Origin of the sequence: Lysinibacillus capsici, from assembly GCF_020217405.1 — a bacterium.
In the GTDB taxonomy this organism is placed as follows: domain Bacteria; phylum Bacillota; class Bacilli; order Bacillales_A; family Planococcaceae; genus Lysinibacillus; species Lysinibacillus capsici.
Map to the genome: position 1 here is coordinate 3,806,321 of NZ_CP084108.1, position 115,343 is coordinate 3,921,663.

Consider the following 115,343-nt stretch of genomic DNA (forward strand, 5'->3'; position numbering starts at 1 on the left):
AGCCAAGTCTTGCTTCGAAAAAATTTTTAGCTTCTTATCGAAAAAGTCTTTTGCACGATTTAAATTTGCTGTATATAACGTTTCTTCTGGAACACTTGAGGCTGTAATAGAAGGTTGATTTAAGATTTTAGTTTTAAAAAATTCATCGCTTGGGTTATCTTTTTCATAACCAAATACAAAAGACTGATATTGCCCTGATTTTTGAAATAAGAAACGCTTTAGTAAATCTCTTTTTTCCTCAAAATTAATCTCTTCATCATCATTAAAGCGACTTAAAATTGCATTAATTAACATAATAACTGTCGTTAATCTTTGCTGTCCGTCGATTACATAATAGGCCTTCATACCTTTATTCAGCATCCATAAATCATCTTGCCACTTTTCTAAGTGCTCGACCGACTCCCTTTTAATACTTTCGACAGTAATTAAGCCAGTGTAGTGCTTTTTATCTTCTTTGAGATTTTCAATATCCTCCCAAAAATCCTCAAGTTGTTCTAATTGCCATGCATATCCACGTTGATAATCTGGAATTCTATAAAAGCTATTATTAAAAATTTCATTTAAAGTCTTTAATTCATTATTAGCCATTCGAAGTTCCTCACTGTGTTATTTACTAAAAATATTTATCATTTCTTCCCATACTGATTCTCCGCCAATGCTACAAAATATCCTGTTAGCATCGACGCATCGCTCATCGACATTTTTTCTTTGAGCAGCTTAACCTTTAAATCAGCCGTCAGCTTACGCTTAAAATCAGTTTTGGAGGACCAATCACTAATCGGTGAAACAGTCTCCTCTATAAAATGATGCACGTTAACGGCAATTTCTTTTAAGTTGTATGATTCACTTTCTTCATGTACCTCAAGGAGCTTGTTGTAATAAGGTTCCTGCAAGCTCGTTAAGCCACTTTCGGTCTTTCCGCTAACTTTGGTCACGATGGATTCTCTTGCTTCTTCTAGCTTCTCTAACAGTTCGAAAATGGTCATTTGACGCTCTTTATACTTTTCGATAAGCTGCTCGACTTTTTCTTTCAGTGATGTGTAGAATACTTTATCTTCATCTAGACGAACTGATATTTCTTTCTTAATGGCGTGTTCCATTTGAGCTGCTTTCGTTTCAGGCTTTACGTTCTTTTCAAGTTCCTCTTTGAACGATACATCTAAAATCGAAACCGGGTCGCGTGCATCGATACCCTCTGTAAATAAGTAGTTCTGCACAAGACGGCGTACTTTTTCACCACATTCGGAAATATCCATTCCGTCATCTATCGCGAAACGAGACTTCGCGAGCTGACGAATCGCTCCTAGACGCTTTAAGTCTCCCGTAAAACGCTCCGCTTTTGGACTTGGCAATACTTTATCCATACTTTGCGCAAAACGCTTATACGCAATGTCAAAGTCTGCACGAACGTCTTCATTTGTTAAACGCAGAATCGCTTCTTCTAAGTCAGCTGGCTTTACACCGTCAAAATAACGTAGTGCTGCACGATGCCGTTGCTCTAAACGGGGTAGTTCATCATCAATGGATTGCAATGCACCCTTCACATCATTTGCACTAAAAATTTCTAATGCTTGGTCTAAGAAACGAGAAACACCAAAATAATCAACAATTAACCCATAAGATTTATTGTCATCGTATTTACGGTTTGTTCGAGCAATAGCTTGTAATAAGTTGTGCTCCTTTAACGGCTTATCTAAATACATCACCTGCTCAATTGGAGCATCAAAGCCTGTTAGCAACTTATCACAGACGATGAGCATCGCGAGCTTATCCTCGTCCATTGGCTGTTTAAAACGAGCAATTAGGTTCTTCTCTTCTTCTTTTGAAATGTGATATTTACGCATTTCCTGGGAGTCGTTTTGACCAGCAGAGAAAATAACAGCGGTCTCGAATTGACCCGCCGCAAATTCATCAATGAGCTTTTTATATTCCACCGCTGCATGACGAGAAATTGCAACTACCTGTGCTTTATAGCCGTTCATCATGATTTTGCTTTCATAATGGCGCACAATATCAAGTGCAATTTCACGCATTCGGTCAGGTGAAGTAAGCAGTAATTCATCATTTACATACTTTTGTTTAATTTTTTCTCGTGTGTCCTCATCATACTCATGGAACGAACGGGAGAACAGTTCATCTAGTGAATCCCCTTTTACATGTAAGTTCGGTAAACGTGATTCATAAAAAATAGCTACTGTTGCACCATCCTCAACCGCTTGTTCAATTGTGTACTTATCAATGTAAGCACCGAACTTTCCAGTTGTTGAACGCTTTTCCTTTTCGATTGGCGTACCTGTAAAACCGATAAAAGTTGCGTTAGGCAAAGCTTTACGCATGTTCATCGCTAAACCTTTATACTGTGAGCGGTGCGATTCATCGGTCATGACAATAATGTTTTGTGATTGCGAGATGACCGGGAACTGCTTATCGTCATCACCTTGGAACTTCTGGATAAGCGTCATAACAGTACTACCTGCACCTTTTGCTAACTGTTGCTTTAAATCCGCTACAGAGGCAGCTTGCGTTGGATTTGGGAAACCGGATTGCGTAAAGGTCGCTGTAATTTGCTCATCTAAATCTTGACGGTCTGTCACGATAACAAGCATAGGGTTTTGAAGTTTCGTTTGACGACGCAGTTTCATCGCAAGGTAAACCATTGTCAGTGACTTACCAGAGCCTTGAGTATGCCATACAACACCACCTCGAAGTGCTGGCTTATCCTCCGTTAAAATACGTTCAATTGCCTTATTTACAGCACGGTATTGCTGATAACGTGCTAGCTTTTTCACTTTGCCATCAAAGACAATAAAATTACGCATTAAATCAAGCACTGCCTCTTTACGAAGCATCCCCGACACTAACACTTCTTGCGCTCGCGTAGTGCCTACTTCCTCTAATGTTAAAGGATATGGGTCCTTCCATAAGCCATAGTGCTGCGCCTTGGCAAATACCGTTCCTGCTCTTGCTCGGTCCCGACTTGTAACAATTAAAATTTGGTTGTACCAAAATAACTTGTCGTTCGTTTGCATATAACGTTCAAACTGACGTACTCCTTCTAGCAGCTGTTTATCCACCTGTAATTTCGGGCTTTTACACTCGACTAATACAAGCGGTAGACCGTTTATGTACAGTACGATATCCGGACGAATTGAGCCGTTTGCATTTTCAATACTTAGCTGATTAACGACAAGAAACTCATTGTTTTCAGGTTGTTCAAAATCGAACAATGTAACAGTTTGATTTTTCTTACCACTACCCAAATCTTGCATAACGGAAATACCTTGTCCAAATAACCATTCAAAAATCGTTTTATTGGCGTGCCATGTATCTTCCGCTTGATGTGAAACAAACTGCTTCACTACTTTTTCTACGTTGCTATCGTCTATCCAAGGATTTAACGCACGAATAGCCTTAGCAAAACGCTGCTCAAGCACAATCGCCGCTTTAGAAGAGCGCTCCTTATCCAGTTCTGGACCTTGCATATGGATATAACCATAGCCTTTTAACTGCTCAATAAACGGCAACTCTACCTCTTTATATTCTAATTTATTCATCAACACTCACCTGCCAATTACCCGCTACAGTACACGCACAGTTTGATGGTCCTCATCGTATTCCAGGATTTCTACATCACTCGGAATGAGATGCCCGTATGTACGGATATAATATTCCCCTAATGTTTCGTTACGTTTGTTGCTATAATCACGTAAAATGAAAAAGATTTTAAGATAGTCTGCTGGTGCTAAATGAAAGTAATACATCGCCTCGTTCCAAACGGTCAGCTTTGCACTTGGTACATTATCTCCCGAAGTCCAGCGATGTGATTTACATTCTATAATGATTTTTCCCTCTGCATATGAAGGTGTTCCTAAATCAAAGCGGTGATTTTTCTTACGTTCAAGCCCAATCGGCAAAGCGACATCCTTTATAATTTGGTAGCCTTGTGCCGTAAAATACACATGGGCTGCTTCCTCAAAATCACGTCCTATATGCGCATTACTGATTGACCCAACCCTTTGAAAATTATTCATACAAATCCCCTTTGTGTTTGGACTTATATTTTGACGCGAATTTGACCTGTTAAAAGTTGTTGCATTAAACCCTTTTTTAGTTCCTCGTATTTTGCTTTTTCCCGTTCATACACTTTGATTTGTTCATCTACAGTTGAAAGGATTGAGGCGATTTTTTGTTGTTCTTTTAAATTTGGCAATAAAATTTGTACTTTAGCTAAATTTTTCTGACTCACCCCTTTTGCTGTTGTACCAGTAGCAAACGTATTCAATAATTCTTTAAACTTTTCTGAGCGAAGAAATTGTACAAAAAAGTGAGGATTTAAATTGCTTGATGTTCTAAATGCTACTACACGTTGGCTTAGAATATACTTATTATTATCAGGTACTAATGTTACGTTTCCTAAAGGAGCCTCCATAGTGAATAAAACATCATCTTTGACTAAATCACCTTTTGTCATCCATTTTCTATATAGTTCTTCTGAAGCTAAGTAGCATTCCGCATCAAAATCAATATATCCATTCTTAACATTATTTGCAGAAAGAGCTCTAATATTTCCATTTCCCCATTCCAAGCCAATTTTTTTAGGCGTTCTTCCACGATAGTCATACACTTCCTCAATTTCATTAAAGAAACTAACTACCTTCCACTCATTCGGTATCTCCCCAAGCTCGGTCTGCTTAAACTCTGTATGTCCAATTCCTTTTGTTAGCAATTGCTGCATTAAACCTTTTTTTAATTCTTGTGTTTTTACAATCAACTGCTCGGTTTCATCAATTTGCTCGTCTACTGTTGAAAGGATTAAAGCGATTTTTTGTTGTTCTTCAACAGTGGGGACAATTATTTTAATACCAAAAAATTCATTAACGGCGACGTTTAAAAGACCATGATTTCTTGCACCTTCTTGGGCAATTTCAGCAACTTCTTTATGCCATAAATTCGAATCAAAATAATTTTTAAAATACATTGTATTTAATTCACTATTTAATCTGAAACATATATAGAGCGTAGAAACAACACCATTATCGTATCTAGTTAATGGTTTAATCGCACCCATAGGATATCCTTTTGAATAACTTTTGTTATATGCAAAATCATCTTTTTCAAGTAGGTAATAACCTTCCAAGTTCGAACTCGCTACTTTTTTATTAAAAAATTCAGTTTGACTAACTAATCCATATTGTGCTGAAATTGTTAGTACATTTTCGGAAATTAATCCTTTATTTTTGGTAGTAATTCGCTTAGAAACATTACCCAAAGTTAATATATTCCACTCAATCGGTATCTCCCCAAGCTCGGTCAATTTATACCCTTTACGTACTTCGCTCATTAAATTTCACCTACCCCAAGTTCACGTAAGTATTCATTTAACTTAGCTTTTGTAACGTTACATTTTGCTTCGATTGCCTGAATTTCTTGTAGAACAGATGCAATATCCACGTGCTCTTCTTCCTCTGACTTATCGATGTAGCGTGTAATATTTAAGTTATAGTCATTATTTTTAATTTCTTCTAATGACACCACACGCGCGTATTTTTCAACGTTTTCATATGCATCAAACGTAGTGACAATTTTAGTAATATCTTCATCTCGTAATGTATTTTGGTTTTTACCTTCTTGGTATTGGTCTTCCGCTGCAATAAACAAGACATTACCTTTACGTTTCTCATCTTTTTCACGGCTAAAAATAAGTACACACGCCGGGATACCTGTTCCATAGAATAAATTCGATGGTAAGCCAATTACTGCTTCTAATAAATCCGTATCTGGCTGTAATAGACCTTCACGAATCTTTCCTTCTGCACCGCCACGGAACAGCACACCATGAGGCATAACAACACCAGCCATACCATTTGCTTTTAATGATGCAATCATATGTTGAATAAATGCATAGTCTCCTGCATTTTTCGGTGGTAAGCCGTACTGGAAACGCCCATAGACGTCATGCTCTGCCTCTTCACGTCCCCATTCCTTCAGCGAGAACGGTGGGTTGGCAATTACACGGTCAAACAGCATAATTTCACCGTCTTCTACAAGTTTCGGTGTACGAATCGTATCACCCTTTTCAATGCGGTGGTCAGGTAGGTTGTGTAGTAATAAATTCATCTTGGCAATTGACCACGTGCCTAAGTTCTTTTCTTGTCCATATAACGTTAAAGACTGTGGATTACCCCCTGTTGACTTTACATAATCAACAGATTGAATAAGCATCCCGCCTGAACCACATGTTGGGTCGTAAACGCGCATCCCTTCCTCTGGCTTAATTAGCTTGACGATAAGCTCTACTACTTTTGAAGGCGTGTAGAACTCGCCACCTTTTTTCCCAGCATCATCGGCAAACATTTTTATTAAATACTCATAAGCTCGACCGAGCATATCTGGTTCTGAAAGGTTTGCATTGCGTAAATCAAGCAGCTCAAAGTGCTGTAATAACCGTTGTAGCACACCATCTGTTAGTACTTCTTTGCGATTAAAATCAATTGGTGTCAGTACACCTTCAAGCGTCGCATTTTCATTTTCAAGTGCTTCAAATGCCACGTTGATTGCCGAACCGATGTTTTCTGCCTTTGTACGGATAACAGACCAACGTGCCGTTTCTGGCACAAAGAATTGATACTGGTCTTGGTCGTCTACCAATAGCGCACCAATCTCATCACCATGCTCTGCGATAATTTCTTCTCGTTGCTCCTCAAATACATCGCTTAAACGCTTTAAAAACAGTAAACCGAAAATGTAATTTTTATAGTCAGCAGAATCGACCGAGCCACGTAAAATATCCGCAGACTTCCAAAGATGCAATTCTAATTCTTGTAGTGTTAGTTGAGCCATTTGAACTTTCCTCCATTGGAAATATTATTCCGTTTTTATAAATAAACAGTAACATAAAATTATTGTCATATGATATGACAATAATGCAGTTGCTGCACACTTCTAATTTTATTATAGGTTATTTCAATGTTCACTTCAGAACATTTTGAAGGGAAATACCAAAAAGTATAGAATTTAATTTATGAAGAGTAATTAATCTGATAATTCTTAAGGAGGTTTGTATGCATCAATACATTACGCAAACTGAATATGCTGTTAGTAATTTAATCTCTTTAATACATAGTGAAGCAAATCAACTGAATGATTTACAAAATAAAAAAGCAAAACTACAAGTACATCACAAAGAATTATATGAACGTTTTTTAGGGCAAGATTCTGACCCTGATGGAAATTATTCAGATACACAGATAATGCAATCCTATATAGTTCAATTTAAATTTTATGAATCTAACATTTCACCAATAAATAAAGCAATTCACGAAACTCAACTTGCAATAGCAGCCAAAGAAGAATCCATAAAAGCTCTTAGCGGAGCAATTTTACAAATAGCCAAACAAGGTATTAGCATTGTCCACCAGCAATTAGTAAATGCTCCTAATGGTAGACTCATCATGGAACAGCCAATTAAAAATATTATTTGGCAAGGTCGCAATCAAAGCATGCATTTTGAAGAAGGTCGATATAGCACACATGTAAAAGATTGCTTCGAACAATTAAATATTCCGCTTACGAATGAAAATTTAGCTAAAGAAATAATCGACCTATTGGAATGGAATTCTTATGAACAATACTGTTCCGATATGACACAAATTTTAAGTGAAAGGGATGAACAAAGTTGAATTGTCTAATAGAAATCAATTCAAAATCAAAAAGAATATTTAGTTTTTGGAAAGATTCTGAAGGATGGTCCCCTCCTAGTGCAGCATCTAAATTAAGTGCAGCGAGACTGGATTGGTTAGAGGAACTTACAGAATGTCTTCAAATATGGCATGAAAAGTCAGTGTCTCTTACAAATGGAGAGCTGTTATTGGCGTGGGCTAATTTAGGGGCGTTGGTAGAGGGCTGGTTAAAACTGTTTTACTGTATCTATTACGAAGACTATATACGGGAACCCATGGAAAGAAGAGGCGAAGCCATTGAACCAAACGATTTAAGCTTCGAGTATTTAAAACAATTTAGTCGTGAAAGATTGTGGGATAAAAATTCAGCATGGGATAGATGGGTAGAATCTATCCAATTGAAAAGGAATGCCATACACGCTTTTAACACCCGTGATATTGGAACTCCTTTTGATTTTCTTGAAAATCTTGAACTGTTTAACCGCTTTATTGATGAAATTAATTCAAGAATTCCTTACCCAGATATTCATTATTATTAATTTTCGATAAGTGTTTATAGAACTCAAGTAACTGTGATTTATCAGTTTCCTAGTTCATTTTACGAACAAACTCACTTTGCAGTTCTGTTCGTTTTTTATTTATAGCTTTATCATAACTTAGACTCACTTTAAAACCACTTTTTATCCTCATTTTCCCGCGTTCATGGCATAACCAAAATGCATGCTTTATCCCTTACTCTCTGCATAATCCCATAATTTAATCCAGTGAATTGTATTCTCTGGTAGAGTAAAAATTCGTTGCTCTAGTAGCTTTATAGTAGACATATAACAATTTGTACCATGTTCTTTTGTAGCTGGATGTATGCTTACTTCTCTGCCTATATCAATATAAAATAAAAATCCCCTCATTATCGCCTCTTTTGTTAATGTTCTGTTCCAAAAACTATACAAACACAATTTAATACATTACTTATAATCAACTACAATTTAGTACATATGCTCAAGTTGCTTTACCTAGCATAGACCTGACAATACAATTCATTCTAAAACATAAAACCACGTACAGGATTAACACTTATTTTTACCGAATTTCAAAAATTTTTGATATTAGGTTGCTATTTGAATGACCAATCTCCCTTTATCTAGGGTAAGACAAATTTACACTTTGAAGGAGAGATGCATTATGGCATTCGTAACAACAATAGTATCTGGTTACTCACTATCAGTTGAGTACAAAAATGGAGTAGTAAGTATAAAAAACAATAAGGCTTTAATCAACTTATTGAAAAATGAGTCGAGCGCACCTTTACAAGCTGCTGCGGTAATTAAAGCCGAGTACAAAAAACGTATTGGTAGAAATTTAGACATTTCAACTGGTTCTTTTGGTGTCGAGATTTTAGGACATGTTTACCCAGACCGCATCAGGAACGCTATTAAGCTACTTCCGTTATCTGTTTTAATCGAAAACGCTATGGCCAATTTTTTAAAACCTACAGAAGTAATTGACTGTGGCGAACCTGGTAAATACGGGGACCGTTTCTTTTTGGACTTCCTTTACAGCACAGCAAGTAGCTTAATTATTGACTAATCCAAATCAGACTTAACCTATATCTAGGTTAGGTCCTTTTTTGACGCATTACGACTGAAAGACGAACTATATAGAATCTCCAAAAAGGCCTTTTATCTCAAAAATAAAGGGTCTTTTCTATGATTACATACACTTAAACCAACAAGTAATTTACTTCTTAACATCATCAAACCCCTTGATAACAATACGTTTGTAAAGGTGTACGACATGTTTTTGATTTTCAGTTCCGAAATTTATTGTATTATGATTTTAAATTTATCCGACCAGGGTGAAAAAATTGTAATCAATGTTTAAGGGAGAGGATTTTAATGACATTACAACTAGACATGCCTGCTAGATTAGAAAAAGAACTGCAAGCTGTTATTTTAACAACCTTAAGACAGGCTGTTCAGGATTTTCAGCAACAAAATCAATCTAAAGAATGGATGAACTTAAAAGAAGGAGCAGCTTATGCAGGGGTTTCCTATAATACGCTAATGAAGTATCGAGAAATGGGATTAAAAGTTTGTGAGATTGAAGGGGTAAAACGTATCTCAAAAACAGAAATTGACACGTTTTTGTGTAGACATAGTTTTTAATTTACAAAACAAAAAGAGGCAATAATATTTAAGAGTAGATTGGTGGCAACTTTATCTTGTATGATAAAGACAATGCTATTAAGCATAGCAGACTAACACCCTCTTTATCTTGCCTCCGTATGGATAAAGGAGGAAATATAAAATGAAAAAAACTAGCATTATTAAATCATATATTAAAAAAAATGGCGAAAAGTGTTACATGTTCAAGCTTTATGTTGGAGTCGACCCTCTAACTGGCAAAGAGCAGTATACAACTCGTCGTGGATTCAGAACAAAAAAGGAAGCTGACCTTGCTTTGGCCCGCATCAAACTCGACATTAGCAAGGGTTCTTTTAGAAAACAACAAGCAGAAACTTATCAAGATGTGTATGATTTGTGGATAGAACAATACGAGAGAACCGTTGAAGAAAGTACTTTTATTAAAACAACTGGTATTTTCCGCAACCATATCTTACCTGCACTCGGTCAGTACAAAATTGAAAAGCTCAATATAGACGTATGTCAACGGCATGTTAATGTATGGGCTACAAAGTTGAAAAAGTTCCGTATGGTGAAGTCATATGCTGCAAAAGTGCTTGATTTTGCAATCAAACGCGGCTATATACAAGTGAATCCTTTTGCTTTAATAGATATGCCAAACAATCTAAAAAACACTTATGATGATGCCTATGAGTTTGAAAATTTTTACACTAAAGAGCAACTGAATACATTTTTAAAGTGCATGGGTCAAGAAAATAATTTTAAAGCATATACTTTGTTTCGCCTTCTTGCCTACAGTGGCATACGTAAAGGTGAAGCACTTGCATTAACTTGGAATGATGTGGATTTTAAAGATAATGAGATTCGCATTAATAAAGCACTTTCCAGAGGCAAAGATAATATTCTATATATAAAAGCCACGAAGACACGTACTGCACGTACATTGACAATGGACCCAGAAACAATGAATATTTTAAAAATGTGGAAAAAGCAGCAACAACAAGACTATCTCATTTTAGGGTTTAACACATTACAGAAAAAACAACTGGTGTTCAGTAATGACCAAAACGAATTATTACAGCCTACTAAGACACGTAAATGGCTTGAGCATATCTTAACGAAATACCAATTACCTAAAATAACAACCCATGGATTCCGCCATACACATTGTTCTATATTAATAGAGGCAGGCGTTGCTCAAAAAGATGTTCAAGACCGCCTAGGGCACACGGATATCAAAACAACAATGAACATCTATGCTCATGTCTCTCAACAAGCTAAAGACGGAGCAATTAATAAATTCGCCAATTATATGCGTACGTAAAGGCAATTATTGACCATGGTTTTGACCATGGTTGATTGAATACCATTGAAACCAAATGAAACAGTGAAAAAGAAAAACCCTTGATATACAAGGGTTTTGACACTGGTTGAAATCCAGTGAATTTTTAAAATGGAGACGGCGGGAGTCGAACCCGCGTCCAGAAACTCCAATACTTCAGCTTCTACGCGTGTAGTTTGCCTATTTACGATTCACGTAACATTATGCCGACAAACAGGCGTCCTGTACGCTAACCTGGAAATCTCTTGCCGATGACTCAGGTGGCACCATCGACCGTATCCCACTAAAGTTGGGCCCCACGTTCTCTACATGGGCGATAGAGAGGCAGAGCGCTTACGAGCTTACGCTGCGAAAGCTAAGTTTTGTTGTTTGCCAGTTATTATATAACTGTCGTTGATGACGGAGCCGAGCCCTCCGACGCGCGACCAAAGCTTGAACCATCCCTGTCGAATCCGTAACGTCCCCGGATATAATCCGGTTATAAACCGTTCGGACAACGCTGCACAAGGCAGGTTGTAAATGAACATCGTATGAGTAGATGCTCACTGGCATGTGTTACTATTATAAAATAAATAGCTTAAAACATCAAGTAGAGACATTTTATAAGTTGGATCAGCGTTCTTATAGAAGCCTTGGAAAAGTTGAGCATCTCTATTTTTCTAACATTCTAGTTTATCGCGATTTTTTTTCCTTTGAAGAAGTCTTTCCTCTAAATTGCTTGTGCCGATTATAACGCCTGAAATAATAATTAAACTGCCGATAAATTGTTGCAGTGTAATGATTTCATGTAAAAATAAGGCTGCTCCAATGAGTGCGAATATGGTATTAAAATTCACAAAAATAGCGGATTCCGCTGCACCAATGTGTTTTATACATAAGTTATATAGTGTATGTCCGATCGAAGTGGCTAAAATGGCGGACATGAAAAATACGAGCCATAGGAACGGGCTGAAGGATACAAAAGCCCCGTAGCTTCGAAGGCTTGTAGCGAATGTGAAAATTAATAAGAGTGATGAGCCTATGAGAAGCATCCAGCCTGTCATCAGCATGGGAGAGATGACTTCCGTGGCACGGCGAATGGCAATAAAGCTAAAGGCCTGCAAAAAGAATGACATAAAGACGAGAAAATCACCTAGCTGTAAATTCGTTAGCTCGGTAATGTCGTCCACCACTGCGAATAGCACGCCAACTCCACCAAGTGCAAAGCCAATTAATTTAGATTTTGTCATAACCGTGTCTTTAAATAATACGGCAATGAGAGCCGTGAAAAGTGGACTTAAGCCACTAATAATGGCTGTTTTCATGGCTGTTGTTTGAACGATGCCATATGCTAAAAAGACATGGTGACAAATGACGCCGAAAAAACAACCAATGAATATGTACTTAAATGGCATCCCCTTTCTATAAAGCGGCTGCTTCGTTAGCTTTAAAATAATAAAAATCGTAATAGCTGCAAGAAAAATACGCGCCGTTTGTATCGTTAATGGATCGCCATTGGAAACAATCACTTTTAGCCATGTAACGTTCATGCCCCAAAGAAACATAACGAAAATTAAAATGGAATAAACCTTTGCATTTGCCAAGTCATCACCTCCTGTTTTATTCGATCGCAAGATAAGAAGCCTCTCTATGTTCTATGAGACAACAGGCTAACACCTGCAGCAGGACCCAAATTGAAATTTGCCTCAATAAAGGAGCATTTATAATAAGTCTAGTAGACTATTCATAAGAAAGTAGGCTGTCAGGAAAGACATCGCCTTCCAAACAGCCTACCATACTTCATACTCATCCTTAAGCAGTTCTCACCTTTTGATAAATGTATGTTCCATCTTTCATTTCATCAAGCTGTACGAGGTCACCGATTTGGACATTTTCTTGAATGCGCACTGTTAGCTTGGCTGTTGAATCCTTTAGCTGTACTAGTGCCACAGTATACGGTGCCAAATGGGCATATTCTGCTGGTGCAATATGAATGACCGTAAAGCTGTACACGGTTCCCTCATCTGGGACTTCTCGTTCGTTTTTAATTTCTTGGCGGCAGGTGCTGCAATACACTTTTTTCGTTACTGACTCTACACCACAGCATTCATAAACCTTCATCTGCTACACCCTTTCTAATATGTGGACAACCGAATAAGAACCAGTACCACCTAAATTTTGTGCAAGTGCTAACCGCGGTCGTTTTTCTAGCTGGTTTGGTGCGTGTCCACGTAATTGGAGTACTAATTGGTAAAACTGTGCCACACCTGTTGCGCCAATAGGATGTCCTCTCGATAATAGACCTCCGCTTGTATTGACAGGCTTTTCTCCGTTCACGCGCGTTTTTCCTTGCTCAATAGCTAGCCAGCCTTCTAATTTCGGGAAAAAACCAAGCTCTTCAATGGCTAGCATTTCAGTCATGGAGAAGCAATCGTGAATTTCCACAACATCAATATCCTCAGGACCAACCCCTGCTTTTTCATAGGCTTGCTGACCTGAAATGCGAATCGCTGGTAATGATAGTAAATCAATGGCATCCTGCATCATTGTCGGTCCTGAAGCCTGTGCAGATGCTACTATTTTAATATCCGATGGCTTACGAGATAACACAACTGCTGCTGCTCCATCTGTAATAGGTGAACAATCGAATAAACCAAGTGGATCTGTAATCATGCGTGCATTCATTATTTCTTCGAGTGTTGCTGGTTTTTGGAATTGGGCTAATGGATTTTGTAATGCATTTTCACGGTTTTTCAATGCTAATTTTGCTAAATGGGATTTATTTGCACCTGTCTCATGGAAGTAGCGGTTTGCGACTACGCCAAAAAATCCTGGGAAAGTTAGACCCGCATAACGTTCGTTTGTCGTCTGATCCATTGCAGAGTTAATAAATTGCGTCACCGTGGCGGTTGGGGCATGCTTCATTTTTTCTACACCGACAACTAAAACGCTTTCATATTCGCCACTTAATATACCTAAAATACCTTGTCGTAATGCAATACCACCTGATGCACAGGCACCTTCTAATTTGGCTGTAGGAATGGGTCCGAGCCCTAGGTCATTTGCTACGATCGCACCTAGAATTTCTTGATTGGCTAAGCTACCTCCCATATAGTTGCCAACAAAAACCGCATCGATTTTTAAGTCTCTTGCCTCATCTAGCGCCTCTTTACTAGCAGTGAGCATTAAATCCTTTAATGAAGCATTTTCATTGTTACCGAACTTCGTCATGCTTACACTATGAACATATACCGTCATTGTGTCACCTCCATATGCTGTTTTACTAGCTCACGTTTTAAAATCTTCCCGTAGGAGCTTTTTGGTAGAGACTCTACTACGAAAATTTCTTTTGGCTTTTTAAAGCTCGCTAAATGTTGCTGACAAAGCTCGATTAAGGCATCCTTCTCAATTTCCCCACGGCCGTTTGGCACGACATAGGCGACAATGGATTCGCCCCATTTGTCATCTGGAATACCAATTACACATGTTTCCTTGATGAATTCATGCTTGTTCAACACTTCCTCTACTTCTCGCGGATAGATATTGACACCACCTGAAATAATGACCTCCTTTTTACGGTCCACGATCGATAGGTAGCCATGCGCATCTAGCTTGCCTAAATCGCCTGTATGAAGCCAGCCATCACGCAATGTTTCGGCAGTCGCCTTTTCGTTATTCCAATAGCCTTGCATAATAAGCGGGCCCTTTGCCGTAATTTCGCCTATTTCTCCTACTGGACATTCATTGCCCTCAGCATCCACGATTTTCACATCAACAAATGGTCCAACTCTACCACATGAATCAAGGCGAGATGGTAAATCCTCGCGTGGCATCATCGAAATGCACATCGGTCCCTCTACTTGACCATAGGTTTCTACAAATTTTGTTCCTACTTTATCTAGTGCCTCTTGCAACTTAGCGGCAGCGATCGGTGAGCCTGCCATATTAATCGATTTAATGGTACGAAGCTTCTGTGGGTTGAACTGATCGTGCTGAATCATAAGGTTGACCATCGTTGGGACTAGGAAAATGATTGAAATACGGTCCTGCTCTAATAAATGAACAAATTGCTCTGGCTCAAATTTATCGTAAATAACTTGTGTTAAGCCATAGAGCCATGCCACATGACTTAAAAAGTTTGCCCCGTGTGTCAGTGGTGCGACGTGACCGAGCATATCCGTATAGTCAACTTCACACGCTATTGCTAAGGATAGGGCTCCACTAACCATATTGCGATGTGATAGCATAACGCCTTTCGGATTACCTGTCGTCCCTGAAGTATACATAATGGCCATCGTATCATTTTCTTCCACTTCATTTTCATGGGACTGCCCTTTAAACTGTTTCACTACTAGCTCATACGGTTCTCCACAATAAAGAATTGGAAAGTCAATTTGTAGCGGATCAATTAATGATTTTTCACCAATCATCAAACTCATACCTGAATCCTTCACCTGATACTCATGTTCTTTCGGATGCAAGCGGTAATTAAGTGGGACTTTAATAAGACCATATAAAGAAACAGCTACATCAAGCTCTATATGCTCTAATCGATTTGACATTAAAATACCTACACGCTCTCCCTTTTGTAAGTTAAGGCTTTTAAAATAAGCTGTTAGAGCATAGGCCCGTTCCATCAAATCGGCATAGGAAATCGCACGATCTTTGAATTTAACTGCTATTTTATCTGGATACGCTCGAGCCGATTTCAGTGCTAATTGGCCAATTGTACTCATTTATCTTCCCCCTATTCATCAAAATGAAAAATTAGAACCCCAAATTGTTGATCCTTCCGTCTTTTCGGTATCGCCTCTCTTAATGGATAGAGGATGAATTCGACTGTGATAGCGATTTCATTTTCTCCTTCAAGAAAATGACCACCAGTAAAATGTTGATCACAATCGACAAAAGATCCATGGAAATGAATATCTAAATCATTCGTCTCCATATCTATCCCAATAAACCCTAAACCAGAAATAAGTTCGACCGGAGAGGTAGTTTGCCGTTTTGGTGAATAAACAATGGTCCCTTGCTTTTCACCTCTTTGAACTTGGACATAGGTAGCCTGCTTTAGGGATCCCATGCATTGAAATTGCCCTCCCTTTACCCCAAAGTGATTGCAAACCTCTTTTATCCCTGTAAATAAATCCGTTCCTGCTTTCAATCTTCCGATAATTCTATCCGTAGGTCGGTCATACAAAGCTTGCCAACGAGAATTATCCAATACTAATCCCTCCATCTACCTTTAACACCTGAGCAGTTGCATAGCTAGCCTCCCTCGATGCAAAGTATAAGACAGCACTTGCAATATCATCAGGTGTGCCGATACGCTTAATAACCTGCTGATCTAAATTGTATGGAACCCCTGTTGTAATACCTGTTAAGGTTGCGCCTGGTGCCACAGAGTTACAAGTAATATTAAGTGGGCCAAGCTCTTTTGCTACCCATTTCGTAAGGGCAATAACCCCTCCTTTTGATGCAGCATAAGCTGGACCTGAGCGACCTGTACCATCTTCGCCAGAGGTAACACCGCCGTTTAAACCTGAAACTGAGCTAATATTAATAATCCGACCATATTGTGCATCCTTCATATGTGGGTAAACACATGCCTGGGTAAACATAAACGTTGCTTTTAAGTTCGTATCAAGATCACGCGACCATTCCTCAAAAGTCATTGTTTCAATATTTTTTCGGCTACATGTCCCAGCATTGTTCACCAAGATATGAATCTCTCCATACTTTTCAACTGTGCGATTGACTGTTGCTTTCACAAACTCTGCATCACGAATATCTCCTAAGCATTCTAAATAGCTATCATGTGCTAGTTTTTCAATTGTTTTCTCACAGGAATTTAAGTCAACTAAAACAACATGTACCCCTTGCTTTGAAAGCTGGACCGCAACGGCTTGTCCAATCCCACTTGCCGCTCCTGTAACAATCGCTACATCATCTTTTAATGTCATCATGGTGTTCCCCTTTGCTATTTAATATTTAATAAATCTGGTAAAAATGTTGATAGAGAAGGTATATAGGTTACAAGTAATAAAACGATAACCGAAGCAACAATAAACGGGACCACCCCTTTTGAAATTTGAACGATATTAGCCTTTGAAATACTGGCAGCAACATATAAATTCAAGCCAACAGGTGGTGTAAATAAGCCGATTGCTAAGTTAATCGTCATAAACACGCCAAATACAGCCGGGTCTACATCGAGCATTAACATAATTGGAAGTAATATCGGGACAAATATATAAAACGCAGAAATGGCATCGATAAATGCACCAGCAATTAATAGAATAATATTTACTAGTAGTAAAATAATGATTTTATTATCTGTTAAACCTAAAACGGTATCTGAAATAGTTGAGGCAATTTGCTCTGTTGTGACAATATAGGCAAAGACAGAGGCGGCACTTACGATAATCATTACAACTGCTGTTTGTAACGCCGATTCAATAAAAATACGATACATCATTTTTATGTAGCCTTTTCGATGGATAAACAATCCTACAATTAGTCCATATACAACCGCAATAACTGCCGCTTCTGTTGGTGTGAAAAACCCTCCATAGATTCCACCTAAAATAATGACAGGAATCATTAATCCAGGAAGTGCCTTAATAAATGCATCCCAGCGTTCTTTTCCTGTACTTTTTCGCTTTACTGCTTCCACAGTGTCATTAAAAATACCTTTTTTAATGTCCCGTTTACGAACGTACATTCCAGCAATAAATAAACCGATTCCTACTAAAATACCTGGTATAACCCCTGCCATAAAAAGACGGTTAATTGTAATAGGGATTTGATCTCCTGCTACTACTGCAAAAATAATGAAGGCAATCGATGGGGGAATAATAATACCTATCGCACCCGCACTCGCCACTAATCCCCCAGCAGTTTCTTTACGGTAGCCGTTTTTCACCATTGCCGGAATGAGAATACCTCCAATGGCAGCAACTGTGGCTGGACCAGACCCTGAAATAGCAGCGAAGAAAATCGCTACTAATACCGTTACAAGTACAATGCCACCTTTACGATGTCCAACTAATGTTTGTGCAAAATCGATTAAACGCTTAGAAATTCCGATATGGTCCATAATGACACCCGCTAAAATAAAGAATGGAATCGCTAATAGCGTAAACTTTGCCACGCTCGTATACATAATATCTGTTAATGCTTCAAATCCTGATAGCCCTTGTGATGTAAATAGGACTACCATTGAGGCCACCGCTAAGGAAGCAGCGATCGGCACCCTTAAAAATACAAGCACGATAAAGGAGCCAAAAAGTAATAATGCTATCATGCTAGCTCATCTCCTTCCGCTCCATTCCCTTCATTACTTACCGCTTTATATTCTTCAACCATCGCTTGAACTGTACGAATTAAACATAGTAATGCACCTAAAGGTAAGGCAGAAGATAAAATCCACTGTGGCATTCCTAATGCCGGTGTTGTTTGATTAATCTCCATTTGGAACAATACCATATCAATGCCGTAATAAAGTAATACGGCAAACAATACGCCACTTGCTACTGATGAAATAATGACAATCGCCTTTTTTGTCAGCTTATTCCCTTTATCGAACAATAAGGTAAAACCAAGGTGTGCGTATCTACGCACACCCAATGCTGTACCGACAAATGTAAGCAATACTAACAAATTAACTGTGATTTCCTCTGTAAAAGAAAGGGATAAGTTGACTAAATTACGAGAAACAATGTTTACAAATGTTATAAATGTAATCGCTGCAAATGTAACGCTTAATATAATCTCTTCAAAATAGTCTAAGAATTTCATATGTTTCCCCCTTATGGCGTAAACGCTTTCAATAAATCTTCTCCCCAAATATCCGTATATTTATCATAAATAGGCTGAACAGCTTTTTTAAACGCTTCCAATTCTGCATCTGTTGGCGTATAAACATTCATTCCTTTAGCTTTTAAATCTTCAATTTGTGATGCTTCTTTTTCACGTGCAATTTTCACTTGATATGCAGCTGCCTCTTTACCTAGTCGATCAAATAATTCACGGTCTGCATCACTTAAAGAATCATAGAGCTTTTTATTCATACCTAACACTAATGGATCATATGAATAGTTCCACAATGTTAAGTAATCCTGAACTTCGTCAAGCTTTGACGAAGCAATAACATCAATAGGATTTTCTTGCCCATCAATCGTTCCTTGCTGCAATGCTGTAAACACTTCTGAGAATGTCATTGTTGCAGGATCTGTTCCTAATGAACGGTATAAATCTGTGTACATGGTAATACCAGGTATACGAATATTTAATCCCTTTAAATCTTCTGGTAGCTTAATTTCACGCTTACTATTCGTTATTTGACGGAAACCATTCTCTCCATATCCTAAAGCTTGTACACCCTTTTCAGCTAAAAGTTCTTTAAGCTTTTCTCCCCCTTCTCCATTAAACACTTTATCTACCTCTGAATGATCCTTAAGTAAAAAAGGTGCACTTGTCACACCAAAACGTTGATCTAAAATCGAATAAATAATCGTAGAGTTAAATGTTAAATCGATTGACCCCTTTGCTAAGCCTTCAACAGCCTTACCCGAATCTCCCCCAGATAATTGTTCATTTGTAAATACTTCAATTTTAATGCGACCATCTGTTTCCTTATCCATATCATCTGCCAGTTTTTTTGCTGCCTCATACCATGTTGATGAATCAGATACTGTGACAGACATTTTTAATTTATATGACTTTTCTTTATCATCAGCATCCCCGCTACTGCTACCACCACAGGCAGCTAGTATTGCTGATACGATCAAGAGCATAGCCAAGAGAAGATTTCTCCCTTTTAAAAATTTCCTCATAAAATATATCCCCCTACTCTTTTTATATTAGATTCTATAATTATTTTATAATTCCGAAAAATCTAAATATATATTCCTAGGGGATAAAAAGTTACATGATAATTGAGTGATTTTTGTCTCTAATAAATAAAAATCATACAAATAACAGCATTTTAAGTATTTCATTAAACGCTTTTTCTTTTTCGAAACAGCAAAATAGCAATCATTAATTCCAATTTATTTTCATTATTATTAATATCAATCTTTAAAAGCTTTTCTATTTTTTTTAAGCGATATTTTAATGTATTTTTATGAATATGAAGGGCATCAGCAATTTCCTGTAAGCCCCCTTTACTTTTTAGCCACATTTCTAGATTGTATATTAGTTCTTCTTCCTCTAATAAAGAGCCAATTGTTCTGCCGATGAAATGGCCAACCTTTTGTTCATCAAGGTCGGACAATAGTAACTCTAATTTCAAATCCTCTTCAAATACTATTTGTCTATTTTCTATAGCAACCGTTAACGCTATATTTGCTTCATTGTAGGATGCATTTAGCTCAAAGAAGGAGTGTGAGTTGCCGACACCTATAAATATATCGTCATCATATAGCTTTATAAGTTTGCGGTTAAATGAATGAAGTGTTTGCTCTAAATGAATACGCGTGATTTTTGGGACAAGCAACACTAGCTTATCAAAGCTCCATTGAAAAATATGTAATTGAGGATGGATTATTTGAATTGCACGCAAATAATCCACCCCCTTCTCATCGATTCTCCTATTCAATTGAATTATAATAATTCGATTGTAGAGCTCTGTATCAATATTTAACATTTCTGCTCGTTGCTCTAGCAACAATTGATTTACCTGACCATTTAATAAATCTAGCAGGAAGAGCTCAAACATTTTAGTCTCTCGTTCTTTTTTACGGTGCATTAAAAAATCTTCCACAAAAAACTGCGTGATTTTCTGAACAAGTTTACCATATTTTTCTATTTCCGCAGGTTGGCCAGTAACACCAATTACTCCAATTGATGTATCTTCAATAACTAATGGCATGACAAGACCCTCACGCACACCCTTCAATTGAATCGACAGCTCCTTCGTCATATGCATGACTTCTTTGTTTTTCATGGCTATTAAAGCACCTTCATGAAATTGATTCATCCTCGACATGTCTGTGCTGGCAATAATAAATCCATTATGATCGATTACAACAACATTTTGATCAATCAACTCACCAAGCTCTCTTACAATTTTTGTGCCAATTATTTGCAAATCAAACATTGTGCCACCCCCCATAAAGATTAATATACTGATTATGCCGAAAATTTAGTATATTTTAGCTATTTTACTACAGTTTTCTATGCTCTTGTAGATAAAATCAACAATATGTGAGGCATACATGCTTGATTCTAGCTTTTCCTTATGGATACCAGATTGAATTTGTAACAAGCAACCAGGATTGGCCGTAACGATAACTGTGGGCTGTAGCGCCTTAATCGTTGCCATTTTTGTAGCTAAAATGTCATTAGCTGATGCAGGTTGCAATAAATTATATATTCCTGCTGAACCACAACATGTGTTGGCATTTGGCAGTTCTGTGAAAAGGACATTTGGTAGTGCCTGTAAAATCATTCTTGGCTCATTGAAGACTTTATTGACATTGCGTAAATGACAGGAATCCTGATACGTTACAAGTGTTTGCTTTGCTTGCTGTGGCAAGGTGGCTAAATAATCAAGCAGACCAGCTTTGACAAGCAGGCTTGAAATATCAATTGTCTTCTCAGAAAATCGAATTGCCTTTTCACGATACTGATCATCACTCTGTAAATGCTTTTCATACTCCTTCAAGAAAGCTCCACAGCCACCAGCATTATTAACAATATAAGTGTAATCATCTGAATCAAAAAGCTCTACATTACGAATTAAGTTTTGCTTACCACGCTTTAGCTCCCCACTATGTCCATGCAGAGCCCCACAGCAACTTTGATTATCTGGAATAATAACATCCACACCAAGCATTTGTAGCAAGAATACTGTTTTATCGTTTGTTTCCTTATAAAGCGTATCCATTAAACAGCCTGTAAAAAAGGCCACCTTCATCGTAGCTGGTTTCACCTGTTTGAATGGCTGTATTTTTCTTGCTATGGGTGGTAGAGATGCCTCCATTGTTTTTACATGCTTGGGGAATAAATTTAAAAAGCCAATTTTTCGCACAGCCTTTTGTAGGCCTGTTTTTTGATAAAGATGCAGTAGGCTGACGGCATGTTGCATATTTTTTTGTTTGACGAAAAGATTATTAAAAACAATTGTACGTGTTGTTTTTTCTACGAGGGATGCGTGCTTCACTTCTTGTACCGCCTCACGCGTTTGCTCAATCAAAGCACCATACTGTACGCCAGCCGGACATGCTGGCTCACAAGCACGACATCCTAAACATAAATCAAATGACTTCTCAATGGACGCATCAAAGGGTACTATTCCATCACGCACCGCCTTCATTAAGGCAATACGCCCACGAGGTGATTGTGCCTCATCCTGCTCTGTATGAAGATATGTCGGACAGCTTGGCAAACAGAAACCGCATCTCATACAGTCCAGTAATAAATTTTCATCGATATGCGTCTCGAAGGATTGTTGCATTTGCTGCTGAACATTAGTTGCCACCATCTACCACCACTCTTTTCTTCGTCTCTTTTGCAAAAACTTTGCCAGGATTCATAATATTGTTTGGATCAAAGGCTTGCTTAATGTTTTTCATTACAGTAATACCAACAGGACCAATCTTCCATTCTAAATAAGGTGCCTTCATTTCACCTACACCGTGCTCCCCTGTAATCGTGCCACCTAGCGAAAGTGCTGCCTCAAAAATTTCCGCAAATGCCGCTTCCACACGGTGCATCTCATCTTCATCTCGCAGGTCTGTTAAGCATGTAGGATGCAAATTTCCATCGCCTGCATGACCAAATGTGGCAATATTGACCTTGTACTTTTCGGAAATATCATTAATTCTCTTCACCATTTTGGCCAGCTCTGATCGTGGTACTGTGGCATCCTCTAAAATAACTGTCGGTTTTAATTTTGCTAATGCTGATAATGCGACACGTCTTGCTGTTTTAATTTGCTCCGCTTCCTGTGCATCTTTTGCAATTTGCGTAAAAAGAGCACCATTTTCTTCCGCAATTCGTACCATTTCTTTGACATCTTGTTCTACTTGATACATTTCACCATCCTGCTCGAGTAGGAGCATTGCTTCAACATCTGTTGAGAGACCTATTTTCATATATTGCTCGACGGCGCTAATTGTTTTTTTATCAAGAAATTCTAGCGTTACTGGAATGATTTTATGTGCAATAATACTAGAGACTGTTCTCGCTGCATCCTCTAAAGATTCAAAGTATGCGATGCTCGTCATTTTATATTGTGGTAAAGGGATAAGCTTTAAGGTAATGGCTGTTACTACACCTAATGTTCCCTCTGCTCCAACAAATAATGAGGTGAGGTCATAGCCTGCTACGTCCTTTGCTAGTTTGCCACCTGTTTCTAGAATATCTCCGTTCGGTAAAACAATTTGTAACCCTTTCACATAATCCTTTGTTACACCGTATTTTAACCCCCGCAGGCCACCTGAGTTTTCACTGACATTGCCACCAATTGTAGAAATTTTCATTGAGCTTGGATCAGGAGGGTAAAATAAACCATGTGATTCAACAAATATACAAAGATTCTCGGATATAATACCTGGCTGTACTGTAATCGTTAAATTTTCCTTATCAAAATTTACAATTTGATCCATTCTATTAAATAAAATCACTACCCCTCCCTCATAAGGCACCGTTCCTGCTGCAAGGTTTGTCCCAGAGCCTCGAGGAATAATTGAAATCTTATATTCATTACATACTTTTAAAACCTCCGCAATTTCCTCTGCATTCCCTGGCGAAATAACAAGATCAGGTAAGCGCTGGAAGTTTGCTGTTGCATCATAGGAATAAGCTAAGAGCTGTGCAGTTGAGCTTTTTACGTATTTTTCACCAACAATATGCGTAATTTTTTCGATTACTGTTTTATTCATAATGCTCACCTCGAATTGAGATATTTATTACTACAATTTTAATTGTTAGAATTTTCTAAACATATGTCTTGTAAGATAAAAAAGTGTAATAAATTTTAATTTTTTTGTGTTATAAGACCAAAAAAATAGAAGTTATCGGACAAATTCCAATCAACTTCTAAAATTTACACTATTCTTCCATAAAATATAAAAAGCTGATGAGAAAGTGGCACTTGCCTGCTTTCTCATCAGCCTTTTTAACGCTGGCGTTCCTTGAAGGCACGTTCCATCTCGCGTTTGGCTTCTTTTTTGCGCATGTCGCTGCGCTTATCGTAATCTTTTTTCCCTTTACCAATGCCGATAAGGAGCTTGGCATAGCCATCCTTGATGTACATTTTCAATGGAACGATTGTGTAGCCGTCACGTTTTACGGCACCGACTAGCTCACCGATTTGCTTTTTGTGGAGCAGCAACTTGCGGGTGCGTAGTGGATCGTGGTTGAAACGGTTGCCTTGTTCGAAGGCGCTAACGTGCATATTGTTGATCCATGCTTCACCATTGCGGACGCGGACAAAGGAGTCTTTCAGTTGGACTTTGCCTGCACGGATGGATTTGATTTCTGTACCTGTTAGGACCATGCCTGCTTCGATTGTTTCTTCGATGAAGTAGTCGTGGCCTGCTTTTTTGTTTTGTGCTAATACTTTACCAGAACCTTTTGCCATATCTTTCACCCTCTACTTAAAAGGTTGAGCTTAAGCGAAAGTACCCTTTCAATGAATACTTTCGCTTAGGCTTATTTACGTTTTGTTTTTTTCTTTTTGCCTTTTTTGGCAATGCCCTCATAGAACTTTTGCTTTTGCTTCACGCGTTTTTTTGGACCTGGGCTTGAGTCATCTTTGCGGCGTCCACGTGGATCACGGTCACTTTCGCGTCGTTCACCTTGCTTTGATGAGCTACGAGTTCCACGGTCATCCTCTTGACGACCGCCTCTACGATTGCCACCACGTCCGCCTTTTTCCTCATCACTGCGTGTGCTTCGGCGACTGCGTCCACCTTTGTTATCGCTATAATTTTTACGTGCATGAATAACAGTTGGTGCTGCTTTGCGTGTTCGTCCATATGAAGTTACCATTCCAACGATTTCAAAGTCAATGGATGACTCCTCAATAATGACATTTGCCACACGAACTGTCACTTCATCCCCAATACGGAATTGGCGATTCGTTCGTTCCCCGATCATAATCATTTGACGATCATCGAAGCGGTAGTAATCATCAGTCATATTGCTAATATGGACAAGTCCTTCGATGGTGTTTGGTAGCTCCACGAAAATACCGAAGTTTGTAATGGATGAAACAATTCCTTCGAATTCTTCACCAATTTTGTCGGACATATATTGTGCTTTTTTCAGTGCGTCTGTATCACGTTCTGCATCAACAGCACGACGTTCACGCTCAGACGTGTGGTCAGCAATTTCATCCATTGCCATACTCCACTGTGCAATGGTTTCTCTCGATGTATCCTTGTTAATTAAATACGTACGAATTAAACGGTGTACAACTAAGTCAGGATAACGACGAATTGGTGATGTGAAGTGTGTATAGAAATCCGTTGATAAGCCAAAGTGTCCAAGACTTTCAGGGTAGTATTTCGCCTGCTGCATTGAACGTAGGAGCATCGTTGAGATAACAGGCTCCTCTGGCATCCCTTCAATGGCCTTCAAAACATCCTGTAATGCCTTAGGATGAACGGTATTACCAGTACCTTTAATCAAAATACCGAAGTTCGTGACAAATTCAAAGAAGCGTTGAAGCTTTTCAGGCTTTGGATCTTCGTGAATACGGTATAGAAACGGTACATTCATCCAGTGGAAGTGCTCTGCCACTGTTTCATTGGCAGCTAGCATGAAATCTTCAATTAATTTCTCCGCTACTGTTCGTTCACGTAATTCAATATCAACTGGCCATCCTTCTTCGTTTACGATCACCTTGGATTCTTTGAAGTCAAAGTCAATGGCTCCTCGCATTTCGCGTTTACGGCGTAAAATACCCGACAGCTCAGCCATGTTTTTAAACATTGGAACAAGTGGCTCATAGCGTTCAATTAGTGCCTCATCCTGCTCCTCTAAAATCTTGTAAACGTCCTTATACGTCATACGTTCAGTCGTTTTAATGACACTTTGGAAAATTTCATGTGCAACCACATTACCATTCGCATCAATAATCATTTCACAAGAGAGTGTTAAACGGTCAACCTGTGGATTTAATGAACAAATGCCGTTTGATAAACGATGTGGAATCATTGGAATGACACGGTCTGTTAAATAAACACTTGTCGCACGATCGTAAGCTTCAATGTCAATGACCGAGCCTTGCGTTACATAATAACTTACGTCTGCAATATGTACGCCAAGCTTATACGTTCCATCTACATTTTTCGTTACGGTTACGGCATCATCTAAATCCTTTGCATCTGCTCCATCAATTGTCACAATCGTTTCATGACGTAAATCACGACGCCCTACTAAATCGGCCTCGGTAATTTCATCTGGCACACGCTGTGCAGCAGCAATGACTTCATCTGGGAATTCAGGTGGAATGTCATGCTTATACAAAATGGATAAAATATCCACACCCGGATCATTTTTATGTCCTAAAATTTTTGTAATATAGCCTGTAGCAGATTTTAAATCCTCTGGCCATGTTGCTACCTCAACAACAACCTTATGTCCATCGACAGCTCCTAATGTATCTCCTTTGGCAATAAAGATATCCATTGGTAGCTTTTTATCGTCTAGAACAACAAAGCCGAAGCCACGGTTAGCCTGGAATGTGCCGACAAAGCTTGTTTGACCACGCTCGACAACCTTTGTTACCGTTCCCTCGCGTCGATCACCGAATGATTCCTTTAAAACACGAATCAGAACGATGTCTCCGTTAATGGCACCGTTAATTTCATGCGGGGGAATGAACACATCATCCATGCCCTCGACGTCAGGTGTCACGAAGCCAAAGCCCTTCGCATGTCCGATAAATTTACCTCTTAGTAAATTCATACGTTCTGGTAGGCCATAGCGATTGGAGCGGGAACGCACAACTAAGCCTTGCCCTTCCATGCGGACAAGTGTTTTCACAAGCTCCTTGAACTCCTCCGCATCCTCAAAGCCGAATTCATCCTCGATTTCACCGACTGTTAGTGGTTTATAATCATCTGTGCTGAAAAAATCGAGTAAACGACTTTGTAGTGTATCTTTTTGGTCTTTCATACATATTCCCTCCTTCATGAGAAAATCCTATTTATATTATTGTGCCCAATTTAGGCTTTCTAAAAAGCGATAAATGTCCTCATGTAATTGATCTTTTTCTTGATCTAATGTAATAACATGTTTTGAGTTTTCATACCACTTGATGTGCTTTTCAAGTGACTCAGTTTGATTATATATAATGTTGGCAGATTCTGTCTCTATTACTTCATCATTTGTAGCTTGTACGACGAAGATAGGCGCATAAATCATGTCAATTTCTTGACGAGTGCGGGCTATAAATTCTCGTAGCTGCTGTAGAGATGGCATGCCTTTGTCAGCAATGCTTGTAACTTCAGCATCAATTTGTTCTTCCTGTTTCCCTTGGAACTTTTTATAGTCCCTTGCATATTTCAAGACCCCCTCAAACATAACGTCGGTTGTACGCATTGTCATAGGGGCACACATTGTCACAATGCCTTTAACAGGATTATTTAATGCAACGTTTAATGCCATAACACCGCCTAATGAAAGCCCAGCAACGGCTATTTCCTGATAGCCAGCATCCCGTAACTGTTTGTAGGCGGCAATAACATCCTGCCACCAGTCTGCTGGACCTGTTGTGATTAGTTCTTCTGGTTCCACACCGTGACCTTTATAGTGAGGTGCTAATGTAGTATACCCTTTTTTCTCTAAAAATCTACCAAGCATTCGTACATCTGCAGAGCTTCCTGTGAAGCCGTGTAATAATAAAACAGCACGTGGTCCTGCCTGAAAGAAAAATGGCTGTGATAATGATTTGTTCACTGTAAGCACTCCTTCACTCTAAAACACTTATACATACTATACCCATTCTCGTCATCTCGATGATGCCTAGCAGATGACATTGGTTATTGTGTTACAATTCATTTTTTACTACTGAGAGATAAATTACCATTTAACTATGATAAAAGAAAACGCCCAACCAATTCGGTTAGGCGATATATCTTCAACTATTAGATTTTTGTAATAGCGATTGCTAATAAAAAGAACACTATAGCTAACACAATTGTTGCACGGTGAAGGATTAAATCCATACCACGTGCTTTTTGCTTTCCAAATAGTTGCTCAGCTCCACCCGAGATGGCACCTGATAAGCCTGCACTTTTACTAGATTGAAGTAATACCACAACGATTAACGCCAATGATACGATAACTAATGAAACTAATACTACTGTATGCATTCACTGCACCTCCCGAACTTTGAAACATCACAACATACTACATTATAACAAAAAAAGGTTGTGATGACAAACTTCGCTTTATGTTTTGCTGGAAATTCTCCGCCTCATGCTTCCACCCTTGTCGACTTATGCTACTATTTGTGGATGTCACTCCCTATAAATTAAATTATAATGGCAAAAATGAACTTTTTTGGAGGGTGGGAAAATGAATAAAAAAATAACAGCGCTGCTAGTACTATGCTGCATGATTCCCTTTCTTACGGCATGCTCAAAGGCCATTGACCTACTTCTTGAGGAAGAGGATGTAACAACTACAACCTTAGCAGAAGATACAGAGAATGATATGAAGAAACCAGAAAGTAAAGCGCTATCTGCCTCTTTTTCACCTAATGATCTTTTCTCAACCTCATTATTTAAGGATGATCCTGCCTTACTACAATTCACTAAAAAAGTTGAAAAACAAGTAGCAAAGTTTGAGCAGCACTTTGAAGTCCCTTATACTGGGAAGCTAAACTTCGAAGATTTTGAGGTGCAGCTGAATGACTTAAACAGCCTGCTTTCCTTCGTTGATCCCTATACAGCTGGTTATTTTCTTACTTATGAATGGACGGCTTGGGAAATAGATAATGGCTATTTGGTAGAGTTGTCGATTGATTACTTAACAGATGCCAAAAAGGAGCAAAAGGTCGATCAATATGTAGAAGCTTTTGCTGACCAGTATATTACGACACATATGACAGATTTTGAACGTACTAAAATCATTAATGATACGGTCGTACAGTTAGCCACTTATACAGAACAAGGCTCTACTGAGGGACAGACGGTTTTTGAGCTGATAGACGAGGAAACTGCGGTATGTCAAGCTTATGCTCTACTAGCTTATCGCCTACTATTAGCTTCGGATGTAGAAGCGAAATACGTATATGGCTATAGTGAGGATCAGCTGCATGCTTGGAATTTAGTCAGTATCGATGGCAATTGGTACCATCTTGATACAACGTGGAATGACGTGGATTCAACTGAGCCTTATGCGATTTCCTATGAATACTTTTTAGTCAGTGATGAAAAACTAAGCCAAGATCATTTATGGGTAAATGAAAATTATTTTACTGCTACAAATAACAATTATGATTTTATGCATGATATGTGGTATGCCAATACGGTGGATGATGTGATTTATTATAATAGTATCCATGATAATATGGTTTATTCCTATAATTTAGACACAAATGAAAACAATCAAATTACAGAAACAGCATGCTATTATTTAGCTACTTATAATGATTCCATTTATTGCAGTGACTATGACAATGCCGGTTATTTAACAAAAATTAATGTCCAGGACGGCTCTGAAGAAGTCTTACTTGAAGATGAAGTCCTCAACTTGTACATCGAAGAAGACATTTTACATTATGAAACAATTGATGGCGCACAACATCAGGAAAATTTGTAATGCCCCAAAAGAATCTGTGGGATTTTTACGCAGATTCTTCCTTCCTCATTATTTACATAATTACCATATTTCATTAACAAACCTTTAACGCTAGCTTTACACCCTTCCTTTACACTTACAGTTGAATTCACCTAAAGGAGGAAAATCATGAAATACGCAAAAAAATGGACTTCATTGTTTTTAGCAAGTGCAGTGACTTTATCAGCAGTTAGTATCCCACAGCAAGAGGTACATGCAGCCGAAGGAAAGAAACCGACAAATGTCATTATGCTTGTGATGGATGGTAGCAGTAATAATGCTGTCACCCTTTCTCGTTGGTATAAAGGTGAAAGCCTAGCAATGGATGAAATTTTATCGGGTGCTATGCGCACATATTCTGCTGAATCTGCCATTACCGATTCTGCACCAGCTGCTACAGCACTAGCAACTGGGCATAAATCGAACGATAAATATATAGGTGTACTCCCCTCTGTGATCAACTCCCCTGGATTAGCGCAAATCGCTAAGGAAGATGCCTTCCGACCTGTAGCCAATGTGCTAGAAGGAGCTAAGCAACAAGGTATGGCCACTGGATTAATTTCTACTTCCGAAATTCAACATGCTACACCTGCTGGTTTTTCTGCACACGTCAACAATAGAAGTCAATATGGAGATATTGCAGAGCAGCAGGTTTATCAAAATATTGATGTTGTCTTAGGCGGTGGTCTGGAATCACTATCACCAGGCACATCAAAAAATGCTCGTCAAGATGGCGAAGACTTAATCAAGGTTTTGAATGAAAAAAATTATGATCTCGTTAAAACGCGCGATGAGCTATTTAATAGTCAATCCTCAAAAATTTGGGGAAGCTTTGCACCAAGTGCACTTGCTTATGATTTAGATCGTGCCAAAACAAGAGCATCTGAGCCTACACTTGCTGAAATGACGAATAAAGCAATCAATACGCTGAAAAAGGATGAAGATGGCTTCTTCCTCTTTGTAGAAGGTAGCAAGGTTGACTGGGCTGCACATGCCAACGATACAATTGGTATCATTAGCGATATATTATCATTCGATGATGCAGTGAAAGAAGCAGTCGATTTTGCGAAGGAAGATGGTAATACTCTAGTCATTGCAGTAACTGATCATGGAAATAGCGGCATTACGATGGGGAACGCTAACACTACTAGTACCTATTCTAGCATTCCAGTCTCTGCTAACATCGACCCGTTAAAAAAAGCTACGATGACCATTGAAGGAGCTTTAAGCCAGCTAAAAGAAGATCGCTCTAATTTAGTTGAGGTCGCTGCTCTTTATGGCTTAGATTCATTAACGGAGGACGAGCTTAAAACATTACAGTCTGCTAAAGACTTAGGTAGTGAAATGGTAAAAATGCTAGCCAATCGTGCAAACATCGGTTATACAACAGGTGGCCATACGGGTGAAGATGTATTCTTATATTCATTTGGTCCTTCTAAATTGACAGGATTAGTAGAAAACACTGATTTAGCTCATACAATGGCACGCTTTATGGGCTTTGACTTAAACACATTAACAAATGATTTATATGTGCCTGCAACGGAGGCATTTACGGAAAAAGGATTTACAACAAAAATCGACTTATCGGATAAAGAAAATCCAACATTTATTGCGCAAAAAGCAGATGTCACAGTGAAAATTCCAGTCAACAAAAACACGATGACGTATGAACAAACTTCCTCAAACACGGCAAAGACTCATACATTTGATACAATCAATGTCTACAATGGCTCTGAATTTTATGTATCTAAAAAAGTTATTAATCAAGTGAAATAAAAATTATAGCGCGAACATAAGTTGAGATTATTCCCTTATGTTCGTGCTTTTTTTGCATAAGTAAACCAGCCAATAATTTGTAAACTCTACATATCCCCCCAAAACCTTAAATTTACCTTAAATTAATCTTATGATTTACTGAATTCATCTTAATTCAGCAACATTTTTCTCCACATTCCGTCAAATCAGTGTTAAAAACATAAGGTAAGGATTTTTAACTAGTAAATTACTATTTTTTGAAAGTTTAATCCTATACTTTTTTTCATTGGAGGTGGACAAATGCAATCCATCAAAAATAATGAGTATTTACGCTTCATTGGCTTCACGCTGTTTTATTTGATTGTTTTGGTACTGTTGTTTCTTATACATGGCTTCCATGATATGAACGCTGGACCATTTATATATACGGAATTTTAAATAAAGGAGATTAAAATATGTTAAGTATTTTGGCAGCTATTGAACGTGTGGCCATCCAGCAGCCACAAAAAACTGCTTATCAGACACACAATGCCTCCTTAACTTATAGTGAGCTTTGGCATTTATCGGATCGTCTTGCCGATTATTTAATGAAGCTTAAGTTGCGGAGACAACAACCTATTGTCATTTATGGACATATGTCCCCCCTGCAAATTGTTGCGTTTATCGGGGCTGTAAAGGCTGGCCATCCATATGTGCCTGTTGATTCGTCAACACCATCAGAAAGATTACAGCTCATTACAGAAGCTTCTGGAGCAGGTTTAGTACTGACAACAGAGCTATTAGAGATGCAGATGAACCTTCCAGTTATGGCAGTGCATGATATTCTGGATGCCTCCTCAAAGGACGTGAACCTATCATCCGCAACATGGGTTCATGAAGAGGATATCCATTATATTATTTACACTTCTGGTTCAACGGGTCAACCAAAAGGGGTACAAATAACAGCTAGTAATCTAACACACTTTGTTATGTGGATGCAGGAGCACTTCCCTTTACAGGAAGACGGCGTATTTTTAAATCAAGCACCTTATTCCTTTGATTTATCTGTTATGGATCTCTACCCAGCGCTTGTTGGTGGACACACACTTTATGCGATTACACAGCAAGAAATTGCTAATCCAAAAGTATTGTTTGATTCATTAGAGACGTCAAATACTCGTGTATGGACTTCTACACCTTCTTTTGCCAAGATGTGTTTGATGAACAAAGAATGGAATCAAAAACTCATGCCTAGGTTGGATACTTTTTTATTTTGCGGAGAGGTTTTACCGATAGCGGTATGTAACGAGTTAATGCTCCGTTTTCCACAGGCAACAATTTATAATTTATATGGTCCTACCGAAACAACCGTCGCTGTATCCTATGTAAAGGTGACGAAAGAGCTAGTAGGACGCTTCGAACAATTACCGATTGCCCCTATAACGGAGCCAAACGTTTCTGTAGCAGAAGATGGAGAAATTATTATTTCAGGGCCAACCGTTAGTGCAGGGTATTTGGGATCGCCTGAATTAACAGCAAAGGCTTTCCCAATCGTTGAGGGCGATCGTATCTATCAAACGGGTGATATAGGCTATGAGCAGGATGGTTATTTGTTCTTTTCAGGTCGTAAGGATTTTCAAGTGAAATTACATGGCTATCGTTTAGAGATTGAAGAGATTGAAAAACAAATCAGTAACCTGCCACCTGTTTCGAGCTGTGTTGTTGTACCTGTTTATAAGGAGAAGGAAATCATTTCTCTTAGTGCCCATATTGTTTTACGTGAGCCATTAACAGACGCTGCTTTTAAAACAACAAAGCAATTGAAGGCACTTTTATCGGCGTACTTACCTACCTATATGATACCGAAAACGTTTAAATATATGGACGCTTTACCACTAAATCCAAATGGTAAGGTAGATCGTAAAGGATTGGCGGTTATGGAGACAGTATGACGCCTTATGGAAATATAGCATTTTTTGTGATCATCGGACTTTTATTACTACCTACCATCCTCTTAGGATTACGAGGCAAATCTTCGAAACGCTATAATCTTTTTGTTTCGGTCATTGTCTTAGCATTAATCTTCGGACATTCATTGAATGGGTCCATCTCGCTCGTATTATTTACTGTCTTTCAGGTAGTACTTATTGTGGCTTATCAGCGCTATCGACTTCAGCAAAATAGCGGAACCATTTTTATAATAGCGGTGCTTTTATCCATATTACCCTTGATTCTTGTAAAGGTTTTGCCGATTCTCGGGTTACATCATTTATTTGGCTTCCTTGGTGTATCCTACATTACGTTTAAAGCGGTGCAAATGATTTTAGAAACCCGTGATGGCTTGATGAAAGAGAAAATTTCGGTAGTAGAGCTAGTCTATTTCTTATTATTCTTTCCTACCGTATCATCGGGGCCGATTGATCGTTGGCGTCGTTTTACAAAGGATTTTCATGCCGTGCCTTCCTCGGAGGAGTACCAAAAGCTGCTATTGAGTGGTATTAACTATATTTTTGTCGGCTTTTTATATAAGTTTATTTTGGCTTATTTAATTTACAACTACACGCTTATTTATTTGCCTAACCATACGTATAACTATTTGACACCTTTTCAGGGGCAGCTAGCGTATATGTATATGTATAGCTTTTACTTATTCTTTGATTTTGCTGGCTATAGTGCATTTGCTGTTGGTGTTAGCCGACTAATGGGTATCCAAACACCGATTAACTTTAATCGCCCATTCGCCAGCCGCAATATTAAAGATTTTTGGAATCGTTGGCATATGAGCCTTTCCTTCTGGTTTAGGGATTATGTCTATATGCGCTTTGTCCTTTGGATGACAAAGAAAAAATGGTTAAAAAATAAATTTGCTATTTCGTATATAGGCTTCTTTTTACTATTCTTTTTAATGGGTATTTGGCATGGTCTGGAATGGCACTTTGTGGTCTATGGACTCTATCATGCCCTATTGATTATCAGCTTTGATAAATTTGAACGCTGGAATAAAAAGCATAAGCGTTGGCCAAAAAATAAATGGACGCATACTATTGGCGTAATCATTACGTTTCATGCTGTATGCTTCGGCTTTTATATTTTTTCTGGCACATTATTTTAAACAAAGGGCTATAAGAGCCTGTTCACTAAAGGAGAATTATTAATGGATCAACAACAAGTTTTAGAAATGCTAGTCGAGTTATGTGAAGATGAAATGATTGTAGAAAACCCAGATATAGACTTATTTGAAGAAGGTTTACTAGATTCGTTTGGGACAATTAATTTATTAGTTGAAATTGAAAATCGTTTTAATATTTCTGTCCCTATTACTGATTTCAATCGTGAAGAATGGAATACGCCTAATCGAATAGCAGGGAAATTAGCTGAAAGACAATGATCAAAAAAGGCTTTCTTTCTTTATTTATTGCATTTGCTCTTTTTACGGGCTTTGTCTTTTTTCCTAATGCTTGGATTAAAGCATGGATATCCAATGAGGATGTGGAACAAGCCAAAACGAACATGTCTCCACTTGTATTTCAGGGCACATATTTACAGGAGCGAATGTTACAGGACCCTAGTTCCATGCCACTTTACGGCTCCTCGGAATTAAACCGTTTTGATCCGTTCCATCCTTACAATTATACGCGAGCCACTGATGCTCCGTATTCGACATTTATGATTGGGCGTGGAGGCATGCAGTCCATTACCCACTTCTTGAATTTCGCAGCACAAGAAAAGAATTTAAAGGATAAAAAAGTGGTCTTTATCATCTCTCCACAGTGGTTTACAGAGAAGGGCATGGGTGAATTTCACTTTTCACCGAATTATTCCATGCTACATGCGTATGATTTAGCCTTTAATCAGGAGATGGATGCCAATCTTCGTAAAAGAGCAATGGAGCGCCTACTAGAATTTGATACTGTCAAACGTGATCGCCTCTTAAAGACTATGTATCAATATCAAATGTCTAATGGCAAGGAAAAGCCAATTACTGGACGTATGGCCATGGTCGCTGGGCGTTTTCACAAGGCGTTACTAGAAAAGAAGGATTTATATTATTCTCTTTTCCCACGTAAAGGTCATGCATTAAAAAGTAATGACAAGCTCATTGCCAATCAAAGCTTTGAGCAACAATTGCAGCACGCAGAGGCATATGGGGAGAAGCGTGTATCCAATGACTATATGATTGAAGATCGCGCCTATCAGCGACTTGTAAATGCTAAATTTTCAAAGTTTAAGGATATACGAAAAAAAGAGGATTATTCAAACTCTCCTGAATACGAAGATTTCCAACTAGTGATCGATGTTTTAAAGGATGCAGGTGCCAAGCCACTATTCGTCTCCATTCCAGTGAATGGCTATTGGTATGATTATAATGGCTATCCTGAGGAGCGCCGTCAAAAGTATTACGATAAAATGGAGCAAGTATTAAAGGATGCGAATGTTGCCTATGTTGATTTTTCAGATCATGAATATGATCCCTATTTTATAATGGATACGATTCATATTGCCTGGAAGGGCTGGGTTTATCTCGATCAAGAACTAGATCAGCATTGGTCACAGCCATAACAAAAGTCAGGACAGTCTAATATAGTAGACTGTCCTTTCTTATTATCGTAAGAGACCTTTTATGTAAAGCGCCATTTGCTCGGTTCTCTCATTTCGTTTTTCAATGGCTTCCCTAAAATGTTGAACCTGCTCTGCCTGATCATTGGTGGCTGTTTCAATTTGCTCCATGCTTTCCATCAGTGTTTGAATATTACTCGTAATCGTTTTAAGAGAGGTTTCAATTTGTTCTGTTGCTGTAGCTGTCTCACTAGAAAGCTTCCTTACCTCTTGCGCTACGATATTGAAACCTGCACCCGTATTGGCTTGCTTGTGCCGCTTCTTTCTTCGTTCATAACTAAAACCCTCCATCAATAATTTTTTTGTATCTTAATAATTGGTGGATTTTGTGTAATAAATATTAATGATTACAAACAGAAAGATTTGCATACAATTCAAAGCTTCACCTATTTTTCATCTGTGTAAAATTGTTCAATATACTGCTCTTCTTCCTCGGGCGATAATAAACGAGTTGCTCTTCCTGAATTTGTCGTGTCATCGCCACCTTGCATTTCCCAAATTTTGTTATGGTCATCAACGGCGTTTGAAAAATCACCTTTCGACCATCTTTCCAATATTGAAATGTAAAGTTCTTTATATTTATAATCGTTCATTTTAACTACAGTTAACAATCGGTCAACTTTTTCTTGTGTTATTCGCTCACGACCCCATTGAGAAGCAGCTTTCACTTTTTGGTGGGACATGCTATGGATGGTTTCATTTACTTTGCTTTCCACTAAATTGTCAGGATAAAGCAATTCTTCTTTTGTAACTTTTTTATCTTCAAGCGGTGCTCCGTCAACAACAATAGTGGCTCTTTCTTTTTTTGTAACAGGTTTTTCCATTTGTTCAGTGGATTTAATGTAACCAAAAATCCCTCCAAAAATGACCAATATTGCAATGATAACAATTGCAGATTTTGTTTTTCTCTTCATGTCATTAACTCCTCATTGTCATTTATAATATTATATCATTATGTATTGGTTTATATTATGTAATTAGGGTAATAATAACAGAATATTGAAATAAGGTTCAATGAAAAACCCTGTTCGTAGATAATGGTATGTACATTGTATACAGTAGGTACCAACGCAAAATTGCGTTCGTTAAATACAATTAATACAATTTTGTATGCGTTAATATAGGTAAGTCCGTCATAGTTGCTCTCTAAGAGTGCGATTACTATTCGTATCCTTTTCACCAAGGTTCATGACACAACAATTCGGAGCGTACCATGATGTTTGAGTGACATATTCTTTCTCAACCAAATACGTGTAAAACACCCCAACGACTTAATATAGGTAAGTCGCCTTTTTACCAAGAATTAATTGTTGTTGAATATATTTTTTAAGATATTGAATGAAGTGAGCTGTATTGTAGTTATAAGTTTCTATTGTTCTGATTGAATAATTTTTAATCTGTAATGCGAATGTAAATTCTTTCAACAAATCTTTAATCAGCACGAAAAAACCCCCAATCTACAAGTGTTTATCACACTTATAAATCAGAGGTTCAAATATAAAAGCTGTGTTTGTTTTACTAAGTTCAAAGCATTTTCGCTTCAATCAAATACTTATTTTAAGTTATAGAATGAATTTAAACCAAGATACTCTGCTGTTGAACCAAGTTGATCTTCGATGCGAAGAAGTTGGTTGTATTTAGCTACACGGTCTGTGCGTGATGGAGCACCTGTTTTAATTTGACCAGCATTTGTTGCAACAGCAATATCAGCGATTGTCGCATCTTCTGATTCACCAGAACGGTGAGAAATAACTGCTGTGTAGCCTGCACGTTTGGCCATTTCGATTGCTTCAAATGTTTCAGTTAACGTACCGATTTGGTTTACTTTGATTAGGATTGCATTTCCTACACCTTGCTCAATACCTGCTGATAACTTTTTCGTATTTGTTACAAATAGGTCATCACCTACTAATTGTACGCGTTTGCCGATACGGTCTGTTAATAGCTTGTGTCCAGCCCAGTCGTTTTCGTCTAAGCCATCTTCAATTGAAATGATTGGGTATTTATTTGTTAACTCTTCGTACCAATCAACCATTTCTTCAGAAGTTTTGACAACACCTTCACCATCTAAGTGATATTTGCCATCTTCTTTATTGAATAGTTCAGAGGATGCTACGTCCATTGCAAGTTTCACTTCGTCACCTGGTTTGTAGCCTGCTTTTTCAATCGCTTCTAAGATCACTGTAATCGCTTCTTCGTTTGAGCCTAGGTTTGGTGCGAAACCACCTTCATCACCTACTGCTGTGTTGTAGCCTTTTGCTTTTAGAACAGCTTTTAGGCTATGGAAAATCTCAGCGCCAATACGTAATGCATGACGGAATGATTCTGCACCAACAGGCATAACCATGAATTCCTGAATGTCTACATTGTTATCTGCGTGAGCACCACCGTTTAGGATGTTCATCATTGGTACTGGTAATTGCTTAGAATTGAACCCACCAAGATATTGATAAAGAGGTACATCTAAATAATCTGCCGCAGCATGTGCAACTGCCATGGATACACCTAGAATTGCGTTGGCACCAAGCTTGCCTTTGTTTTCCGTGCCATCTAGCTCGATTAAAGCTTTGTCGATGACTACTTGATCAAGAACAGAATAGTTACCTTCTAATTCTTCCGCAATAATTGTGTTTACATTTTCAACTGCTTTTAATACACCTTTGCCTAGGTAACGAGATTTGTCACCATCGCGTAATTCTACCGCTTCGTATTCACCTGTTGATGCACCTGATGGTACGATTGCGCGGCCAAATGCGCCTGATTCTGTAAATACTTCAACCTCTACTGTTGGGTTCCCACGTGAGTCTAAAACTTCGCGCGCATAAACTTGTGTAATAAATGGCATAATTAATTCTCCTCTTTTTCAATTAATGATTGTCCTGTCATTTCAGTAGGCTGTGACACCTCTAATAATTCTAACATGGTTGGCGCTAAATCGGCTAAAATACCACCATTTCTTAACATTATATTTGATTTTGTCACAATTACTGGAACAGGATTTGTTGTATGAGCTGTCATTGGCTCTCCAGCTAAAGTTAACACTTCATCAGAGTTGCCATGGTCAGCTGTGATAATAGCTGCGCCACCTTTTGCAAGGAGGGCGTCTACTACTTTCCCTAAGCATTCATCTACTGCTTCAATGGCTTTAATTGTTGGCTCCAGCATTCCACTATGACCAACCATATCAGGGTTGGCAAAGTTAAGAATAATGCCATCAAATTTTTCAGCCGCAATTTCTGCAAGTAAGGCTTCTGTCACCTCATAGGCAGACATTTCAGGTTTTAAATCGTATGTCGCCACCTTTGGAGAAGCAATTAAAATACGTTCTTCACCAGGGAATTTTTCCTCACGTCCACCACTCATAAAGAATGTAACATGTGGATATTTTTCAGTTTCCGCAATCCGCAACTGTGTTTTCCCATTCGTCGCTAATACTTCCCCAATTGTATTTTTCAAGTTGTCATTTTCATAAGCAACCTGTGCGTTGACTTCATCACTATAGTGTGTGAAGGACACAAATTTTAAATTCTTTGGATGATTTGCAGATATAGCAAAGCCATCGAATGCTTCATTTGTAAAAACTGTTGACAGCTGAATTGCACGATCAGGACGGAAGTTAAAGAAAATCACTGCATCCTGATCGCCAATTGTTGCTACTGGCTCGCCATGCTCTTGAATGCTAAATGGGATGACAAATTCATCTGTTACCTCACGCTCATAGGATGCTGCTACACCACTTTTAGCACTTTCTGCTGTTTGACCGACGCCATCCACCAGTACATTATAAGTCAGTGCAACACGATCCCAACGTTTATCACGATCCATTGCATAGTAACGTCCATGAATCGAAGCAAATTGCCCTATACCTATTTCAGCCATTTGCTTTTCAGTTTCTTCGATATAGTCTAATGCTGTTGTTGGACCAACATCACGACCATCTAAGAAGCCATGTACATAAACTTCCTCTAATCCCTGCTGTTTAGCTAGCTTTAATAGTGCAAACATATGCTCATAGTGACTATGAACACCACCGTCTGATAATAAGCCCATAACATGTAGCTTTGACTGATGAGCTTTCACATGTGCTACTGCATCTAAAAAGGCTTGATTCGTATAGAAATCTCCATCACGAATAGATTTATTTAAGCGTGTTAAGCTTTGATATACGATACGTCCTGCACCGATATTTAGGTGCCCCACCTCGGAATTCCCCATCTGTCCTTCAGGTAATCCAACGGCTTCTCCTGCTGCTGTTAATGTCGCATGAGGAAATTGATGCCAATATCGATCAAAATTTGGCTTATTCGCCTGTGCTACTGCATTCCCGAATGTTTCATCTCGAAATGCAAAGCCATCTAAAATAATTAATGCTACTGGCTTTTTAGGCATTTGCTGCCGCCTCCAATAATGTTAAATAAGATTCTGGTTGTAAGCTTGCTCCACCAACTAAAGCACCATCAATATGTTCTTTCGATAAAAGCTCCTGAATGTTATCAGGCTTAACACTGCCACCATATTGAATGCGCACAGCATTCGCAGTTTCAGCATTATATAGTTCCTCTATTACTGCTCGAATCGCTCCGCATACTTGATTTGCATCGTCTGCCGTAGCCGTTTTACCTGTACCTATCGCCCAAATCGGCTCATACGCAATGACCATATGCTCTACTTGCTGTGCGTCAAACCCAGCAAGTGCCGCTTTAATTTGGCCTGCCACTTTTTGCTCTGTTGTGCCTGCTTCACGTTCTTCTAGTGTTTCGCCACAGCAAATAATAGGTACGATAGTATGGGCAAGTGCTGCAGCTACCTTCTTATTAATCGCTTCATCTGTTTCATTGTAGTATTCGCGACGTTCAGAGTGTCCTAAAATGACATAGTCAACATCCACACTTGCTAGCTGTGCTGGACTAATTTCACCCGTAAAAGCACCTTCATTTTCATAGTGCATAGTTTGTGCACCAATTGCCAGCTCTGACTCACTAGCAACTTGCACAAGTGTAGGTAGGTACAGAGCTGGTGCGCAAATAACAGCATCTACTTTGTCATTGGAAGGAAGTTTTTCTTGTATAGCATCTACAAACTGAATAGCCTCTTCAAATGTTTTAAACATTTTCCAGTTACCTGCAATAATTGGTTTACGCATCATTTTGCCTCCGATTAGCTTATTTATCGTTTAGTGCTACAATCCCTGGAAGCTCTTTGCCTTCCATTAATTCTAAGGAAGCACCACCACCTGTAGAAATGTGATCCATCTTATCTGCTACTTCAAATTTTTCAACTGCCGCAGCTGAATCACCGCCACCGATTACTGTGTAGCCAGCTGTTGTTGCCATTGCATCAGCAACTGTTTTTGTGCCGTTTGAAAATTTGTCCATTTCAAAGACACCCATTGGTCCATTCCAAATGATTAATTTAGAGTTTTTGATAACTTCTGCATAGTTTGCAGCCGTTTTAGGTCCAATATCTAGCCCCATCCAATCAGCTGGAATAGCATCTACATCAACGATTTGTGTTTCAGCATCCTGTGAAAATTCATTTGCCACAACAGCATCGACTGGCATATGTAATTGCACACCTTTTGCTTTTGCCTTCTCAATAAAGGACTTTGCTAGCTGAATTTTATCTTCCTCTAGCAATGATTTACCGATATCGTGGCCTTGTGCCTTAATAAATGTAAAGGATAAACCACCACCGATAATTAAGTGATCTACTTTTTCTAATAGGCTTTCAATGACACCAATTTTATCTTTTACTTTGGCACCACCAATAATGGCTGTAAACGGATGCTCAGGGTTAGACAAGGCCTTACCTAGTACATCTAATTCCTTTTGCATTAAGAATCCAGATACAGCTGGAATATGCTTAGCAATTCCTTCTGTAGAAGCATGAGCTCGGTGGGCTGCACCAAAAGCATCATTAACATAAATATCTGCTAGCTGAGCAAATTGCTGTGCTAATGTTGGGTCATTTTTCTCTTCACCAGCATGGAAGCGTACATTTTCAAGCAGTAGTATGTCTCCATCTTGCATGTTTGCAACGGCTTCTTCCACTGCTTGCCCGATGGATTCATCAAGCTTCGTAACAGGCTTGCCCATTAATTCTGCTAAGCGAATGCCAACAGCTGTTAAACGCATATCCTCTTTTACTTCACCTTTTGGACGACCTAAGTGAGAAGCTAGGATAACTTTAGCACCCTGCTCTACTAAATACTCAATTGTAGGAATCGCTGCACGTATACGCGTTTCATCGGTAATAGCCCCATCTGCCATTGGCACATTAAAATCTACACGTATAAAAACGCGTTGACCCTTTACATCAATATCTTTCATTGTTTTCTTATTTAACATGAAGAAACTCCCTTCAAAGTTTGTTTTAGTCTTACACTCTTGTGTTTTACCCATCTTGGCTCTACACCATGCTTACTAAATTGAATAGTCATTTTGGTACTTTTCAGCGTCACTATCTCGTGTAAGGATGATTCTCCAACTTTTGATAATGAACCCTAATACTTGTTTTTATAGTAGCAAAAGTTAACTGCGATGTCTTGCAATCAACATGTATCAATTACGCCTCAGTGTATTTGCCTCCAGAATTTTCCGAACTTGTTCCTCTTCAAAATCTGTGACATTCGCTGAGGCTTTTACCTTAATTCAGTCGGTGATTTTACATCAATGAATCACCATCTATAGAGGTGGGCGTTTCTCCTGAATCTAGAAAAAAGGAGTAAGGGTTATCCCTTACTCCCAATACCCTTGTATATTATATCTATTCGATATTATAAAGGCTATACTTTTTGTGCATAAAAAGCAGTAATATGTCACACTTTTTACTCAAAATGTCGAAATATGATACTTATTTATGGTTTAAGCCTTGTTCAGCAATGTATAAAGCTAGGTCCATTAAGCGAGTAGAGTAACCAATTTCGTTATCATACCAAGCTAAAACCTTCACCATTTTGTTTTCTAACACCATTGTTGAAAGGCCGTCTACCGTAGAAGAATAATGGTTACCGTTATAATCAATTGATACTAATGGTAGCTCATTGTAATCTAAAATGCCTTTTAATTCATTTTCAGAAGCTTCTTTTAATGCTGCATTAATTGTTTCTTTCGATACATCTGCTTTTAGTTCTACAACTAAGTCAACACATGATACGTTAGGTGTTGGCACACGCATAGAGAATCCATCTAGCTTACCTTTTAACTGTGGCAATACTTTTGATACAGCTACTGCTGCACCTGTTGTTGTTGGAATCATAGACACCGCTCCAGCACGTGCACGACGAGGATCAGAGTGTGGGAAGTCTAGAATTCGTTGGTCATTTGTATAAGAGTGAATTGTTGTCATCATACCACGTTCAATGCCAAATTTCTCATCAAGCACTTTAGCTACTGGTGCTAGACAGTTTGTTGTACAAGAAGCATTGGAAATCACATCGTCAGTTGCTGGGTTATAATCCTCATGGTTTACACCCATTACAAATGTAGGCATTGCCCCTTTTGCTGGTGCTGATAGAATCGCTTTTTTCGCCCCTGCTTCAATATGCTTGCCTACTTCTTCCATTGAACGGAATCGACCCGTACATTCAAGCACTACATCTACGCCTAATTCGCCCCATGGTAATTGTGCAGGATCTTTTTCAGCATATACTTTTACACGTTGACCATTTACTACGAAAGAATCTTCATCTGCATTGACTTCAGCATCATAGATACCGTGTACTGAATCATATTTCAATAAGTGCGCAAGCTGACCAGCATCTGTTAAGTCGTTTACGGCTACTACTTCAAATTCATCATGCTTCATTGCCTCACGAAATACTAAACGTCCAATACGTCCAAATCCATTAATCGCTAATTTTAATGCCATTGTTAATTCCTCCAATAATGTGTGATGTCTGTCTCTATGAGTAGAGACATCAAAATTTACTTTATGCTCATTCAAAAAATGCTTTAGCACTTTCTGAGATCGAGTGACATGTTTACAACTTTGCCATCATTCAAGATGCTTATTTTCTATAGAAGATATTTTAGCAGCAATTGCTTTGGCCGCTGCTTCATCTGTTACAAATATAGTTTGCTTAGGTGCTACTTTAAAATAAGAAAGCATTGCATTGACCTTCTGTTTTCCTGCTGCAACTGCAATGACCTGTTCACTGTTTTGTACCTGCTCAAGCTGGATACCAATTGTGCGTATACGATGTACTATTTCTCCATCGGCATTGAAATAATAGCCAAAAGCCTCACTCACAGCACCTTTTTCCTCAAGAATTCGCAAATCCTCAGGAGATGAGTTACGACGAATAGCCATTTCCTCTGCGGAGCCAATCCCATGAATGACGCAATCTGCTTGATCATAGAAGGCCATCATTTCTGTAACCATCGGCTCTGTTAGCATCGCTTGATACGCTTGCTCACTTAAATGCTCTGGTAAAAATAGAGTACGGTATTGTGTTTCCATTTGCATGGCAAATGTTGCAACAAGTGTATTGGCCTGCATTTGCATTTCATGTCCAATCCCCCCGCGTGCAGCTACAAAAGTAATATTCTTTTGTCCGTCTAAAGGATGTAAAAACTGCGCAAGAGAGGCAACAGATTTTCCGCCAGTGACAGCTACAACTTGCTCTTCAAAAGCAGTTGACATAAATTGCAATGCTGCTTCTTTGCCTAGCATGGTTAGGATTGTATGATCCTCATTGTAATCACCAGGAACTACGACTACACGTTGGATGCCAAAGTGTCTTTCAAGCACTTTTGCAAGCTGGGTTAAACCAGACCATTCATAAACGATGGCTCTTAATTTTTCAATGACTATTTCACCATCATCTGTACATACCATACCCGACTTTTGCGCATCTAATAACCCTTGTTCACGTAAAATATCAGTTTCTTTGCGTATTTCTCTTTCTGTCATTTTCAGTGAATCAGCTAGTGTACGTCGTCCGATTGGTTGCATGAGTTGAACGGCTTGCAATATTCGATATCTTGCTTGTAGAAGCGGATACATTTCAGGAAGTAGCCTTTGCTGTGCCTCTGGAACAGTTAACATATCTATCTACTCCCCTAATTAATAGTATTGGGTTATTTTTTATCCCACTTAATTATTTTGTGTCCCACTTATGGTTTTATTATAATATGCATTGTTTTAAAGTGCAAGTAGTTGTATTGTTCTGGATAAAAAAAAGCCTCATAGCTATAAAAACAGCTACAAGACTTTGTTGTATTTATTTAGTAAAGGATAAAATCGCATTCTTTTTAAAACCTTCTAAAGCTTTTGTTGCTTCAGTTTTATTAGTAAACTCAAAAATTCGAACGTCCTTTTTCTCAAATACTGTAATAACCCACATTGTAAAATCTCCCTTCACATCATTCATTTTTGTAATATAACAACCACTAAAATTTGTGATCTATTCGTTAAACTGTTTTATAACAACTTCTTACTTGATACCTATTCTACTCCGATTTTTAGTAAAAGAAAGACTAATGTGAAGGTCTTCACAAACTGTTCAAATTCAAACCGCTTTCATTGAACAATTTGTGAATTGTGAGATTAATACCTAAATAATAAAGTCTTTTATACCGTTAATAACTCTTTATACCTTAAGCAGATTAACTGCCTAATCGCTCCATTAACGTGGCATAATCTAAATGACCATACTGAATGACATCACCATCTTTTTCAACTACCGGAATCATTAGCATATATTTTTCATGTATGCGATCATCCTGCTCAATATCAATTATTTCAATATCAAATAGAACATCTTCCTGAACAAGCTTTAATGTCTGTAATCCTTCTACACATAAAGGACAATTCGCCCGACTAAAAAATTGAATCTTCATAAATAGCACCTCCTCTTTTATTATAAACGATGTAGTATTGAAGAAATGCCTGCTATTCTTTAATGATGTTTATTTGTGCTGTCTTATCTTCCTTATTTGTAATGGTTGTTTTTTTGCCAACAATGACGGAAATCACGACAATCATTGCCACGACAATTGTAAACCAAGAGATGGATTCATTTAAAAATAGCGTAGCAAAAAGAATCATTAAAAATGGCTGTAAATATTGGATCTGACTAACTCTTGCAATACCTCCTAAAGCCATTCCACCATACCAAGCGACATATGCTAGAAACTGACTGACAACAGCTAAATATAACAGGCTAACCCACGCTGTAAGAGGGGCATGTAGCATTTCCAAGGAAAAATGGGAAATGACAGGGACAATAAAAAAAGGAGCCGCCATCAAAATAGCCCAAGCAATCACCTGCCAGTTCCCTAATTCTTTCGCTAACTGTCCTCCTTCTGCATAACTAAGACCTAATATTACAACTGCTGCTAATAATGCTAGATCTGCCATATGTAATTGGCCTAAGCCTAAAAAGCTAGCATAAATAATAACGGCTATAGCCCCAATAACACTCGATAACAAAAACTTAAATGAGGGACATTCACCTGCTCTGAATAAAGCAAAGCCCGCAGTCGCTAAAGGTAAAAGTGCTAATTCTACCGCTCCAAGATGTAAGTAAAGGAAACCCTAATACAGCCCCAAGGGATACTATTATCAAGCTTTTAAATTGTCTAGCAGTAGGTAGTCTTTCTTTTCTTACAAGTAAAACAATGGCTACGATGAACGCCGCAATGACAGCTCTCCCCAATCCTACGATTGTCGCCCCAAAATATGGTACAGCTGTACTTGTTGCGGGTAACGTTAGACTAAAGCAAATTACGCCCACAAACCATAACAGCAAACCTATTTTTTCTTTTCTTTTTTCCTGCATGTTCTCATCCTTTCATTTTCCTCTCCATCTGTCCCTGGTATAATCCATAGTAAGTGGCGCTACCTAAAAAATAAACAGAATTTTCTACCAACTGTCCTGGTACAGATAAAGGAGGAAAGATGATGATTGCAAAATATTTAGAGGTTATAGAGGACATTAAAGAGCAGCTTGCTAACGGTGTGCTCATTGCAGGCAGTAAACTACCTTCCGTACGACAACTATCTGAGCAATTTTCCTGCAGTAAAAATACAGTGATAAGAGCGTATAATGAGTTAGAAAAGGAGCATCTTATTTTTTCCAAACCCAAAAGTGGCTACTATGTTGTGAATAATATAGAGCAACCGAGTACACACCAACAAGTTATTGATTTTTTATCTGCTGGTCCAGACAAAAGCATTATGCCCTATATTGAATTTCAGCATTGCATCAATCAAGCTATTGACACATATAAAGAAGAATTATTTAGTTATATTGATCAGCAAGGGCTTTACTCACTACGTGTACAATTGGCTAAGTATCTGCAGAACTTACAGGTCTTTACTGAACCTGATCGATTATTTGTTGTCTCGGGCTCACAGCAAGCATTACATTTGCTAGCGACGATGCCATTTCCGAATGGTAAAAATAATATATTAATAGAACAGCCTACCTATTTTGGTTTTATAGAATCTGCCCATCTGCAAAAAGTTAAAACTTTTGGGATTGATTTAACAATGAAGGGCATTGATTTAGATCGTCTTGACTATATTTTTCGCAATAATGACATTAAGTTTTTTTATACTGTGCCGAGATTCCATAATCCTCTTGGTCATAGCTATACAAATGACGAAAAAAGAAAGATTGTGGAATTAGCAGAAAAATATGATGTTTATATTGTGGAGGATGATTTTTTAGGAGATTTAGATCCTGACACAAAAGCGGATCCGTTGTTTTCTTTTAATCCCTCTGGCAGGGTTATTTATATTAAAAGCTTTTCAAAGGTATTTCTTCCAGGTTTAAGAGTAGCAACAGTCGTCCTTCCCACTTTAATGACAAATCATTTCCTACGATATAAATTTAGTGCTGATTTCAATAGCTCTGTTCTCTCGCAGGGTGCCTTAGACATTTATTTAAAAAGCGGTATGTTTAATAGTCATATTAAAAAGATTAAAGAGCTTTATGTAAGAAAAATGAGCATTTTACAGGAGGCTTGTGAATCATTACTTCCTCCCCCTACTAACTATACGAAACCAGTATCAGGCTTTTATCTTTCCATTGTTCTTCCTGATAAAGTAAGTGCTAGGCAGATAGTTCATTTATTAAAGGAAAAAAATATATTGATGGATGACGCTGCTAGAATGTTTCTACCAGAATTTAAAAAGGATAATCTTATTCGTTTAAGTATTTCTCAGGTTGATGAACCATTCATTTATACTGGTATTGAGGAACTAGCACTGTGCATTTCATCATTTGAACGTAAAACGCGCTATCCAAAGCCCATTCACCTATTGTAATTAAAAAAGGCATTGATTGTGAGTAAGCTACACATCAATGCCTTTCGTTTTAAGTTATTTTAAATGACTATCGAAGAATTTTACCATGGCATTATAGAATTCAATTCTATTTTCTTCATTTGCAAAGCCATGTCCTTCATTATCTTTTAGCATGTACTCTACATCCACACCTCTAGCGCGTAAGGCTTCCACAATTTGATCTGATTCTGCTTTGTTCACACGCGGGTCATTTGCTCCTTGAGCGACAAATAATGGTGTTTTGATTTTATCTGCATGGAAAACAGGTGAAACAGCAGTTAACAATTCTTTGTCTTTCTCTGGATGGCCTACGCGCTCATAAAACATGTTACGCATAGTTTCCCAGTAAGGAGGGATGGTATTTAATAATGTAAATATGTTAGATACCCCTACATAATCAACTGCAGCAGCATATAAATCAGGTGTATACGTAATACCCGCTAATGTTGCATAACCACCAAAGGATGCTCCATAAATACCGATGCGATCAGGGTCTGCAATGCCTTGGTCAATTGCCCATTGGACACCATCAGTGATGTCATCTTGAATCTTCAGACCCCATTGCTTATTACCAGCTTGAAGGAACTCTTTACCATATCCAGTTGACGAACGGAAATTCACCTGTAGCACTGCATAGCCACGATTAGCTAATAATTGTACTTCTGGATTGAAGCCCCACATATCACGTGCCCACGGCCCACCATGAGGATTGACAATAAGAGGGAGATCTTTCGCTTCTTTATTTTTCGGTAAAGTTAAATAGCCATTGATTGTTAAACCATCTCGACTCTTATATGAAATTGGATGCATTTCTGCAAGTTCATTCGGATTTAACCAAGGGCTTAAAGTGGCCAACTCGGTTAATTCATCTGTCGTAGAATCGTAATAATAATATTTTCCATAGACAGTATCACTTGAAACACTCACAATAAATTTTGTCATTTCTTTATTGTAATCATTGATACCAAGCTCACTTTCATGCACATTCAGCTTGCTTTGAATTTTACGGAAAAGCTTTTCAAAGTTCTCGTCAAAGAATTGGTAATGTGTTTTATCTGTTATATATGCACCATATAGCAATTTATCGTGTTCGGCACTATATAAGACACCCGAAACATCTACCTGATCATTAGACATAATTACTTCTTCATTACCTTTTAAGTCGTATTTCACAACTTCTACTTTGTCTCTACCTTTGTTTGATGTAGCATAAATGTATTGATTGTCTTTTGAGAATGCTAGTGGCATTACTTCATCTCCAGCTTCCATTTCAATAAATGGCTTGAATTCATCCTTTTCAGAATCTCGATAAAGAATCGTTCCTTCCACACCATCTGAGGCTATGGCAATTCGCACATTTCCATTGCGATCTGCTAGCCAGCTTGTAATATTACCTGGATTTTTTGCAACATGAGTTGTTTCACCAGTCTTTACATTCAGCTTGTAGACGTCAAAAACTGTTGCATCTTCCTTATTCATCATGATAAGTATTTCATCTTTAACACCTTGTAGGCCACTTAATATCCCAACTGTGACGTTTGGATATGGTGTTAGATCTTTTTCCTCAGAGCCATTAAATGTTGTAGAATAAATATGGAAGTTTTCATCTCCACCTTTATCCTTTACGTATAGTAAATTATTATCCTTCCAGAAAAATCCTGCAACGTCCCGATCTTTTGAATTCGAAACACGAACAGGCTCACTATCATCATTCATCTTTTTCACGAAAACATTGGATCTGTTCTCCCAAGCAGAAGAAAAAGTAATGTAATTGCCATCTGGCGAAAGTTCATAACCAAAATTTCCAGGATTTTTCATAAAGTCTTCAACTGAAATTTCCTTTACACCTTCATGATTAGAACCATTTTTTATTTGTTTTGCATTGTTTAAAATTTTTACTGCATCTTGTTTTGAAATTGCTTCTGTATTTAATGATAAACCATTAAATAAACCAATCTTATTGGCCTTATCTAAATACTCAGCAAGTGAAGTCTCTTTTTCTTCTTTATTTAACGCTCTAACTAAAATACGAGCCACTTCATCACGTTTAATAGTCAAACTTAAATCTGTGAATTCTCCAGCCTTTACCCATTTATCAATAATTTGTTGACGCATTGAATCTGATCCGTGCTGGAATGTTAAAGTTGTTACAGCTAAATTCAAAAATTCCTGCGCTGATACACGTTCTTCTTGTGCTATTACACTGCTATTTGTTTCATTGGCAGCACGAACATCTTGCATGGTTGCAGGAATAACCACAGAGGTTGTTAAAATGATCGCTAACGATGCAGATAAAAATCTTTTTTTCAAAATGATTCCTCCCTATATCAGTTTACGTTATATCGATTGTCGATATATTTAAATCATAACAATTCTAGCATTTTTGTCAATAATTGAGAGTTTTTTTATTCAGCCAAAATGAAAGCGAACTAAATAGAATAGTTCGCCATTACCTCTATTAAAATTTCCTGCTTGCTCCCCCACCAGCAGAAGATCCGCCACCAAATCCGCCAAAGCCCCCTCTACTCGAATGTCCGCCACCAAAACTACCTGGATAATCGCCATAGCCTCCAGAGCGAGGACCTCCGCCACCTTTCGAAAAGAATGAATAGATAATAATAACAACGATAATGATTAGGATAAATAACCAAGTGGGTATGTCATCCTCTTCTTTTGATTGCGCTGGCAAATCACCGCTCCAATTATACTCTTGGGCAACAGCGCGAAAAACTTCAGAATAGGTTGCTTGAAAAGCTTGATCTAAATTACCAGTACTTGCTGAGGGATAAAATGCATTATCTAAAATGCGTCCTAATTTACCATCTGGTAATACTCCCTCTAATCCCTGGCCCACGGCAATTACAACGTCGTTATTTCCTTCCCCTTGACCAAAGGTAGCTAAAATCAAGACACCGTTATTTTTTTCCTTGTCACCAATGCCCCATGAACGAATCAATTTTGTCGCATACATTTTCGGCTCTTGTCCATGAAGACTATCAACTGTGACTACCATGATTTCAGCACCAGTGCCTTGATCCAACTGCTCGGAATAATGATTTAGCTCTTCTTTGACATTGACAGAAAGTACATTGGCAAAGTCATGTATATACGTATTTTTCATCGGTGATGGCATCGTTGCTTCTGCTAGATTCGAGAAAAAAAGAAGCACCGAACAAACGATGATCATCTGTATAATGCAACGTTTCATTAATGTGTACCCGATTGACTAAAATCGATAGATGGTGCTTTGTCAGCTCCTGCTGCGGCTTTAAAGTATTGTTTTTGTTCAAAGCCAAACATCCCTGCCATTAAATTCCCTGGGAAACGTTTAACCTGTTTATTAAATTGCTGCACCTCATTATTGTAATCCTCACGTGCTACAGCCAGACGATTTTCGGTACCTGCTAGCTCATCCATTAACTGGCGGAAGTTTGCATCTGCCTTTAAGTTTGGGTAATTTTCTACAACTACTAGTAAACGACTAAGAGCGCCAGTTAAAGCATCATTGGCAACAGCTTGCTCCTCTGGTGAGCTTGCATTTCCCATTTGTGCACGTGCCTCCGTAATATTTGCTATCACCTCTTGCTCATGATTCGCATAGCCTTTCACAGATTCCACTAGATTGGGAATCAAATCATAGCGACGTTGGAGCTGATTTTCAACTTGTGCCCATTTAGAATCAACATTTTCCTCAGCTGTCACCAGGCTATTATATTTAGGTATAAATAATAAGGCGATTACAACAAGAATGATGACAATTATTCCAATTGGTCCAAGTAACTTTTTCAATTTTAAGCCTCCTTGACTTGCTTTTCCTTCTATCTTTAGTCTACATTTTTACCTTTACATTTATACCGTATGAAATCGAATTGACGCGCCATACTAAATACTGCAACAAAAAATTATTGAGGAGGCGTTTTTTTTGTCACAATCGTTTTACAATGAATCATCAAACCAAACAAATTTAAATCAACAACATAGCCTAAATCATGGTGGACATGAAATGATGGACATGCATGAAACAATTGGCGAAATTATTGCAGGTATGAACCAAGCGATTATTTTGCGTCCCCATGTAAAAGATCCTGAATTACTCAACATCTTGGATCGCCAATATAATTTCACTCTTGGTATGTACAATACGATCGTTGAGTCCTTTAAAACAGGACACGATCCATCTGTTCCAACAGGACGCTACCAGATGGAAACAGGAAATGATTTCAAATATGGCCTAAACCCTGGTCAACCAAAAAAGCCAATGCAAAACGCTAATGAAATTAATGATGAAGCTATCTCTGGATTTTTACTCGGTGCTCAAAAAGGAGCAGCAAAATGTATGACAACTGCTGCGTTGGAGACAACAAACCCTGTAGTTCGTCGCGTTGTTGCAGATAGTATTCCTAACTGCATTGAAATGGGATACGAATTATCCATTTATCAAAACAAACACGGCTATTATCAGGTGCCTCAGTATTCTCAACAGGATATGCAAACGATGCTGAATGCATTCGACACAACATCTAATCCCCTTCATTAAATAAGAACAGAACATGGTGAATATTCACCATGCTCTGCTGTTTTTAGCACAAAAAAGCGAACGAGCATGTCGTTCGCTTTTTCTGCTTTATAATACTTTTCCTAAAAACGCTTTCGTACGGTCGCTTTGTGGATTACCGAATAGTTCCTCTGGAGACCCTTCTTCTACAATATAGCCCCCATCCATGAAGACTACTCGATCGCCTACTTCACGAGCAAAGCCCATTTCATGTGTCACAACAACCATTGTCATCCCTTCAGCTGCTAGATTTTTCATAACATCGAGCACCTCTTTTACCATTTCAGGGTCAAGGGCTGAAGTTGGTTCGTCAAATAAAATAGCTTTTGGCTTCATTGCTAATGCACGAGCAATCGCCACACGCTGTTGCTGACCACCAGAAAGCTGCTCAGGATAATTATAGGCTTTGCTGTCGAGCCCAACCTTGTTTAATAGCTCATGTCCTAGAGCTTCTGCGTCTGTACGACTCATTTTACGAATTTGCATAGGTGCCATCGTGACATTATCGATAACAGTCATATGCGGGAATAAGTTAAATTGTTGGAACACCATACCCACTTCAGCACGAATTTCATTGATATTCGTTTTTGGATCATTAATTTTTACATTTTCAATATAAATAGCACCATCCGTTACTTCTTCTAGCATATTGATACAACGGAGAAATGTACTTTTTCCTGAACCAGATGGCCCAATAACACAGACAACTTGTTTTTCTTGAATTTCATAATCGATTCCTTTTAATACTTCAAGCTTGCCAAAGTATTTGTGTAGGTTATCAATTTTTATCATCTTGCTTCCCGCCCTTCTACCTTAGCTTTACGAGGGACATAACTATTGCTAAATCGTTTCTCGATAAATGCTACAATCTTCGTTACACCATATGTCAACACTAAATATAATAATGCTGCAACGATATACGGTTCCCAGAAGCGGAAGCTTGCACCAGCTACGACCTTACTAGCGTATAAAATATCTGGTGCTGCAATTACAGTTACGAGTGAAGAATCTTTTAATAATGCAATAAATTCATTTCCCAATGGCGGAATCATACGTCTAAAAGCTTGAGGCAAAATGACCTTACGCATCGCTTGGTTATGCGTTAATCCAAGAGAGCGAGCAGCCTCCATTTGCCCTTTTGCAATACTTTGAATCCCTGCTCTGAAAATTTCCGCATTATAAGCAGCACAGTTTAAAATAAGCGCTGTAATCCCTGATACCATATAACCTAAAGAATGACCAAAAATTGTTGGAATAACTGCTAAGTGAATTAACAAGATTTGTACAAGCATCGGTGTTCCACGGAATAAATCGATATATAGTTTAGATGGCCAATAAATCCATTTCTTACTCGATAATTTTCCAAGGCCTAAAAATAGCCCTAATAGAATACCGCCAAAATAACCACTAAGTGTTAAAATAAGTGTTACGCCAATACCTCGTATAAACATATCTCGGTAGTTCCAGACAATGTCCCAGCGTAAGTCAAAGATGTCCATCCGAAAACCCCATTCCCCTTTTAATTACAATTCATAAATGAGCCGTAGCACAGTTACTATGTTAATAGCATCATTTCATTCATTTTTATTGAAAATCAATGCCTGTAATTTCTTTTAATTTCCCGTTTTCTTTAATTTTTTTAAGACCTTCGTTTAATTTATCTAGCAATTCTTTATTTCCTTTTTGAACCATGAAGCCATAGTATTCTTTTTCGAATGCATCATCTTCAATTACTTTTAGTTTTTGATCTGGGTGAGCTTTGATATATTCATAAACTACTGCGTTATCTCCGATAGCTGCGTCAACATTCCCATTTAACATTTCTTGAATAGCGATTGGCTGACTTTCAAAAGCCATAATATTTGTACTTGCTTCCCCTTGTAGCTTTTTCGCCGCCATATGACCAGTAGCATTGATTTGTACAGATACTTTTTTATCTTTTAATTCATCAAGAGATTTAATTTTTGAATCTTCTTTCACAACAATTAATAACTGAGACTCATAATACGGTTCTGTAAAATCAAATGATTCTTTACGCTCTTCCGTAATTGTGATTCCAGAAGCACCGATATCTGTTTCACCGTTTTTAATTGTTTGGAACACAGGCTCCCATCCAATATTATTCCACTCAACCTCAAAGTCCATCTCATCTGCAATAGCTTGTAAAATATCGACATCAATCCCTACAATTTTCCCTGAATCGTCAACAGATTCAAATGGTGCAAAAGTGGCCTCAGTACCTACTTTATAAACTTTTTTGCCATCTCCACCATCTTCTGAAGAAGAGCTACCTGAAGATGCATCATCTTTTGTACCACATCCTGCAAGTGCTAATGTTAATGCTGCAATTATCATCAGTAACATCCAACCTGTTTTTTTCATTGTATTTCCCCCTAGTTCGATAATTTTCCGAATTACGTATTATTTTTCGCAATTCGGAAATGTTAGACTATTAGGTCAATTATATTAACATTATAGTATTTAGACAACAACTTTTCGCATAAAATTAAATATTTTTTCATATAAATTTATATTAAATTCATATAATTTGAAAAAATATGTATAAATAACAAGAGAATTAACCTAAAACTAATATATATACAATGAGAACCATGCCAAATTTCGATAAATTTAGTCAAAAAAAAGAATCCCCTCAGATAGGATTCTTTTTTTTGACTATTTCTAGTCTCACGTACAGTATGTTCACTAAAAAATAATTTGGAGTTGTTGCTTTTTTGAAGGTTTGAAAGGAATAAATAGGGGAATAATGCCAACTAGGACAGTATTCCCTTTATTCTTCCTCTCGATCTCCAGTAAGCAGGCTGCTAAACTACTTATTAGGAGATGAGCTATAACAGTATATCAATTAATCAGTAAAATGGCGCCCTCGGAGGGCATAGTAAAAGTGCATAATATCAACGTTCGATATGGCAATTGTGTAGCATTTGTGTTGCGCAAGTATATCGATGATTTATTTGCACTTAATTTTACCTTTCTTACTCTACTAGGATTCACTCTCTTTATCAATAGATAACTTGTATATTTAAAATAAATTTTTTATATAGGTAGATTTCATTGATAGTCACTCGTTCTATATGAGTGACTTATTTTGTTTTTAACTTCCCTAATAACCTTAATTATAATTGTTTATATGTACATTAATATATAACTATTAAAATAGAAATAGAAAAATATGAAAAAATATTTATTTTTAGGTATGTTGTCTTTATTTTTATTAACAGCTTGTGGAGAAAGAAGATGAAAGTGTCTACTTCTGAAGTAGTTGATACTACAGACGAACCTAAATCTACAACTACAGAAAATTCAGTTGAGTTATCCTGGACTGATAGAATCATATCGTTAGCAACAAACTCTTATTCTGTTTCAGATAAATTCTATGCACTTGAAAATATACTAATGGAATATGATGCTACTAATGATGAAATTAAAGAATTTTCAAATGACATAATAAACGACTATAAATCAGGAAACTATTTAAGTGAAATTGAAAATCATGAAAGAATGTTAACAAACATTTTTAAGTCGTATATGTTGAAAAAAATAGCGACGGTCCTATGAAAGATTTTGCATTTGATTATCTCCAAAATATGAAATACACATATCGTGGTGCTGATACTGTAGATAGCGAATCTGTAAAATCGAATGAAGAACAGATGAATCAAGCGCTTAAAGAAATTAAATAAATCAATATTTTTTAATTTACCAACCATTAATTATTGAACATGATATTTTTTTTAAAGCATCCGTTTACGTTCTTCACTAATTGGGCGCTTATCGAAGTATTGTGACTGGATTTTCAGTTCCTAGTAGGTGTTGGGATCAGCCAGTCCTAAACCTCACTTCACGAAGTTAAATAACCTTAATATCAAAAAAATGTTAGACCAATTGTATCGGTCTAACATTTTTTCTTTTTGTCCCTGCCTCTTTGTATTACATATATTACTCAAAGTGTTTTATTTCTATAAGGTTATGATCTTCCATCATTTTTGCAATATTTATTACAGGCATATTTAATGTTGGAAAATCATTTGATAATGAAGTTAAAGTAGAGATAGTTGTTCTTAAATAAGGGTATAGGATAGCAATTGCATTTGGAGAAAGTAAATTTTCAAAAGCTATTCCATCACTTGCGTCTTTATTATATTTAAAATTCCCTATTATAGTAACATCTACTTGAAAAGGGGAATTAACACCTTTTAAATCTCCTATTTTACAAGTTAATATTACATCCGCAGTTTTTTCTCTCTCAATATTAATATTACAAATTATATCAGTATCTAACGATACATCTTTACTATGTTCAAAATTTGAAAAAGGACCTTTAATAAAAAAAGGCCTTTTAACTTTTTTAAGCATTATCCCTATATTAATAGATATAATTTTAGCTATAAGTTTCAACTAAAGAAATAAGCCCAGGCTCAAAAATAAATGAGTACCTGGGCATTGTTATTAGTTCCGTAATGATAATTTCTAAACAAGTTTTCTACACTTAAGGATATGTGTCGAAATTTATTGTCCGAAAATTCAGCATTATTCGAAAACATATGCTAGAATAGTAGTTGAAAATTTCATAATTTCTAAATTTTAACTAAAATGGAGGATCAGAGTATGAAGAAAATTTTTGCACTAGCTTTACTACTAATTTTGACAGTTGTGATTGCACCTTCTAAATCATTTGCAAACGAAAACAATGATTTTATTAGTAGCAACCCAATATCAATTGAAAATTACGAAGGAAATGAGGAAGCAATACAATCAAACATTGGTTCAACTACATTTGCTCCTGAACAGTCCGAACAATCAGATGAGATTCAGACATTTGGTTTAGATTTTGCTAGAGGAACAATAAGTTGTTATGTAATGGGTAGTGATGCTTTCTGTCCTTGGACAATCCAAGTAGGTGGAGATGTTATCACTTATAGTAACGTAGTTGTGACACTTAAAAGAGATGAAGGTTGGTTAAATGGAGGATACAAAGATTATACTACTTTTTCATTTAAATATCCTGTAAACATCGCTACATCTACTATTCGTAATGAAGCAAGTTTCAGACTACCGAAGGGCCATTATAAGGCGTACCTTGGAGGGAATTTTACAACTGCAAAAAATGGAGTATATAGTGCCGTTGTAAGTGATCCAGCTGTTTTTGAAATCAAATAGAATTGGAGTTCAAAATATGGATTGGCTAAAAGAATGTGACGTAGACTTATCAACAGTTGATAATGGGCTTAACGAATTTAGAATTACGAACATAGAACATCTTGAAAAAATCCAAAGGAAATATTCAATTTTAACAGAATTCTATATTTCATTAGCAGCAACCTCGCCTGATTCACTTACTTCTATTTTTATAAAAGAATCAAGTATTCCTGATGAGTTATTAGGAAACGTGGTAACACATTTCGAAGATGTGAAATTGGTAACAGAAAATAATAATCCTGTTGAAATAATGTTAAAAAATCCGAAAAGAGATTCCATAACCTACATTCTAAATAATAATAAGAATCCAATTATAGAAAACCTTTTTTATTTAGAAACTGAAAATTCTCTTAATGAGTGGACACCACGTAAAACCTATAAATTAGAAGCATCGAAAATTGAGAAATATGATAATCATGAGTTTGATGGTTTGTTAACCTATTTGTCCCCACCTACTAATCAATCATTTTTCATGTTACCCGTTTATGGTTGGGTTTTGAATGATTCTTTGAAAGATTTATTTGCTATTAGATATTTTACACATAAATTTAAAGATGTTTATTTATGGGTGGATGAAAATAAAAATGTTACAAATATTCAACTTACTGAAAAACAAGAGTAGCAATCGTTACTCTTGTTTCAGACTTGTAGACATAAGGAATCGAGAAGTTCACTCTCGATTCCTTTCTATTTTTTTCTCATTCTGTTTACAAATATGAGCAAAACGTTAATTCATATACTTATTATGGTAACGTTTGAGAACTGTTGCCATTTGCTCTCTTGTTAGAACACCTTTAGGATTCATGCTTTTGCCATCTCCTTTGATAATGCCCTCTAAGTAGAGGCAAAGGGTCATTGGTATCCAATTATGCGTTTTGGTGAATTAGTTGGCCTAACAAAGCCTGCTTTTAACTTTAAAGAAAATACAATTAGTATTTTTCAAGCTTGGGATTATCGAGAGGGGAAAGGGTATACGGATTTAAAAAACACATCATCTGAAAGAATCATTGTAGTAGAAGATATTGTCATGCGCTTATTAGAGGAATATGCTAAACAATTAAAAGATAACGAATATGGTTTATTTTTCTATGTAGGTGGGAATATTAAATCTGTAACAAATGAAGATGCTAATAAACGATTAAAGAGTATATTGAATGTGCTTGAAATTCAAGAAATTACATGTCATGGACTTCGACACACTCATGCGAGTGTACTTTTATATGAAGGCGTAGATACTCAATATGTTTCTGAACGTCTTGGTCATGAAACCATTTTCACAACAATGCACACTTATGCTCACGTGTTAAGAGAACTTAGAACACGTGAAGAACAAAAAGCATTAAGTATTTATAAGAAAATGTTAGATAAAAAAGATGAGTAGCATGTGTAGTATTTGTGTAGTGTAGTTCATTTTTCTATCGTTTTTTAACGACTTCTCACGCAATCTTTAAAAAGTAAAAAAACCTCACAAACGTTGGTACAAGAACGTTTGTGAGGCTTTTACGAAATATAATAAGGTTTTCTTAATTGTAAAATGGCGCCCTCGGAGGGAATCGAACCCCCAGTGCAAGAACCGGAATCTTACGTGTTATCCATTACACCACGAGGGCAAAAGACACAAAAAAAAAGTACTCACTCTAGGCTTACGAAAAGCATGATGTAGATAACCCTCATTTTTGAAGCATACCTGCAAAATAGTGACCTGTACTTTAAACCTTATAACCTTAATCATTATACAAGCCTATCCTATATAATTCAACCATAGAATGCAAAAACTTTTTATTTTTTTAATTTCACTTTAGCAGGGTTAATATTTGACCTTCCCTGACTATAATGTGTATGATAAGGATACAGCTGAAATACAAAGGAAAATTTTCAGCAAAGGTATTCGAATTTAGCTTTTTAAGGAGGATTTAACATGAATTTAATTCCTACAGTTATTGAACAAACTAGTCGTGGTGAGCGTGCATATGACATTTATTCACGTCTACTTAAAGACCGTATTATCCTTTTAGGAAGTGCTATTGATGACAATGTTGCTAACTCTATTGTCGCTCAGCTTCTTTTCCTACAGGCAGAAGATCCAGATAAAGATATCTCTCTTTATATTAACTCACCTGGTGGATCCATTACGGCTGGTATGGCTATCTATGACACAATGCAAATCATTAAACCACAGGTCCAAACAATTTGTATTGGTATGGCTGCATCAATGGGTGCTTTCCTACTTGCAGCTGGAGAACCTGGTAAACGTTTTGCCTTACCAAATGCTGAAGTCATGATTCACCAACCATTAGGTGGTGCACAAGGTCAAGCGACAGAAATTGAAATTGCTGCTAAACGTATTCTATTCTTACGTGAGAAATTAAATGGCATTTTATCTGAACGCACTGGTCAACCACTTGAAGTCATTGCAAGAGACACAGATCGCGATAACTTCATGACTGCTGAACGTGCAAAAGAATACGGTTTAATCGATCATATCATGCACCGTAGCGATAATAAATAAAAAATAGAAGAGGCTGGGACATAACTAGCTTCAATAAATGAGAAATCCTAATTTGAATGAATTCAAATTAGGATTTCTCTATTTTTTATGCCGTCTCCATACTTACTGGCTGTGAACTTTCTTAAATTCACGGCCAGTAATGCGAGCCCCATTTCATTTCCTACCCTCGATTTCCCTCGTACAGAAAATCGAGTGAAACCCAAATTAGCCTTCAAGAATCCAAAAACTGGTTCCACGTCAATTTTGCGTTGACGATAAATGGTACTCGTTTTTTCTTCTGAAAGCGTTGTTCTTACATATTCTTTTTGCTGTTCCCACTTCTCATTCACTAGTAACTTACGATTATTTCCTTCTTTTGCTTTTGTACATAATGAACGGAATGGGCATCCGGAACAGTCTTCACATTCGTATACCTTAAACTCTCGCGTAAATTCATATTGATCCGTTTTCATGGTACGATATTTAAATACAAGGTGTTGTTGGTTCGGACAAGTGTATTGATCATTTTCTTCATCATAATCCCAGTAGGCTGTATTGAATTCGTTTTGTTTATACTTTTTCTTTTGTTCTTTTAAATACAAGTTATACGTAATTAAGGCTTCTCGTTTACGATTCAAAAGAATATCATCATAATTTTGTTCGCTGCCATATCCAGCATCTGCGACGATGTGTTTTGGTAAATCAAAATAATGTTGTTCGATTTCATCTAAAAACGGGATTAAGGTACGTGTATCCGTTGGATTCGAATAGATACTGTAGGCAAGCACATATTGACCTTCTGTTGCGACTTGGATGTTATAACCTGCTTTCAATTGACCATTGTTCATATAGTCATCCTTCATTCGCATAAATGTGGCATCTGAGTCCGTCTTGGAATAACTATTTCGCATGCCAAAGATTTCAAAGTCTTTTTGATATTTTAGTTTACGTACAATATAGTCGATTAATTGTTTGCGAGCGTGCTTTGGGAATTTCCGTTCGGCTCTTAAAGCTTTTCGCTCAGCTACATCCGATGAATCCTCTATTTTTTGATCATACTCAGAAATCACTTCGTCTACTTTCTCTACCATCTGGGCGAGTTCTTCTACTGCTAATTCTTCTACATTTTCGCGTTCAATTTCGGGTATGATTTCTTTCTCGAGTAGCTCATCATATAACTGGTTTGATTTTTCAATTAATCCGTTATGATATTTCTCGATGGATTTTTTCCACACGAAAGTAAATTTGTTCGCATTGGCTTCGATCTTTGTTCCATCAATAAAAATAGCTTCCTGATCAATTAATTCTTCTTGGACCAACTGGCAACGGAATTGGACGAAACATTGGCGGATCAACTCTTTCATTTCTGGTTGAACACGGAAACGGTTGATCGTGCGATAGCTTGGTTCATACCCTTGAGCTAGCCACATCATCCGAAGACTATCTTTTAATAGGGCTTCAATTTTACGCCCTGAGAAGACAGATTGTGTATAAGCACATAAGATAATTTTAAGCATCATGCGTGGATGGTAGGCGGGACAGCCCTCATTTCGAAGAAATGGTTCAAACGCTTCTGACGGGATACTTTCAACTAAATGGTGGACATGGAAGGAGATATCACTTTTTTGTATTGTTACTTCTAAATCTAAAGGCAAAACTAATTGATTCATGTTATAATTTTTAAACATAAGGATCCTTCTTTCTGTATAATTTTGTTGTGGTGACTTAATTTTATCAGAAGTGATCCTTATTTTTTATGAAAAAATTTAAAGCCTGTGAAATTTTACTGATTGTAAAATTTCACAGGCTTTTTAATTTAGAGGTGGGTTTTGTCCCAGCCTCTTTTGTTTAATGAGTGTTAATCTTCATTTTCAATAATTGTTGCTAATGCTGTAACCGCTTGCTCAGCATCGTTACCTTCACTGCTTAAAGTCACTTCGGTACCTTTAGCAACTGCTAAGCTCATAACACCCATAATGGATTTGGCATTTACTTTTTTCTCATCTTTTTCTAGAAAGATATCAGCACTAAAACGATTTGCTTCCTGCACAAATAGTGCTGCTTGTCTAGCTTGTAGTCCTAATTTTAATTTAACCTGGACTCTTCTCTCAATCATTCTCAAAACTCCCCTTCACTACCGTTCGTCTGTTAGTTTTATCTTACCTTACTTACTGGTAAAAGAACAATAAGCGATTAGCATGACATTCATACCTGAAAAGTATGATAACTTAACCACCTATTTTTTCACCACGCCTTAATGCATCCGCAATCTCATCAATTTTTCTCAATCGATGGTTAACACCTGATTTACTAACCGTTCCACTAGATACCATTTCACCAAGCTCTTTTAATGTCACATCTTGGTATTCAACACGGAGACGTGCTATTTCACGAAGCTTCTCTGGTAGTTGATCAAGACCAATTGAATTTTCAATAAATCGAATATTCTCAACCTGCCGTAATGCTGCTCCAATGGTTTTATTTAAATTGGCAGTTTCACAGTTCACAATACGGTTGACACTATTACGCATATCTCGCAAAATCCGAACATCTTCAAATTTCATCATAGCCTGATGCGCTCCAACAATATTAAGGAAATCTGAAATTTTTTCCGCTTCCTTTAAGTAAGTCACAAAGCCCTTTTTACGTTCAATTGTTTTGGCATTAAGTTCAAATTCATTCATTAAATCCATTAATGCCTCACCATGTTCTTTATATAAAGAATAAACTTCTAAATGATAAGCCGATGTTTCTGGATTATTGACGGAACCTCCTGCTAAAAAGGCTCCTCTTAAATAAGCTCTTTTTTGGCCACTCTTTTGAATGAGCTTTCTTGAGATAGTATGGTTAAATTGAAAGTCGTCTGAGATGATTTCTAAATCAATTAATAGCTCACGTGCACCTTCTCTTACACGGCATATATACACATTATTTTTTTTCAATCGCATTTTCTTACGAACAAGTAATTCCACATTGTACGGATACAATTTTTTCATAATCGTATATAGTCTTCTGGCAATTGCAGCGTTTTCAGTTTGCACGTCTAAGCTTAGTTGTTTATTTGCAAAGGATAATGAACCATTCATACGAATTAGGGCAGAAACTTCTGCTTTCATACAATGATTGTCCGCTTCTATTTGTGTCAATTCTTTTTTTGTTTCAGAAGCAAAAGACATATCACGCCCTCCTTTCAATCATGATTTCTATGTATATGTTCATCTTATCATATACAATAAAGCCATTATGTTTCTATTATTGGTCCTCTTACTTTTTGATGGTAAATATCAGCATAATCTACCAGCCATTCTGCAACATTTGTAGCATTATGTCGAACCGTTCCATCTGGTCGAATTGTAGCAATGTCTCGTTTGATAACTTCTAATCCCATACTTTCAAGCTTTGCCACATCAAATGTTACTGGTTCCGCTCTTTCTTCTTTATACAGTTCTTTTACAGGGTTAGGGAGTTCTTCATCATTTACTAAAATGGAATCGATAAAATCATGACCAACATGCCTATGTATGGCTGTTACATGATCGCCTGCTGTATAAGAAATGGTTTCACCCTTTTGTGTCATTAAATTACAAACATATATTTTTCTTCCTTTAGCCTTAACAACTGCTTCACCTATTTCCTTAACAAGCAAATTGGGAATAATACTTGTATATAAGCTTCCTGGTCCAATTAAAATATAGTCTGCACGAAGTATTGCACGAATAGCTTCTGGTAACGGTTGCACATTTTCAGGTACTAAAAAAACGCGATTAATGCGTTTTGTCGCTGTCGGGATTTTTGATTCTCCCTCGATAATTGAACCGTCCTCAAGCACAGCATGTAGGGTGATTTTTTTATTTGCAGCTGGAATAACTCGACCATGAACTTTTAAAACCTTTCCCATCTCACTGATAGCATGATTGAAATCACCTGTAATATCAGTAAGGGCTGTAAGCATTAAATTCCCTAAGGAGTGACCTCGTAAATCTTCAGATGCCGAAAAACGGTATTGAAACATTTGCTCTACAAGGGGCTCAATATCTGATAATGCTGCAATCACATTGCGTACATCACCAGGCGGTGGGATATCGTAATCATCACGTAAACGACCTGAAGATCCACCATCATCTGCTACTGTTACAATAGCAGTAATATCAAATGGGTGATGCTTCAGCCCGCGAAGTAACGTGGAGAGCCCTGTGCCACCACCAATTACTACAAGCTTTGTTTGCTTTTTCCCCATTCACTCATTCCTTTCTACGAGTAATATCACGATGCGTAATAACCGTATTTTCCTTGCCCGCAAAATATGCACCAAAAAATTCTGCTAATGTCACGGAGCGATGCTGGCCCCCAGTACAACCAAAAGCAATAACAAGCTGTGATTTACCTTCTTGTCGATAGAGAGGAATCATAAAGTCTAATAAATCCGTCAGTTTTTGTATAAGGATTTGCGTATCTTCCAACGCTAACACATAAGAAGATACCTCTGTTTGAAGACCCGTTTTTGGACGTAGCTCCTCCACATAATACGGGTTTTTAAGAAAACGAACATCAAACACTAAGTCCGCATCAATCGGCATACCATGTTTAAAGCCAAAGGACATAATGTTAACGGTAAAAATAGTATCTGCCTCACTTGCAAATTCATTGACGATTTTTTCACGTAATTGCTTTGGTTTCATGTTAGATGTGTTATAAACAAAATTGGCACGACCCTTTACTTCAGATAAAAGTACTCGTTCCTGTTTAATTCCATCTAGAGGTAAACCATTCACTGCTAATGGATGTGCACGTCTTGTTTCTTTATAACGTCTGACTAATGTGGCATCATCTGCATCTAAAAATAAAATACGAGCAACAATATCGCCTTCTTTTAGTATATGGTCTAATGCGCCAATTAAAGCATCAAAAAAGTCGCCTCCGCGCATATCCATTACTGCTGCAATTCGGGTACTGTTTTTACCAGAATCTCTTAATAAGGTTAAAAAAGTTGTAAGTAACGCAGGTGGTAAATTATCAATACAGTAATACCCTAAATCCTCAAAGCTTTGAATAGCTACTGTTTTCCCAGCCCCAGACATTCCTGTAATAATAACCAATTCATGTGTACTTTGTTGGCCTTCAACCACCACTGTCATGCAACTCCTTTATTGTTCTTTTGAAATTTGTATTTTCTGATGAAGTAGTTCAAAATTTGTTGTATAGTCAAACGTGCCATACTGAATGCCAGATTGCGAAACAGCAAATTGTAAATTAGTTCGATCTCCTTCAGCCATTGGCAAGTGTGCTAAATCCTCTACTGGGTGCCATGCAAGTTTGCCTTCTCTTGTTTCTTCAAATGGTACTCCATCTATATCCTTTGCAACAAATGTATAGAGCATCCATTCATCCACTACGTCATTGTTTTCTTTAATGATCATTGTATAAACACCCTTTAAATGAACATGTAAAGGTATGACGTTTGTCTCTTCTTGAAACTCTCGAATAGCAGCCTCAAAGATGGACTCGCCACTCTCCATTTTCCCTCCTGGAGCTACATACCAGCCTCGTCTTGGTTTCTGAAGTAATAATACTTTACCGTCTTTTACGGCAATTAAATTTGCAATTCTTTGCATAGGCACACCTCTAATCACTTTTGCATTCTACTCTTCATTATAACAAGACCTTGTAAGTTTTGTCCTCATTTACAACTCTTGTACGCAGACAATTAACAATTTAGTTCTATTTAAAGATAACCACTTCATCTTGGGCAAAATTTACGTATTTCGTGATATTATTATTTGATTTTTTACAAAAAAAAGTAGGTTGCTCCCACCTATTGGAGGCGGAAACAACCTACTAAACAAAATAAAAGGGGGATTGCTAATTACATTTTTAATCATACACCTTTTATATGTCATTCAAGTTACAGCAATATTAAAACCACATTAAAATTGTATTTTTTTCCTTAAAATAGCCCTATTAGGCATTAATTTTCTCTAATAGCTCTTCTACATAATGTTGAACAGCTTGTGCGGCAATACTACCGTCACCAGTTGCTGTTACAATTTGACGAAGTGATTTTTCACGAACATCTCCAGCTGCAAAGATACCTGGGATTTTTGTTTCCATCGTTTCATTTGTCAAAACATAGCCAGCCTCATTTAAAATACCTAATGACTCGAATGGTTTAGTTAAAGGTAGCATACCTATATAGACGAAGACACCATCTGTAGCAAATTCAGATTCTGTACCATCAACAGTTGATTGTAGTGTTACACTGCCAACTTTACCATTCGCTTCATTGATTTCTTTTACAGTTGCATTCCAAATGAAATCAATTTTTTCATTGGCAAAGGCACGATCTTGTAGAATTTTTTGTGCACGTAATTTATCGCGACGGTGGACAATTGTCACTTTATCAGCAAAGCGAGTTAAATAAACACCCTCTTCAACAGCTGAATCTCCGCCACCTACGACAACTAGATTTTTTTGTTTAAAGAATGCACCATCACATACTGCACAATAGCTGACACCACGGCCACCAAGTTCTTTTTCACCAGGCACACCCATTTTTTTATACTCTGCACCAGTGGTAATAATAATGGCACGTGTTTTATATTCTTTTGCACCTGATTTAATTGTTTTATATTCTTCTCCATCGATGATTTCTGTGACATCACCATAGGCATATTCAGCACCAAATTTTTTCGCATGCTCAAACATTTTTGTAGAAAGCTCTGGTCCTAAAATTGTCTCAAAACCTGGGTAGTTTTCTACTTCTTCTGTGTTTGCCATTTGTCCACCAGGAATGCCACGTTCAATCATTAAAGTTGACAAATTTGCACGAGATGTATAGACAGCAGCAGTCATCCCAGCAGGACCTGCACCAATAATTACTACATCATAAATTTTTTCTTCCGACATAAATACTTCCCCCTAAACAGAATACTTTTTATCTTCATTCAACCAATTCACGCAACGTCATCTATAGAAGAAGATCAATGACGCTAAGGAAAAACTGGTGATAGCGTTAGTATGTTCATCGTATGTGAAAGTATAAAGTTATTCAACTATGTTGCTCACATTAATCATGACTGTTTGGCAAAAACGTTAAGATTTCGTCAATATACTTCGATAAAGTAGATACAGATACTCCATATTGCTGCGCAATTTCCTTTTTTGTCACTTTAAGCATTTGCGAAGATCTGAATAAATAATCATTTGCTCCTGCAATTGCTGTTGGATTTGTAAAACGATAATTTTCTATTAACGCTTGTTCACATAGCACAAACCACATTTGAAACATCGGTACAATTAATGATGATAGCTTTCCATACTGTTCTAATAAAATTTCTGAAACCTGTACTGATCGTAAAAAGCTTGCTTCTACTTTATTTTTCTTATCAAATTCATGTCCAAGTGCATAAGCCAAAAACAATTTTTCAAAAGAGCCTAATTGTTCAATATTAATCCATTTCGGATGGGCGATAATTTCTTGCTTATGCGCTGTACCTTTCAGTAAAAATAAACCAAAAATGCGCTCACTTGTATAAGTGCTCTCTAATTTTTCAACAATAAAATCACGATCATGCTCCAATGCATCAAGTCCATATTCATTTTCTTGTTGGCGCCAAGGTTCGAAGCCCTCTTTGTCTGGGTCTAGCTCTAGTAGCTGATCCCATGCACTTTTCGAAATCTCCTCATGTCCTGAGAAATAAGCAGCATGTGACAGCCAAAAGTAAAATCCTGCATCTCCTACATAGCCTCTCTTTTGCATACTGCGCAACCATTTATAGGCTAATTCATATTGGCCGATTAAGGCTAAGGTAGCACCAAGTTTATAACGATGCTCCCAAGTATAGGGTTGAATTTTAATAAGAACATTTAGCAGTTCTTGTAAATCCTCTTCGTTTTTTTCATAATACGCAATCACCGTTAAATTGCATAATGCATGTAGATTGCCCTTATTTTCACGTAGCACTGTATGCAAGAGAGCCTTTGCTTGCTCTTCTTCTCCAACATAAAAATAAGCGAGTGCTAGATTATTATAGGCTGACCAAAATGCTGGTCGATCTTCAATTAAATCTTCTAAAATAGTAATAGCTTCAGGAAAATCTCCCTTTTCCATACAACGACGAGCTTGCTCCTGACGATATAAATCCTCACCAGAGCCTTCAAGCTCTTCAAAATCATCTTGCTCAAAAGCGACAAACTCTAATATTTCTGCTGCTTCATCCGCATAATCACCCTCAGGTTCTAGCTTTAAATATTCTTCTGCAAAGCGTTTAGCATCATGCATGATGCCCACACACCCTGATACTTCTGCCATGTAAAATATGATTTCTGGATTATCTGGATCAATTTGATAGGCGCGACGAAGTAGATCATACGCTTCCTCAAAACGTTGACCTTCTAACTCTACTATGGCTAACTGCAAGATAATCATTGGATCGTCGGGACTTAAATCTACCGCACGCTGTAAATATTTATAGGCTTTATTCATTTGTCCACTGTTCATTGCTTGAATTGATTTCTTATAATAATAGTCGCCTGTTGGAATGAACGACACTATATTTGATTGAGTCTCATTTTGACGTTTCTTTTCCAATATATTTCCTCCGAAACAAGAAATAAGGAACGTATTCTACGTTCCTTTACACAGTAACTCCTATTATACCACACAATCAATAATATGCTGTTATTTCTCCTCGTGACGTTTTTCCAACACATGTAGAACATCATAAATGCTTACTTTTTGTTCTTGTAATAATACGAGTAGGTGATAAATTAAATCAGCTGCCTCCCATTTTACTTCCTCAGCATCTCGGTTTTTGGCTCCAATGACCACCTCTGTTGCTTCTTCCCCAACCTTTTTACAGATTTTATCAATGCCCTTATCAAATAAATATGTAGTGTATGCTCCTTCTGGCATTTCCTGCTCTCGCTTTTCGATGAGACGGGCAAGTTTAGAAATGATGTCCACAGAGCCTACCTTCTCTTTTTGCTGAATAACCTCAGTGAAGCAAGAGTTTGTCCCATTATGACATGCTGGACCTGTTGGTAGAACCTCTACTATTAACGCATCTTGATCACAATCCGCTTTGATTGAAATCACTTGTTGTGTATGGCCACTTGTTGCTCCCTTATGCCAAAGCTCTTGACGGGAACGAGAATAAAACCAAGTTTCCCCTGATTCAATTGTTTTAGCTAATGACTCCTTATTCATATAAGCTACTGTTAATACCTCTTTTGTATTGGCATCTTGTACTACAGCTGTAACAAGACCTCTCTCATCAAATTGAATGTTCTCTATCATCTTACTGCCACTCCTTTTTCACGTAAGTATTCCTTTACTTGCGCTACACTTGTTTCTTTATAATGGAAGATAGAGGCTGCTAGTGCAGCATCTGCATCTACCTCTTGTGCTAATACTTCGTAAAAATGTTCGGCATGTCCCGCTCCACCACTAGCAATCACAGGGACTGTCACAGCTTCACGCACTGCTTTGGTTAAGGCTAAATCAAAGCCTGATTTTTCTCCATCTTGATTCATACTTGTTAATAAAATCTCACCAGCTCCTAAGCGTACAGCCTCTTTGGCCCACTCAATGGCTGACCAAGGGGTTTTGTTGCGACCACCATGTGTATAAACCATCCATGTGCTATCTTCCTCACTATAGCGAGCATCGATTGCGACAACAATGCATTGTGCGCCAAAGTAATCAGAGCCTTCCTGTATAAGGGCAGGTCTTTCCAGCGCGGATGTATTCACTGAAACTTTATCAGCACCTGCTCGTAAAATACGCTTCATATCCTCCAACGTACGAATGCCTCCGCCAACAGTAAAGGGTATGGCAAGCGTAGCCGCTGTTTGACGAACGACATCTACCATCGTTTCTCGACCTTCATGTGATGCAGAAATATCTAAAAATACAAGCTCATCTGCTCCTTGTTCATCATAGAACTTCGCAAGCTCCACTGGATCTCCTGCATCTCGGATAGAGACAAATTGTATACCTTTTACAACACGACCTTCTTTCACATCAAGACATGGAATAATACGTTTTGTTAGCATGCCTTCACACCTTTCAACCATTGCTCTAATAAATAAACACCTAATTCCCCTGATTTTTCAGGATGAAATTGCATGCCAGTCACAGAACCATTCATCACAATACCAGGTACTTTAATGCCATAGTAATCAACATAGGCAACAAGCTCTGATTCTCCTATATCTGTTGCATAAAAAGAGTGAACAAAATAGACATGCTTCGCTGATACTTCATTGTGTAACCATGCAGGACGATTTGTCACAATCAGTTCATTCCAACCCATATGTGGTACTCTGTATGCTTGGCCGTCTTGGATGCCGCTAAAGCGTTTAATACACCCCTTGAAAAACCCTAGCCCCTTTGTTGGGGTTACCTCATCACTTTGCTCGAATAATAATTGCATACCTAGACAAATTCCTAAAAGTGGACGGTTTTCTCTTTGTGCCTTCTGTAAATATTGGTCTAAGTTTGTTTCAGCTAAACGTTTTCTGGCATCAGGGAATGCCCCCACCCCTGGTAATAAAAGTGCGTCAGCTGTATCTAATGCCTTCTCATCAGCCGTTATAATAACTTCACAGCCTAGCCTTTTTAATGCCTGCTCCACACTAAATAAATTACCCATTCCATAATCAATGACACCTATTTTCACGTCAACAGCCCCTTAGTCGATGGTACGCCTTTAACACGCGGGTCAATTTCCACTGCGGCATCAATCGCACGTGCTAATGCTTTGAAAATTGCCTCAATAATGTGATGTGTATTCTGTCCATAAGGAACAATTACATGAACATTCATCCTTGCCTCAAGGGCAAACTTCCATAAAAATTCATGAACTAATTCTGTATCAAACGTTCCTACTTTTTCTTTTAATGCTGGCACACGATACTCTAGATGAGGTCGATTCGAGCAATCTACAACTACCTGAGCTAGTGCATCATCCATCGGTACAAAGGCGTTACCATAGCGTTTTATGCCTTTCTTATCACCAAGTGCTTCTCGAACAGCCTGTCCTAATACAATACCAAGGTCTTCTGTTGTATGGTGATCATCAATATAAGTATCGCCATTTGCATGTATTGTGCCATTAAATAGTCCGTGCTTAATAAATAAATCAAGCATATGGTCCATAAATCCAACGCCTGTTTGGATATCTGCCTTGCCTTCACCATCTAAATCAATTGCTACAGAAATTTGCGTTTCATTCGTTGTACGCTCTATCTTTGCATATCGTTTCTTTTCTGTCATCGTCCTATTCCTTCTCCCATCCACGTGATTCCACTGCACGAGCATGACCCTCTAAGCCTTCCATACGGGCTAAACGTGCAATTTTTGGTGCATTGTCTCTCCAGGTTTTTTCACTATAGTAAACAATACTTGATTTTTTCACAAAATCATCAACATTTAAGCCACTTGCAAAACGAGCCGTACTATTAGTTGGAAGTACATGATTGGTCCCTGCAAAATAATCACCAACTGGCTCAGAACTATACCGACCTATAAAAATACCACCAGCATGTCTTATTTGCTCAGCTAGCGCCTCTGCATTTGCTGTCACAATTTCCAAATGCTCCGGTGCTAATGAATTAATGGCTTCCACTGCATCTGCCAACGTTTCAGCTACATAAATTACCCCAAATTTCTCTATGGAAGCACGAGCTACTTCTTGACGCGGCAAGTTCAGTAGCTGTTTCTCTACTTCCTCAGCTACTTTTTTGGCTAATTGCTCTGAGGTTGTGACAAGAATGGCGCAAGCTAGTGGATCATGCTCTGCTTGTGATAAAAGGTCTGCAGCAATTTCATCAGGATAGGCTGTGTCATCGGCCAGCACAGCAATTTCACTCGGTCCTGCAATCATATCAATGGCCACTTCTCCAAATACCTCACGTTTGGCAAGTGCCACATAAATATTTCCTGGACCTGTTATTTTATCAACTGGGGAAATTGTTTCCGTGCCATAGGCAAGTGCAGCTATTGCTTGTGCCCCACCAACTTTATAAATCTCATCAATCCCTAAAAGGTAAGCCGCCACAAGTACACCTGCTGGTAGTTTCCCATTCGGCCCTGCTGGTGAAGTAATAACAATACGTTTCACCCCTGCAACCTGCGCTGGTATCACATTCATCAATACCGATGAAGGGTAGGCTGCTGTCCCCCCTGGAACATATAGTCCTACTGCATCTAAAGCCGTTACCCGTTGGCCTAACCAAGAACCATCTCCCAGTTCTAGGTGATACCCTGAACGTATCTGTTGTTCATGATAAAAACGAATATTTTCTGCTGCTTCCGCTAAGTCCTTATATAGTTGAGGATTGAGTTCACTTACTGCTTCTTGTATTTCTGCTTCAGAGACACGTAAACTTTTAGGGACATAGCCATCCCATCGCTCAGTATAGGTGCGTAACGCCCCATCTCCCTGTGCCTTAACATCCGAAAGCACTTGTCGTACAATTTTTATTTGTTCCTCATTCCCTCCTTCAAGTGGTCTTTTCAAGGAAATGCCTTTTTCAAGCTTTGTTATTTTCATAGGATTAATCCCCTTTAGTCCTTCATATGTAGCTACAAATGATTACTTTTTTGCTCATTCACACATTTCTTTAATCGCTTCACGAGATCAATAATACGCTCACCTTTCATACGATAACTTACAGGGTTTGCAATTAATCGAGAAGAGACAGCAGTAATAAATTCATATTCTACTAAGCCGTTCTCTTTTAATGTCCGACCTGTAGAAACAATATCGACAATTCGATCAGCTAAGCCAATCATTGGTGCTAATTCAATAGAACCGTTGAGTTCGATGATTTCCACTTGCTCTCCAATGCCTTTGTAGTACTTCATGGCAATGTTCGGATATTTCGTAGCAATTCTAGGCGCAATCTCATTCATGGAGGTGTTTGGTAGGCCTGCAGAAGCGATATAGCAATTACTAATTTTCAAATCAAGTAATTCGTGCACCTCTCGCTGTTGCTCTAACAAAACATCCTTACCAGCAATACCAATATCAGCAACACCATGTTCAACATAGACAGGAACATCCATTGGCTTTGATAAAATAAAGCGAATTTTTTCCTCTGGTATTTCAATCATTAATTTACGTGACATTTCTACTTCTTCTGGTAAATTAAAACCTGCCTCTAACAACATTTGATATGCCTCTTCAAAGATTCTTCCTTTGGGCATTGCAATCGTTAATTCATTCACCGCCAACTTCCTCCTGTCCAACTACCACCACTTCTGTAAAGTATGCTAAAAAGGCCGCCTCATCGACTAGACTACTACGTAACTGCAAAGTAGCTAATTTTCCTGCTGCTCGTAAATTTTTAACCTTTAGTAAAGCTGCCTCAAATTGTTCTTCTTCAAAAAGAACAACTGTTGCTTCCTGTCGTTTCACTGACTGCCCATTTAATGTTTCTAATAAACGATCCACACGAATACTAAATCCTGTAGCACCAACCTTGGAACCAAAAACTTCTAACAAGCCATCATAACGACCACCATTTCCTAATAGAAAGCCACTTCCTACAGCAAATACTTCAAATAGCATACCCGTGTAATAACTCATATGACTCGAAAGTGTGAAATCAAAAGCTACATAATCAGCTAAGTCAGCCATTTCAAGTAGTTGAGCTAGTTGTTGCATATATTCTAATGCATCATTTTTACGGACATATTTTTCAATATCTCGTATATCTCTGACATTCATGGCTTCTTCAATAAATTGTAAGAGGGCATCGGATTTAGCTTTTGGTAGATCAAATGATTCTACGGCTTCTTCAAACCCTACGTAATTTCGTTGGACAAGCAATGTTCTAAGCGTTATTTGCTGTTCGATACTCTCTGTGTAATCTTGTAAAATGCAATTTAATATACCAGCATGTCCAATTGTGATTTTAAACTCTTCCAATTTAAAATGCTTTAATAGCTCCATTGCCGTTACAATAACTTCTGCATCGGCAAAAACTGATTGATCACCTATTAACTCAATTCCCATTTGATCAAACTCAGCAGGCCTGCCACCCTCTGCTTCCTGGGCCCGAAAAACGCTTGCAAAATAAGCAAGACGTAGTGGGATCATTTCCTTTAATAGTTTCGATGTAGCTACTCGAGCAATCGGTGTAGTCATGTCTGGTCGCAGCACTAATGTATTTCCTTGGCTATCCACTAGCTTAAATAAATGAGCATCAGCAATCGCTGAAGCCTTTCCCACTGTATCGAAATACTCCACTGCAGGCGTTTTAATAAACTCATAACCCCTTTTATATAAAAAGTCTCTGCCAGCATGTCTAACTGCTTCAACTTTCTCATAGATTTGCGGGAATGTATCACGCATTCCAAGTGGTTTTTCAAACATTTTTATCGACGACATTTGGACACTTCCTCACATTTTACTTTAATTCACTAGAGTGTTAGAGAATTAGATTACGAAAGAATTTTAACTTATTTCAATAATACAGTCAACGATATCCTCGTTAATTATCGAAATCTTTAAAAACTTATTATTCTGTTAATTATACACATTGAATTGAAAAAATTTGCAAAAAAAGCATGACTTATTTTACTTATAATTTGACAAAATACTTTAGTGAGAACGAGAATATGTCTAAATTGTGACATATCAATTTTTAATAACTTAAAGTATTCGCTAAAAATTGATAATGAGTCTCTCATAACAAATCATTGAGTTTTCAATAGAGTATTCACAATATCAAAATCCAATAATTATATTTATATATTTTTTAACCAACCACATAAAAAGATTCTCAAACTCATTATCACCAAGAATGCTTTTATATCAATATTTTTATTAATTATTACTCACATTCTATTTTTCTTTTTACACGCTAAAAAACTAATATAGAACAGCATTAATAACAAAAAGAACCATATACATTACACATTGGAGGGATTTATTATGGCATGTCCATTCGTACAACTTAGTGAGCAAATAATCGTTAGTATTTGTAAAGGCGAGTTTTATCCTGGTGACAAGGTAACACTTCACACAACTGAAGACATTGATAGCACTGCAATTAAATCAACTTTTATTAAAACTACTTGCCTAGGTGATCATGACATATGTGAATTCAACAGATTAGGACGCAGCTCTTGCTTAAACAGTAAAAGCTACTCCAAAACTAGTGTTTTTTGGAGTAGCTTTATATGCAAAAAACTCACGAAGTATATCTCTATACTACGTGAGTTTTTTTATTTCTTTGGTGTACACCACTCTACAGCCTCATTACGTTTGCGCTCTGTCATTTGTGCAGCAGTATAAATTATTCGCATTGGATTACCCCCTGCTAAACACCCTGCTGGCACATCCTTATGGACAAGAGTTGCTGCTGAAACAATGGCACCATCACCGATTGTTACACCTGGTAAAATGGTTGTATTTGCACCTATCATTACTTCATTTCCGATATGAACATCACCTAAGCGATATTCCTCTATTAAATATTCATGCGCTAAAATGGTTGTATTAAAACCAATCACCGTATTGTCTCCAATGAAAATACGTTCAGGAAACATGGTATCTGGCATAACCATTAAGGCTAATGACGTTTGCTTACCAATAGTCATGTTTAAAAAAGTACGATATAGCCAGTTTTTCACACGTAAAAATGGTGTGAAGCGTCCGATTTGAATGACAATGAAACACTTCATCACCTTCCAAAAGGACACCGTGTCATATATATTCCAAAGTGAATTGGCTCCTTCGACACGATAACGTTCTGTTTTACGCGCCATCTCCCTTACCCCTCTTTCACAATATCAAATAAATCTGACATATGCTGCAACATATATTCTGGTTGATACTGCTGTAAGTACGCCTCTCCCTTAATTGCCCAAGCAACACCTGCTGCTCTAACACCAGCACGATGTCCAGCTTCAATATCGTGCGAATTATCACCAATCATAATCGCATAGTCTTTTTCTATCCCTAATCGTTCCAACGCAAGCAATACGGGCTCTGGATCAGGCTTCACATTGTTCACATCATCTGTACCAATACGCACATCAAATAGATGCGTTGCACCAAGAATAGCAAGTCCACGATCGATGGTCTCATTACGTTTCGTCGAAACAATAGCCAATTTTATACCTTGAGCTTTCAACTGCTCTAGAGTTGACACAACATCAGGATATTGGCTGACTAGGTCATCATGGTGTGCAATATTCCAAGCGCGATACATCTCTATCAAATCGTCTTCTTCACCTGGTGCAATGTCATTAAATGTCTGTTTCAATGATGGACCAATGAATTTCAGGCAATCTTTTGGCGAATATTGCCCGGGAAATCGCTCATTAAATACATGCATAAATGTTTGAATGATTAAATCATTTGTATTTAGTAAAGTCCCATCGAAATCAAATAGTAGTGCCTTAACAGCCATCTTTTACAACCCCTTATTTATTATCCAAGTATTTTACGGCTGGTTTCACCTTTATTCTACGATAAATAATTGCACCTAGACCAACTACAATACCGATAATGGATACAACCTGTGCTGAACGTAAATCTCCCACTAAGTAAAGGCTATCTGTGCGCATTCCTTCGATATAGAAACGACCAATTGAATACCAAATTAAATAGCTAAAGAATATTTCTCCACGATGTAAGTTCACTTTACGCAAAACTAATAGAATAATAAGCCCAATTAGGTTCCAAATCGATTCATATAAAAAAGTGGGATGAACATATGAACCTAATTCTTCAATATACATTTGATTAATAATCCAGTCTGGTAGCATTAGGTTTTCTAAAAAAGCTTTCGATACCTCGCCACCATAGGCCTCTTGGTTCATAAAGTTGCCCCATCGACCAATAATCTGCCCGATTAAAATACTAGGTGCTGCAATATCTGCTACTCGTAAAAAGCTTACATTTTTTATACGAGTATATATGTAAGCTGTGACAAATGCCCCGATGAGTGCACCATGGATGGCAATACCACCATTCCATATCTCTATGATTTTGCCTGGATTTTCGCTATAGTAATCCCATCGCATTGACACATAGTAAATACGTGCACAGATAATGGATATAGGAACTGCCCATAATAATAAATCTGCAAGAAAGTCTTCAGGCAAACCTCGCTTAACGGCCTCTCTTTGCCCAACAACATAGGCTAAAATGATTCCCGACACAATCAGCAATCCATACCAACGAACTGGAATTGGTCCTAAATGAAAGGCAATCGGGTCAATTTGCAATAGTAATAAATCCATCTTCTACTCCTCTCAATATGTCATGAACAATGTTGTTCGCTTTTTAATCGTCTAACACATCATTTGATGAAATCACTTCATCTAAACGTCTTGAAAATTCCTCTGCCGCATTGACGCCCATTTTCTTTAAACGATAGTTCATCGCTGCCACTTCAATAATAACGGAGACATTGCGTCCAGGTCTTACTGGAATTGTTAGTTTTGTTAGTTCCGTGTCAATTATTTTCATTTTTTCTTCTTCTAAGCCCAATCGATCATAAACTTTTTGTGGATCCCATATTTCGAGCTCAATGATGAGGGTAATACGTTTATAGGGGCGTACTGCACTTGCACCAAAGAGTGTCATAATGTCAATAATGCCAATGCCTCGTATTTCCAATAAGTGCTCTAACAAAGGTGGAGGGCTTCCGATTAATAGGTTTTCTGATTCTTGACGAATTTCAACACAATCATCAGCAACTAAACGATGACCCTTTTTTACAAGCTCAAGTGCTGTTTCACTTTTACCTACGCCGCTTTTACCGATTATAAGCACTCCAATGCCATACACATCGACAAGTACTCCGTGTGCTGCTGTCATTGGAGCTAAGCGCCCCTCTAAGTAGTTCGTCAATCTACTCGAAAATTTGGTTGTTGTCATATGTGTTTTAAATACAGGTACATGCTTCTCGTTTGAGGCCTGAATAAGCTCCTCTGGTACTTCTAAATCTCTAGAAATAATAATAGCAGGTGTATCCTGTGAACAAAGTAAACGCATACGCTCAAGCTTAACATCTGCTGGGAGCATTTCAAAAAAGGAAAGTTCAGTCTTGCCAAGCAATTGTACTCGATTTGCTGGATAATGAGTAAAGTATCCTGCCATTTCAAGCCCTGGTCTTGAGATATCACTTGTCACAATTGTCCTGCCTATTCCTTCTTCACCAGCTAATAACTCTAATTTAAATTTCTCCATAACATCTCTTGTTAATACTACGACCAATGAAAAAGCCTCCAATCAATGGATAAGGTTCATCTTATTTTAGCATGTCTATGTGTAAAAGAAATGTATTTACTCTCAATACAGCGTTTACTTGCACTAAAAAAACTAGCGGCTCTCCAGCCCGCTAGTTTTTAAAAAGCAATTATTTTTGCGTTGCTAACCATTTAGCAACAGCTTCAGCATCTGCACCTTTTACTAGTCCTGCAGGCATGCCGTTTTTACCATTATTTATAATATCTAAAATTTCTGATTCAGACAAACGTGAACCTACATCATTTAATGCTGGACCATTAGCACCTTGTAGCTCGCCACCATGACAAGTAACACAAGATTTCATCGCTATTGCTTCGCCATCTGGCTCTGTAGCACTTTCATTACCATTATTAGATGCAGTTTTATCTCCGCCGCCACATGCAGCTAAGAAGATTGCTGATCCGAACACTAATGTTAACATTGCTTTTTTCATTAGTACCCCTCCTCGTAATAAATACCTTACGCCGCCATTATACCAAAATTATGCACGTTTGAAACCTTCTCCTAATACCTCATATGCATCAGAAACGATAACAAACGCTGATGGGTCAACGCTTTTAATGAGTTGTTTCAGCTTTGTGAATTCTGTTTGATAAACAACAACCATTAGAACTGGTCGTGCTTCTCCTGTATATCCTCCAATTGCTGGTAACTTCGTTACACCACGATTAATTTCAGCATAAATGGCTTCCCTTACCTCATCTTGTTTCAATGTAATGATATAGACCATTTTAGACTGACTAAAACCTAGCTGAATAATATCAATCGTTTTTGTGGTAACATAAAGTCCAATCAGAGCATACAAACCTTTTTCTAAGTCAAAAACAATTGCTGCACTAATTGCGATAACGCCATCTATTAACAGCACACTTGTTCCAAGCGACAATCCTGTAAACTTCGTAATGATTTGCGCCAGTAAATCAGTGCCACCAGTTGAAGCATTCCCCTTAAAGACCAGTCCTATTCCTAGACCAACAACAATTCCACCAAAAAGAGCACCCAATAAAGGATTATCAGTCCAGGGCTCCCAGCTATTTGTTAATAAGACGATAAAAGGTAATGTAATTGTCCCAATAAAGGATTTTATTCCAAATTTTTTGCCCAATAATAAAACACCAGCAATAAAAAGCGGAATGTTAAATGCATACTGAACAATTCCCGGATTCCAACCAAATAAACCATGCAAAATCGTACTTATTCCACTTACCCCACCTGAAGCGACTTGATTTGGTAATAAAAAGACATTAAAACCAATAGCAATTATTGCCGCTCCTACAATGACATACACATACTCCACAATGCTATCTCTCACATCATGTTTCATTTCCCCACGCCCACTTCAACTATCAGAATTTTTTTAAGACGAGATGATTATAGCAAATACTTTTAGCATTGAGAACTTCATCATGATGAAGGGATACTATGGTGAGGAAATATTAAAGAAGCTATCTTACATGAATTAATAAGATAGCTTTTGTTGATTGGTTTAAAATGATTTTTCTGCCCATTCGATGGCTTCATAATATAAAAGATCAATGTCAACTAACTGTATATTCAACTGTACAGCTAGCTCTTCTAATCGCGGCCAATCTAGTTTACTTAACGCAATACTAAACTCCAAATAAGGGGTCATTTCCGTTTCAAAGCCTAAAATGGTATTCGTAATAGCCTCTGAGAATGGTAGCTGCTGTAAAATAACATTCATCGGTCTTTGAAGTAATGTGTCAATTAGAGAAAACATGCCGACTAAAAAATATTCTGAGAAATTCTTTTTATAAGCAAGCTTAGCTAGTTTTTCACAAACCTTAGCTCGGAATAAAGACGTACACATCACTTCTTTAAAAAGATCGGAATCAGCATCAATATCAATTTCACGCATGGCCAATAAATAAATCCATTTTCGTAAATTCGATACGCCCAATAACACAATCGCCTGCTTGATGGAGCGCACTTTAGATTTAGATCGTTTTGATGAGTTATTAATCATTTGCAATAATTTGTATGTCAATGAAATATCTCGTTCAATATTTTCTGCTAATAAATGAATATTCGGTTCTTCCTCTTTTAGTAGGGAGATAATGTGAATATATTGAATCGCATTTGCTGGAATGTCTGTTGCTCGTATTATTTGCGGTTGTTCAAAGAAATAACCTTGAAATAACACATAGCCTGAGGACTTAGCAACTTCAAATTGATGACGCGTCTCTACCTTTTCAGCGAGCAATTGAATATGTGGAAATTTCTCCTTAACTTTATTTTCTATTTCCATTCTTTTCACGATGGAAGAAGCTAAAAAATCCACCTTTATATAATCAATTTTTTCAAATAATTCATCATAAACTTCCACTTGATCATCCATCATAAAATCATCCAAGGCAATTTGAAACCCTTGTTTTTTTAGCTCAATTACACGCTCCACTAAATGAGAGGTAAGTGGAACATCCTCTAATATCTCAATCACTACCTGTGAGGGATTTAAAAATTCATGTATAGAGCTCATCAATAAGTTTTCAGTAAAATTAACAAATCCAGGTTTCCCTTTCGTTACCTCTTCAAAACCAATTGAAAGAAATGAGTTCACAAGTACATCAATCGTTGCTGCATCTGAATCGACCATTGGAAAGGCATTTACGTTTTTGCTACGGTATAACAATTCATATGCAACGACTTGCTCATGAAGATTAAATATAGGCTGTCTGCCAATGAATACTTCCATTCCATTGCCCCCATTTCTCCATTTTCTAGTAATTTATAGTATAACATTTTTTACGACCTGATGCTTATACTTCCAGCTAAACTTAACATGTCAACTTGGCTTTTTCAGCCAATAAAAAAGAAGGGACAGTCCTCGTGATGATGAATCACTTAAGGACTGTCCATATTATTTACCTACTTTGGATTTTATTGCACCAATCACTGCAGGAACAACGGATATAATGATAATCAAAATTAGGACAACTGAGAAGTTATCTTTAATAATTGGAATATTCCCAAAGAAGTAACCTAATAATGTACAACTGAATACCCATAAAATTGCACCAAAAATATTATAAAATAAGAAATAACTATATTTCATTTTACTTGCACCCGCCACAAACGGGATAAATGTACGAATAAATGGCATGAAACGTGCGATTACGATCGTTTTCCCACCATGTGTATTAAAGAATTTTTCAGCTGCTTCCATACGCTCTTTTTTAACAACTCTACCGAGGAGGCTCTTTGGTGGAATAGATGTCCCTACCTTATGACCAATATGATAGTTCATCGTATCGCCCAAAATAGCTGCTGCTAAAAATACAGGGATTAAAATCCACATATCGAATGCGCCCATTGCCGCAGCTAATGTTCCACTTGCAAATAACAAGGAATCACCAGGTAAGAATGGGAAAATAACAACCCCTGTTTCTACAAAAACTATCGCAAATAAAATAAGATAGCTCCAATTGCCAAAATCACGAATAATTTCTTCTAAATGCACATCGATATGCACAATAAAACTTATTAACTCCTTAATGAGTTCTAACATGTTTTTGTATGCTCTCTTTCAATAGTATTTTTACCTAAAAGTTTTGACGTGGCTTCACCTCAAAGGGTTCCAGTTTTGTACGTCTTTTTACATTACTTCCTCACTATATGACAAGCTCTTGAAAAGTATGTAGAAGATTTCACAAGTTTGATTTTATCACTTACAGACATCTACTCTCAACTGATTTTACTATTATACGAATAATGTACAAAAAAAGAGCTACCATTTTACAATAGTAGCCTTTCTCGTTTAAACTTTTTCTTTTAATGAGCGTCTTAATATTTTTCCTGTTGTGTTTTTTGGTAGTTCATCCAGTATTTCAATTACTTTCGGAACCTTATACTTCACCATATGTTTAGCACAATAGGATAGTAGATCATCTGTTGTAGTAGCAGCTACTTCTTTCAACACAACATAGGCATGTACCGCTTCCCCTAAGTTAGGATCTGGGAAGCCTACAACCGCTGCCTCTACAATATTATTATGGGCAAACAGCACTTCCTCCACCTCACGAGGATAAACATTAAAGCCCCCTACAATAATCATATCCTTTTTACGATCGACAATGTAAAAATACCCTTCTTCATCTACCTTTGCTAAATCTCCTGTATAGAGCCAGCCGTCGCGAATCGCCATCGCCGTTTCTTCAGGCATTTTATAGTATCCCTTCATCACGTTTGGGCCACGTACAATTAGCTCTCCAACTTCGCCCACAGGTACTTCCTGACCATTAACATCGACCACTCTATTCTCGACATTGCTAATAGATGTTCCTATAGAGCCTGCTTTACGATCACGATCTAATGGGTTAAAACATGTAACGGGTGAAGCTTCAGATAAGCCATAGCCCTCTGACACACGCACATTAAATTTCTGTTCGAAATTATGTAATAGCGCAACAGGCAAGGAGGCACCACCTGAAATAGCTAAACGGATTGTCGAGAAATCTTCAGGATTGCCCTCAGGTAATTGGTACAAGAAATTATACATAGTAGGAACACCAGCAAATACTGTTGCTTTTTGCTCTCGTGCTAAAGCGAAAATATCACTAGGGCTAAAGCGTGGTGCAAGTAAAACTGTTGCCCCACTTAATAAAGGCGCATTCACCACTACCGTTAAGGCAAATACATGGAAGACAGGTAATGTCGCAATAACACGATCCTCTGCATTAATGCCTAAATAATGCGCAACATCACGTGCATTTGAGTACACATTGCCATGTGTCAGCATGGCTCCCTTTGGACTACCTGTAGTTCCTGAAGTATATAAAATAATAGCATTGTCATCCTCTGCAACTTCAACAGGTTGTAAAATTTGAGTGGTTTTAGCGATTACATGTGTAAATAAATGTGTTTTTTCTTGTGCTTGTGGTGATAAAGCTGCCACTTTTTCCGCTATATCTGGTGTGGTTTCACAAACTATAAATGTTTTTACTTGTGGAAATGCTTGTACACCTTTTTCAACCAATGGTAGCAACATATCCAGAGCAATGACTGCTTTTACATCTCCATTATGCAAAATGTAAGAAATTTCATCCGGTGTATAGATTGGATTAACAGGTATTGCTGTTGCCCCTAGGCGCATTGTTGCATAAAGGGCAATTAAGTAGTGTGGCGTGTTGCCGAGTAAAAACGCCACATGATCCCCTTTTTCAACGCCTAAATCTTGTAATCCCTTTGCAAAGCGGCCAACTGTATGCTCAAATTCCCCGTAAGTCGTATCTTTCCCCATAAAATGATACGCCACTTTTTCAGGTTGTTCTGTTGCTTGTTGACGAACACGTGAAACTAAATTCAATTACACCATCCCCTTATCGTATAAAATGAATCATTATTCAGTAATATTATATAAGAAATATATCTAAAAAACAATGAGTCTTTTTATCTCATGTCATAAATTACGTTAAATAATTCATTTTTTTCTCTTTTAAACCATTACTTCATGAGCGAATATGGGAGATATAGCGCCATCGAATTAAATAAAAATAAACCACTTGTATTAATACAAAAAAGCCAAAAGCGAAGAATACTTCTTTTACAATCGATATATTCGCAATGTCCCTTAAAATACCCTGAACCATTAGAAAAGCAAAGGCACTATGCATCATCGCGACACCCCAAGGTAAGAAGAATTGGGGAAACAAATGGCGATTAACTAGCTTTTTTAACTCCGTATCTGTTAAACCCATCCGTTTTAATACATCAAATTTACGCTTTTCACGTTCGAGGGATGTATGCAATTTAAAATAGATAAAGCTTCCAGCCGCAAGTAAAAATACAGTGGCTACTAAGACACCCACTAATGTAAATAATGAGTAGGTAGCTAGTATATAAGAATAATTTAATCCTGCATTTTCAAAGTAAAAAGGGCTAAACTTATCCTTTTTAATAAAATATAAATTGGATTCTAGATGATCGATATCCTTACCGATATCCTTCGTCTCCATCCATTGAGGAATAACAAATGTAAATAGATGATAGCTTGGTTGAATAATGTCTTGATCGGAAATCGGATGAATAAGCTTCGCGAAGTCCTCATCACTAATGACAATCGAATTGACACTGACAATCGAGCCTGGAAACACTATTTTTGGATAGACACTATCAATAGTGAGTGGTATATTGTTTTCTTCTAAAACAGTATGCACAACTCGATCTTTTAATTTTTTTAAGGAATCCTCCGAATAAGGAATGAATACTGCCTCTCCTGCTTCCAAATTCAATAATGGATAACTGTAGGAAGAAAGCAGGACATTCATATCGGACTCTCGAAAAACCTCAACCTCATTTCGAGTGAAGGAGGAGGTTTGCTTCACAACAATAAAACGGGATAGCTGATAAGATAAACCTTTTCCCTCTAATTGCAGCCTTAAAGAATTGATATGCTCCCGTTCATATGGATTATCGACATCCCCTTTATAAACCAACCCTAGTGGATTTAATCGATCATATTGCGTGGTGTAGGAGGACATCGTTGCTAAAACACCAACAGATAAAAATGCAAGCGTCGATACCATCGTTACAACGAAAAACATTTTCACGTTATCCATCATTATATGCGTTTGTTCTGCTAGTGATAGTAGACGGTAGCGTTGCCAATGATATTTACGTTTCCCACGTGCTAAATCTAAAAAACAAGGCACAGAATCACTAAAAAAATAATAGGTGCCAAATGTTGCGGAGAATGGTATTAGCAGCGTTAGCCCGATTAGTGATGTATGTCCGACAACAAACGCGAGAATATACGTCGTTACAATTAAAGCAATACCATAGAATGCTCGTATTTTTGAATACGTTGTTAAGCTATTTAAATAATCACTGCCTTTTATAAGATCTCGTAATTTTCTCTCTCGTGAAAAATACACACTAATAAAAGAAATGACGAAAAATGCACTTGTAAAAACACCAATCGTTAATAAAAATGGCTCCCATGAAATATAGAGTGGTAAATCTTCTAAATGTAAAATTTCCCGCACAATCATAAAAAAGAATTTTGAAAAGGAGAAGCCAAAGACAATCCCTACAATAATGGAGCCTGTTCCAATAATCATTGTCTCTAAAAAGACAAGTCTATTCATCTGACGTTTTTCCATTCCCAAGTGCAATAAAATAGCAAATTCATGTGATCTGGCTTCTAAAAAGGCACTCATGGAATAATATAAAAAGAATAATGTAAACAGGACGAGAACAATTTCAGCCCCCACCATCCCAATGAGAGACATCTCCCCTAATATCCCACGTTCAATATCAGGGTGAAACATCAGCATGGAATAGATAAAAAATACAGCCACAGAAAAAAAGCTTGCCATGAAAAAGGCACCATATATCCGGCTGTTCCGCACGACATTACGGTAAGCGAATTGTCGAAAGGTCACCTACTTGCCCTCCTCCTAGTAAGCTCAAAACATTTAAAATACGTTGGAAAAACATCTGACGGCGGTCATCTCGATAAATTTCATTAAAAAATTCACCATCTTTAATGAATAACACTCGATCACAATAACTTGCTGCAATTGGATCATGCGTGACCATTACGATTGTCGTTTGTTTATCCTGATTCACTTTTGTTAATAGTTCAAGCACATCACGTGAAGAATTTGAATCTAAATTACCTGTTGGCTCGTCCGCTAAAATGAGACTAGGATTATGAATAAGCGCACGACCAATTGCCGTTCTTTGTGCCTGTCCCCCAGATATTTCATTTGGACGTTTATGAAGGAAAGAAGTTAAATCTAGCTTTTCTACAATACTTGCCAGACGCTCCTCCATTACCTCTAGCGGCTGTTGATCTAACGTTAAGGGCAACACGATATTTTCCTCGACCGTCAGCATATGCAAAAGATTGAAATCCTGAAACACAAAGCCAAGCTGTCTTCTTCTAAAATAGGCAAGCTCTGTTGCATTCAATTTATGTGGATTCATTCCATCTAAAATGATTTCTCCACTAGTTGGTTCATCGATGGTCGAAATAATATTCAGTAATGTCGTTTTACCGCTTCCTGAGGGCCCCATAACAGCTAAAAACTCGCCTTCTTCCACGTCAAAGCTCAATTGATTTAATGCACGATGCGTTACTTTACCTTCGTACACTTTTGTCACATCTTTAATTTGTAAAATAGGCATACTTCATTCACCTTATTTCTTCATTAATTCTAAGGATTGAGGTAAAAGCCACTGTAAAACGACCTCAAAACCAATGTGAAAATGAGGCTCTGTTAAAGCCAGTATTGACTCTTCCTCTACTAAACTAAAGCAATGCTCCCCAATAATCACATCCCAAGCATCCATTTCTCCCTCTACGATTTCCCCACATACAGTATAATACCCACTATACATAATCTGTTGACCGTCTACAGGAAAAGCATTCAATAATGTTGGTTGCTGTAAGTTTAACCCAAGGCTCTTTGAAAAATGCAGTAGTTCTTCATCTAACTTTTCATTTACCAGGATAAAATTTTGATAGGCTAATGGATCTCCCCCTTGCAGATGTGTCATATAAAGCGCATTTGTTTTCTCCTTATCAATCGTTAGTTTCCAATCTTCTATACGTACCTCTACCATCCTAGTGCCCCCTAATTTGTAAATGTTACTGTCACAATCGTCCCTTTTCCTACCTCTGATGTAATAGCCAGCTCATGCCCTAGCTTTTCACAGATTTCTTTGGCTAAATAAAGGCCCATTCCAGTTGATTCACCTGTTTTCCGCCCATTTTCGCCAGTAAAAAAGGCTTTCGTAACACGAGAAAGATCGGAAGTTGGAATCCCAATACCCTCATCACAAATCGCAAGTTGTACATAGTCATCCTTTTCAATGGCAGAAATAACAATTTTTTTATTGGCTTCAAACGTGTATTTCACTGCATTGGTGATAAATTGTCCAAGAATGAAACGAAGCCATTTTGAATCACTGGCAACAATGAGATCGTCCTCAATATGAATTTCCGGGAAAACTCTTTTCGTAATAAATAAACGTTTATTTTCATTAACAGTTGCAGTTACAATACCTTTTAGCGCAACTCGCTCTACTTGCATATCATCCTCAAAATTTTCTAGGCGAGCATTAACAAGTACCATGTCCAATCCTCTACGCAAGCGATCGATTTCCTCCTGAACATTCTTTTTATCAAGAGGTCGGTCATCCTGTAATAATAATTCAATCACTGAAATAGGTGTTTTCATTTGATGGACCCACTGGTTCATAAATTGATCATGCCTTTTTTGACTTGCATATAAAGCATGCAACTCATGTTGATAAAGTCGATACAATTCATGCATATACTTCTCGGTTTGCATAGCTTCTGGCGTTTTTGCGTTTTTTTGTAGCACATCCTCCATTGCTGTTGGAAGCTGAGTTATCTTCAATAAGTAGCGTTGCCGCATTAAATAGCGGACAAGTAAAAAGGATGCTAATAGTACAAGGCTAATACAAAAGGAATAAACAGCCGTATCAATATTTCGAAAACCGTCTAGTGCATAGATAACCATGATGAAACCAACTAATAAGAGCTGGAACACAATAAATGATGCATAATCACGTAAAAAAAGCTTCCAGCCCACTATAGCTCACCTGCACTTAATATGAATCGATAACCTGCACCACGTACCGTTTCGATTGTTGACGATATATGATAATCCGCTAACTTTTTTCGAACTCTGGTCATATTCACATTCAAAGTGTTTTCATCGACAAATGCTTGATCGTCCCAAAGCTCCTCTAACAATTGCTCACGTGAAACTACTTTCGGTGCATTGCCCATCAAAAGCTCTAAGATAATACATTCTTTTTTCTGCAGTGGAATTTCTAAATCATTTTTATGTAGCTCCATTCTTTCTAAATGAAGTACAAGCTGTCCTTGCTTGATTGTCCGTTCTTCTTGCCTTGCTGCATATTCACCATATGTACGGCGTAGATGACTACGGATTTTAGCCAACACAATTTCGTAGTTAAAAGGCTTTGTAATAAAATCGTCGCCCCCATTTTCAAGTGCAAAGATTTGGTCCATTTCTCCAGAGCGTGCAGAAATGAAAATTATTGGACATGTTGTATGCTGACGTAGCTGGCGACACCAATAATAGCCATCGTAAGCGGGTAAATTTATATCAAGCAGCACCATATGTGGATTAAATGCTGTAAATTCTTCTATAAGATGATCAAATTCTTGAATTGTTGCAACTTCGTATTGATATTTTCTAAGCGTTTCCGCTAGTAATGATGCAATCTTGACATCATCTTCAACTATGAATATTCGATGCTTTTCCATATCAACACTCCTTTCTTTCTATATTGTATCAAAAAAAGGTTCGACGACATAATTGTCAGCGAACCTTTAGGCTAAAACATTACATGAAACCGTATTTTCCTTAATAAATTAATTGTAAAAAGTCCTCAGTTGAAATTCCACCAAAATATGTAGGGATATCAATATCTGCTAATGCCTTAGCAATAGCCGCTCTGTCATAGTTTGTCCCAACTAAGCGCCGTTCTATATCAGCCATATCACCGACACCAAAGAAATCTCCAAAAATATGCACTTCTTCCATCACACCATGATTTACTTCTAGGCGAATATCAATGCCTCCTGTTGGGAATCGATGTGTTTTTTGAATATTAAAGCGTGGTGATTTCCCAAAATTCCACTCCCATGTTTGATAGCGTTCCTCTGATAGCTTGTGGATATTCGCCCAATCATCTTCAGTTAGCTCATAATAACGAATGTTTTCTTCTCCGCCAAAAATGGATTTCAAAATTTCAAGACGGAATTCCTCAACTGTCATTTGCTCCTTTAAAAACTCTGAAATGTTTGCTACTCGTGAGCGAATCGATTTAATACCTTTTGATTCGATTTTATCCTTTTTGACCTTTAAAGCAGAGACAACCGCATCAATTTCTGTATCAAACATCAATGTACCATGGCTGAACATACGTCCTTTTGTAGAGAACTGAGCATTTCCTGAAACTTTACGTCCCTCTGCTAGTATATCATTGCGTCCTGAGAGCTCTGCATTCACACCCATTTTTGCTAGAGCGTCAACGACTGGTTGTGTGAATTTTTTATAGTTCATAAAGCTATCACCATCATCATTGGTAATAAAGCTGAAGTTAAGATTGCCTAAATCATGGTAAACAGCACCACCACCTGAAAGACGGCGCACAACAATAATGCCATTGTCCTCTACATAGTCTGTATTGATTTCTTCAATCGTATTTTGGTTTTTACCGATGATGATAGACGGTTGATTAATGTAGAAAAGGAGCACTGGCTCTTTCTCAACGTCCATTGTTTTTAACAAATACTCCTCAATAGCAAGATTAATGCGTGGATCATGGATCCCTTTATTATCAACGAAAATCATAGTTCACGTTTCCTCCTTCACAAAATATCCATATTTATTTTACCGTAAATTAGGCATTTTGTGTTGACGAAAAGCATCTGTTATAATACACTAGAAAATATCAAAACAGTAATAGTACAGATGAACTTAAAGGAGGAGTCCACAATGTTAGAAAACGTAGTTGAATTTTTCAAGAATTTACCTGCTAAGCAATGTACTGAGTGCGGTGAAAAAATGGAAGAACAAAGCGAATGCTACAGCAACACTTGTGAAAAATGTAACCACCTATAAGCATTTGCCTATTCTGATATAGTCATATACGTGCCCCACGCGTAGTAATCATGACACCCTTCATCATATTTTGATGAACCCTTAATTAAATCTCTTACACTTACAAAAAACAACAGCTGATACGCTCATATCAGCTGTTGTTTTTTATTGTTGAAAAAAGACAATCGCTAGCAGAGAAAGACCGTTTGACAAGGAAAGGGGATTTCTGTTCTGCCAGCGTCCAGAGGGAGCAGCTCGCTACTCGCCCACTGAAAAGCAAATAGCCTGGAATGCAAATTCAAACTCTTTTTTCATAAAATTTCTATAGCTCGCTTTTTTTTTATTTATGTCATTTGAGGCTGAAGAATTATTACATAACCCCTATGAACAACAAAGCACTCACCTACATTGGGTGAGTGCTTCATGATTAGTTTTCTTCAGCTACTTTAGAGTAACGTTTATTGTGCAGTAGCATGAAGTAACCAAATGTGATTGCTAAGAATGCTACTAAGAAACCAGCTAGAACACCATAGTTTTGCATTAAGAATGACGTATCACCAGTAGAAATACTTGATTTAAATGCTTGCACTGTATATGTCATCGGTAATAGCTTGTTAAATACTTGTAATGGTGAAGGTATTAATTCTAATGGGAATGTACCTGCACTTGTTGTTAATTGTAAAATTAGTACAACTATTGCCATGAAACGACCAGGGTCACCAAAGATCGAAACAAGCATTTGAATTAAGGCTAAAAATACATAGCTTGTTAATAAGGCTGTTAAAATAAAGTAGCTCATGTTATTCACTTCGAGTCCTAGACCCCATTTGACAATAACTACTGTTAGTAATGTTTGCACTAAACCTACGACTGCTAGTACAGTCACTTTACTTGTAAACCAAGATGCCCCGTTTTTAGGACGAATAGCAGGTTCAACAAGTGGGAACACAATTGAAATTAATAATGCACCTACGAATAAACCTAGAGAAATAAAGTACGGTGCAAAACCTGTACCATAGTTAGGAACATGGTTTACAGACTCTTTTTCAACTTCAACTGGACTACCTACCATATCATACGTGTCTTGATTTGCTTTGACTTCATTTGCTTTTTCACTAGCCTCACCTAATTTACCAGATAAAGTAGCTGTACCATCTGCAAGCTCTGTCGAACCATCTGCAAGTGTTGCAGATCCTTGTGCTAGTTCACCAGATTTTGAAGCAAGTGTTGAAGTACCTTGATTTAATGTTGTTGTACCATTCGCTAATTCATTTAATCCAGATGCTAATGTTTTTGAACCTGTTACAGCTGTATTTACACCTGCATGTAGTTCACCTAATTTTGCAGCTAATGTAGCATTACCTGCTTGTAGACCTTTTGCACCTTCCAATAAAGCATTACTTTTAGCTGTTAATGCATTCGCACCAGCTAGCACTTCTGCTTGACCTGCTGCAATTTGAGTTGCACCAGAGCTTACTTGATTGGCACCAGCTTGTAATTTTTCTGTACCAGCTGATAAAGATGTTAAACCGTTATGCACACTAGCACTACCTGCCTGTAGTTCCGCTAATGTTTGTTTCAACGCTGCTGCTTGTTCTTCAGGCATTGAAGCCATCATCGTTTGTAATTGATTTGATAGGGCTGTAATGCCTGCCTCTACTTTTGCAGATCCCGCTGTTAATTGGGTTGCTGCACCATTCAATGCACCGGCGTTCTCAGCAATAGATGCTGCACCTGTACTAATTTGCTGTTGTTTGTCATTTAAAGTGGTTAAACCAGCACCAACTTTTGCAACACCCTGTGTATATTGTGATAACCCCTGTTCAAGGCTCGTTGCTCCATTTGCAGCTTGCTGTGCACCCTTTTGTAATTGAACTGTACCATCTTGTAGTTTGACTAAACCACTAGATAAGTCATTCGCGCCTTTTGCCGCATCTCCCGCACCTTTTGTTAATTTATCAGTACCATTTGATAGTTCAACTGTGCTCGATGCTAGTTGCTCCAGATATCCTTTTAAATCTTTTGCACCATTCGCTACTTTTTGTGCACCCTCATCTAGCTTATTTGAGCCATCTGCTGCTTCTGTAAAGCCATCTCCAAGTGTTGCAATGGAATCAAATAATTTTTCTGCATACGTCGCTGATACTTGAGAATTTACTTCAGCGCGTACACGATCCATTGCTGTCTCACCAATTTGAGCACCAAGGAAGTTCAATCCCTCGTTTGGAATGTAGTTCATTACTAATTTTGATGGTTTGTCATCTAATAGTGTTGTTGCATGTTCAGAGAAATTTGTTGGAATTTCTAAAATCATATAATAATCACGACTATTTAAGCCTTTTTCAGCTTCATCTTTTGAAACTTCTATAAAGTTAAATTGCTCGCTATCTATCAATTTATCGACCAAGGTATCCCCTAAGTCTAATTTAACGCCATCCATCTCAGCACCAGTATCCTCATTAACAACTGCTACTGGAAGATTAGGAAGCCCCGCATAAGGATCCCAAAACGCCCATAAAAACATACCCGCATACATTACTGGAATAAATAATACAGCAATGATTGAAACAAGCATTTTTCTTGTTTTAAAGATCTTTAGCCACTCAGCTTTAATCATATAATATCCTCACTCCTAAACTATTTGACCGAAAACGTCATTTGGTCATTTTCATTCAAAAAAAATAATCAACCTCGACAATATTGCAAAAAGAGCACTTGATTCAATACTTATACAACTGTATTTTATCGAATCAAGTTAAAATCAAACCTCGAAAGATAGTTTCCTTAAAAAGATTAAGAATCTTTTCTTCAGGGATTACATCACCATGTAACTCATGCCAATCGACAACAAAAGCAAGATATGCCTTCAGCAATAAGTAACTAACTAGCTCCGCATCACACTTTCTAATTTCACCTTTATTAATACGTCGTTGTATTAACTCTGCGACATACGATAAGATTTCAGTCTCGATACGTAGTAGCACCTGTTTAACTGCTGGTGTTCGTAATTCTTTTTCTTCCTCGATTAGCTTTGCAAATAAAAGATGTTTTTCTCGGAACTGTAGCATTTTCATTAAAGCATTATGCGCATTATCCATAAAGCTTGCTGATGCATCCAACACTGCATCTGCTTCCGCTTTCATCTCTCGTACAAGTGACATTGCGATCTCTTGAAATAAAATTTCTTTATTTGCAAAGAATGTATAAATCGTACCTTTACCCACATTGGCAATTTTCGCCACTTGCTCCATTGTTGTTGCCTTGTAGCCAAACAATGTAAAAGATTTTGCAGCTGCTTCAAGAATTTCCTGCCTACGATCCATTAGTAACATCCTTTCTAGTTAGGTTATGTACATCTCTCGTACACTTTCATAAAAATGACCAGAAAACCATTTCGGTCATCTGGTCATTATCATATTCCTATTTCAAAAAAATTGCAAGCCTTTAATGATGATTTTTTTCATCTTTTTTCTCTTCCTCATGATCCATATCATCTGAAGTGTCATTATTATGATCCATCATGTTATTATCCATGCTGTTATTGGCTTTTTCATCCTCTGGGACAACCTTTGTCATATCAGGGCTACCAGCAATAATTTGTTGCTTTGGCATATTATGAACACCGTTAGCTGTTGTATGTGCATACATATAATACACACCATCATGATCAAAAGTAGTCGTTGCTTTATATACACCGTCTTGCTCTAATTTCCCATCAATCATTTGACCTTCATCACGTTTTCCTGATTCCCAAACTTCAAATTCTACTACAGCATCATCGACATTTTTTCCACCTTGTTCAACATGTGCTGCCAGCTCAATCGTTTCATTGAGTGCTACTTCTTTTGGTGTTAAAATTTCAACTTCTGGGATCTGTGGTACTTCTGGTTCTGGCAATGCCTCTTTTTTTTCTCCACATCCTACTAATAATGTAGGGACTGCTATTAGCGCAAATAACCACTTTTTCATCTTTTAATCCTCCATTAATGGCAACCGTATCTTCACGGATGTGCCTTTTTCAACAACACTTTCAATTTCCAACGTTCCCTGTAACTGTTTTAATAACTGTTCAACAATCGATAAACCTAGTCCGCTACCACCGTCCGCACGACTTCGAGCTTTGTTAACACGATAAAATCGTTCAGTGACATGGGTTAAATCCTCGGCAGGAATACCAATTCCATAATCCCTAATGGTAATTTGTGCACTACCAGCCTTTTCAGCAGCAACAATTTCTACCTTAGAATTTTCATGCGAGTAATTAATCGCATTTTCAATAATGTTAATAAAAATTTGTTTTAATTTTACCTCATCCGCTTCAATAATTAGAGCATCATCTACATCTAAATATAAAGTTATGTTCTTTTTATTTGCTTGATGCGTTAAGATTTTTTGAACCTCTCGTAATGTTTCACCTAACGGAATTGGATATAAATCGATTTCAGTTTGTTCATTTTCTGTTCTTGCCAGTTGAAGTAATTCGTTTGTTAAGCGTTCCATGCGATTGGCCTCACGGACGATTAGCTGGATGGTTTCTTCTTTTTGACCTTCTGTGATGATGCCATTTTGCATGGCTTCGCTATAGCCCTTTACATAGCTAATGGGTGTTCGTAATTCATGCGAGACTGTTGCCAAGAATGTTTTTTGTGCTTCATCCTCTTGCTGAATTGCCTCTGCCATCTTATTAAAGGTACTAGATAATTTACCGATTTCATCTCGTGAATTGACAGGTACACGAGTGTCATAATTCCCATAGGACATCTGCTCTACTGCAAGCTGTAAATCGTTTAACGGTCGCATAATATGTCGAATACCTTTATAAATTAAATAGCTAACAACTACTAAAAATATGAAGGCACTAATAAATAATAAAATAACGCCACTATTTGCCAATTCACTAATTTTGGCAAGTGGGAAATAAATATAAATAATACCTTCTAATCGGTTTTGATCAACAAGTGGTACAACCACCGAAATAAGTTGTCGATCAAAACGAGGCTCGTACCCAATTTTTTGCACATATTTTCCTGCTAATAATTTTTGTCTTTCCTCAGGACCAATCAATGTCTCATAATCGATATCAAATGGAACACAGGCACTTAATTCCCGAGGATTCCTTACCGCAAATATATTCAAATTGGAATAATCATTAAATTCTTCAATATCTGCAATAAATTCATCCGTTACCTTACCATTGTCATACATTGTTTGTAGCTTCAAACCAACTTCGACCATTGTATCTTCTGTATCTTGTACATATAAACGTTGATATAAAAAATTTGTGAGAACATACATAAAGACGACGGTAATAATTAAAAAAGCAAAAATTAACAACCAAATGCGCGTGGCAATTTTTTTCATTCGCCAGGATCAAAGCGGTAGCCCACACCCCAAACGGTTTGAATATGCGAAGCCGCATCCTTTCCAAGCTTTATTCGTAAAGTTTTAATATGTGTATCTACCGTGCGTGTCCCACCTACATAATCAATATCCCAAATACGTTCTAATAATTGCTCTCTCGAATAGGCATTTCCTGGATTTTTCATAAATAAGTGTAAGAGTTCAAATTCCTTTAAAGTAAGTGGAATGCTCTTTCCATCAACAGATACTTTTCGTGCTATTTCATCTATTTTAATAGAGCCAAAAATTACGTACTTTTGCTGCAGTTCTGTAATATTTGCACCACTCCGTCTTAATACAGCATAAATTCTGGCTACGAGTTCATCATGTGTAAAAGGCTTAACAATATAATCATCTCCGCCAAGTGTAAGACCTTTCACTTTATCCTCATTCGCATCACGTGCAGTTAAAAAAATAATCGGCACATTGGACATAGCCCGAATACTTTGACAAACAACAAAACCATCCTCATGTGGCATCATTACATCAAGTAATACTAAATCTATATTTTCACGCACTATTACGTCGTAAGCCTCAGTTCCACTAGCGGCAGTAAATGTCTCTATATCAGAGTTATTGAGCATCATTTCAATTAAATTACGCATATCCTGCTCATCATCAACTATTAATACAGTTGTCATCATTGTTCCTCCCTTACTAACAGCTGAAAAGCACCTTTCCCTACATCAACTGTTTTTTCCTTCTGGCCATCTTTTATAAAATACAATGTGTGATCATCATAGCCAGCGACAACAATATAATCTTTAAATTGATCCACTACAAAGGGATTTGCCCCAACCTCTTGCTGCCATTTAATATGGCCATCAAAGTCAGCCACATATAACTCGTTGTGACCATGACTTACCACAAGAACGGCATCTTTGGTCTTTTTTAATCCTACTGGCATCAAAGGCATGTCAATCTCGCCATGCAGTTGACCTGTAGTCAAATCATATTTTTTAACAGAACTATTTGGCTTACTTCCTTCCCCATGACCGCCTACCCATAGCTCATGTGTTTCTTCTAGAACAGCTATTCCATGGGCAGATTTTTGAATTGGCCACTCTTGCTCAATCGTTAAATCCTTTATATTTAACACAGATAACTTTGTATCTTTAAAATTAATTACATATAGTTTATCCCTATACGATGTCATTGACATTGGATAATTGCCAAGTTGTTGTGAAGCTAGCTGATTGCCTTCTTGATCAAAGCTTGTCACTGTATTGGTTTTACTATTCGTGATAAAAAATTGCTTGATGTTGTCATCGTAGTATACATTGGTCGTACCAATCTCTACTTTTTTTGAATAGAGCTTTTCTCCGGTGGATATTGTATAGACATCGATGTTATTTAATTGGTGTCCATATAATAAAACTTGGTCATCTCCTAATAGTATGGCCCCTGAATAAGCCTTATCAAATAACCATGTCGCAAGCATATTCCCATCCTCATCAATAAAATCTAATGATGGCTCTTGTATGTTTAATGAAGCTATAAAACTTCGTTCCCTTTCAATGGGTTCATATGACTTTTCAGCGCAACCCGCTAACCATATAATTTGTAGTAACGAAAAAATGAAGAATGCCCATTTTTTCAACTTTATCACCTCTGCCCCTTTACTATACTTCACAATTGTGAAATTCGGGTGAAACTTGGAAGGTAAATTTATGACAAACCATGAAAATACATTTCACATATCTAACTCGCAATTCTTCTAACAGTTCAATCATCCAACCAATAATTCCGTCCTTACATATATTACAAAGATAATGGTAAGGAGGAATAGAGTATGATATCCATTAGCTTATGTATGATTGTAAAAAATGAAGAAGATGTTATTGGTCGATGTCTTGAGTCTGTCAAAGATATAGTAGATGAAATTAATATTGTTGATACGGGATCAACAGATAGTACAAAGCGAGTAGTTGCACAATATACAGACCGAATTTTTGATTTTACATGGATACATCACTTTGCAGCAGCACGAAACTTTTCCTTTCAACAAGCAACAAAAGAATATATCCTCTGGCTTGATGCTGACGATGTTTTTTTAGAGGAAGACCGCCAAAAATTAAAGGCACTCAAAGCATCTCTTACTTCCGACATTGATGCTGTTTCTATGAATTATCATTTAAGTTTCGATCATGAGGGAAACGCAGATGCATTAATAAGAAGATATCGCCTTGTCAGAAGGGAAAAGCAGTTTCAATGGATTGGTGCAGTTCATGAATATTTAGAAGTGAGTGGTATGTTGTTTGATAGTGATGTTGCTGTTAGCCATTTACCGTTAACCCATGATCACTCCCGCAATATTACAATTTATAGACAACTGATTGAAACGGGAGAAACACTATCACCACGTGATACATTTTATTTTGCTAATGAATTAGTAGATCATGGCCTGTTTGAGGAAGCTATTTATTATTATGAATTATTTTTAACGTCCAAATTAGGATGGATTGAAGATAACATTCGTGCCTGCTTAAAATTAGCAGATTGCTATTCTCATTTAAACGATAAAGAAAACAATTTCAGTGCTATTATACGAAGCTTTGAATACGATATCCCCCGCCCAGAAGCCTGTTGTCGCCTAGGTTATCACTTTATGGAACAATCCAGAATTTACGAAGCTATATTTTGGTATGAGCAAGCTCTGGTTATTAAACAGAAGCCAAATGCCCCCTTTCAAAACAAAAGCTTTTCTACATGGCTACCCCACTTGCAGCTCTGTGTTCTTTACGATCGCTTACAACAATATGAACTAGCCAATGCCCATAATGAATTAGCAGGCTCGTTTATGCCGAATGACCCCAAAATTCTACACAATAAAGAATATTTCAAGCGTATTTTAACAATCAAACAAAATGACTCTTAAATAAATATCAATCACCATCGAAAAAGTTTCACTCATATTCACAGGATAAACATCCAATTATCTTAAATACAGTTGCAACGAATCTATAAATAACTCTCTATTTACAAGGAATTAATAGTTATGTGTCTACCTCTCCTCTCCTTCCTCAGAATACGATATTTGAGAGAGGAGGTGAGATTATGCATTTTGGAAATTTTATAGATAGAGTCTGCAGTAAGTGTCATTCATTTCCCTGTTGTTGTAAAACTGGTCCTATTCCAAGTTGTCCAATTTGGCCAGTAAAACCTACTGGACCTACTGGGGGAATAACTGGACCTACTGGTAGTACCGGTATGACTGGCGCTACTGGCGTGACTGGTTCTACGGGTGTAACCGGGGCTACTGGCGCAATCGGACCTACTGGCTCTACTGGGGTTACTGGGGCTACCGGCGCTACTGGCACTACTGGGGTTACTGGGGCTATCGGTGCTACTGGCGTGACTGGCGCTACTGGCGTGACTGGCGTTACTGGTGTGACCGGGGCTACTGGCGTTGCTGGTGTAACTGGGGCTACTGGCACTACTGGCGTTACTGGCGTTACTGGGGCTACCGGCTTTACTGGGGCTACCGGCTTTACTGGGGCAATCGGACCTACTGGAGTAACTGGGGTTACTGGGGCTACCGGCGCTACTGGGGCTACCGGCGCTACTGGAGTAACCGGCGCTACTGGCACTACTGGCGTTACTGGCGCTACCGGCGCAATCGGACCTACTGGAGTAACTGGGGTTACTGGGGTTACTGGGGTTACTGGGACTACCGGTGCTACTGGCGTTACTGGCGCAATCGGACCTACTGGTACTACTGGGGTTACTGGGGTTACTGGGGTTACTGGGGCTACTGGGGCTACTGGCGTTACTGGGGCTACCGGTGCTACTGGCGTTACTGGGGCAATCGGACCTACTGGAGTAACTGGGGTTACTGGAGTAACCGGCGCTACTGGAGTAACCGGCGCTATTGGCACTACTGGGGTTACTGGTGCAATCGGACCTACTGGCGCTACTGGAGTAACTGGGGCTACCGGTGTTGCTGGTTCTACGGGCGTTACTGGCGCTACTGGCACTACCGGGGTTACTGGGGTTACCGGCGTTACTGGCGTGACTGGTGCAATCGGACCTACCGGCGCTACTGGAGTAACTGGCGCTACTGGCGCTACTGGGGCAATCGGACCTACTGGTATAACTGGCACTACGGGTGCTACTGGGCCTGCGTTTACTGAAGGATTCTCTGCCTTTAAAAACACGTTGGCGGTTAGTGGATCTACTTCAATCACTAACTGGAGTGTTGCTTCACCATACTTTACAACACCTGCTTTCAATCCAACAACTGGTATATTCACTGTACCAACTACAGGTAGGTATTCCTTTGAAGCAACCATTAACTACTCCACTACTGCGGCTATTAGCGTTACTTTAGGAGCGGGAATAAACCCTTCATTTGCAATTAGACAAAATGCTACTACAAATTTAATTAGTGGCTTGTTCCCTGTACTAAACGTCAATGTGGCACTTGTATTAACTTTACGCGCAGTTCTTGGAAATGGCACAATCACTTTAGCAGGAGAAGTGAATTTAAATGCTGGAGATACGATCGATTTGTTCTATGAAGCCAATGGATTGACTGTTTCTCTTACACTCGGCGGCGCTAACTCTGGTGGTATTGTTTGGTCATGTCATCGAATTTCTTAGAGTTAGTACTTTAATAAGCAATACAGTTCTTAGTAAAATAGCAAACCAAATAATAGTGGTTTGCTATTTCTTTTTCATGTAACAATAAAAAATAGTACAAACATTGATAATAAATGTTTGTACTATCTGATTTGCATTACTTGAACATTTCCATTAATACTTCATTCGCAACCTTTTTACCTTGCTGTACACATTCTGGAATCGATATTCCTTCAAACGAGCTTCCTGCAAGCTTTACAGTTGGAAAATGTTCTTGTAATTCTTGCTTGATACGAAGGACTTTCGCCTCGTGCCCAACTGTATATTGTGGCATCGCATTTTTCCAACGTGTTACAACAGTTGTGATCGGTGCGCCATCGATACCAATCGTTTTCTGTAAATCCTGTAGCACGGTTTTTTCGATCTCTGTATCCGATAACGCCACAATTGCTTCGTCGCCCACTCGACCAATATAACTACGTAATAATACATAATCCTCTGGTGAAGTACCTGGCCACTTTCGATTCATCCAAGTGCAAGAAGTAATTGAAAAATCACTATTTCGAGAGACATAAAAAGAAAGTGCATCTAAATCACCGAGTTGTTCCTTTTTAAAGGCCATTGTAACGGTTGCAATAGTTGCAGCCTTCATAGTGCCCAATTCATGTAATAGACTTAACTTACTAAACATTTTTTCAGCCATATTAAAAGGGGTAGCAATAATAACAGCATCTGCTTTAATATGCGAAAAATTATTGAGCATCACCTGAACTGAACCATCCTTGCCATGCTCTATTTCCTCTACTTTGACACCCTTCATCACTGTCCCTGGAAGTAGGGATCCTTCAATACTTTCGATGAGTGTTTCAAGGCCATTGCTAAAGGTTTGAAAGATACCTTTATTTTCAGCTATGTGATGATTGCTTAAGAAATTCGTGCCTGACTTCTTCATACCAATCAGCAAACTACGATATTGTTGTTCTAAACTATAAAGCTGTGGGAAGGTTGAACTCATACTTAACTGCTCAATATCCCCTGCAAATGTACCCGCTAGTAGGGGCTCTACTAGATTTTCCACAATTTCTGCACCAAATCTTCTTCTAAAAAAAGCGCCTAATGGTTGATCGTCATCCTGTGTAGAACGAGGAATGAAAAAGTCCCCCGCCGCACGAACTTTACCACTAAGTGAGAACAAGCCTGAAGTTATGAATGAAGAGATATGTGGTGTCTCTCCAGATAGGAGATGACTAGGTATTGGATATAACTGACTACCAACAGCAACATAGTTTGGGCCCGCATTACTTGTTAATAGTTTCTGTTCGATCCCGAGATCCTTCGCTAAAGCATTGACATAGTTTTCACGATCAAAAAAAGATTCTGGCCCACGCTCAATAATGAATCCATCTTTTCTTAGAGTTTGAATTTTTCCGCCAAGACGTAATGACGACTCGACAAGTACGATATCTAATGGCAATTCTTTTGCGCTTGCTTCTTTTTGCATATAGAATGCAGCTGTAAGGCCTGTAATGCCACCGCCTATGACAACTACCTTTCGTCTTTTCTGAGTCACCAACATCATCACTTTCTTTTCGCTTAGCTTAATTTTTTATGAATCGCCTCTACCATAGCATCAATAAATAAAGGATGTGTATTTGGCATCGCTGGACGATAGTATTTTGCACCAAGTTCATCACAAACAACTTTACATTCATAATCGTTGTCATACAACACTTCTAAATGCTCAGTTACGAAACCTACTGGTGTATAGACAAATGAACGGAAGCCTTTTTCTTCGAATAGCTCACGTGTTAAGTCTTGAACATCTGGACCAATCCAAGGCTCTGGGGTTTGGCCTGCTGATTGCCAGCCAACCTCTACATTTTTTAAACCAGTCGCAGCTTGAATAAGGCGAGCTGTTTCAATTAGTTGATCTTCATATGGATCACCTAAGTTTTTAATTTTTTCAGGCAATGAATGTGCAGATACAATTAGACAAGCTGTCTCACGTTCTTCTTCTGTCATTGCATTGAATGTCTCATTCACTTGTTGTTTCCAGTACTCTATAAATTTTGGCTCGTCATACCAAGATTCCACAGAAGTTATCTTTAAGCGACCTCCTGCAGCCTCTTCAGCACGACCATTATAAGACTTAATTGAGAAAGTAGAAAAATGAGGAGCTAAAACAATAGAAACCGCTTCTTTTATGCCCTCCGCCACCATTTGCTCTACTGCATCTTCTATAAATGGCTGAATATGTTTTAAACCAATAAACAATTTATATTCGACAGCATCCTGTACTTCGTTCAAACGTGTACATAATGCTTCAGCTTGTGCTTGTGTTGCCGCAGCTAATGGGGATAAACCACCGATTGCTTCATAGCGGCTACGTAAATCTTCTAAATGCTCTGCAGAAGGTTTACGTCCATGACGAATATGCGTATAGTAAGGTTCAATATCTTCTTCTTTATAAGGTGTGCCGTATGCCATTACTAATAAGCCTTTAACTTCTTTCATTACCCTTTTCACCTCTAAAATTGTTTTATGTTTTCATACATTATGTGATAAAAAGAAGCTGCCCAATCTGGCTTGTTGGACAGCCCCTTTTCTACATTGAAATTAAAATTTCCTATATAGAAAAGGTCATATTATTTACGCCTGATTGTCTTCCATTAAGAACGAGCTTGAATTTGTTGAGCACTATATTCATGAATAAGCGTTGTAAGACGTTTTAAGACATCTGGGTCAACCTCTGGGAAAACACCATGACCAAGATTAAAGATATGACCTGGCATTTCTAGACCTTGATCAATAATATCTTTCGTTCGTTTTTCAATAACTGACCAATCTGCAAGTAATAGAGATGGATCTAAGTTTCCTTGTACAGGCTTGGTAATACCATTGGCACGTGCGTCTTTAATCGGTAAACGCCAATCTAAGCCCACCACATCAATTGGTAAATCATTCCATTCTTTTACTAAATGGCTAGCACCCACTCCAAATTGAATTAATGGTACATCTTCTTTTTGCAACTCTGCAAAAATACGAGTCATAATCGGTTTAATAAATACTCGGTAATCCTCTACATTTAGGGCTCCAACCCATGAGTCGAATACTTGGATAGCTTTTGCACCAGCTTTAATTTGAGCCGTTACATCTGCAATAATCATGTCAGCAAGTTTATCCATTAAAGCAAACCAAGCTTGAGGTTCTGATACCATAAATGATTTTGTTTTATTATAGTTTCTTGAAGGTCCACCTTCAATCATGTAGCTTGCAAGTGTGAATGGGGCTCCAGCAAAACCGATTAGAGGTACATTTAATTGCTCTTCTGCAAGTAACTTGATTGTCTCTAATACAAATGGTGTATGCTCTTTAGCATTGAATTCACCTAATTTTTCTACATCCGCTACTGAACGAATAGGATTTGAAATAACAGGACCAACACCTGCCTTGATTTTCACATCTATCCCAATTCCAGGGAGAGGTGTGACAATATCTTTATATAAAATAGCAGCATCTACATTGTAATTTTCTACAGGTAGACGAGTGACATACGCACATAGCTCAGGTTGATGTGTAATTTCCTCTAAGGAATACTTTTCTTTAATGGCACGGTATTCTGGCTGAGAACGTCCTGCCTGACGCATATACCAAACTGGTGTATGAGCGATCCTTTCTCCACATGCAGCACGTAGAAGTGTATCATTAAAAGTTGTCATGAATAGTTCCTTCCCCTCAATAAATTATTACTATAAAAAATCGCATGTTTATTCCTTTATTATTGATATCCGTTTCCAATAGTAAACGCTTCCTCTGTTATTGTATAGTTTTCCTAGTGAAATGTCATAAAATTGTTCTTTCTCGGCATATTCTTTTTGAACGGAGCGTTAGACTTACGCCAGAAAGGGTATAATCACGCTATATTAGTAAGATTCATAAGGAGGATAAATTCATGCATATTTATTTAACTTCTGGTACTGGCGATTTTTTGGAACAGGTAAAAAATAAGTATCCTAATGAACATATGATTTTAATTCATGGCGAAGGTAACTCTGTACTGATACATGAAACAGAAGGAAAAACAGTATTTGCGACACCCCGTAAATTTGAAGTGCTAGATTCAGTAAATGATTTAGAGGAACATGGTTTCTTTGTTTTCAATAATATTCCTGTAACAGATGAAGGAAGACCAGTTTTCGAGCATCGCTTTTTAGAACGTTCACGCGCTATTGAAAACGAGCCTGGTTTTGTTGCCTTCCGTTTATTAAGGCCTATCAAGAGTGATACTTACATTGTCATGACTCAATGGCATGGGCCCCATTCATTTGAGGCATGGAAGAGTTCTAAAGCCTATGAAACTGCCCATGCTAGAAGAGATGATTCAACTGGGATACGCCAGCAAAACATCTTCTCAGCAGCTTCTTATGTAACAACCTATAGTGCTCTACCGAAAGAAGATTAACAATAAGTTTAAATAATTAAAAGCTCATTTATCCAACAATATCATTGGTAAATGAGCTTTTTAGTATTTTATTCTACTTTGAAACCTTCGACGTTAATTCACTAATCACCATAACAATGATGAAGGCAATATAAAACATTGGTTGTGTCATAGCACATAAGCCCACAACAATAGCTTGTGTAATCATGGCTAAACGCACAATTTGCTTCACGGCTAGTTGACGAGCATGATCTGGTAACGGATAGAGCATGTCCATTCGAAATTCGCCACTGGCTAACAGAGCTTGTTTTAACTGAATAGTTGTCGCAAAGCTGAGTGCACCCGCTACAATCCATGTAACGACAGGAATATCTACAAATGCCGCTATGATTGCTGATATAGCAGTAAGGCGTACCCATAAATAGAAATGGTCATCTGTCCGAATAAAGGTACGAAATACCAGGTACTTTTGAGCATTTCCCTGACCGTATGGTACAAATTTATAGAGCCAGTCCATCCAGTTTCGACGCCGAATGCTACCGTGTAAATGAGGTACGTCTGTAAAATAATTTGCAAAACGATAGAAGCTCATCATACGATTCTGTTCAAGCTTGACAAAATGCTCATACGGCACTGGTTCGCCAACTGATTTTTTATTAAAGACCATCATATAAACAACACTAATAACTGTCGCGATTACTGCTAATAACAACTGCGCATGGAGCCCCATATAAACAGCAGCCGCAAAAATGACAGCTCGGATAAGCCTATCTACCCAAACCATCTGCCCTCGTTCACTATAACGATAGCTGAATTCTCCTCGAACACTTAGATATTTCAACACAATAGTAAGTAAAAATATTGTCCATATTTCGATCGTTGTTAATTCAGTCACGGCCTTTAATAATGGGATACTAACAATATAGACAATCGCTACAATCCACACTTGAGACCAAAACGTCCAAGCCAACGCCTTGCTGAAGTACAAAGACATTTTTGATTCTAAAGGTAATAAGTATACTTGATCTGGCTCTCTCAACAATGTAGTCGGACGGCTAAAGGCCAATAAAATCCCTATGATAACAGCTATTAGGACTTCTGCTGGAAAATCTGTTTGAACAACTTTCAGCCATTCGCTATATTGATAGCCCCCTGCTCCTATTAAAAATACAAGTACGATGGCTATATGCCCTGTAAAAATAAATTGCATATATTTTTGTACTTCTCCTATATAATGCATGAAGCGAGAGGACCATACATCACGCAAGTTCTTCATGGTCCCGCTCCTTTGTCATAGCAATATAGAGGTCATCTAATGTCGCATTCGGCATAGCAAATGATTGACGTAAATCAGCCATTGTTCCTTGTGCTCGAACTCTTCCTTCATGCAATAAGATAATGCGATCACAATGCTTTTCAGCTGTCGATAGAATATGTGTAGACATTAATATAGAAGCGCCTTCTCTTTTCTTTTCATCCATTTGGTCTAATAACGATTGAATACCTAGTGGATCCAATCCCACAAAAGGTTCATCAATAATATATAGACTTGGATTCACTAAAAAGGCACACATAATCATAACTTTTTGACGCATTCCCTTCGAAAAATGTGAAGGGAACCAATTTAATCTTTTCTCCATTCGAAACTCTTTTAACAGTACCTCAGAACGAGCATCGAGTGTTGCTTTGTCAATACCGTAAGCCATTGCTGTTAATTCTAAATGCTCTCTTAATGTTAGCTCATCGTACAATACAGGGGTTTCAGGAATATAAGAAAAAGCTGTACGATACTTGTCCGTATCTTCCTTTAATGTTACACCATTTAGACGAATGTCACCTTCCTTTGGCAACATTGTTCCTATAATATGTTTAATCGTTGTACTTTTACCAGCTCCATTTAAGCCAATTAAGCCAACTAGTTCACCTTTTCCAATCGTAAAAGATAGATCTTTAATAACAGGTTTTCTTGTATAACCACCTGTCACATGCTGTACCTCTAATACTGACATATTCTCACTCCTCTTCTTGTATTATATTTTATCAAAAATTAGCAAATGATACAGGTTTGAGTATGATAGAATGTACTTACATATACGTTAAGGGGGAAATTCTTATGAGCGATTGCCTATTTTGCAAAATTATTGATGGTTCCATTCCAAGTACAAAAATTTACGAAGACGATCATGTCTATGCATTCACAGACATTTCACCTGTTGCAAAGGGCCATACACTATTAATTCCAAAATATCACTGCCAAGATCTATTTGAAATGCCAGAGGAAGTGGCGCGTAATTTATATGCTGTAGCGCCAAAAATTGCAAATGCTATTAAAGCAGCATTTCAGCCTATTGGTTTGAATACCATTAATAACAATGGAGCTGCTGCTGGACAAACTGTTTTCCACTACCACTTACATTTTATTCCGCGTTACGATGAAAAAGAAGGGCTAGGCTTAATTTGGCAAACACAAAAGTACTCTCCAGAGCAGTTGGCAGAAGTAGCAGAAAGTATTAAAGCCAATATATAAGCCATTTGTAATATATTAACATCTGAATGTTCAGAATACTGTATTGCAAATTTTTAAAATTTAGCGTACAATCACAAATAAGTTTCGCTAGCGGTCAAGAGGACACGTTAGGAGACAAATAGATTAGCTTAGTCGAGGAGAGATTCAAATGAATACAAAGAATTTAGTATTAATGGCACTATTAGTAGGTGTCGGTGCTGCACTTTATGTGGTTACACCAGGAATGGTGAATGGGATGAAGCCTGATTTTATGTTAACCATGATGTTTATTGGTATTCTATTATTCCCAACAGTGAAAGAAACGTTCCTACTTTCTCTTTCAACAGGGGTGCTTTCAGGTTTATTTACAACATTCCCAGCAGGTCTAGTCCCAAATATTATTGATAAAGCTGTTACTGGTTTTGTATTTTTAGCTGCTTTAATCATTCTCAAAAAACTGGCAGGTCATTTCGCCGTATCTGCTGTCTTAGTTGGCTTTGGAACAATTCTTTCAGGAACTGTCTTCTTAGCAGTAGCGCTTTTTGTGTTTAATGCAAATGTTGGCGCGACGTTTGCGATGCTATTTATTGGCGTTGTCCTTCCAGCTGTCGTATTTAACGTTGTTGCGTTTGCCGTTATTTATCCAATTGTTTCAAAATTAGTGAAGCGCTCTAAATTCAATACAGCTCTTTCTCAAATTTCATAAATAAACACTTTAAATAATTAAAAGAAACTAAACTGTGACGGTCAAATCACTCGTTTAGTTTCTTTTTTCTTTTTGTATTGGTGCATTTCATGGTTTAATAGTAAATAAACATGACTAGAAATGAGGTATCTAATATGAAAGCAAAACCATTTTTACTTGGACTAGCTACAGGAATTATCGGTGGGACAATCGCTGTGCTTTTCTCAACGCCACAATCTGGACAACAGCTACGTGCTTCTGTTAAACAAAATGTTGACCAAACAAAGGGTATGCTCCTTGATGTAAAACAACAAGTAGGAACTGTTAAACAATCTGTTAATACATTAACAAATGAAGTAAAAAATAATATCCCACAAATAATAAATGATTTAAAGCAAACAATTACGACTTTTACTGAAGAAATCGAACCAACGAAAAATAATTTACAACAAGAATTAGATGCTTTACAGAATTCGATAAGCGAAATCGAGAAAAACATTGCACAAATTACAGAAAATAAGAAAAAACCTCAAGAAAAAATTAGCGACTAAAGTCCTTACAAAGGGTTAGGTAATCTATTTTTTTATTAAAAAATATTGCTATAATATCATTTTTTAGCCACTTTCCAATTTTTTAATTTTTCTAACTTTAAACTTTTTTCCTTTACTGCTATAATATTTTTAAAAATGTGAAAGAAAGCAGTAGGTGATGGCTTTGTCAGAGGAATTATATACACAAAAAGAAGCGATGCTTTATAGTCAAAGAATCGCACAGTTATCAAAAGCGCTGTGGAAAGCAGTTGAAAAGGATTGGCAACAATGGATTAAACCTTATGATTTAAATATTAATGAACACCATATTTTATGGATTTCATACCATTTAAAAGGCGCTTCCATTTCTGATGTTGCGAAATTTGGTGTGATGCATGTTTCTACAGCATTTAATTTCTCCAAAAAATTAGAAGAACGTGGCTTTCTTAAGTTTTCCAAACGTGATGACGATAAACGTAATACGTATGTTGAACTTACAGAAGCTGGTACAGAGCTCATTATAGAGATGAATAAAAACTACCATAATACGTATCATTCCGTCCTGGAAGGATCATTAGCATTAAAAGATTTATATGGCCGTTTTCCTGATTTTTTAGATGTAATGGCTGTTATTCGTAATATCTATGGTGAAGATTTCATCGATATTTTCGAACGCTCTTTCCAACATTTCCGTGATTCCTTTGACACACTAGAAGAACGCACACCTGTAAAAGGATAAGACGAAGCTTCAAACTGCACATAATTGTTCCTGCACTTATTTATAAGTTGAACAAAAATGTTATACTACTGTTCATTCAGGAATGAGTCATGTGAAAGGAGGTATTTCAGAAATATTTCTGAAGTACCTCCTTTTTCTTGCATTCTAACATAATTCAATTTACATTAAATAGGACACTTCCTATTTCGGAGTTGATAAAAAACCATGCATTGCTGGAAAATTTTAAATTTAGAACATCATTACGGTACTACGCGTATTATTATAATGGGTGTCATTACTTTTTTATTGGTCTTTTCTGTTTCCTATGTAACGTTTAATTTATTTAATGAAGAGCATTATACAGATCGATTATTCTGGCTCTTTGTGATAGCTGTGCTAACACTTTATCCCATTCACAAATTTTTGCATTTTGTGGCCCTATTTGATTTACGCCAACATTTAAAATTACGTCTACGTAGTCAGTTTTATATAATTCCTGTTTTACACATGCGAATTCGAGAGCCATTATCTAAAAATCGTTACATCTTAGCATTACTTACGCCTTTTATCGTTCTAAATACTATTATTATAGTTGGAACATGGCTTTTACCAGCCTATACCCATTATGGGACATTGCTGTTAGCCTATCACTGTAGTCTATGCTTGATTGATATCCTTTACGTAAAGTATCTCTTGAATTCACCTAAAAATTCACAAATAGAAGAAACACCTAAAGGCTATGAAATTTTAGTTCCACCGACCGTTCACTAAATTGCTTGTACTTGTTTTTTATTGACGTTCTTTGTTATGCTATTACTATTGAAAGAGGGGAGGAATAGACTTGCTATTAATGATTGTAGTTCTATTCTCGGTATTCTATTTATTTCAAATTAACCGCATGACATATGCTCTATGCATGCGACGTGAAATTCCCGAAGAAAACCAACCAAAAATATTCCGAACTATAAATATACTTATTACTATCCTACTTGTCTCATTCTACATTGAAATTTTATATGCAGTTTAACAGAAAAATCCATTACGCCTCGGCGAAATGGAATCTAATTTTTTGGGGCTTTTTTGAAAAGGCCCTTTTAAAAACCAGCTGCACCATCCGCGCCCGTCCGCACGCTCGAAGATAAGTCGAGCCCCCCATGCAACAACTTTTACTAACCAAATAAATTGTTTAGAACCTAAGGCATGCGGCGCGAATGTCTAACATTGTTAAGAAAAGCTAAGAGTTGATGCTCTTAGCTTTTCGCTGTTTTATTAATTAGTATAGGAACGCTGCACCAACGATAATTAATAAAATAAATAACACAACTAATAAAGCAAAGCCTGAGCCGTAGCCACCGCCACCGTATCCTCCGTTGCCCATAACTTCACCCCCTTTCTTTTCTATATCCTATGCGCTTCAAAATTTGAAATATAGGCAATACTCAAGGGGGAACCATTTTGTTTTTAAAACGTTTATGTTATAGTAAAAAATGGACGAAACCATGTTAGGAGAGAATATCCACTATGAAAAAGACAGTTTTATCTTTAACTTTAGCTGCGTCTGTATTAGCGCTTGGTGCTTGTAGCGGCGGAGATAGCAAAGCAATCGTTACTTCTAAAGTGGGCGATATTTCAGTAGCTGATTTTAATGAAAAGGCAAAAGCTTTAACAGGCTCATATGTAATGCAGCAAATGGTGACTGAAAAAGTTTTAGCTGACAAATATGAAGTAACAGATAAAGAAATCAAAGAAGCGTATGACACGACTGCATCACAATTTGGTGATGGCTTTACACAAGCGCTTGCTGAAAGTGGCTTAACAGAACAGGGCTTTAAAGATTCTTTACGTGTTCAACTTCTTCAAGAGAAAGCTTTGAAAGATCAAGCAATTAAAGAAGAAGATGTGAAAAAATACTACGAGCAAATGAAAAAAGAATTAAATGGTCGTCATATTTTAGTAGCAGATGAAAAAACAGCAAAAGAAGTAATTGAAAAAATTAAGGGTGGCGCTAAGTTTGAGGACGTTGCAAAAGAGTACTCAACAGATACTGGCTCTGCTCAAAAAGGTGGAGAGCTTGGATGGTTCTCTGTAGGTTCAATGGTAGACGAATTTAACGATGCTGCTTATGCTCTTGAATTAAATACATTAAGTGAACCAGTAAAATCTAGCTTTGGTTATCATGTAATTGAAATTACGGACAAGCGTGATGTAAAAGGTGTTGGTTCATTTAAAGACGAAGAAGAAAACATTCGTTCAACTATGTTAAATAAACTGAACCAAACTGGTGAAGCTCAAACGATTCTTAAAGATATCGTTGCAAAAATGGCTAAAGATGCCGATGTAAAAACATCTGATAAAGATTTAAAAGAACCGCTTAAATTCTTTACAACAACAAGTGAAGAACAAGCAAAAGCAGCTGAAGAAGCAGCTAAAAAAGCTGAAGAAAATGCACCAAAAGAGGACTCCGAAGATAAAGCAGAAGATACTGACAAGGAATCTAAGTAATTAGAGTCTAGTGTAACAAAAAGAGAAGCACCTGATACATCAGATGCTTCTCTTTTTTACTCTATTTTACTTTAAATTGGCTAATTTCAGTTTGTAGGTCATTTGACATTGTTTGAAGAAAATTTGCAGCACTTGCTATTTCCTCATTAGAAGCACTTTGTTGCTCGATAGATAAAGCAATATGCTGTATGCCCGAAGATGTGCCATTCGCTATGCCAACGACTTCTTTTACAGCCTCATCTGTTTGACTTGCTTTCTCATTGACACGCAAGACAATATCCTTTACTTCCGTTGTACGATGACTTATCTGTTGCAAATATACGACTATATTTTTAAAGGTATCGCCTGTCTGTTCAACAGATTCACGGCCTTCCTCCACAAACTGCGTCCCACTATTAATAGCATAAACAGCACTGGAGGTTTGGTTTAAGATATCATCCACCAATGTTCGAATATTATCTGCAGCCTTTCCAGATTCCTCTGCTAGCTTTCTTACTTCATCTGCCACTACTGCAAAGCCTTTTCCAGCCTCTCCTGCACGAGCTGCTTCAATAGATGCATTCAATGCAAGTAAGTTTGTTTGATCTGTAATACTTGTAATCAGCGCTACAATTGTACTGATTTCCTTCGATTTTTCGCCTAAAGCATTTACAACTGCGGTTGACTGATGAACAGATTCATTAATGGTATTCATTTTTTCAATCGTTTGCTCAATTAGCTGTAATCCTAAATCAGCCTTTTGGTTCGTTTCATTTGCTATTGAGGCCACTTCCTGTACAGCAGAAGATGCATGATCCATATCCTTAGTAATTAAATGTGCCGATTCAGATAATAAATCCATTTGCCTTAATTGTCCTTCTGCACTGGAGGCAATTTCCCCAATGGCACTAGAAATAGTTTCAACTGTTTGACTGCTTTGCTCGGTAATCGTTGTAAATTCCTTTGTAAAGGTTGATACATCTGTCGATGCCTTATTCGTCTTTTCAATGACCGTCCCAATTTGCTCTAGCATATGATTAAATTCAGTCGATAATTGACCAATTTCATCTTTTAATCGATCATCAATGCGAACAGTTAAATCGCCATCAGCAGCCTGGGTCATAGCATTTAACACACGCTTGACACGTCTTAAGACAATATACCTTGTACATAACGAAATAATTACTGTGCCAATAAATAACGAAATAAATGTATTAATGGCAACCCCAGCACTTCCATTCATATGCACTACCTTCTCGAATTGACGACTAACAAATTCTGAAATATGGGAGCTAATAAATAAGCTTATGCCGATAGCTAGTATCATTTTGAAAATTAAACTTTTCCAAAACTTAATTTTCCGTGAAAAAAGTCCCTCTGTATCCATCACTTTTCCCCATTCCTATAATTTCTCTCTCTATTCTAAATTAAATATTCACATTGGTACAATAGTTAGGTACTATTAGTAAATATATGAATACTTAGACTCAGAGAAATTAATAATGAATAGCTATACAGCAATGTCAGTTTAAGAGCTGATTGATACTGCTTTTTATATAGTAGGCTTATAGAATGAACGATTATCAAGTGGGAAGAGTCTCTCTGTAAATTCGCCAGGTGTCGTTTTACCTAATGCCCTTGTTAACATATTCATCTTTGCATCAATGTTATCGATATAATGCAAAATTTCTGCTTCCTGAATCATAGGTTTTTTCGGGCTACCCCACTCTTCTTTCCCATGGTGAGACAATACCATATGCTGTAACAGCATGACTTCCTCCCCTTCAATTTCAAGCTCACTAGCAATCTTAGCAATTTCATTTACCATAATTGTAATATGGCCTAATAAATTCCCCTCCACTGTATACATAGTGGCAACTGGGCCTGATAACTCTACAACCTTGCCTACATCATGTAAAATAATCCCAGCATATAATAAGTCACGATTTAATGTTGGATATAGATCAGCAATGGCTTTACCTAGTTTGAGCATGGAGACCATATGATCTAATAAACCTGACGCATAGTCATGATGATTTTTAGTCGCTGCTGGAAAAACTAAAATAGCCTCTTGATGTTTTTTAATTGCTGCTCTTGTAATTCGTGAGATATTAGGGTTTTTAATGTCAAAGAAAAATTGCGTTAATTCTTCATATAGTTGTTCTTTTGGTGTTGCAGAGGAAGGCACTAAATCATGAATAGCAATTCCTTCCTCTGGCTTAGCAACACGGATAGATTTAATACGCAATTGATTCTTTCCTCTATAGTCATGAATCTCTCCACCAACACGTACAATGGCTTCCGCATGGTACGTCTTTTCATGATCCTCATTCGTGTCCCATAGCTTTGCCTCTATATCCCCACTCTTATCTTGTAATATTAGCGACATAAATGGCTTTCCAACGGTTGTAACCCCTTTTGTCGCTTGTTTTATTAATAAAAATTGATCAACTACTTCTCCAACTTGGAGCGTCGTAATCCCTTTCATGTTGACGCCACTCCCCTTTCGTTTGCTAATGCTCCTATATCGACAATCTGCTCTTTCTTCCAATAGTTGAGCATTGTGTCATGGCAAGTAAAATACAAAATTTGACGCTCATATCCTACTTCTTTCATTAATTGTACCATTTTGTCTGTGCGGTTTCGATCAAAATGGACAAAAGGATCGTCCATAATCATTGGAAATGGAGCAGCACTCACTAGGGTTTTTGCTAGAGCCATTCGCAATGCAATATAAGCTTGCTCTTTGGTAGCCTGTGACAACTCCACCATTTGATAACGTATTCCTGCAGCATCCTGTGCTACAAAGTAACCATCCTCATGAATCGAAAGTTTGTCATAGTTTCCTCCTGTTAGTAAACGGAATACAGCATTTACCTCTTGAAGGACATGAGGTAATTTTTCTTCACGAAGACGGAATAGGGTTTCATGAATAGCTGTCGCCACCGCTTTTTTAGTTGCCCACTGCTCAATTAACTGATGCAATTCTGTTTTCTCCTGCTCAAACTGTTGAAGTAATTGACCATACTTTTCATCATTTAATAGCTGCTCTTTTTCCATTAGCAAAGCAGCACGTTGTTCCAGACACTGATCAATTTCTAGTTGCAATGATTGCTGCTCTTGTTCTAAAGCAAATATGCGCTCGTTAACAGAGTCCTCCATCAGATTTTCCTTCTGTTGAAGAGCGAGTGAAGATAATTGAGCCTGAACGGTTTGCAATTCTCCCTCAATTTTTTTTCTCTG

114 protein-coding genes, 1 tRNA gene, 1 other RNA gene and 2 pseudogenes (2 of these 118 running past the window's edge) are annotated in these 115,343 nt (G+C 37.6%); 30 read left to right on the top strand and 88 right to left on the bottom strand.

Annotated features, from left to right (window positions below; translation table 11 throughout):
- The 5 genes in view from LCP48_RS18845 to LCP48_RS18865 are tightly spaced (at most 38 nt apart) and all read right to left on the bottom strand, a layout consistent with a single transcriptional unit that may run on beyond the window.
- Positions 1-588, bottom strand: partial view of a DUF262 domain-containing protein gene (locus LCP48_RS18845; protein ID WP_225340443.1) — the 5' portion only. The gene continues 1,353 nt to the left of window position 1, outside the view; 588 of the gene's 1,941 nt are visible here — the first part of the coding sequence; the start codon lies at positions 586-588; the stop codon falls past the left edge of the window.
- A gap of 38 nt (positions 589-626) precedes the next feature.
- Positions 627-3,554 carry a type I restriction endonuclease subunit R gene (locus LCP48_RS18850; protein WP_225340444.1) on the bottom strand — a complete coding sequence of 976 codons (2,928 nt, stop codon included), beginning with the start codon at positions 3,552-3,554 and terminating at the stop codon, positions 627-629.
- A gap of 24 nt (positions 3,555-3,578) precedes the next feature.
- Positions 3,579-4,031, bottom strand: coding sequence for a hypothetical protein (locus tag LCP48_RS18855; protein WP_225340445.1), 453 nt, complete (start codon positions 4,029-4,031; stop codon positions 3,579-3,581).
- A gap of 23 nt (positions 4,032-4,054) precedes the next feature.
- On the bottom strand, positions 4,055-5,341 hold the full coding sequence (locus LCP48_RS18860; RefSeq protein WP_225340446.1) for a restriction endonuclease subunit S: 1,287 nt from the start codon (positions 5,339-5,341) through the stop codon (positions 4,055-4,057).
- Positions 5,341-6,840, bottom strand: coding sequence for a type I restriction-modification system subunit M (locus tag LCP48_RS18865; protein WP_225340447.1), 1,500 nt, complete (start codon positions 6,838-6,840; stop codon positions 5,341-5,343). The genes LCP48_RS18860 and LCP48_RS18865 overlap by 1 nt, the downstream gene beginning before the upstream one ends.
- Positions 6,841-7,061: 221 nt before the next feature.
- Here LCP48_RS18865 and LCP48_RS18870 point away from each other — a divergent pair, with 221 nt between their 5' ends.
- Positions 7,062-7,679 carry a hypothetical protein gene (locus LCP48_RS18870; protein WP_225340448.1) on the top strand — a complete coding sequence of 206 codons (618 nt, stop codon included), beginning with the start codon at positions 7,062-7,064 and terminating at the stop codon, positions 7,677-7,679.
- On the top strand, positions 7,676-8,218 hold the full coding sequence (locus LCP48_RS18875; RefSeq protein WP_225340449.1) for a hypothetical protein: 543 nt from the start codon (positions 7,676-7,678) through the stop codon (positions 8,216-8,218). The genes LCP48_RS18870 and LCP48_RS18875 overlap by 4 nt, the downstream gene beginning before the upstream one ends.
- Positions 8,219-8,404: 186 nt before the next feature.
- On the opposite strand, the gene LCP48_RS18880 is transcribed toward LCP48_RS18875, so the two are convergent.
- Positions 8,405-8,587 carry a hypothetical protein gene (locus tag LCP48_RS18880; RefSeq protein WP_225340450.1) on the bottom strand — a complete coding sequence of 61 codons (183 nt, stop codon included), beginning with the start codon at positions 8,585-8,587 and terminating at the stop codon, positions 8,405-8,407.
- Positions 8,588-8,861: 274 nt separating this feature from the next.
- Here LCP48_RS18880 and LCP48_RS18885 point away from each other — a divergent pair, with 274 nt between their 5' ends.
- From LCP48_RS18885 to LCP48_RS18895, 3 genes are all read left to right on the top strand, one after another.
- Positions 8,862-9,266, top strand: a complete 405-nt coding sequence (locus LCP48_RS18885; protein ID WP_225340451.1) for a hypothetical protein — start codon at positions 8,862-8,864, stop codon at positions 9,264-9,266.
- A 308-nt stretch (positions 9,267-9,574) separates the two neighbouring features.
- The gene (locus LCP48_RS18890; RefSeq protein WP_225340452.1) at positions 9,575-9,844 is read left to right on the top strand and encodes a DNA-binding protein; all 270 of its coding nucleotides are present in this window, start codon (positions 9,575-9,577) and stop codon (positions 9,842-9,844) included.
- Between the two features lie 142 nt (positions 9,845-9,986).
- A complete protein-coding gene (locus LCP48_RS18895) occupies positions 9,987-11,147 on the top strand; it encodes a site-specific integrase (protein ID WP_225340453.1) in 1,161 nt (386 codons plus the stop codon).
- Between the two features lie 127 nt (positions 11,148-11,274).
- On the opposite strand, the gene ssrA is transcribed toward LCP48_RS18895, so the two are convergent.
- The 17 genes from ssrA to secG all read right to left on the bottom strand — a co-directional run bounded on the left by ssrA (position 11,275) and on the right by secG (position 28,477).
- Positions 11,275-11,630: a transfer-messenger RNA gene (gene ssrA / locus LCP48_RS18900) on the bottom strand.
- A gap of 194 nt (positions 11,631-11,824) precedes the next feature.
- On the bottom strand, positions 11,825-12,748 hold the full coding sequence (locus LCP48_RS18905) for a DMT family transporter (protein WP_225340454.1): 924 nt from the start codon (positions 12,746-12,748) through the stop codon (positions 11,825-11,827).
- A gap of 208 nt (positions 12,749-12,956) precedes the next feature.
- The gene (locus LCP48_RS18910) at positions 12,957-13,265 is read right to left on the bottom strand and encodes a Zn-ribbon domain-containing OB-fold protein (protein WP_225340455.1); all 309 of its coding nucleotides are present in this window, start codon (positions 13,263-13,265) and stop codon (positions 12,957-12,959) included.
- A gap of 3 nt (positions 13,266-13,268) precedes the next feature.
- Positions 13,269-14,402: a thiolase C-terminal domain-containing protein gene (locus LCP48_RS18915; protein ID WP_009373209.1), complete on the bottom strand. Its 1,134-nt coding sequence runs from the start codon at positions 14,400-14,402 to the stop codon at positions 13,269-13,271.
- Positions 14,399-15,880, bottom strand: a complete 1,482-nt coding sequence (locus LCP48_RS18920) for a class I adenylate-forming enzyme family protein (protein ID WP_216486142.1) — start codon at positions 15,878-15,880, stop codon at positions 14,399-14,401. The genes LCP48_RS18915 and LCP48_RS18920 overlap by 4 nt, the downstream gene beginning before the upstream one ends.
- An 11-nt stretch (positions 15,881-15,891) precedes the next feature.
- Positions 15,892-16,368 carry a PCC domain-containing protein gene (locus LCP48_RS18925; protein ID WP_009373214.1) on the bottom strand — a complete coding sequence of 159 codons (477 nt, stop codon included), beginning with the start codon at positions 16,366-16,368 and terminating at the stop codon, positions 15,892-15,894.
- On the bottom strand, positions 16,361-17,110 hold the full coding sequence (locus tag LCP48_RS18930; protein ID WP_009373217.1) for an SDR family NAD(P)-dependent oxidoreductase: 750 nt from the start codon (positions 17,108-17,110) through the stop codon (positions 16,361-16,363). Before LCP48_RS18930 ends, LCP48_RS18925 begins: the two co-directional genes overlap by 8 nt.
- Positions 17,111-17,124: 14 nt before the next feature.
- On the bottom strand, positions 17,125-18,450 hold the full coding sequence (locus LCP48_RS18935) for a TRAP transporter large permease (RefSeq protein WP_202342677.1): 1,326 nt from the start codon (positions 18,448-18,450) through the stop codon (positions 17,125-17,127).
- Complete coding sequence (locus tag LCP48_RS18940; protein ID WP_112116600.1) at positions 18,447-18,944, bottom strand: TRAP transporter small permease; 498 nt, start codon at positions 18,942-18,944, stop codon at positions 18,447-18,449. The genes LCP48_RS18935 and LCP48_RS18940 overlap by 4 nt, the downstream gene beginning before the upstream one ends.
- Positions 18,945-18,955: 11 nt before the next feature.
- Positions 18,956-19,981 carry a DctP family TRAP transporter solute-binding subunit gene (locus LCP48_RS18945; protein ID WP_225340456.1) on the bottom strand — a complete coding sequence of 342 codons (1,026 nt, stop codon included), beginning with the start codon at positions 19,979-19,981 and terminating at the stop codon, positions 18,956-18,958.
- Between the two features lie 164 nt (positions 19,982-20,145).
- Positions 20,146-21,246 (bottom strand): CdaR family transcriptional regulator, encoded by a 1,101-nt coding sequence (locus LCP48_RS18950; RefSeq protein WP_009373227.1) that lies wholly within the window; start codon positions 21,244-21,246, stop codon positions 20,146-20,148.
- A gap of 45 nt (positions 21,247-21,291) precedes the next feature.
- A complete protein-coding gene (locus LCP48_RS18955; protein WP_237497365.1) occupies positions 21,292-22,632 on the bottom strand; it encodes a (Fe-S)-binding protein in 1,341 nt (446 codons plus the stop codon).
- Positions 22,619-24,034 carry an FAD-binding oxidoreductase gene (locus tag LCP48_RS18960; RefSeq protein ID WP_216486138.1) on the bottom strand — a complete coding sequence of 472 codons (1,416 nt, stop codon included), beginning with the start codon at positions 24,032-24,034 and terminating at the stop codon, positions 22,619-22,621. The genes LCP48_RS18955 and LCP48_RS18960 overlap by 14 nt, the downstream gene beginning before the upstream one ends.
- Positions 24,035-24,270: 236 nt before the next feature.
- Positions 24,271-24,735 carry an SsrA-binding protein SmpB gene (gene smpB / locus LCP48_RS18965; protein ID WP_009373233.1) on the bottom strand — a complete coding sequence of 155 codons (465 nt, stop codon included), beginning with the start codon at positions 24,733-24,735 and terminating at the stop codon, positions 24,271-24,273.
- Positions 24,736-24,806: 71 nt separating this feature from the next.
- Positions 24,807-27,278: a ribonuclease R gene (gene rnr / locus LCP48_RS18970; RefSeq protein WP_216486135.1), complete on the bottom strand. Its 2,472-nt coding sequence runs from the start codon at positions 27,276-27,278 to the stop codon at positions 24,807-24,809.
- Positions 27,279-27,314: 36 nt separating this feature from the next.
- Entirely contained in the window at positions 27,315-28,061 is a 747-nt protein-coding gene (locus LCP48_RS18975; RefSeq protein WP_202342673.1) for an alpha/beta hydrolase, read from the bottom strand.
- A gap of 188 nt (positions 28,062-28,249) precedes the next feature.
- Entirely contained in the window at positions 28,250-28,477 is a 228-nt protein-coding gene (gene secG / locus LCP48_RS18980) for a preprotein translocase subunit SecG (RefSeq protein WP_004228101.1), read from the bottom strand.
- 205 nt (positions 28,478-28,682) lie between these two features.
- Here secG and LCP48_RS18985 point away from each other — a divergent pair, with 205 nt between their 5' ends.
- The 7 genes from LCP48_RS18985 to dltD all read left to right on the top strand — a co-directional run bounded on the left by LCP48_RS18985 (position 28,683) and on the right by dltD (position 36,242).
- Positions 28,683-29,930: a transglutaminase domain-containing protein gene (locus tag LCP48_RS18985; protein WP_004228099.1), complete on the top strand. Its 1,248-nt coding sequence runs from the start codon at positions 28,683-28,685 to the stop codon at positions 29,928-29,930.
- Between the two features lie 147 nt (positions 29,931-30,077).
- The gene (locus tag LCP48_RS18990; protein ID WP_225340457.1) at positions 30,078-31,724 is read left to right on the top strand and encodes an alkaline phosphatase; all 1,647 of its coding nucleotides are present in this window, start codon (positions 30,078-30,080) and stop codon (positions 31,722-31,724) included.
- 279 nt (positions 31,725-32,003) lie between these two features.
- Positions 32,004-32,141, top strand: coding sequence for a teichoic acid D-Ala incorporation-associated protein DltX (locus tag LCP48_RS18995; RefSeq protein ID WP_004228095.1), 138 nt, complete (start codon positions 32,004-32,006; stop codon positions 32,139-32,141).
- Between the two features lie 17 nt (positions 32,142-32,158).
- Positions 32,159-33,634: a D-alanine--poly(phosphoribitol) ligase subunit DltA gene (gene dltA / locus LCP48_RS19000; RefSeq protein WP_009373241.1), complete on the top strand. Its 1,476-nt coding sequence runs from the start codon at positions 32,159-32,161 to the stop codon at positions 33,632-33,634.
- The gene (gene dltB, locus LCP48_RS19005) at positions 33,631-34,794 is read left to right on the top strand and encodes a D-alanyl-lipoteichoic acid biosynthesis protein DltB (protein WP_004228090.1); all 1,164 of its coding nucleotides are present in this window, start codon (positions 33,631-33,633) and stop codon (positions 34,792-34,794) included. Before dltA ends, dltB begins: the two co-directional genes overlap by 4 nt.
- Before the next feature lie 42 nt (positions 34,795-34,836).
- Complete coding sequence (gene dltC, locus LCP48_RS19010) at positions 34,837-35,070, top strand: D-alanine--poly(phosphoribitol) ligase subunit 2 (RefSeq protein ID WP_004228083.1); 234 nt, start codon at positions 34,837-34,839, stop codon at positions 35,068-35,070.
- The gene (gene dltD / locus LCP48_RS19015; protein WP_004228081.1) at positions 35,067-36,242 is read left to right on the top strand and encodes a D-alanyl-lipoteichoic acid biosynthesis protein DltD; all 1,176 of its coding nucleotides are present in this window, start codon (positions 35,067-35,069) and stop codon (positions 36,240-36,242) included. The genes dltC and dltD overlap by 4 nt, the downstream gene beginning before the upstream one ends.
- Positions 36,243-36,284: 42 nt before the next feature.
- On the opposite strand, the gene LCP48_RS19020 is transcribed toward dltD, so the two are convergent.
- The 11 genes and pseudogenes from LCP48_RS19020 to LCP48_RS19065 all read right to left on the bottom strand — a co-directional run bounded on the left by LCP48_RS19020 (position 36,285) and on the right by LCP48_RS19065 (position 47,082).
- Entirely contained in the window at positions 36,285-36,590 is a 306-nt protein-coding gene (locus LCP48_RS19020) for a methyl-accepting chemotaxis protein (RefSeq protein WP_225340458.1), read from the bottom strand.
- Between the two features lie 95 nt (positions 36,591-36,685).
- Positions 36,686-37,213: a DUF6241 domain-containing protein gene (locus LCP48_RS19025; protein ID WP_004228076.1), complete on the bottom strand. Its 528-nt coding sequence runs from the start codon at positions 37,211-37,213 to the stop codon at positions 36,686-36,688.
- A 638-nt stretch (positions 37,214-37,851) separates the two neighbouring features.
- On the bottom strand, positions 37,852-39,144 hold the full coding sequence (gene eno, locus LCP48_RS19030) for a phosphopyruvate hydratase (RefSeq protein WP_004228070.1): 1,293 nt from the start codon (positions 39,142-39,144) through the stop codon (positions 37,852-37,854).
- 2 nt (positions 39,145-39,146) lie between these two features.
- Positions 39,147-40,688 carry a 2,3-bisphosphoglycerate-independent phosphoglycerate mutase gene (gene gpmI / locus LCP48_RS19035; RefSeq protein ID WP_216485888.1) on the bottom strand — a complete coding sequence of 514 codons (1,542 nt, stop codon included), beginning with the start codon at positions 40,686-40,688 and terminating at the stop codon, positions 39,147-39,149.
- Positions 40,681-41,442: a triose-phosphate isomerase gene (gene tpiA / locus LCP48_RS19040; protein WP_004228066.1), complete on the bottom strand. Its 762-nt coding sequence runs from the start codon at positions 41,440-41,442 to the stop codon at positions 40,681-40,683. Before tpiA ends, gpmI begins: the two co-directional genes overlap by 8 nt.
- Positions 41,443-41,461: 19 nt before the next feature.
- The gene (locus LCP48_RS19045; RefSeq protein ID WP_225340459.1) at positions 41,462-42,646 is read right to left on the bottom strand and encodes a phosphoglycerate kinase; all 1,185 of its coding nucleotides are present in this window, start codon (positions 42,644-42,646) and stop codon (positions 41,462-41,464) included.
- Between the two features lie 505 nt (positions 42,647-43,151).
- Positions 43,152-44,168 (bottom strand): type I glyceraldehyde-3-phosphate dehydrogenase, encoded by a 1,017-nt coding sequence (gene gap, locus LCP48_RS19050; protein WP_004228061.1) that lies wholly within the window; start codon positions 44,166-44,168, stop codon positions 43,152-43,154.
- A 126-nt stretch (positions 44,169-44,294) separates the two neighbouring features.
- The gene (locus LCP48_RS19055; protein WP_004228058.1) at positions 44,295-45,347 is read right to left on the bottom strand and encodes a sugar-binding transcriptional regulator; all 1,053 of its coding nucleotides are present in this window, start codon (positions 45,345-45,347) and stop codon (positions 44,295-44,297) included.
- A 175-nt stretch (positions 45,348-45,522) separates the two neighbouring features.
- The gene (locus LCP48_RS23380) at positions 45,523-45,645 is read right to left on the bottom strand and encodes a hypothetical protein (RefSeq protein WP_004228055.1); all 123 of its coding nucleotides are present in this window, start codon (positions 45,643-45,645) and stop codon (positions 45,523-45,525) included.
- A 262-nt stretch (positions 45,646-45,907) separates the two neighbouring features.
- Complete coding sequence (locus LCP48_RS19060; RefSeq protein WP_004228053.1) at positions 45,908-46,141, bottom strand: glutaredoxin family protein; 234 nt, start codon at positions 46,139-46,141, stop codon at positions 45,908-45,910.
- Between the two features lie 52 nt (positions 46,142-46,193).
- A pseudogene (locus tag LCP48_RS19065) lies at positions 46,194-47,082 on the bottom strand (DMT family transporter).
- A gap of 122 nt (positions 47,083-47,204) precedes the next feature.
- Here LCP48_RS19065 and LCP48_RS19070 point away from each other — a divergent pair.
- The gene (locus LCP48_RS19070; protein ID WP_225341052.1) at positions 47,205-48,575 is read left to right on the top strand and encodes an aminotransferase-like domain-containing protein; all 1,371 of its coding nucleotides are present in this window, start codon (positions 47,205-47,207) and stop codon (positions 48,573-48,575) included.
- A gap of 54 nt (positions 48,576-48,629) precedes the next feature.
- On the opposite strand, the gene LCP48_RS19075 is transcribed toward LCP48_RS19070, so the two are convergent.
- The 3 genes from LCP48_RS19075 to LCP48_RS19085 all read right to left on the bottom strand — a co-directional run bounded on the left by LCP48_RS19075 (position 48,630) and on the right by LCP48_RS19085 (position 52,382).
- A complete protein-coding gene (locus LCP48_RS19075) occupies positions 48,630-50,903 on the bottom strand; it encodes a S9 family peptidase (protein ID WP_225340460.1) in 2,274 nt (757 codons plus the stop codon).
- 148 nt (positions 50,904-51,051) lie between these two features.
- Positions 51,052-51,801 carry a TPM domain-containing protein gene (locus LCP48_RS19080; protein WP_216485884.1) on the bottom strand — a complete coding sequence of 250 codons (750 nt, stop codon included), beginning with the start codon at positions 51,799-51,801 and terminating at the stop codon, positions 51,052-51,054.
- Positions 51,801-52,382 (bottom strand): LemA family protein, encoded by a 582-nt coding sequence (locus tag LCP48_RS19085; RefSeq protein WP_004228041.1) that lies wholly within the window; start codon positions 52,380-52,382, stop codon positions 51,801-51,803. The genes LCP48_RS19080 and LCP48_RS19085 overlap by 1 nt, the downstream gene beginning before the upstream one ends.
- A gap of 133 nt (positions 52,383-52,515) precedes the next feature.
- Here LCP48_RS19085 and LCP48_RS19090 point away from each other — a divergent pair, with 133 nt between their 5' ends.
- Positions 52,516-53,130, top strand: coding sequence for a spore coat protein (locus tag LCP48_RS19090; protein WP_004228038.1), 615 nt, complete (start codon positions 52,516-52,518; stop codon positions 53,128-53,130).
- An 87-nt stretch (positions 53,131-53,217) separates the two neighbouring features.
- On the opposite strand, the gene LCP48_RS19095 is transcribed toward LCP48_RS19090, so the two are convergent.
- The 3 genes from LCP48_RS19095 to LCP48_RS19105 all read right to left on the bottom strand — a co-directional run bounded on the left by LCP48_RS19095 (position 53,218) and on the right by LCP48_RS19105 (position 55,530).
- The gene (locus LCP48_RS19095) at positions 53,218-53,940 is read right to left on the bottom strand and encodes an amino acid ABC transporter ATP-binding protein (RefSeq protein WP_004228036.1); all 723 of its coding nucleotides are present in this window, start codon (positions 53,938-53,940) and stop codon (positions 53,218-53,220) included.
- On the bottom strand, positions 53,937-54,647 hold the full coding sequence (locus tag LCP48_RS19100) for an amino acid ABC transporter permease (RefSeq protein ID WP_004228035.1): 711 nt from the start codon (positions 54,645-54,647) through the stop codon (positions 53,937-53,939). Before LCP48_RS19100 ends, LCP48_RS19095 begins: the two co-directional genes overlap by 4 nt.
- A gap of 85 nt (positions 54,648-54,732) precedes the next feature.
- On the bottom strand, positions 54,733-55,530 hold the full coding sequence (locus tag LCP48_RS19105; protein ID WP_004228033.1) for a basic amino acid ABC transporter substrate-binding protein: 798 nt from the start codon (positions 55,528-55,530) through the stop codon (positions 54,733-54,735).
- An 876-nt stretch (positions 55,531-56,406) separates the two neighbouring features.
- Between LCP48_RS19105 and LCP48_RS19110 the strand changes: the two genes are divergently transcribed.
- Positions 56,407-56,727: a hypothetical protein gene (locus tag LCP48_RS19110; protein ID WP_004228032.1), complete on the top strand. Its 321-nt coding sequence runs from the start codon at positions 56,407-56,409 to the stop codon at positions 56,725-56,727.
- A 381-nt stretch (positions 56,728-57,108) separates the two neighbouring features.
- Here the strand turns inward: LCP48_RS19110 and LCP48_RS19115 are convergent, their stop codons facing one another.
- Positions 57,109-57,525, bottom strand: a complete 417-nt coding sequence (locus LCP48_RS19115) for a protein-export chaperone SecB (protein WP_009373252.1) — start codon at positions 57,523-57,525, stop codon at positions 57,109-57,111.
- 252 nt (positions 57,526-57,777) lie between these two features.
- Here LCP48_RS19115 and LCP48_RS19120 point away from each other — a divergent pair, with 252 nt between their 5' ends.
- Entirely contained in the window at positions 57,778-58,329 is a 552-nt protein-coding gene (locus LCP48_RS19120) for a hypothetical protein (RefSeq protein WP_004228029.1), read from the top strand.
- A gap of 16 nt (positions 58,330-58,345) precedes the next feature.
- Positions 58,346-58,990: a hypothetical protein gene (locus LCP48_RS19125; protein ID WP_004228028.1), complete on the top strand. Its 645-nt coding sequence runs from the start codon at positions 58,346-58,348 to the stop codon at positions 58,988-58,990.
- Positions 58,991-59,095: 105 nt separating this feature from the next.
- On the opposite strand, the gene LCP48_RS23555 is transcribed toward LCP48_RS19125, so the two are convergent.
- Positions 59,096-59,224, bottom strand: coding sequence for an S-layer homology domain-containing protein (locus tag LCP48_RS23555; RefSeq protein ID WP_370568728.1), 129 nt, complete (start codon positions 59,222-59,224; stop codon positions 59,096-59,098).
- Positions 59,225-59,236: 12 nt separating this feature from the next.
- Between LCP48_RS23555 and LCP48_RS19130 the strand changes: the two genes are divergently transcribed.
- Entirely contained in the window at positions 59,237-59,749 is a 513-nt protein-coding gene (locus LCP48_RS19130) for a site-specific integrase (protein ID WP_004228027.1), read from the top strand.
- A 154-nt stretch (positions 59,750-59,903) separates the two neighbouring features.
- Here LCP48_RS19130 and LCP48_RS19135 read toward each other — a convergent pair.
- Positions 59,904-59,978, bottom strand: a tRNA-Arg gene (locus LCP48_RS19135).
- Between the two features lie 308 nt (positions 59,979-60,286).
- Here LCP48_RS19135 and clpP point away from each other — a divergent pair.
- The gene (gene clpP, locus LCP48_RS19140; protein WP_004228025.1) at positions 60,287-60,877 is read left to right on the top strand and encodes an ATP-dependent Clp endopeptidase proteolytic subunit ClpP; all 591 of its coding nucleotides are present in this window, start codon (positions 60,287-60,289) and stop codon (positions 60,875-60,877) included.
- Between the two features lie 104 nt (positions 60,878-60,981).
- On the opposite strand, the pseudogene LCP48_RS19145 reads toward clpP, so the two are convergent.
- The 30 genes and pseudogenes from LCP48_RS19145 to LCP48_RS19290 form a co-directional block, all read right to left on the bottom strand.
- Positions 60,982-62,544, bottom strand: a pseudogene (locus LCP48_RS19145) (IS1182 family transposase); the annotation flags it as partial.
- Positions 62,545-62,714: 170 nt separating this feature from the next.
- Positions 62,715-62,972 (bottom strand): HPr family phosphocarrier protein, encoded by a 258-nt coding sequence (locus LCP48_RS19150; protein ID WP_004228023.1) that lies wholly within the window; start codon positions 62,970-62,972, stop codon positions 62,715-62,717.
- 112 nt (positions 62,973-63,084) lie between these two features.
- Positions 63,085-64,032, bottom strand: a complete 948-nt coding sequence (whiA, locus tag LCP48_RS19155; RefSeq protein WP_004228019.1) for a DNA-binding protein WhiA — start codon at positions 64,030-64,032, stop codon at positions 63,085-63,087.
- Positions 64,033-64,097: 65 nt separating this feature from the next.
- Positions 64,098-65,093, bottom strand: a complete 996-nt coding sequence (locus tag LCP48_RS19160) for a gluconeogenesis factor YvcK family protein (RefSeq protein WP_004228011.1) — start codon at positions 65,091-65,093, stop codon at positions 64,098-64,100.
- A gap of 4 nt (positions 65,094-65,097) precedes the next feature.
- Positions 65,098-65,991 carry an RNase adapter RapZ gene (rapZ, locus tag LCP48_RS19165; protein WP_036219406.1) on the bottom strand — a complete coding sequence of 298 codons (894 nt, stop codon included), beginning with the start codon at positions 65,989-65,991 and terminating at the stop codon, positions 65,098-65,100.
- Between the two features lie 9 nt (positions 65,992-66,000).
- Complete coding sequence (locus LCP48_RS19170) at positions 66,001-66,468, bottom strand: NUDIX hydrolase (protein ID WP_004228007.1); 468 nt, start codon at positions 66,466-66,468, stop codon at positions 66,001-66,003.
- Positions 66,469-66,814: 346 nt separating this feature from the next.
- Positions 66,815-67,759 (bottom strand): thioredoxin-disulfide reductase, encoded by a 945-nt coding sequence (gene trxB, locus LCP48_RS19175; protein WP_004228004.1) that lies wholly within the window; start codon positions 67,757-67,759, stop codon positions 66,815-66,817.
- 160 nt (positions 67,760-67,919) lie between these two features.
- Positions 67,920-69,443, bottom strand: a complete 1,524-nt coding sequence (locus tag LCP48_RS19180; protein ID WP_004228001.1) for a tetratricopeptide repeat protein — start codon at positions 69,441-69,443, stop codon at positions 67,920-67,922.
- Between the two features lie 90 nt (positions 69,444-69,533).
- Complete coding sequence (gene hisIE, locus LCP48_RS19185; RefSeq protein ID WP_004227997.1) at positions 69,534-70,151, bottom strand: bifunctional phosphoribosyl-AMP cyclohydrolase/phosphoribosyl-ATP diphosphatase HisIE; 618 nt, start codon at positions 70,149-70,151, stop codon at positions 69,534-69,536.
- Positions 70,148-70,909 (bottom strand): imidazole glycerol phosphate synthase subunit HisF, encoded by a 762-nt coding sequence (gene hisF / locus LCP48_RS19190; protein WP_004227996.1) that lies wholly within the window; start codon positions 70,907-70,909, stop codon positions 70,148-70,150. Before hisF ends, hisIE begins: the two co-directional genes overlap by 4 nt.
- Complete coding sequence (hisH, locus tag LCP48_RS19195) at positions 70,903-71,535, bottom strand: imidazole glycerol phosphate synthase subunit HisH (protein WP_225340461.1); 633 nt, start codon at positions 71,533-71,535, stop codon at positions 70,903-70,905. The genes hisF and hisH overlap by 7 nt, the downstream gene beginning before the upstream one ends.
- Complete coding sequence (gene hisB, locus LCP48_RS19200; RefSeq protein ID WP_004227994.1) at positions 71,532-72,131, bottom strand: imidazoleglycerol-phosphate dehydratase HisB; 600 nt, start codon at positions 72,129-72,131, stop codon at positions 71,532-71,534. Before hisB ends, hisH begins: the two co-directional genes overlap by 4 nt.
- 4 nt (positions 72,132-72,135) lie before the next feature.
- Positions 72,136-73,410, bottom strand: coding sequence for a histidinol dehydrogenase (gene hisD / locus LCP48_RS19205; RefSeq protein WP_004227992.1), 1,275 nt, complete (start codon positions 73,408-73,410; stop codon positions 72,136-72,138).
- Positions 73,411-73,442: 32 nt separating this feature from the next.
- A complete protein-coding gene (hisG, locus tag LCP48_RS19210; protein WP_004227990.1) occupies positions 73,443-74,087 on the bottom strand; it encodes an ATP phosphoribosyltransferase in 645 nt (214 codons plus the stop codon).
- Positions 74,080-75,252 (bottom strand): ATP phosphoribosyltransferase regulatory subunit, encoded by a 1,173-nt coding sequence (locus LCP48_RS19215; RefSeq protein ID WP_004227989.1) that lies wholly within the window; start codon positions 75,250-75,252, stop codon positions 74,080-74,082. Before LCP48_RS19215 ends, hisG begins: the two co-directional genes overlap by 8 nt.
- A gap of 839 nt (positions 75,253-76,091) precedes the next feature.
- Positions 76,092-76,634, bottom strand: coding sequence for an acyltransferase (locus LCP48_RS19220; protein WP_004227988.1), 543 nt, complete (start codon positions 76,632-76,634; stop codon positions 76,092-76,094).
- 5 nt (positions 76,635-76,639) lie between these two features.
- A complete protein-coding gene (ppaX, locus tag LCP48_RS19225) occupies positions 76,640-77,281 on the bottom strand; it encodes a pyrophosphatase PpaX (protein ID WP_004227979.1) in 642 nt (213 codons plus the stop codon).
- A gap of 13 nt (positions 77,282-77,294) precedes the next feature.
- Entirely contained in the window at positions 77,295-78,116 is an 822-nt protein-coding gene (gene lgt, locus LCP48_RS19230) for a prolipoprotein diacylglyceryl transferase (protein ID WP_004227978.1), read from the bottom strand.
- 43 nt (positions 78,117-78,159) lie between these two features.
- A complete protein-coding gene (gene hprK, locus LCP48_RS19235) occupies positions 78,160-79,095 on the bottom strand; it encodes an HPr(Ser) kinase/phosphatase (RefSeq protein WP_004227974.1) in 936 nt (311 codons plus the stop codon).
- 142 nt (positions 79,096-79,237) lie between these two features.
- Positions 79,238-79,561, bottom strand: coding sequence for a cytochrome c551 (gene cccB / locus LCP48_RS19240; RefSeq protein ID WP_004227972.1), 324 nt, complete (start codon positions 79,559-79,561; stop codon positions 79,238-79,240).
- A 48-nt stretch (positions 79,562-79,609) separates the two neighbouring features.
- Positions 79,610-80,452, bottom strand: a complete 843-nt coding sequence (locus LCP48_RS19245) for a YitT family protein (protein ID WP_004227970.1) — start codon at positions 80,450-80,452, stop codon at positions 79,610-79,612.
- Between the two features lie 162 nt (positions 80,453-80,614).
- The gene (locus tag LCP48_RS19250) at positions 80,615-81,844 is read right to left on the bottom strand and encodes an EAL and HDOD domain-containing protein (RefSeq protein WP_004227968.1); all 1,230 of its coding nucleotides are present in this window, start codon (positions 81,842-81,844) and stop codon (positions 80,615-80,617) included.
- Between the two features lie 165 nt (positions 81,845-82,009).
- Positions 82,010-82,657, bottom strand: coding sequence for a VTT domain-containing protein (locus tag LCP48_RS19255; protein ID WP_004227966.1), 648 nt, complete (start codon positions 82,655-82,657; stop codon positions 82,010-82,012).
- A 249-nt stretch (positions 82,658-82,906) separates the two neighbouring features.
- Positions 82,907-84,454 carry a fatty acid--CoA ligase family protein gene (locus LCP48_RS19260; protein ID WP_004230462.1) on the bottom strand — a complete coding sequence of 516 codons (1,548 nt, stop codon included), beginning with the start codon at positions 84,452-84,454 and terminating at the stop codon, positions 82,907-82,909.
- A 142-nt stretch (positions 84,455-84,596) separates the two neighbouring features.
- The gene (locus LCP48_RS19265; protein WP_004230461.1) at positions 84,597-86,531 is read right to left on the bottom strand and encodes an FtsX-like permease family protein; all 1,935 of its coding nucleotides are present in this window, start codon (positions 86,529-86,531) and stop codon (positions 84,597-84,599) included.
- Entirely contained in the window at positions 86,503-87,279 is a 777-nt protein-coding gene (locus tag LCP48_RS19270) for an ABC transporter ATP-binding protein (RefSeq protein WP_004230460.1), read from the bottom strand. Before LCP48_RS19270 ends, LCP48_RS19265 begins: the two co-directional genes overlap by 29 nt.
- Positions 87,280-87,291: 12 nt before the next feature.
- Positions 87,292-87,717 (bottom strand): hypothetical protein, encoded by a 426-nt coding sequence (locus LCP48_RS19275; protein WP_009373263.1) that lies wholly within the window; start codon positions 87,715-87,717, stop codon positions 87,292-87,294.
- An 11-nt stretch (positions 87,718-87,728) separates the two neighbouring features.
- Positions 87,729-88,712 carry a sensor histidine kinase gene (locus LCP48_RS19280; protein WP_202342651.1) on the bottom strand — a complete coding sequence of 328 codons (984 nt, stop codon included), beginning with the start codon at positions 88,710-88,712 and terminating at the stop codon, positions 87,729-87,731.
- A complete protein-coding gene (locus tag LCP48_RS19285) occupies positions 88,712-89,416 on the bottom strand; it encodes a response regulator transcription factor (RefSeq protein ID WP_004230457.1) in 705 nt (234 codons plus the stop codon). The genes LCP48_RS19280 and LCP48_RS19285 overlap by 1 nt, the downstream gene beginning before the upstream one ends.
- Positions 89,417-89,516: 100 nt before the next feature.
- Positions 89,517-90,509, bottom strand: coding sequence for a lipoate--protein ligase (locus LCP48_RS19290; protein ID WP_004230456.1), 993 nt, complete (start codon positions 90,507-90,509; stop codon positions 89,517-89,519).
- Positions 90,510-90,653: 144 nt separating this feature from the next.
- Here LCP48_RS19290 and yhfH point away from each other — a divergent pair, with 144 nt between their 5' ends.
- Positions 90,654-90,779 carry a protein YhfH gene (gene yhfH, locus LCP48_RS19295; protein ID WP_004230455.1) on the top strand — a complete coding sequence of 42 codons (126 nt, stop codon included), beginning with the start codon at positions 90,654-90,656 and terminating at the stop codon, positions 90,777-90,779.
- Between the two features lie 406 nt (positions 90,780-91,185).
- Here yhfH and LCP48_RS19300 read toward each other — a convergent pair whose 3' ends face one another.
- The 6 genes from LCP48_RS19300 to LCP48_RS19325 form a co-directional block, all read right to left on the bottom strand.
- Entirely contained in the window at positions 91,186-93,375 is a 2,190-nt protein-coding gene (locus tag LCP48_RS19300) for a YhgE/Pip domain-containing protein (protein ID WP_004230454.1), read from the bottom strand.
- Between the two features lie 133 nt (positions 93,376-93,508).
- Positions 93,509-94,081, bottom strand: a complete 573-nt coding sequence (locus LCP48_RS19305; RefSeq protein ID WP_004230453.1) for a TetR/AcrR family transcriptional regulator — start codon at positions 94,079-94,081, stop codon at positions 93,509-93,511.
- A gap of 121 nt (positions 94,082-94,202) precedes the next feature.
- Positions 94,203-94,727, bottom strand: a complete 525-nt coding sequence (locus LCP48_RS19310; RefSeq protein ID WP_004230451.1) for a FixH family protein — start codon at positions 94,725-94,727, stop codon at positions 94,203-94,205.
- A 3-nt stretch (positions 94,728-94,730) separates the two neighbouring features.
- On the bottom strand, positions 94,731-96,119 hold the full coding sequence (locus LCP48_RS19315) for a sensor histidine kinase (RefSeq protein ID WP_004230449.1): 1,389 nt from the start codon (positions 96,117-96,119) through the stop codon (positions 94,731-94,733).
- Positions 96,116-96,799, bottom strand: coding sequence for a response regulator transcription factor (locus LCP48_RS19320; protein WP_004230448.1), 684 nt, complete (start codon positions 96,797-96,799; stop codon positions 96,116-96,118). The genes LCP48_RS19315 and LCP48_RS19320 overlap by 4 nt, the downstream gene beginning before the upstream one ends.
- Positions 96,799-97,767: a YncE family protein gene (locus LCP48_RS19325; protein ID WP_225340462.1), complete on the bottom strand. Its 969-nt coding sequence runs from the start codon at positions 97,765-97,767 to the stop codon at positions 96,799-96,801. The genes LCP48_RS19320 and LCP48_RS19325 overlap by 1 nt, the downstream gene beginning before the upstream one ends.
- A 183-nt stretch (positions 97,768-97,950) precedes the next feature.
- Between LCP48_RS19325 and LCP48_RS19330 the strand changes: the two genes are divergently transcribed.
- Both LCP48_RS19330 and LCP48_RS23440 read left to right on the top strand, forming a co-directional pair.
- On the top strand, positions 97,951-99,036 hold the full coding sequence (locus LCP48_RS19330) for a glycosyltransferase family 2 protein (protein WP_004230446.1): 1,086 nt from the start codon (positions 97,951-97,953) through the stop codon (positions 99,034-99,036).
- 179 nt (positions 99,037-99,215) lie between these two features.
- On the top strand, positions 99,216-100,760 hold the full coding sequence (locus LCP48_RS23440; RefSeq protein ID WP_318528156.1) for a hypothetical protein: 1,545 nt from the start codon (positions 99,216-99,218) through the stop codon (positions 100,758-100,760).
- 136 nt (positions 100,761-100,896) lie between these two features.
- Here LCP48_RS23440 and hemY read toward each other — a convergent pair whose 3' ends face one another.
- The 3 genes from hemY to hemE all read right to left on the bottom strand — a co-directional run bounded on the left by hemY (position 100,897) and on the right by hemE (position 104,458).
- On the bottom strand, positions 100,897-102,318 hold the full coding sequence (gene hemY / locus LCP48_RS19340; protein ID WP_009373464.1) for a protoporphyrinogen oxidase: 1,422 nt from the start codon (positions 102,316-102,318) through the stop codon (positions 100,897-100,899).
- Between the two features lie 14 nt (positions 102,319-102,332).
- Positions 102,333-103,253 (bottom strand): ferrochelatase, encoded by a 921-nt coding sequence (gene hemH / locus LCP48_RS19345; RefSeq protein ID WP_004230749.1) that lies wholly within the window; start codon positions 103,251-103,253, stop codon positions 102,333-102,335.
- A 155-nt stretch (positions 103,254-103,408) separates the two neighbouring features.
- Positions 103,409-104,458: a uroporphyrinogen decarboxylase gene (gene hemE, locus LCP48_RS19350; protein ID WP_225340463.1), complete on the bottom strand. Its 1,050-nt coding sequence runs from the start codon at positions 104,456-104,458 to the stop codon at positions 103,409-103,411.
- A gap of 233 nt (positions 104,459-104,691) precedes the next feature.
- Here hemE and LCP48_RS19355 point away from each other — a divergent pair, with 233 nt between their 5' ends.
- Entirely contained in the window at positions 104,692-105,201 is a 510-nt protein-coding gene (locus LCP48_RS19355; RefSeq protein ID WP_004230752.1) for an antibiotic biosynthesis monooxygenase family protein, read from the top strand.
- 73 nt (positions 105,202-105,274) lie between these two features.
- Here the strand turns inward: LCP48_RS19355 and LCP48_RS19360 are convergent, their stop codons facing one another.
- Entirely contained in the window at positions 105,275-106,456 is a 1,182-nt protein-coding gene (locus LCP48_RS19360; RefSeq protein WP_004230753.1) for an ABC transporter permease, read from the bottom strand.
- Positions 106,440-107,189, bottom strand: a complete 750-nt coding sequence (locus tag LCP48_RS19365) for an ABC transporter ATP-binding protein (protein ID WP_004230754.1) — start codon at positions 107,187-107,189, stop codon at positions 106,440-106,442. The genes LCP48_RS19360 and LCP48_RS19365 overlap by 17 nt, the downstream gene beginning before the upstream one ends.
- A 104-nt stretch (positions 107,190-107,293) precedes the next feature.
- Between LCP48_RS19365 and LCP48_RS19370 the strand changes: the two genes are divergently transcribed.
- From LCP48_RS19370 to LCP48_RS23575, 6 genes are all read left to right on the top strand, one after another.
- Positions 107,294-107,707, top strand: coding sequence for an HIT family protein (locus tag LCP48_RS19370; protein WP_004230755.1), 414 nt, complete (start codon positions 107,294-107,296; stop codon positions 107,705-107,707).
- A gap of 148 nt (positions 107,708-107,855) precedes the next feature.
- The gene (locus LCP48_RS19375; RefSeq protein ID WP_216486009.1) at positions 107,856-108,392 is read left to right on the top strand and encodes a tryptophan transporter; all 537 of its coding nucleotides are present in this window, start codon (positions 107,856-107,858) and stop codon (positions 108,390-108,392) included.
- Positions 108,393-108,526: 134 nt separating this feature from the next.
- Positions 108,527-108,922: a YtxH domain-containing protein gene (locus LCP48_RS19380; protein WP_004230758.1), complete on the top strand. Its 396-nt coding sequence runs from the start codon at positions 108,527-108,529 to the stop codon at positions 108,920-108,922.
- Positions 108,923-109,079: 157 nt separating this feature from the next.
- On the top strand, positions 109,080-109,640 hold the full coding sequence (locus tag LCP48_RS19385) for an HTH-type transcriptional regulator Hpr (RefSeq protein ID WP_004230760.1): 561 nt from the start codon (positions 109,080-109,082) through the stop codon (positions 109,638-109,640).
- A 204-nt stretch (positions 109,641-109,844) separates the two neighbouring features.
- Positions 109,845-110,390 carry a DUF3267 domain-containing protein gene (locus LCP48_RS19390; protein WP_009373452.1) on the top strand — a complete coding sequence of 182 codons (546 nt, stop codon included), beginning with the start codon at positions 109,845-109,847 and terminating at the stop codon, positions 110,388-110,390.
- Between the two features lie 70 nt (positions 110,391-110,460).
- Positions 110,461-110,646, top strand: a complete 186-nt coding sequence (locus tag LCP48_RS23575; protein WP_008173337.1) for a hypothetical protein — start codon at positions 110,461-110,463, stop codon at positions 110,644-110,646.
- 246 nt (positions 110,647-110,892) lie between these two features.
- On the opposite strand, the gene LCP48_RS19400 is transcribed toward LCP48_RS23575, so the two are convergent.
- Complete coding sequence (locus LCP48_RS19400; protein ID WP_004230765.1) at positions 110,893-110,997, bottom strand: YjcZ family sporulation protein; 105 nt, start codon at positions 110,995-110,997, stop codon at positions 110,893-110,895.
- 143 nt (positions 110,998-111,140) lie between these two features.
- Between LCP48_RS19400 and LCP48_RS19405 the strand changes: the two genes are divergently transcribed.
- Positions 111,141-112,121: a peptidylprolyl isomerase gene (locus tag LCP48_RS19405; RefSeq protein WP_009373450.1), complete on the top strand. Its 981-nt coding sequence runs from the start codon at positions 111,141-111,143 to the stop codon at positions 112,119-112,121.
- Between the two features lie 61 nt (positions 112,122-112,182).
- On the opposite strand, the gene LCP48_RS19410 is transcribed toward LCP48_RS19405, so the two are convergent.
- The 3 genes from LCP48_RS19410 to LCP48_RS19420 all read right to left on the bottom strand — a co-directional run.
- Positions 112,183-113,487 (bottom strand): methyl-accepting chemotaxis protein, encoded by a 1,305-nt coding sequence (locus LCP48_RS19410; RefSeq protein WP_004230769.1) that lies wholly within the window; start codon positions 113,485-113,487, stop codon positions 112,183-112,185.
- Between the two features lie 165 nt (positions 113,488-113,652).
- Entirely contained in the window at positions 113,653-114,588 is a 936-nt protein-coding gene (gene yhaM / locus LCP48_RS19415) for a 3'-5' exoribonuclease YhaM (protein ID WP_004230771.1), read from the bottom strand.
- On the bottom strand, positions 114,585-115,343 hold the 3' end of the coding sequence (locus LCP48_RS19420; RefSeq protein WP_225340464.1) for an ATP-binding protein. Its footprint extends 2,130 nt past the window's final position; only the last 759 of its 2,889 coding nucleotides appear in the window; its start codon lies off the right edge, out of view; it ends in the stop codon at positions 114,585-114,587. The genes yhaM and LCP48_RS19420 overlap by 4 nt, the downstream gene beginning before the upstream one ends.

What these genes read in the sequence shown, in the direction of transcription:
- LCP48_RS18850 (WP_225340444.1), bottom strand. Translation starts at nt 3,554, where the DNA reads ATGAATAAATTAGAATATAAAGAGGTAGAGTTGCCGTTTATTGAGCAG.
- LCP48_RS18855 (WP_225340445.1), bottom strand. Translation starts at nt 4,031, where the DNA reads ATGAATAATTTTCAAAGGGTTGGGTCAATCAGTAATGCGCATATAGGA.
- LCP48_RS18860 (WP_225340446.1), bottom strand. Translation starts at nt 5,341, where the DNA reads ATGAGCGAAGTACGTAAAGGGTATAAATTGACCGAGCTTGGGGAGATA.
- LCP48_RS18865 (WP_225340447.1), bottom strand. Translation starts at nt 6,840, where the DNA reads ATGGCTCAACTAACACTACAAGAATTAGAATTGCATCTTTGGAAGTCT.
- LCP48_RS18870 (WP_225340448.1), top strand. Translation starts at nt 7,062, where the DNA reads ATGCATCAATACATTACGCAAACTGAATATGCTGTTAGTAATTTAATC.
- LCP48_RS18880 (WP_225340450.1), bottom strand. Translation starts at nt 8,587, where the DNA reads ATGAGGGGATTTTTATTTTATATTGATATAGGCAGAGAAGTAAGCATA.
- LCP48_RS18885 (WP_225340451.1), top strand. Translation starts at nt 8,862, where the DNA reads ATGGCATTCGTAACAACAATAGTATCTGGTTACTCACTATCAGTTGAG.
- LCP48_RS18890 (WP_225340452.1), top strand. Translation starts at nt 9,575, where the DNA reads ATGACATTACAACTAGACATGCCTGCTAGATTAGAAAAAGAACTGCAA.
- LCP48_RS18895 (WP_225340453.1), top strand. Translation starts at nt 9,987, where the DNA reads ATGAAAAAAACTAGCATTATTAAATCATATATTAAAAAAAATGGCGAA.
- LCP48_RS18910 (WP_225340455.1), bottom strand. Translation starts at nt 13,265, where the DNA reads ATGAAGGTTTATGAATGCTGTGGTGTAGAGTCAGTAACGAAAAAAGTG.
- LCP48_RS18915 (WP_009373209.1), bottom strand. Translation starts at nt 14,402, where the DNA reads ATGACGGTATATGTTCATAGTGTAAGCATGACGAAGTTCGGTAACAAT.
- LCP48_RS18920 (WP_216486142.1), bottom strand. Translation starts at nt 15,880, where the DNA reads ATGAGTACAATTGGCCAATTAGCACTGAAATCGGCTCGAGCGTATCCA.
- LCP48_RS18930 (WP_009373217.1), bottom strand. Translation starts at nt 17,110, where the DNA reads ATGATGACATTAAAAGATGATGTAGCGATTGTTACAGGAGCGGCAAGT.
- LCP48_RS18935 (WP_202342677.1), bottom strand. Translation starts at nt 18,450, where the DNA reads ATGATAGCATTATTACTTTTTGGCTCCTTTATCGTGCTTGTATTTTTA.
- LCP48_RS18940 (WP_112116600.1), bottom strand. Translation starts at nt 18,944, where the DNA reads ATGAAATTCTTAGACTATTTTGAAGAGATTATATTAAGCGTTACATTT.
- LCP48_RS18945 (WP_225340456.1), bottom strand. Translation starts at nt 19,981, where the DNA reads ATGAGGAAATTTTTAAAAGGGAGAAATCTTCTCTTGGCTATGCTCTTG.
- LCP48_RS18950 (WP_009373227.1), bottom strand. Translation starts at nt 21,246, where the DNA reads ATGTTTGATTTGCAAATAATTGGCACAAAAATTGTAAGAGAGCTTGGT.
- LCP48_RS18955 (WP_237497365.1), bottom strand. Translation starts at nt 22,632, where the DNA reads ATGGTGGCAACTAATGTTCAGCAGCAAATGCAACAATCCTTCGAGACG.
- LCP48_RS18960 (WP_216486138.1), bottom strand. Translation starts at nt 24,034, where the DNA reads ATGAATAAAACAGTAATCGAAAAAATTACGCATATTGTTGGTGAAAAA.
- smpB (WP_009373233.1), bottom strand. Translation starts at nt 24,735, where the DNA reads ATGGCAAAAGGTTCTGGTAAAGTATTAGCACAAAACAAAAAAGCAGGC.
- rnr (WP_216486135.1), bottom strand. Translation starts at nt 27,278, where the DNA reads ATGAAAGACCAAAAAGATACACTACAAAGTCGTTTACTCGATTTTTTC.
- secG (WP_004228101.1), bottom strand. Translation starts at nt 28,477, where the DNA reads ATGCATACAGTAGTATTAGTTTCATTAGTTATCGTATCATTGGCGTTA.
- LCP48_RS18985 (WP_004228099.1), top strand. Translation starts at nt 28,683, where the DNA reads ATGAATAAAAAAATAACAGCGCTGCTAGTACTATGCTGCATGATTCCC.
- LCP48_RS18990 (WP_225340457.1), top strand. Translation starts at nt 30,078, where the DNA reads ATGAAATACGCAAAAAAATGGACTTCATTGTTTTTAGCAAGTGCAGTG.
- LCP48_RS18995 (WP_004228095.1), top strand. Translation starts at nt 32,004, where the DNA reads ATGCAATCCATCAAAAATAATGAGTATTTACGCTTCATTGGCTTCACG.
- dltA (WP_009373241.1), top strand. Translation starts at nt 32,159, where the DNA reads ATGTTAAGTATTTTGGCAGCTATTGAACGTGTGGCCATCCAGCAGCCA.
- dltB (WP_004228090.1), top strand. Translation starts at nt 33,631, where the DNA reads ATGACGCCTTATGGAAATATAGCATTTTTTGTGATCATCGGACTTTTA.
- dltC (WP_004228083.1), top strand. Translation starts at nt 34,837, where the DNA reads ATGGATCAACAACAAGTTTTAGAAATGCTAGTCGAGTTATGTGAAGAT.
- dltD (WP_004228081.1), top strand. Translation starts at nt 35,067, where the DNA reads ATGATCAAAAAAGGCTTTCTTTCTTTATTTATTGCATTTGCTCTTTTT.
- LCP48_RS19020 (WP_225340458.1), bottom strand. Translation starts at nt 36,590, where the DNA reads ATGGAGGGTTTTAGTTATGAACGAAGAAAGAAGCGGCACAAGCAAGCC.
- LCP48_RS19025 (WP_004228076.1), bottom strand. Translation starts at nt 37,213, where the DNA reads ATGAAGAGAAAAACAAAATCTGCAATTGTTATCATTGCAATATTGGTC.
- eno (WP_004228070.1), bottom strand. Translation starts at nt 39,144, where the DNA reads ATGCCATTTATTACACAAGTTTATGCGCGCGAAGTTTTAGACTCACGT.
- gpmI (WP_216485888.1), bottom strand. Translation starts at nt 40,688, where the DNA reads ATGCCTAAAAAGCCAGTAGCATTAATTATTTTAGATGGCTTTGCATTT.
- tpiA (WP_004228066.1), bottom strand. Translation starts at nt 41,442, where the DNA reads ATGCGTAAACCAATTATTGCAGGTAACTGGAAAATGTTTAAAACATTT.
- LCP48_RS19045 (WP_225340459.1), bottom strand. Translation starts at nt 42,646, where the DNA reads ATGTTAAATAAGAAAACAATGAAAGATATTGATGTAAAGGGTCAACGC.
- gap (WP_004228061.1), bottom strand. Translation starts at nt 44,168, where the DNA reads ATGGCATTAAAATTAGCGATTAATGGATTTGGACGTATTGGACGTTTA.
- LCP48_RS19055 (WP_004228058.1), bottom strand. Translation starts at nt 45,347, where the DNA reads ATGTTAACTGTTCCAGAGGCACAGCAAAGGCTACTTCCTGAAATGTAT.
- LCP48_RS23380 (WP_004228055.1), bottom strand. Translation starts at nt 45,645, where the DNA reads ATGTGGGTTATTACAGTATTTGAGAAAAAGGACGTTCGAATTTTTGAG.
- LCP48_RS19060 (WP_004228053.1), bottom strand. Translation starts at nt 46,141, where the DNA reads ATGAAGATTCAATTTTTTAGTCGGGCGAATTGTCCTTTATGTGTAGAA.
- LCP48_RS19070 (WP_225341052.1), top strand. Translation starts at nt 47,205, where the DNA reads ATGATTGCAAAATATTTAGAGGTTATAGAGGACATTAAAGAGCAGCTT.
- LCP48_RS19080 (WP_216485884.1), bottom strand. Translation starts at nt 51,801, where the DNA reads ATGAAACGTTGCATTATACAGATGATCATCGTTTGTTCGGTGCTTCTT.
- LCP48_RS19095 (WP_004228036.1), bottom strand. Translation starts at nt 53,940, where the DNA reads ATGATAAAAATTGATAACCTACACAAATACTTTGGCAAGCTTGAAGTA.
- LCP48_RS19100 (WP_004228035.1), bottom strand. Translation starts at nt 54,647, where the DNA reads ATGGACATCTTTGACTTACGCTGGGACATTGTCTGGAACTACCGAGAT.
- LCP48_RS19105 (WP_004228033.1), bottom strand. Translation starts at nt 55,530, where the DNA reads ATGAAAAAAACAGGTTGGATGTTACTGATGATAATTGCAGCATTAACA.
- LCP48_RS19110 (WP_004228032.1), top strand. Translation starts at nt 56,407, where the DNA reads ATGAAAGTGTCTACTTCTGAAGTAGTTGATACTACAGACGAACCTAAA.
- LCP48_RS19115 (WP_009373252.1), bottom strand. Translation starts at nt 57,525, where the DNA reads ATGCTTAAAAAAGTTAAAAGGCCTTTTTTTATTAAAGGTCCTTTTTCA.
- LCP48_RS19120 (WP_004228029.1), top strand. Translation starts at nt 57,778, where the DNA reads ATGAAGAAAATTTTTGCACTAGCTTTACTACTAATTTTGACAGTTGTG.
- LCP48_RS19125 (WP_004228028.1), top strand. Translation starts at nt 58,346, where the DNA reads ATGGATTGGCTAAAAGAATGTGACGTAGACTTATCAACAGTTGATAAT.
- LCP48_RS23555 (WP_370568728.1), bottom strand. Translation starts at nt 59,224, where the DNA reads ATGACCCTTTGCCTCTACTTAGAGGGCATTATCAAAGGAGATGGCAAA.
- LCP48_RS19130 (WP_004228027.1), top strand. Translation starts at nt 59,237, where the DNA reads ATGCGTTTTGGTGAATTAGTTGGCCTAACAAAGCCTGCTTTTAACTTT.
- clpP (WP_004228025.1), top strand. Translation starts at nt 60,287, where the DNA reads ATGAATTTAATTCCTACAGTTATTGAACAAACTAGTCGTGGTGAGCGT.
- LCP48_RS19150 (WP_004228023.1), bottom strand. Translation starts at nt 62,972, where the DNA reads ATGATTGAGAGAAGAGTCCAGGTTAAATTAAAATTAGGACTACAAGCT.
- whiA (WP_004228019.1), bottom strand. Translation starts at nt 64,032, where the DNA reads ATGTCTTTTGCTTCTGAAACAAAAAAAGAATTGACACAAATAGAAGCG.
- LCP48_RS19160 (WP_004228011.1), bottom strand. Translation starts at nt 65,093, where the DNA reads ATGGGGAAAAAGCAAACAAAGCTTGTAGTAATTGGTGGTGGCACAGGG.
- rapZ (WP_036219406.1), bottom strand. Translation starts at nt 65,991, where the DNA reads ATGACAGTGGTGGTTGAAGGCCAACAAAGTACACATGAATTGGTTATT.
- LCP48_RS19170 (WP_004228007.1), bottom strand. Translation starts at nt 66,468, where the DNA reads ATGCAAAGAATTGCAAATTTAATTGCCGTAAAAGACGGTAAAGTATTA.
- trxB (WP_004228004.1), bottom strand. Translation starts at nt 67,759, where the DNA reads ATGTCGGAAGAAAAAATTTATGATGTAGTAATTATTGGTGCAGGTCCT.
- hisIE (WP_004227997.1), bottom strand. Translation starts at nt 70,151, where the DNA reads ATGATAGAGAACATTCAATTTGATGAGAGAGGTCTTGTTACAGCTGTA.
- hisF (WP_004227996.1), bottom strand. Translation starts at nt 70,909, where the DNA reads ATGCTAACAAAACGTATTATTCCATGTCTTGATGTGAAAGAAGGTCGT.
- hisB (WP_004227994.1), bottom strand. Translation starts at nt 72,131, where the DNA reads ATGACAGAAAAGAAACGATATGCAAAGATAGAGCGTACAACGAATGAA.
- hisD (WP_004227992.1), bottom strand. Translation starts at nt 73,410, where the DNA reads ATGAAAATAACAAAGCTTGAAAAAGGCATTTCCTTGAAAAGACCACTT.
- LCP48_RS19215 (WP_004227989.1), bottom strand. Translation starts at nt 75,252, where the DNA reads ATGTCGTCGATAAAAATGTTTGAAAAACCACTTGGAATGCGTGATACA.
- LCP48_RS19220 (WP_004227988.1), bottom strand. Translation starts at nt 76,634, where the DNA reads ATGGCGCGTAAAACAGAACGTTATCGTGTCGAAGGAGCCAATTCACTT.
- ppaX (WP_004227979.1), bottom strand. Translation starts at nt 77,281, where the DNA reads ATGGCTGTTAAGGCACTACTATTTGATTTCGATGGGACTTTACTAAAT.
- lgt (WP_004227978.1), bottom strand. Translation starts at nt 78,116, where the DNA reads ATGGATTTATTACTATTGCAAATTGACCCGATTGCCTTTCATTTAGGA.
- cccB (WP_004227972.1), bottom strand. Translation starts at nt 79,561, where the DNA reads ATGAAAAAAGCAATGTTAACATTAGTGTTCGGATCAGCAATCTTCTTA.
- LCP48_RS19245 (WP_004227970.1), bottom strand. Translation starts at nt 80,452, where the DNA reads ATGAAACATGATGTGAGAGATAGCATTGTGGAGTATGTGTATGTCATT.
- LCP48_RS19250 (WP_004227968.1), bottom strand. Translation starts at nt 81,844, where the DNA reads ATGGAAGTATTCATTGGCAGACAGCCTATATTTAATCTTCATGAGCAA.
- LCP48_RS19255 (WP_004227966.1), bottom strand. Translation starts at nt 82,657, where the DNA reads ATGTTAGAACTCATTAAGGAGTTAATAAGTTTTATTGTGCATATCGAT.
- LCP48_RS19270 (WP_004230460.1), bottom strand. Translation starts at nt 87,279, where the DNA reads ATGCCTATTTTACAAATTAAAGATGTGACAAAAGTGTACGAAGGTAAA.
- LCP48_RS19275 (WP_009373263.1), bottom strand. Translation starts at nt 87,717, where the DNA reads ATGGTAGAGGTACGTATAGAAGATTGGAAACTAACGATTGATAAGGAG.
- LCP48_RS19285 (WP_004230457.1), bottom strand. Translation starts at nt 89,416, where the DNA reads ATGGAAAAGCATCGAATATTCATAGTTGAAGATGATGTCAAGATTGCA.
- LCP48_RS19290 (WP_004230456.1), bottom strand. Translation starts at nt 90,509, where the DNA reads ATGATTTTCGTTGATAATAAAGGGATCCATGATCCACGCATTAATCTT.
- yhfH (WP_004230455.1), top strand. Translation starts at nt 90,654, where the DNA reads ATGTTAGAAAACGTAGTTGAATTTTTCAAGAATTTACCTGCTAAGCAA.
- LCP48_RS19300 (WP_004230454.1), bottom strand. Translation starts at nt 93,375, where the DNA reads ATGATTAAAGCTGAGTGGCTAAAGATCTTTAAAACAAGAAAAATGCTT.
- LCP48_RS19305 (WP_004230453.1), bottom strand. Translation starts at nt 94,081, where the DNA reads ATGGATCGTAGGCAGGAAATTCTTGAAGCAGCTGCAAAATCTTTTACA.
- LCP48_RS19310 (WP_004230451.1), bottom strand. Translation starts at nt 94,727, where the DNA reads ATGAAAAAGTGGTTATTTGCGCTAATAGCAGTCCCTACATTATTAGTA.
- LCP48_RS19315 (WP_004230449.1), bottom strand. Translation starts at nt 96,119, where the DNA reads ATGAAAAAAATTGCCACGCGCATTTGGTTGTTAATTTTTGCTTTTTTA.
- LCP48_RS19320 (WP_004230448.1), bottom strand. Translation starts at nt 96,799, where the DNA reads ATGACAACTGTATTAATAGTTGATGATGAGCAGGATATGCGTAATTTA.
- LCP48_RS19330 (WP_004230446.1), top strand. Translation starts at nt 97,951, where the DNA reads ATGATATCCATTAGCTTATGTATGATTGTAAAAAATGAAGAAGATGTT.
- LCP48_RS23440 (WP_318528156.1), top strand. Translation starts at nt 99,216, where the DNA reads ATGCATTTTGGAAATTTTATAGATAGAGTCTGCAGTAAGTGTCATTCA.
- hemY (WP_009373464.1), bottom strand. Translation starts at nt 102,318, where the DNA reads ATGATGTTGGTGACTCAGAAAAGACGAAAGGTAGTTGTCATAGGCGGT.
- hemH (WP_004230749.1), bottom strand. Translation starts at nt 103,253, where the DNA reads ATGAAAGAAGTTAAAGGCTTATTAGTAATGGCATACGGCACACCTTAT.
- hemE (WP_225340463.1), bottom strand. Translation starts at nt 104,458, where the DNA reads ATGACAACTTTTAATGATACACTTCTACGTGCTGCATGTGGAGAAAGG.
- LCP48_RS19355 (WP_004230752.1), top strand. Translation starts at nt 104,692, where the DNA reads ATGCATATTTATTTAACTTCTGGTACTGGCGATTTTTTGGAACAGGTA.
- LCP48_RS19360 (WP_004230753.1), bottom strand. Translation starts at nt 106,456, where the DNA reads ATGAAGAACTTGCGTGATGTATGGTCCTCTCGCTTCATGCATTATATA.
- LCP48_RS19365 (WP_004230754.1), bottom strand. Translation starts at nt 107,189, where the DNA reads ATGTCAGTATTAGAGGTACAGCATGTGACAGGTGGTTATACAAGAAAA.
- LCP48_RS19370 (WP_004230755.1), top strand. Translation starts at nt 107,294, where the DNA reads ATGAGCGATTGCCTATTTTGCAAAATTATTGATGGTTCCATTCCAAGT.
- LCP48_RS19375 (WP_216486009.1), top strand. Translation starts at nt 107,856, where the DNA reads ATGAATACAAAGAATTTAGTATTAATGGCACTATTAGTAGGTGTCGGT.
- LCP48_RS19380 (WP_004230758.1), top strand. Translation starts at nt 108,527, where the DNA reads ATGAAAGCAAAACCATTTTTACTTGGACTAGCTACAGGAATTATCGGT.
- LCP48_RS19385 (WP_004230760.1), top strand. Translation starts at nt 109,080, where the DNA reads ATGGCTTTGTCAGAGGAATTATATACACAAAAAGAAGCGATGCTTTAT.
- LCP48_RS19390 (WP_009373452.1), top strand. Translation starts at nt 109,845, where the DNA reads ATGCATTGCTGGAAAATTTTAAATTTAGAACATCATTACGGTACTACG.
- LCP48_RS19400 (WP_004230765.1), bottom strand. Translation starts at nt 110,997, where the DNA reads ATGGGCAACGGAGGATACGGTGGCGGTGGCTACGGCTCAGGCTTTGCT.
- LCP48_RS19405 (WP_009373450.1), top strand. Translation starts at nt 111,141, where the DNA reads ATGAAAAAGACAGTTTTATCTTTAACTTTAGCTGCGTCTGTATTAGCG.
- LCP48_RS19410 (WP_004230769.1), bottom strand. Translation starts at nt 113,487, where the DNA reads ATGGATACAGAGGGACTTTTTTCACGGAAAATTAAGTTTTGGAAAAGT.
- yhaM (WP_004230771.1), bottom strand. Translation starts at nt 114,588, where the DNA reads ATGAAAGGGATTACGACGCTCCAAGTTGGAGAAGTAGTTGATCAATTT.